Annotated in this window: 101 protein-coding genes, 2 rRNA genes, 5 pseudogenes and 1 riboswitch (1 of these 109 only partly in view); of the genes and pseudogenes, 42 read left to right on the top strand and 66 right to left on the bottom strand. The window is 71.6% G+C overall.

Translation table 11 applies throughout. The annotated features are described in order from the left end of the window. Positions 1–112: 112 nt before the first annotated feature. The 3 genes from CRP49_RS28630 (at position 113) to CRP49_RS28620 (ending at position 3,660) form a co-directional block, all read left to right on the top strand. Positions 113–520, top strand: coding sequence for a CoA-binding protein (locus CRP49_RS28630; RefSeq protein ID WP_097255947.1), 408 nt, complete (start codon positions 113–115; stop codon positions 518–520). Between the two features lie 203 nt (positions 521–723). Continuing rightward, positions 724–2,361 carry an APC family permease gene (locus tag CRP49_RS28625; RefSeq protein ID WP_097255946.1) on the top strand — a complete coding sequence of 546 codons (1,638 nt, stop codon included), beginning with the start codon at positions 724–726 and terminating at the stop codon, positions 2,359–2,361. Between the two features lie 75 nt (positions 2,362–2,436). Then, a complete protein-coding gene (locus tag CRP49_RS28620; protein WP_097255945.1) occupies positions 2,437–3,660 on the top strand; it encodes a 4-hydroxybenzoate 3-monooxygenase in 1,224 nt (407 codons plus the stop codon). 61 nt (positions 3,661–3,721) lie between these two features. On the opposite strand, the gene CRP49_RS28615 is transcribed toward CRP49_RS28620, so the two are convergent. After that, a complete protein-coding gene (locus tag CRP49_RS28615; RefSeq protein ID WP_097257579.1) occupies positions 3,722–4,075 on the bottom strand; it encodes a metalloregulator ArsR/SmtB family transcription factor in 354 nt (117 codons plus the stop codon). A gap of 73 nt (positions 4,076–4,148) precedes the next feature. On the opposite strand from CRP49_RS28615, the gene CRP49_RS28610 reads away from it, so the two are divergent. Then, on the top strand, positions 4,149–5,237 hold the full coding sequence (locus CRP49_RS28610; RefSeq protein ID WP_097255944.1) for a cation diffusion facilitator family transporter: 1,089 nt from the start codon (positions 4,149–4,151) through the stop codon (positions 5,235–5,237). A 36-nt stretch (positions 5,238–5,273) separates the two neighbouring features. Here CRP49_RS28610 and CRP49_RS28605 read toward each other — a convergent pair whose 3' ends face one another. Continuing rightward, entirely contained in the window at positions 5,274–5,834 is a 561-nt protein-coding gene (locus CRP49_RS28605) for a YbaK/EbsC family protein (protein WP_097255943.1), read from the bottom strand. A 43-nt stretch (positions 5,835–5,877) separates the two neighbouring features. Further along, the gene (locus CRP49_RS28600; protein WP_067005762.1) at positions 5,878–6,450 is read right to left on the bottom strand and encodes a helix-turn-helix domain-containing protein; all 573 of its coding nucleotides are present in this window, start codon (positions 6,448–6,450) and stop codon (positions 5,878–5,880) included. Positions 6,451–6,562: 112 nt separating this feature from the next. Between CRP49_RS28600 and CRP49_RS28595 the strand changes: the two genes are divergently transcribed. Then, positions 6,563–7,420 carry an EamA family transporter gene (locus CRP49_RS28595; protein ID WP_097255942.1) on the top strand — a complete coding sequence of 286 codons (858 nt, stop codon included), beginning with the start codon at positions 6,563–6,565 and terminating at the stop codon, positions 7,418–7,420. Position 7,421: 1 nt separating this feature from the next. Here CRP49_RS28595 and CRP49_RS28590 read toward each other — a convergent pair whose 3' ends face one another. Continuing rightward, the gene (locus CRP49_RS28590) at positions 7,422–8,186 is read right to left on the bottom strand and encodes an acyltransferase (protein WP_097255941.1); all 765 of its coding nucleotides are present in this window, start codon (positions 8,184–8,186) and stop codon (positions 7,422–7,424) included. Positions 8,187–8,294: 108 nt separating this feature from the next. Here CRP49_RS28590 and CRP49_RS28585 point away from each other — a divergent pair, with 108 nt between their 5' ends. Beyond that, complete coding sequence (locus tag CRP49_RS28585) at positions 8,295–8,822, top strand: gamma carbonic anhydrase family protein (RefSeq protein WP_097255940.1); 528 nt, start codon at positions 8,295–8,297, stop codon at positions 8,820–8,822. A gap of 7 nt (positions 8,823–8,829) precedes the next feature. Here the strand turns inward: CRP49_RS28585 and CRP49_RS28580 are convergent, their stop codons facing one another. Further along, the gene (locus CRP49_RS28580) at positions 8,830–9,474 is read right to left on the bottom strand and encodes a DedA family protein (protein ID WP_097255939.1); all 645 of its coding nucleotides are present in this window, start codon (positions 9,472–9,474) and stop codon (positions 8,830–8,832) included. Between the two features lie 415 nt (positions 9,475–9,889). Between CRP49_RS28580 and CRP49_RS28575 the strand changes: the two genes are divergently transcribed. Next, positions 9,890–10,822, top strand: a complete 933-nt coding sequence (locus tag CRP49_RS28575; RefSeq protein ID WP_101372834.1) for a lysylphosphatidylglycerol synthase transmembrane domain-containing protein — start codon at positions 9,890–9,892, stop codon at positions 10,820–10,822. 278 nt (positions 10,823–11,100) lie between these two features. Here the strand turns inward: CRP49_RS28575 and CRP49_RS28570 are convergent, their stop codons facing one another. From CRP49_RS28570 to CRP49_RS28540, 7 genes are all read right to left on the bottom strand, one after another. Beyond that, positions 11,101–12,168, bottom strand: coding sequence for a class I SAM-dependent methyltransferase (locus tag CRP49_RS28570; RefSeq protein ID WP_179851776.1), 1,068 nt, complete (start codon positions 12,166–12,168; stop codon positions 11,101–11,103). After that, the gene (locus CRP49_RS28565) at positions 12,165–13,367 is read right to left on the bottom strand and encodes a glycosyltransferase (protein WP_097255938.1); all 1,203 of its coding nucleotides are present in this window, start codon (positions 13,365–13,367) and stop codon (positions 12,165–12,167) included. The genes CRP49_RS28570 and CRP49_RS28565 overlap by 4 nt, the downstream gene beginning before the upstream one ends. Beyond that, on the bottom strand, positions 13,364–14,176 hold the full coding sequence (locus CRP49_RS28560; protein WP_097255937.1) for an alpha/beta fold hydrolase: 813 nt from the start codon (positions 14,174–14,176) through the stop codon (positions 13,364–13,366). Before CRP49_RS28560 ends, CRP49_RS28565 begins: the two co-directional genes overlap by 4 nt. A gap of 3 nt (positions 14,177–14,179) precedes the next feature. Next, a complete protein-coding gene (locus tag CRP49_RS28555; protein ID WP_094219583.1) occupies positions 14,180–14,500 on the bottom strand; it encodes an acyl carrier protein in 321 nt (106 codons plus the stop codon). Further along, the gene (locus CRP49_RS28550) at positions 14,497–19,383 is read right to left on the bottom strand and encodes a type I polyketide synthase (protein ID WP_097255936.1); all 4,887 of its coding nucleotides are present in this window, start codon (positions 19,381–19,383) and stop codon (positions 14,497–14,499) included. The genes CRP49_RS28555 and CRP49_RS28550 overlap by 4 nt, the downstream gene beginning before the upstream one ends. Before the next feature lies 1 nt (position 19,384). Continuing rightward, positions 19,385–26,344 (bottom strand): type I polyketide synthase, encoded by a 6,960-nt coding sequence (locus CRP49_RS28545; RefSeq protein ID WP_097255935.1) that lies wholly within the window; start codon positions 26,342–26,344, stop codon positions 19,385–19,387. Positions 26,345–26,878: 534 nt separating this feature from the next. Continuing rightward, positions 26,879–28,735 carry an RICIN domain-containing protein gene (locus CRP49_RS28540; RefSeq protein ID WP_257033507.1) on the bottom strand — a complete coding sequence of 619 codons (1,857 nt, stop codon included), beginning with the start codon at positions 28,733–28,735 and terminating at the stop codon, positions 26,879–26,881. A 398-nt stretch (positions 28,736–29,133) separates the two neighbouring features. Here CRP49_RS28540 and galU point away from each other — a divergent pair, with 398 nt between their 5' ends. After that, complete coding sequence (galU, locus tag CRP49_RS28535) at positions 29,134–30,087, top strand: UTP--glucose-1-phosphate uridylyltransferase GalU (protein ID WP_097255933.1); 954 nt, start codon at positions 29,134–29,136, stop codon at positions 30,085–30,087. 117 nt (positions 30,088–30,204) lie between these two features. Here the strand turns inward: galU and CRP49_RS28530 are convergent, their stop codons facing one another. Then, positions 30,205–30,663, bottom strand: a complete 459-nt coding sequence (locus CRP49_RS28530; RefSeq protein ID WP_257033506.1) for a DUF4442 domain-containing protein — start codon at positions 30,661–30,663, stop codon at positions 30,205–30,207. Positions 30,664–30,734: 71 nt separating this feature from the next. On the opposite strand from CRP49_RS28530, the gene CRP49_RS28525 reads away from it, so the two are divergent. The 3 genes from CRP49_RS28525 to CRP49_RS28515 all read left to right on the top strand — a co-directional run bounded on the left by CRP49_RS28525 (position 30,735) and on the right by CRP49_RS28515 (position 34,251). Beyond that, complete coding sequence (locus CRP49_RS28525; protein ID WP_097255931.1) at positions 30,735–31,760, top strand: hypothetical protein; 1,026 nt, start codon at positions 30,735–30,737, stop codon at positions 31,758–31,760. Positions 31,761–31,844: 84 nt separating this feature from the next. Beyond that, positions 31,845–32,885 carry a hypothetical protein gene (locus CRP49_RS28520; RefSeq protein ID WP_097255930.1) on the top strand — a complete coding sequence of 347 codons (1,041 nt, stop codon included), beginning with the start codon at positions 31,845–31,847 and terminating at the stop codon, positions 32,883–32,885. A 64-nt stretch (positions 32,886–32,949) separates the two neighbouring features. Continuing rightward, the gene (locus CRP49_RS28515; RefSeq protein WP_097255929.1) at positions 32,950–34,251 is read left to right on the top strand and encodes an MFS transporter; all 1,302 of its coding nucleotides are present in this window, start codon (positions 32,950–32,952) and stop codon (positions 34,249–34,251) included. A gap of 26 nt (positions 34,252–34,277) precedes the next feature. Here CRP49_RS28515 and CRP49_RS28510 read toward each other — a convergent pair whose 3' ends face one another. From CRP49_RS28510 to CRP49_RS28500, 3 genes are all read right to left on the bottom strand, one after another. Next, entirely contained in the window at positions 34,278–35,123 is an 846-nt protein-coding gene (locus tag CRP49_RS28510; RefSeq protein ID WP_097255928.1) for a spermidine synthase, read from the bottom strand. A gap of 113 nt (positions 35,124–35,236) precedes the next feature. Then, positions 35,237–36,409, bottom strand: coding sequence for an elongation factor Tu (tuf, locus tag CRP49_RS28505; protein WP_097255927.1), 1,173 nt, complete (start codon positions 36,407–36,409; stop codon positions 35,237–35,239). 281 nt (positions 36,410–36,690) lie between these two features. Then, complete coding sequence (locus CRP49_RS28500; protein ID WP_097255926.1) at positions 36,691–37,413, bottom strand: DNA alkylation repair protein; 723 nt, start codon at positions 37,411–37,413, stop codon at positions 36,691–36,693. Positions 37,414–37,489: 76 nt separating this feature from the next. Between CRP49_RS28500 and CRP49_RS28495 the strand changes: the two genes are divergently transcribed. Both CRP49_RS28495 and CRP49_RS28490 read left to right on the top strand, forming a co-directional pair. Further along, on the top strand, positions 37,490–37,954 hold the full coding sequence (locus CRP49_RS28495) for an NUDIX hydrolase (protein WP_097257576.1): 465 nt from the start codon (positions 37,490–37,492) through the stop codon (positions 37,952–37,954). A 120-nt stretch (positions 37,955–38,074) separates the two neighbouring features. Beyond that, positions 38,075–38,854, top strand: coding sequence for a TVP38/TMEM64 family protein (locus tag CRP49_RS28490; protein ID WP_097255925.1), 780 nt, complete (start codon positions 38,075–38,077; stop codon positions 38,852–38,854). A gap of 26 nt (positions 38,855–38,880) precedes the next feature. Here CRP49_RS28490 and CRP49_RS28485 read toward each other — a convergent pair whose 3' ends face one another. Beyond that, entirely contained in the window at positions 38,881–40,050 is a 1,170-nt protein-coding gene (locus CRP49_RS28485) for a thiolase family protein (RefSeq protein WP_097255924.1), read from the bottom strand. Positions 40,051–40,157: 107 nt separating this feature from the next. On the opposite strand from CRP49_RS28485, the gene CRP49_RS28480 reads away from it, so the two are divergent. Further along, the gene (locus CRP49_RS28480) at positions 40,158–40,628 is read left to right on the top strand and encodes a helix-turn-helix domain-containing protein (protein WP_097255923.1); all 471 of its coding nucleotides are present in this window, start codon (positions 40,158–40,160) and stop codon (positions 40,626–40,628) included. Here CRP49_RS28480 and CRP49_RS28475 read toward each other — a convergent pair. Genes CRP49_RS28475 through CRP49_RS28460 form a run of 4 tightly spaced genes read right to left on the bottom strand, consistent with a single transcriptional unit; the run spans position 40,625 to position 44,147 of the window. Continuing rightward, positions 40,625–41,335, bottom strand: coding sequence for a hypothetical protein (locus CRP49_RS28475; RefSeq protein WP_097255922.1), 711 nt, complete (start codon positions 41,333–41,335; stop codon positions 40,625–40,627). The genes CRP49_RS28480 and CRP49_RS28475 overlap by 4 nt on opposite strands. 21 nt (positions 41,336–41,356) lie before the next feature. Next, a complete protein-coding gene (locus CRP49_RS28470; RefSeq protein ID WP_097255921.1) occupies positions 41,357–42,079 on the bottom strand; it encodes a cupin domain-containing protein in 723 nt (240 codons plus the stop codon). Further along, complete coding sequence (locus CRP49_RS28465) at positions 42,073–43,002, bottom strand: PmoA family protein (RefSeq protein ID WP_097255920.1); 930 nt, start codon at positions 43,000–43,002, stop codon at positions 42,073–42,075. Before CRP49_RS28465 ends, CRP49_RS28470 begins: the two co-directional genes overlap by 7 nt. After that, entirely contained in the window at positions 42,999–44,147 is a 1,149-nt protein-coding gene (locus tag CRP49_RS28460; RefSeq protein WP_097257575.1) for a Gfo/Idh/MocA family protein, read from the bottom strand. The genes CRP49_RS28465 and CRP49_RS28460 overlap by 4 nt, the downstream gene beginning before the upstream one ends. 272 nt (positions 44,148–44,419) lie before the next feature. On the opposite strand from CRP49_RS28460, the gene CRP49_RS28455 reads away from it, so the two are divergent. The 3 genes from CRP49_RS28455 to CRP49_RS28445 all read left to right on the top strand — a co-directional run bounded on the left by CRP49_RS28455 (position 44,420) and on the right by CRP49_RS28445 (position 46,857). Next, complete coding sequence (locus CRP49_RS28455; RefSeq protein ID WP_097255919.1) at positions 44,420–45,295, top strand: undecaprenyl-diphosphate phosphatase; 876 nt, start codon at positions 44,420–44,422, stop codon at positions 45,293–45,295. A gap of 330 nt (positions 45,296–45,625) precedes the next feature. Next, entirely contained in the window at positions 45,626–45,805 is a 180-nt protein-coding gene (locus tag CRP49_RS28450) for a hypothetical protein (RefSeq protein WP_094219654.1), read from the top strand. A gap of 179 nt (positions 45,806–45,984) precedes the next feature. Next, entirely contained in the window at positions 45,985–46,857 is an 873-nt protein-coding gene (locus CRP49_RS28445; protein ID WP_257033505.1) for a YihY/virulence factor BrkB family protein, read from the top strand. Positions 46,858–46,896: 39 nt separating this feature from the next. Here the strand turns inward: CRP49_RS28445 and CRP49_RS28440 are convergent, their stop codons facing one another. Beyond that, complete coding sequence (locus CRP49_RS28440) at positions 46,897–47,508, bottom strand: DUF4291 domain-containing protein (protein WP_097255918.1); 612 nt, start codon at positions 47,506–47,508, stop codon at positions 46,897–46,899. 746 nt (positions 47,509–48,254) lie between these two features. Between CRP49_RS28440 and CRP49_RS48070 the strand changes: the two genes are divergently transcribed. The 3 genes from CRP49_RS48070 (at position 48,255) to lnt (ending at position 50,844) form a co-directional block, all read left to right on the top strand. Next, positions 48,255–48,632 carry a HEAT repeat domain-containing protein gene (locus tag CRP49_RS48070; RefSeq protein WP_257033504.1) on the top strand — a complete coding sequence of 126 codons (378 nt, stop codon included), beginning with the start codon at positions 48,255–48,257 and terminating at the stop codon, positions 48,630–48,632. A gap of 81 nt (positions 48,633–48,713) precedes the next feature. Next, complete coding sequence (locus CRP49_RS28430) at positions 48,714–49,196, top strand: nuclear transport factor 2 family protein (RefSeq protein ID WP_094219564.1); 483 nt, start codon at positions 48,714–48,716, stop codon at positions 49,194–49,196. An 82-nt stretch (positions 49,197–49,278) separates the two neighbouring features. Next, positions 49,279–50,844, top strand: coding sequence for an apolipoprotein N-acyltransferase (gene lnt, locus CRP49_RS28425; protein WP_097255917.1), 1,566 nt, complete (start codon positions 49,279–49,281; stop codon positions 50,842–50,844). Here the strand turns inward: lnt and CRP49_RS28420 are convergent. Together CRP49_RS28420 and CRP49_RS28415 are read right to left on the bottom strand one after the other, a co-directional pair. Further along, the gene (locus tag CRP49_RS28420) at positions 50,762–51,673 is read right to left on the bottom strand and encodes a Gfo/Idh/MocA family protein (protein WP_097255916.1); all 912 of its coding nucleotides are present in this window, start codon (positions 51,671–51,673) and stop codon (positions 50,762–50,764) included. The genes lnt and CRP49_RS28420 overlap by 83 nt on opposite strands. A gap of 10 nt (positions 51,674–51,683) precedes the next feature. Continuing rightward, positions 51,684–52,895: an FAD-dependent monooxygenase gene (locus tag CRP49_RS28415; protein ID WP_097255915.1), complete on the bottom strand. Its 1,212-nt coding sequence runs from the start codon at positions 52,893–52,895 to the stop codon at positions 51,684–51,686. A gap of 74 nt (positions 52,896–52,969) precedes the next feature. On the opposite strand from CRP49_RS28415, the gene CRP49_RS28410 reads away from it, so the two are divergent. The 3 genes from CRP49_RS28410 to CRP49_RS28400 all read left to right on the top strand — a co-directional run bounded on the left by CRP49_RS28410 (position 52,970) and on the right by CRP49_RS28400 (position 54,704). Further along, entirely contained in the window at positions 52,970–53,644 is a 675-nt protein-coding gene (locus CRP49_RS28410; protein WP_179851774.1) for a TetR/AcrR family transcriptional regulator, read from the top strand. Beyond that, complete coding sequence (locus CRP49_RS28405; RefSeq protein WP_097255914.1) at positions 53,604–54,116, top strand: DinB family protein; 513 nt, start codon at positions 53,604–53,606, stop codon at positions 54,114–54,116. The genes CRP49_RS28410 and CRP49_RS28405 overlap by 41 nt, the downstream gene beginning before the upstream one ends. A gap of 114 nt (positions 54,117–54,230) precedes the next feature. After that, positions 54,231–54,704, top strand: coding sequence for a hypothetical protein (locus CRP49_RS28400; RefSeq protein ID WP_097255913.1), 474 nt, complete (start codon positions 54,231–54,233; stop codon positions 54,702–54,704). 24 nt (positions 54,705–54,728) lie between these two features. Here CRP49_RS28400 and CRP49_RS28395 read toward each other — a convergent pair whose 3' ends face one another. The 7 genes from CRP49_RS28395 to CRP49_RS28365 all read right to left on the bottom strand — a co-directional run bounded on the left by CRP49_RS28395 (position 54,729) and on the right by CRP49_RS28365 (position 60,942). Continuing rightward, positions 54,729–55,250, bottom strand: coding sequence for a tetratricopeptide repeat protein (locus CRP49_RS28395; protein WP_097255912.1), 522 nt, complete (start codon positions 55,248–55,250; stop codon positions 54,729–54,731). Between the two features lie 233 nt (positions 55,251–55,483). Then, complete coding sequence (gene ung / locus CRP49_RS28390) at positions 55,484–56,167, bottom strand: uracil-DNA glycosylase (protein ID WP_097255911.1); 684 nt, start codon at positions 56,165–56,167, stop codon at positions 55,484–55,486. A gap of 82 nt (positions 56,168–56,249) precedes the next feature. Further along, positions 56,250–57,827, bottom strand: a complete 1,578-nt coding sequence (locus CRP49_RS28385) for an ABC transporter substrate-binding protein (protein WP_097255910.1) — start codon at positions 57,825–57,827, stop codon at positions 56,250–56,252. Positions 57,828–58,028: 201 nt separating this feature from the next. Then, complete coding sequence (locus CRP49_RS28380; protein WP_094219554.1) at positions 58,029–58,793, bottom strand: SDR family oxidoreductase; 765 nt, start codon at positions 58,791–58,793, stop codon at positions 58,029–58,031. Positions 58,794–58,822: 29 nt separating this feature from the next. Beyond that, positions 58,823–59,584, bottom strand: coding sequence for a 3-oxoacyl-ACP reductase FabG (gene fabG / locus CRP49_RS28375; protein ID WP_097255909.1), 762 nt, complete (start codon positions 59,582–59,584; stop codon positions 58,823–58,825). A 147-nt stretch (positions 59,585–59,731) separates the two neighbouring features. Continuing rightward, on the bottom strand, positions 59,732–60,181 hold the full coding sequence (locus CRP49_RS28370) for a DUF3037 domain-containing protein (RefSeq protein WP_097255908.1): 450 nt from the start codon (positions 60,179–60,181) through the stop codon (positions 59,732–59,734). Beyond that, complete coding sequence (locus tag CRP49_RS28365) at positions 60,178–60,942, bottom strand: HipA family kinase (RefSeq protein WP_097255907.1); 765 nt, start codon at positions 60,940–60,942, stop codon at positions 60,178–60,180. Before CRP49_RS28365 ends, CRP49_RS28370 begins: the two co-directional genes overlap by 4 nt. A 175-nt stretch (positions 60,943–61,117) precedes the next feature. Between CRP49_RS28365 and CRP49_RS28360 the strand changes: the two genes are divergently transcribed. Further along, complete coding sequence (locus CRP49_RS28360) at positions 61,118–61,639, top strand: Rieske (2Fe-2S) protein (RefSeq protein ID WP_097255906.1); 522 nt, start codon at positions 61,118–61,120, stop codon at positions 61,637–61,639. Between the two features lie 6 nt (positions 61,640–61,645). Here the strand turns inward: CRP49_RS28360 and CRP49_RS28355 are convergent, their stop codons facing one another. Continuing rightward, entirely contained in the window at positions 61,646–62,290 is a 645-nt protein-coding gene (locus CRP49_RS28355; RefSeq protein WP_097255905.1) for a cysteine hydrolase, read from the bottom strand. 149 nt (positions 62,291–62,439) lie between these two features. On the opposite strand from CRP49_RS28355, the gene CRP49_RS28350 reads away from it, so the two are divergent. Beyond that, positions 62,440–62,907, top strand: a complete 468-nt coding sequence (locus CRP49_RS28350; protein WP_097255904.1) for a pyridoxamine 5'-phosphate oxidase family protein — start codon at positions 62,440–62,442, stop codon at positions 62,905–62,907. Positions 62,908–62,910: 3 nt separating this feature from the next. On the opposite strand, the gene CRP49_RS28345 is transcribed toward CRP49_RS28350, so the two are convergent. Next, a complete protein-coding gene (locus tag CRP49_RS28345; RefSeq protein ID WP_097255903.1) occupies positions 62,911–63,813 on the bottom strand; it encodes a LysR family transcriptional regulator in 903 nt (300 codons plus the stop codon). Between the two features lie 74 nt (positions 63,814–63,887). Between CRP49_RS28345 and CRP49_RS28340 the strand changes: the two genes are divergently transcribed. Next, on the top strand, positions 63,888–64,817 hold the full coding sequence (locus tag CRP49_RS28340) for a DMT family transporter (RefSeq protein WP_179851773.1): 930 nt from the start codon (positions 63,888–63,890) through the stop codon (positions 64,815–64,817). A gap of 12 nt (positions 64,818–64,829) precedes the next feature. Here CRP49_RS28340 and CRP49_RS28335 read toward each other — a convergent pair whose 3' ends face one another. Next, positions 64,830–66,161, bottom strand: a complete 1,332-nt coding sequence (locus CRP49_RS28335) for an aminotransferase class I/II-fold pyridoxal phosphate-dependent enzyme (RefSeq protein ID WP_097255901.1) — start codon at positions 66,159–66,161, stop codon at positions 64,830–64,832. Between the two features lie 35 nt (positions 66,162–66,196). On the opposite strand from CRP49_RS28335, the gene CRP49_RS28330 reads away from it, so the two are divergent. Continuing rightward, on the top strand, positions 66,197–66,880 hold the full coding sequence (locus CRP49_RS28330; RefSeq protein ID WP_097255900.1) for a pyridoxamine 5'-phosphate oxidase family protein: 684 nt from the start codon (positions 66,197–66,199) through the stop codon (positions 66,878–66,880). A 15-nt stretch (positions 66,881–66,895) separates the two neighbouring features. Here the strand turns inward: CRP49_RS28330 and CRP49_RS28325 are convergent. The 3 genes and pseudogenes from CRP49_RS28325 to CRP49_RS28315 all read right to left on the bottom strand — a co-directional run. Then, positions 66,896–67,540 (bottom strand): annotated as a pseudogene (locus tag CRP49_RS28325) (DMT family transporter); the annotation flags it as partial. 211 nt (positions 67,541–67,751) lie between these two features. Continuing rightward, positions 67,752–68,765 carry a DMT family transporter gene (locus tag CRP49_RS28320; RefSeq protein WP_097255899.1) on the bottom strand — a complete coding sequence of 338 codons (1,014 nt, stop codon included), beginning with the start codon at positions 68,763–68,765 and terminating at the stop codon, positions 67,752–67,754. Between the two features lie 106 nt (positions 68,766–68,871). Next, on the bottom strand, positions 68,872–69,453 hold the full coding sequence (locus CRP49_RS28315) for a Clp protease N-terminal domain-containing protein (RefSeq protein ID WP_373560373.1): 582 nt from the start codon (positions 69,451–69,453) through the stop codon (positions 68,872–68,874). 237 nt (positions 69,454–69,690) lie between these two features. Here CRP49_RS28315 and CRP49_RS28310 point away from each other — a divergent pair, with 237 nt between their 5' ends. After that, positions 69,691–70,119, top strand: coding sequence for an SRPBCC family protein (locus CRP49_RS28310; protein ID WP_097255898.1), 429 nt, complete (start codon positions 69,691–69,693; stop codon positions 70,117–70,119). Between the two features lie 97 nt (positions 70,120–70,216). Here CRP49_RS28310 and CRP49_RS28305 read toward each other — a convergent pair whose 3' ends face one another. Both CRP49_RS28305 and CRP49_RS28300 read right to left on the bottom strand, forming a co-directional pair. Beyond that, the gene (locus CRP49_RS28305; RefSeq protein ID WP_097257572.1) at positions 70,217–70,852 is read right to left on the bottom strand and encodes a PadR family transcriptional regulator; all 636 of its coding nucleotides are present in this window, start codon (positions 70,850–70,852) and stop codon (positions 70,217–70,219) included. A 222-nt stretch (positions 70,853–71,074) separates the two neighbouring features. Next, entirely contained in the window at positions 71,075–71,440 is a 366-nt protein-coding gene (locus CRP49_RS28300) for a MerR family transcriptional regulator (RefSeq protein ID WP_097255897.1), read from the bottom strand. A gap of 94 nt (positions 71,441–71,534) precedes the next feature. Between CRP49_RS28300 and CRP49_RS28295 the strand changes: the two genes are divergently transcribed. Both CRP49_RS28295 and CRP49_RS28290 read left to right on the top strand, forming a co-directional pair. Next, positions 71,535–71,981: a hypothetical protein gene (locus CRP49_RS28295; RefSeq protein ID WP_097255896.1), complete on the top strand. Its 447-nt coding sequence runs from the start codon at positions 71,535–71,537 to the stop codon at positions 71,979–71,981. 44 nt (positions 71,982–72,025) lie between these two features. After that, positions 72,026–72,838 (top strand): PhzF family phenazine biosynthesis protein, encoded by an 813-nt coding sequence (locus CRP49_RS28290; protein WP_097255895.1) that lies wholly within the window; start codon positions 72,026–72,028, stop codon positions 72,836–72,838. Here CRP49_RS28290 and CRP49_RS28285 read toward each other — a convergent pair. Beyond that, on the bottom strand, positions 72,835–73,635 hold the full coding sequence (locus tag CRP49_RS28285) for a CPBP family intramembrane glutamic endopeptidase (RefSeq protein ID WP_097255894.1): 801 nt from the start codon (positions 73,633–73,635) through the stop codon (positions 72,835–72,837). The two genes, CRP49_RS28290 and CRP49_RS28285, sit on opposite strands and share 4 nt — an antisense overlap. A 95-nt stretch (positions 73,636–73,730) precedes the next feature. After that, on the bottom strand, positions 73,731–75,248 hold the full coding sequence (locus tag CRP49_RS28280; RefSeq protein WP_094214369.1) for a glutamate--cysteine ligase: 1,518 nt from the start codon (positions 75,246–75,248) through the stop codon (positions 73,731–73,733). Positions 75,249–75,819: 571 nt separating this feature from the next. Between CRP49_RS28280 and CRP49_RS28275 the strand changes: the two genes are divergently transcribed. Beyond that, positions 75,820–76,404: a hypothetical protein gene (locus tag CRP49_RS28275; protein ID WP_097255893.1), complete on the top strand. Its 585-nt coding sequence runs from the start codon at positions 75,820–75,822 to the stop codon at positions 76,402–76,404. A 365-nt stretch (positions 76,405–76,769) separates the two neighbouring features. Then, on the top strand, positions 76,770–76,976 hold the full coding sequence (locus CRP49_RS28270; RefSeq protein ID WP_094214367.1) for a DUF5999 family protein: 207 nt from the start codon (positions 76,770–76,772) through the stop codon (positions 76,974–76,976). Positions 76,977–77,094: 118 nt separating this feature from the next. Here the strand turns inward: CRP49_RS28270 and CRP49_RS28265 are convergent, their stop codons facing one another. The 9 genes and pseudogenes from CRP49_RS28265 to CRP49_RS28235 form a co-directional block, all read right to left on the bottom strand. Then, the gene (locus tag CRP49_RS28265) at positions 77,095–78,144 is read right to left on the bottom strand and encodes an endo-1,4-beta-xylanase (RefSeq protein WP_097255892.1); all 1,050 of its coding nucleotides are present in this window, start codon (positions 78,142–78,144) and stop codon (positions 77,095–77,097) included. A gap of 41 nt (positions 78,145–78,185) precedes the next feature. After that, positions 78,186–78,950 (bottom strand): carbohydrate ABC transporter permease, encoded by a 765-nt coding sequence (locus CRP49_RS28260; protein ID WP_257033699.1) that lies wholly within the window; start codon positions 78,948–78,950, stop codon positions 78,186–78,188. Positions 78,951–79,009: 59 nt separating this feature from the next. Beyond that, positions 79,010–80,008 (bottom strand): carbohydrate ABC transporter permease, encoded by a 999-nt coding sequence (locus CRP49_RS28255; protein ID WP_097255890.1) that lies wholly within the window; start codon positions 80,006–80,008, stop codon positions 79,010–79,012. Positions 80,009–80,014: 6 nt separating this feature from the next. Further along, positions 80,015–81,309: pseudogene (locus CRP49_RS28250) on the bottom strand (extracellular solute-binding protein). Between the two features lie 206 nt (positions 81,310–81,515). Further along, positions 81,516–81,980, bottom strand: a complete 465-nt coding sequence (locus tag CRP49_RS49205) for a hypothetical protein (RefSeq protein WP_373560372.1) — start codon at positions 81,978–81,980, stop codon at positions 81,516–81,518. Then, positions 81,916–82,470, bottom strand: a pseudogene (locus tag CRP49_RS49200) (family 43 glycosylhydrolase); the annotation flags it as partial. The gene CRP49_RS49205 and the pseudogene CRP49_RS49200, both read right to left, overlap by 65 nt. Further along, positions 82,443–82,652, bottom strand: coding sequence for a family 43 glycosylhydrolase (locus CRP49_RS49195; RefSeq protein ID WP_373560371.1), 210 nt, complete (start codon positions 82,650–82,652; stop codon positions 82,443–82,445). The gene CRP49_RS49195 and the pseudogene CRP49_RS49200, both read right to left, overlap by 28 nt. Positions 82,653–82,830: 178 nt before the next feature. Further along, a pseudogene (lysA, locus tag CRP49_RS28240) lies at positions 82,831–84,188 on the bottom strand (diaminopimelate decarboxylase). After that, a complete protein-coding gene (locus CRP49_RS28235; protein WP_097255889.1) occupies positions 84,185–84,535 on the bottom strand; it encodes an SAV_915 family protein in 351 nt (116 codons plus the stop codon). The pseudogene lysA and the gene CRP49_RS28235 overlap by 4 nt, the downstream one beginning before the upstream one ends. Before the next feature lie 317 nt (positions 84,536–84,852). Here CRP49_RS28235 and CRP49_RS28230 point away from each other — a divergent pair, with 317 nt between their 5' ends. The 3 genes from CRP49_RS28230 to CRP49_RS28220 all read left to right on the top strand — a co-directional run bounded on the left by CRP49_RS28230 (position 84,853) and on the right by CRP49_RS28220 (position 88,304). Next, a complete protein-coding gene (locus CRP49_RS28230; protein WP_097255888.1) occupies positions 84,853–85,383 on the top strand; it encodes a universal stress protein in 531 nt (176 codons plus the stop codon). A 103-nt stretch (positions 85,384–85,486) separates the two neighbouring features. Beyond that, positions 85,487–86,044, top strand: a complete 558-nt coding sequence (locus tag CRP49_RS28225; protein WP_097255887.1) for a hypothetical protein — start codon at positions 85,487–85,489, stop codon at positions 86,042–86,044. 307 nt (positions 86,045–86,351) lie between these two features. After that, positions 86,352–88,304, top strand: a complete 1,953-nt coding sequence (locus CRP49_RS28220; protein WP_097255886.1) for an APC family permease — start codon at positions 86,352–86,354, stop codon at positions 88,302–88,304. Positions 88,305–88,403: 99 nt separating this feature from the next. Here CRP49_RS28220 and CRP49_RS28215 read toward each other — a convergent pair whose 3' ends face one another. Then, positions 88,404–89,003: a DUF1707 domain-containing protein gene (locus CRP49_RS28215; RefSeq protein ID WP_097255885.1), complete on the bottom strand. Its 600-nt coding sequence runs from the start codon at positions 89,001–89,003 to the stop codon at positions 88,404–88,406. Between the two features lie 124 nt (positions 89,004–89,127). Here CRP49_RS28215 and CRP49_RS28210 point away from each other — a divergent pair, with 124 nt between their 5' ends. Beyond that, positions 89,128–89,523, top strand: coding sequence for a molybdopterin-binding protein (locus CRP49_RS28210; RefSeq protein WP_094214403.1), 396 nt, complete (start codon positions 89,128–89,130; stop codon positions 89,521–89,523). 34 nt (positions 89,524–89,557) lie between these two features. Here the strand turns inward: CRP49_RS28210 and CRP49_RS28205 are convergent, their stop codons facing one another. Beyond that, positions 89,558–91,318 (bottom strand): PucR family transcriptional regulator, encoded by a 1,761-nt coding sequence (locus CRP49_RS28205; RefSeq protein WP_097255884.1) that lies wholly within the window; start codon positions 91,316–91,318, stop codon positions 89,558–89,560. Between the two features lie 46 nt (positions 91,319–91,364). Here CRP49_RS28205 and CRP49_RS28200 point away from each other — a divergent pair. Continuing rightward, a pseudogene (locus CRP49_RS28200) lies at positions 91,365–92,783 on the top strand (xanthine dehydrogenase family protein molybdopterin-binding subunit); the annotation flags it as partial. Here CRP49_RS28200 and CRP49_RS28195 read toward each other — a convergent pair. Continuing rightward, entirely contained in the window at positions 92,698–93,183 is a 486-nt protein-coding gene (locus tag CRP49_RS28195) for a molybdopterin-dependent oxidoreductase (protein WP_097257571.1), read from the bottom strand. The pseudogene CRP49_RS28200 and the gene CRP49_RS28195 sit on opposite strands and share 86 nt — an antisense overlap. Positions 93,184–93,389: 206 nt before the next feature. Between CRP49_RS28195 and modA the strand changes: the two genes are divergently transcribed. From modA to CRP49_RS28175, 4 genes are read left to right on the top strand one after another with little or no spacing between them, the layout of a single operon-like run. After that, entirely contained in the window at positions 93,390–94,208 is an 819-nt protein-coding gene (gene modA, locus CRP49_RS28190; protein ID WP_097255883.1) for a molybdate ABC transporter substrate-binding protein, read from the top strand. Then, positions 94,205–95,071, top strand: coding sequence for a molybdate ABC transporter permease subunit (modB, locus tag CRP49_RS28185; RefSeq protein ID WP_097255882.1), 867 nt, complete (start codon positions 94,205–94,207; stop codon positions 95,069–95,071). Before modA ends, modB begins: the two co-directional genes overlap by 4 nt. Positions 95,072–95,123: 52 nt before the next feature. Then, positions 95,124–96,209 carry an ABC transporter ATP-binding protein gene (locus CRP49_RS28180; protein WP_097257570.1) on the top strand — a complete coding sequence of 362 codons (1,086 nt, stop codon included), beginning with the start codon at positions 95,124–95,126 and terminating at the stop codon, positions 96,207–96,209. A 28-nt stretch (positions 96,210–96,237) separates the two neighbouring features. Next, the gene (locus CRP49_RS28175; protein WP_097255881.1) at positions 96,238–96,657 is read left to right on the top strand and encodes a molybdopterin-binding protein; all 420 of its coding nucleotides are present in this window, start codon (positions 96,238–96,240) and stop codon (positions 96,655–96,657) included. Between the two features lie 52 nt (positions 96,658–96,709). On the opposite strand, the gene gcvP is transcribed toward CRP49_RS28175, so the two are convergent. Further along, entirely contained in the window at positions 96,710–99,595 is a 2,886-nt protein-coding gene (gene gcvP / locus CRP49_RS28170) for an aminomethyl-transferring glycine dehydrogenase (RefSeq protein ID WP_097255880.1), read from the bottom strand. Positions 99,596–99,769: 174 nt separating this feature from the next. Then, a riboswitch (glycine riboswitch) is annotated at positions 99,770–99,864 on the bottom strand. A gap of 119 nt (positions 99,865–99,983) precedes the next feature. Here gcvP and CRP49_RS28165 point away from each other — a divergent pair. Further along, positions 99,984–100,358, top strand: coding sequence for a PRC-barrel domain-containing protein (locus CRP49_RS28165; RefSeq protein WP_179851771.1), 375 nt, complete (start codon positions 99,984–99,986; stop codon positions 100,356–100,358). On the opposite strand, the gene CRP49_RS28160 is transcribed toward CRP49_RS28165, so the two are convergent. The 12 genes from CRP49_RS28160 to CRP49_RS28105 form a co-directional block, all read right to left on the bottom strand. After that, complete coding sequence (locus tag CRP49_RS28160; RefSeq protein WP_097255878.1) at positions 100,277–101,689, bottom strand: DNA polymerase IV; 1,413 nt, start codon at positions 101,687–101,689, stop codon at positions 100,277–100,279. The genes CRP49_RS28165 and CRP49_RS28160 overlap by 82 nt on opposite strands. 52 nt (positions 101,690–101,741) lie before the next feature. Continuing rightward, entirely contained in the window at positions 101,742–102,383 is a 642-nt protein-coding gene (locus CRP49_RS28155; protein WP_097255877.1) for a MerR family transcriptional regulator, read from the bottom strand. Positions 102,384–102,643: 260 nt separating this feature from the next. Beyond that, positions 102,644–103,117 carry a bifunctional nuclease family protein gene (locus tag CRP49_RS28150; protein WP_026253112.1) on the bottom strand — a complete coding sequence of 158 codons (474 nt, stop codon included), beginning with the start codon at positions 103,115–103,117 and terminating at the stop codon, positions 102,644–102,646. 82 nt (positions 103,118–103,199) lie between these two features. Continuing rightward, a complete protein-coding gene (locus CRP49_RS28145) occupies positions 103,200–103,937 on the bottom strand; it encodes a MerR family transcriptional regulator (RefSeq protein ID WP_097255876.1) in 738 nt (245 codons plus the stop codon). Between the two features lie 39 nt (positions 103,938–103,976). Beyond that, positions 103,977–104,807: an FHA domain-containing protein gene (locus CRP49_RS28140; RefSeq protein WP_179851770.1), complete on the bottom strand. Its 831-nt coding sequence runs from the start codon at positions 104,805–104,807 to the stop codon at positions 103,977–103,979. A 190-nt stretch (positions 104,808–104,997) separates the two neighbouring features. Further along, positions 104,998–105,834 carry a DUF881 domain-containing protein gene (locus CRP49_RS28135; RefSeq protein WP_097255874.1) on the bottom strand — a complete coding sequence of 279 codons (837 nt, stop codon included), beginning with the start codon at positions 105,832–105,834 and terminating at the stop codon, positions 104,998–105,000. Positions 105,835–105,839: 5 nt separating this feature from the next. Beyond that, positions 105,840–106,172, bottom strand: a complete 333-nt coding sequence (locus tag CRP49_RS28130; RefSeq protein ID WP_003988855.1) for a small basic family protein — start codon at positions 106,170–106,172, stop codon at positions 105,840–105,842. Next, on the bottom strand, positions 106,169–107,089 hold the full coding sequence (locus CRP49_RS28125; RefSeq protein WP_097255873.1) for a DUF881 domain-containing protein: 921 nt from the start codon (positions 107,087–107,089) through the stop codon (positions 106,169–106,171). Before CRP49_RS28125 ends, CRP49_RS28130 begins: the two co-directional genes overlap by 4 nt. 120 nt (positions 107,090–107,209) lie before the next feature. Continuing rightward, the gene (locus CRP49_RS28120) at positions 107,210–109,705 is read right to left on the bottom strand and encodes a mannose-1-phosphate guanyltransferase (RefSeq protein ID WP_097255872.1); all 2,496 of its coding nucleotides are present in this window, start codon (positions 109,703–109,705) and stop codon (positions 107,210–107,212) included. Positions 109,706–109,818: 113 nt separating this feature from the next. Beyond that, the gene (locus CRP49_RS28115; protein ID WP_094214345.1) at positions 109,819–110,427 is read right to left on the bottom strand and encodes a CDP-alcohol phosphatidyltransferase family protein; all 609 of its coding nucleotides are present in this window, start codon (positions 110,425–110,427) and stop codon (positions 109,819–109,821) included. 108 nt (positions 110,428–110,535) lie between these two features. Continuing rightward, positions 110,536–110,652 (bottom strand): 5S ribosomal RNA (gene rrf / locus CRP49_RS28110). Between the two features lie 85 nt (positions 110,653–110,737). Further along, positions 110,738–112,649 (bottom strand): 23S ribosomal RNA (locus CRP49_RS28105) (it continues 1,208 nt past the right edge of the window).

The following is a 112,649-nucleotide window of genomic DNA, read 5'->3' as shown; positions in this document are numbered from 1 at the left end:
GCGCAGGCACCTTGCGCCGATTCCGGTCACCGTGGCGGGGTTTCCGGGGGAATCACCACCTGATGGGCACTGTTGCCCCGACGACAGTTCCCCGCAGCCCGAGGAGGCCGCCGTGTACGGCGACGAAGCGACGATCCGCAGGATTCTTACCGAGCTGGGTGACACCTGGGCCGTGGTCGGCCTGTCCGCCAACCAACGGCGGGCCGCGTACGGCGTGGCGCAGGTGCTGCAGCGCTACGGCAAGCGGATCGTGCCGGTGCACCCCAAGGCGGAGACGGTGCACGGCGAGCCGGGCTACGCCTCCCTCGCGGACATCCCCTTCGAGGTCGACGTCGTCGACGTCTTCGTCAACAGCGAGCTGGCCGGGGCGGTCGCCGACGAAGCCGTGGCCAAGGGCGCGAAGGCGGTCTGGTTCCAGCTCGGAGTCGTCGACGAGGCCGCCCACGAACGGGCCCAAGCCGCCGGTCTTGACATGGTCATGGACCGCTGCCCGGCGATCGAAATTCCCCTTCTGAGCTGACCTGTCTCACCTTCTTCTCACAATTCACAGCTGAATATTGACATTCGAGTCACCCTCTGACCTGTGTGAATGCCGAGCCCAAGAGGGGCAAGATCCAAGGTCAAGACTTCACCAAGGCTCTTTTGTCGGCACGGAAAGCGGCCCTACGGTGTGGCGCTGTTGTTCGTTAAGCCTGTGTTAAACGATCTGAGAGGCCACTTGACATGGTGAAAGTCGACCATGCAGCGCCCATAACCACGAAGGACCACGGCGGTCTGCGCCGTGACGTCGGCCTGATCGGTCTGATGTGGGCCTCCGTGGGCTCCATCATCGGCTCCGGCTGGCTGTTCGGCGCCGAGAAGGCGGTCGTGGTGGCGGGCCCCGCGGCGATCATCTCGTGGGTGATCGGCGCGGTGGCCATCGTGCTGCTGGCGCTGGTGCACGCGGAGCTGGGCGGCATGTTCCCGGTCGCCGGCGGCACCGCCCGCTACCCGCACTACGCCTTCGGCGGCCTGGCCGGCATGTCGTTCGGCTGGTTCTCCTGGCTCCAGGCGGCCACCGTGGCGCCGATCGAGGTCGAGGCCATGATCGGCTACGCCAAGCACTGGAGCTGGGCCGACGGGCTGCAGCGCACCGACGGAACGCTCACCGCCAGCGGCATCATCACCGCGGTGGTCCTCATGGCGGTCTTCGTCGCGGTCAACTTCCTGGGCGTCCGTGTCCTCGCCCACACCAACAGCGCCGCCACCTGGTGGAAGATCGCCGTCCCGCTCGCCGCGATCTTCGTCATCGCCATCGGCAACTTCCACCCGGGCAACTTCACCTCCGAGGGCTTCGCGCCGTTCGGCGCCAAGGGCATCCTCGGCGCGATCAGCTCCAGCGGCATCATCTTCGCGCTGCTCGGCTTCGAGCAGGCGATCCAGCTGGCCGGCGAGAGCCGCAACCCGAAGCGTGACCTGCCCCGCGCGACCCTCGGTTCGGTCGCGATCGGCTCGGTGATCTACATCCTGCTCCAGGTCGTGTTCATCGTCGCGCTGCCGCACAGCTCCTTCGCGCACGGCTGGGGCAAGCTCGACTTCCCCGGCATCAGCGGCCCCTGGGCGGGTCTGGCCACGCTGGTGGGCCTCGGCTGGCTGAGCCTCGTCCTGTACGCCGACGCGATCATCTCCCCCGGCGGCACCGGCCTGATCTACACCACCGCCACCTCCCGCATCTCCTACGGCCTGGCCAAGAACGGCTACGCGCCGAAGCTGTTCGCCAAGACGGACTCGCGCGGTGTGCCGTGGTTCGGCCTCATCGTCTCCTTCGTCACCGGCGTGATCTGCTTCCTGCCGTTCCCCAGCTGGCAGGAGCTGGTCAGCTTCATCACCTCGGCGAGCGTGCTGATGTACGCGGGCGCGCCGCTGGCGTACGGCGTCTTCGCCGACCGTCTGCCGCACCACGAGCGCCCGTACCGGCTGCCCTTCGGCAAGTTCGTCGCGCCGCTGTCCTTCGTGGTCGCCAACCTGATCATCTTCTGGTCCGGCTGGGACACCCTGTGGCGGCTCGGCTTCGCGATCCTGATCGGCTACGTGCTGCTCGGCTCCTACGCCGCGTACGCGATCCGCAAGAACCTGCCCGACGCGCCCCGGCTGGACTTCAAGGCCGCGCAGTGGCTGCCCGCCTACCTGATCGGCCTGGGCGCGATCTCCTGGTTCGGCAGCTTCGGCGGCAACGGCACCATCCCGCTGTGGTGGGACATCCTCGTCATCGCGGTCTTCTCCCTCGCCATCTACTACTGGGCCAAGGCCACCGCGTCGAAGCCCGAGGCGATCGAGCGCAGCATCGAGGAGGTCGTGGTCACCGACGCTCCGGCGCACTGACCCCGCACCTCACCGGGTGTCCCGTCGGCCGCGGCAACTCCGCCGTGGCTGACGGGACACCGTCATAATGCGGGGGTGACACACCCTTCCCCCCACCCCAACTCCGCGCCCGAGGAACGCCGTACGGTCGTCGTCGTGGGCGCCGGGCCCGCCGGGCTCACCGTGGGCACGATCCTGCGGGACGCCTCCGTCGACTGTGTGGTCCTGGAGACCGAGAGCCGGCAGTTCATCGAGACCCGGCCGAGAGCCGGCGTGATCGAGGAATGGGCGGTCCGCGAACTCGCCCGGCGCGGCCTGGGCAAGAACCTGCTGGAGCGGGCCCAGGTGCACGACACCTGCGAGTTCCGCTTCGTCGGCGAGCGGTACCGGTTCCCGTACGGCGACCTGACGGGTCACCACCACTACGTCTACCCGCAGCCGTTGCTGGTGACCGACCTGGTGCGGGAGTACGCCGACGTGCGCGGCGGCGACATCCGCTTCGGCGTGCGCGACGTACGGCTGCACGACCTGGACTCGGACCGGCCCGCGGTGTCGTACCTGTGCCCCCAGACCGGTGAACGGCGGCTGCTGCGCTGCGACTTCGTCGCGGGCTGCGACGGGGCACGCGGGGTGACCCGGGACGCGATCCCGCCGGAGCGGGCGCGGATCGCGCGGCAGGACGACGGCATCGGCTGGCTGGCCCTGCTCGCCGAGGCCCCGCCCTCCTCCGACTGCGTCCTGTTCGGCGTCCACCCGAACGGCTTCGCCGGACACATGGCCCGCAGCCCCGAGGTCACCCGCTACTACCTGCAGTGCCCGCCCGGCGACGATCCGGAGAACTGGCCGCACGACCGGGTCTGGGCCGAGCTGCGCACCCGCCTCGGCGCGGCCGGCGCACCACCGCTGACGGAGGGCCGGCTGATCGAGAAGCGGGTGCTGGACATGCACCACTACGTCGTCGAACCCCTCGTCCACGGGCGGCTGTTGCTGGCCGGGGACGCCGGTCATCTCACGGCGCCGATCGCGGCCAAGGGCATGAACCTCGCCCTGCACGACGCGTTCCTGCTCGGCGACGCGCTCGCCGGGTACGTCACCCGGGGCGACGGGAGCGGCCTGGACGGCTACTCGGAGGCGTCGTTGCGGCGGGTGTGGGACTACCAGGAGTTCTCGCAGTGGCTGTCGGACATCTACCACGGGGTCGCCTCGGGTGACCCCTTCCGGGCCGGCACCACACTCGCCCGGCTGCGCCGCCTGTTCACCTCACCCGCCGCCGCGGCGGCCTTCGCCGAGCAGTACCTGGGCTCGGCCGCGGTGTTCTGAGCAGGCGCCGACATGGTGCGGAGCACGCGCCGGCGCGGCTCCGAGCAGGTCCTGGGGCGGCTCAGCGCTCCGATGTGGTGGCCTTCTCGGCGAGGCGGTGGTCGGCCACCTTCAGCGCCTCGTCGACCAGGCGGCGCAGATGGCCGTCGCGCAGCGCGTAGACCACACGGCGGCCCTCCTTGCGGGTGCTCACCAGGCCCGCGAGGCGCAGCCGGGCCAGGTGCTGGCTGACGGCGGGGCGGGCGGCGCCGCATGCCTCGGTGAGCGTGGTGACGTCGGCCTCGCCAGACGTCAGGGCGTGCAGCAGGGTGAGGCGGGTGCGGTCGCCGAGCAGGGCGAGGAGTTCGGCGGCCACCACGAACTGCTCGTCGCCCGGGGAACGCGGCTGCGCATGATGCGCAGGTGATAGGTGCATGCGTGCGCTCATACGCACATAATGGCTCCATGGGCGCCGCGCGTCCATTCCCGCCCACCGGAAGGGGATCCCCGTGAGCGACCGGCACCCGCACGGGCCTGGCCAGGATTCTCATGGCCACCACCACGACCATGCCCACCCCCACGCCCACCCGCATGGCCATGCACACCCCTCCCCCGGCCTGCGCCACCGCCTTACCCATCTCCTCACCCCGCACTCGCACGAGACCGCCGACAAGCTCGACCCCGCCCTGGAGTCCTCGGCGCGCGGCATGCGCGCGCTGTGGGTGTCGCTGGGCGTGCTCGGGGCGACCGCGCTGGCGCAGGCCGTGGTGGTGGCCCTCTCCGGGTCCGTGGCGCTGCTCGGGGACACCGTGCACAACGCGGCCGACGCGCTGACCGCCGTCCCGCTGGGCATCGCCTTCGTGCTGGGGCGGCGTGCGGCGACCCGGCGGTTCACCTACGGGTACGGGCGGGCCGAGGATCTCGCGGGGCTGGCGATCGTGCTGACCATCGCCGCCTCCGCCGCGTTCGCGGCCTGGGCGGCCGTCGGGCGGCTGCTCGACCCGCGCCCGGTGGAGCATCTGCCGGCGGTCGCGGTGGCCGCGCTGGTCGGGTTCGTGGGCAACGAGTGGGTGGCCCGGTACCGGATCCGGGTGGGCCGGGAGATCGGCTCGGCCGCGCTGGTCGCCGACGGGCTGCACGCCCGGACCGACGGGTTCACCTCCCTGGCCGTGCTGCTGGGGGCCGGCGGCGCGGCCGTCGGCTGGCAACTGGCCGACCCGCTCGTCGGGTTGGCGATCACCGCCGCGATCACCCTGGTACTGCGGGACGCGGCGCGGGAGGTGTTCCGGCGGGTGATGGACGCCGTCGACCCGGCGCTGGTGGACCGGGCCGAGCGGGCGGTGCGCGCGGTGCCGGGCGTGCGCGAGGTGGGCGAGCTGCGGCTGCGGTGGATCGGGCACCGGCTGCGGGCCGAGCTGGCGGTCGTGGTGGACGGCGAGGTGTCGGTCCGCGAGGCACACGCGATCGCCGTCGAGGCCGAACACGCCCTGCTGCACGCCGTACCGAGGCTCACTGCCGCCCTGGTGCACGCCGACCCGGCACCGGTACCGGGCGAGACGGACCCGCATCTGGCGCTCGCCCATCATCTGACCGCCTGAGTTCGGGCGGCCCCGAGGTTCAGGCGACCCTGAAGTTCAGGCGACCCCGAGCCCTTCGAGCACCACCGCGCCGGGCAGCTCCGCGAACGCCTTGCCCGGGACCAGCAGCTTGCCGCGGCGGCGCCCGCTGCCGACCAGGACGTAGGGCAGGTCGACCACGGCCGCGTCCACCAACACGGGCCAGTCGGCGGGCAGTCCGACCGGGGTGATGCCGCCGTACTCCATGCCGGTCTCGCCGGTCGCGGTGTCCATCGCGGCGAACGACGCCTTGCGGGCGCCGAGTTGGCGGCGCACCACGCCGTTCACGTCGACCCGGGTGGTGGAGAGCACCACGCACGCCGCGAGGGTGGTATCGCCGCCCCGCTTGCCGGCGACCACCACGCAGTTCGCCGACCGCTCCAGCAGGTCGCGGCCGTAGTGCTCGACGAAGACGGCCGTGTCGGCCCAGCGCGGGTCGGTGTCGACGTAGAGGATCCGGTCGGCGGGGACGCCGCCGCCCTGCCAGTGGCGTACGGCGTCGGCGACCGGGGCGGTCAGTTCGTCCAGGCAGTCGGGGGCGGGGGTGGCGGTGTCGAAGTCTCCGATGGGTGCGCGCATGTCCGCACGCTAGCAAGGCCCGCCCGCCTGCCTCACCCGCGTCTCAGTGCACGGGCGGCACCGAGACCGCCATGACCATCTCCATCGGTACGTCGCCGGTGTTGCCGTACACATGCGGGGTGTTGGCCTCGAACGAGGCGCTCGCGCCGGCCGGGACGCGGTACTCCTCGCCGTCCACGGTGAGCGTCAGCTCGCCCGCGGTGACATGGACCAGCTCGACCGTGCCGCCGGGGTGCGGCTCGGAGGGGCTGCGCTCGCCCGGCATCAGCCGCCAGTCCCACATCTCCAGCGGTCCGGGCGCCTCGGTGCCGGCCAGGAGCCGGTTGTAGCTGCCGGCTTCGGTGTGCCACAGCCGTACGGCCCGTTCGGCGGGGACGATGCGGACCTTAGGACCCTGCTCGTAGTCGAGGAGGGTCGTGACGCTGACGCCGAGCGCGTCGCCGATCTTGACGACGGTGCCGATGCTCGGGTTGGTGCGGGCCTGCTCGATCTGGATGAGCATGCCGCGGCTGACACCGGCCCGGGCGGCGAGCACGTCCAGGGTGAAGCCGCGCACCGCGCGCCAGTGCTTGACGTTGCGCGCCAGGGACTGGGTCAGGAGTTCGAGGTCCGACACGTTCCGTCCAAGGGTTCACTATTGGGTTCAATATTTTGTATGGCAGAGTTCAATAAACCGAACTACGGTGGGGTGCACCAGGTCGTTCACCAAACTGTACTGCGAGGCACCAGTGACAGCGTTCTTCGCCCTGACCACCAGCCTCCTGTGGGGCCTGGCCGACTTCGGCGGCGGGCTGCTGACCCGACGGACGCCCGCACTGACGGTGGTGGTCGTCTCCCAGGCGATCGCGGCGGTGGTGCTGGGCGTGATCGTGGTGGCGACCGGCGGCTGGAGCGAGGCGGGCCCACGGCTGTGGTTCGCGGTCGCGGCCGGTCTGGCCGGCCCGTTGGCCGTGTTCTCCTTCTACAAGGCCCTCGCGCTGGGCCCGATGGGCGTGGTCTCCCCGCTGGCCACGCTCAGTGTGGCCGTCCCGGTCGGTGTGGGCCTGGTCCTGGGCGAGCGCCCCGGGGCCCTGCAGGTCGCGGGCATCGCGGTCGCCGTCACCGGTGTCGTCCTCGCGGGCGGCCCCCAGCTGCGGGGCGCGCCCGTGCAGCGGCTGACGATCCTGCTCACGCTGGTCGCGGCGCTGGGCTTCGGCACGGTGTTCGCCCTGATCACGGAGGCCTCGACCAACGTCACCGGCCTGTTCCTGTCGCTGTTCGCGCAGCGCGTGACGAGCGTCGCCGCGGGCGGCGCGGCCCTGTACGCATCGGTCCGGCGGGGCACCCCAGCCCTGCCCGAGGGCGGCCTGCCGCGGGCCTCGCTGCCGGCGCTGGCCTTCGTCGGCCTCGCGGACGTGGCGGCCAACGGCACCTACGCGGTCGCCGCCCAGCACGGCCCGGTCACCGTGGCGGCGGTGCTCGCCTCCCTCTACCCGGTGGTCACCGCGCTGGCCGCCCGCGGCTTCCTCAGCGAGCGGCTGCGCGCGATCCAGGCCGCGGGAGCGGGGCTCGCCCTGCTCGGGACGCTGCTGCTGGCGACCGGCTGAGTCAGCCGTCGGCCTCCAGGCGGGCCAGCCGTTCCACACCCTCCTCGTCGAGGTCGGCGAGCGCACGCAACTGCTCCGGCGTGACCCCTTCCGGGAGCGGTACCGGCGCGGGGGTGCGCAGGGGCGGCTGCCAGCCGTCGTCGGGGGTCCAGCGCCGTACCACCCGGGCGGGCGCCCCCGCCACCACGGCGTGGTCGGGCACCGTCCCCCGCACCACGGCGCCGGCCGCCACGACCACGTTCCGGCCGATCCGCGCCCCCGGCAGGATCACGGCACCGGTGCCGATCCAGCAGCCCGGGCCGATCTCCACCGGCTCCATGCGCGGCCACTGCCTGCCGATGGGCTCGTGCGGGTCGTCGTAGGAGTGATTGGTGGAGGTGACGTAGACGTACGGCCCGAAGTAGCAGTCGCTGCCGATCGTGACCGTGGTGTCGGCGATGACATGGCTGCCACGGCCGAGGACGACTCCGTCGCCGATGCGCAGGATCGGGTCCGGGCCGAGGTCCAGGTCCGGCATCAGGCCGGCGGTGAGGGTGACCTGCTCGGCGATGATGCAGTGGGATCCGAGGTGGATCCAGGGCTCGCCGAAGACGGTGCCGAGCGGGAAGGCCAGGCGGGTGGCTTCGCCGATCGAGCCGAAGTTCAGCCGGCCGGGGTTCTCGGCCGTCACCGATCCTGTGCGCTGGACCCATGACCAGGCCGCGTGGACGGCGCGTTGCGCTGCGCGGGCTCGCCAGGATGAGAACGTGTTCTTGCGCTTCGGCACGGGGTCACGTTACTCAGCGGTTGCCTTCAGCGAGAGGGCGGGCTGCTGTGATCTTTGCCCTACTCCATGTCGTACCGTGCGTCGTACTACGGACATGAGGAGACGGTGATGACGCAGCAGGCGCTGATCGTGGGTATCGGGGGCAAGGAGCCTCAGGTCGATCCGGGGGTGTTCGTGGCCCCTACGGCCTCTGTGATCGGGGACGTGACGCTGCGTGCGGGGGCCAGTGTCTGGTACGGCGCGGTTCTGCGGGGCGACGTCGAGAAGATCGAGGTCGGTGCGAGCAGCAATGTGCAGGACAACGTCACGCTGCACGCGGATCCCGGGTTTCCGGTGAGCGTCGGTGAGCGGGTTTCCATCGGGCACAACGCTGTGGTGCATGGGGCCACCGTGGAAGACGACTGCCTTGTCGGGATGGGGGCGACCGTTCTCAATGGCGCTGTGATCGGGGCGGGGTCGCTTGTTGCTGCTCAGGCCTTGGTGCCGCAGGGGATGGTTGTGCCGCCTGGGTCGCTGGTGGCGGGGGTGCCGGCGAAGGTTCGGCGGGAGCTGTCGGAGGAGGAGCGGCAGGGAGTGACCCTCAACGGCACCATGTATGCGGAGTTGGCCAAGGCGCATCGCGGGGTGCATGAGTAGGTCGGATCTACTCCCCGGCGCTTACGGGTTCTGCCTCTCGCTGTTCCGTCTGGACCTTCTTCGCCCTGCGCTTGATGAGCAGCAAGGACGTCAGGCCGATCAGGACCGCTGCTGCCAGGCCCAGGTACGAGAAGCGCTTGAGCCAGTCCTCGGCCACGACGCCGACGTAGTAGATGACGGCCGTGGTGCCGCCCGCCCAGCAGATGCCGCCCAGGACGTTGGCGGTCAGGAACTTCCAGTACGGCATGTGGAGGACGCCCGCGAGAGGGCCGGCGAAGATGCGCAGGAGGGCGACGAAGCGGCCGAAGAAGACGGCCCACATGCCCCACTTCTCGAAGGAGCGCTCCGCGGTGGCGACGTGGCCCTCGCTGAAGTGTCTCGGGAACTTCCTGCCCAGCCAGGCCAGCAGGGGGCGTCCGCCCTTGCGGCCGATCGCGTAGCCGATGGAGTCCCCGATGACGGCACCGGCGGTCGCGCACGCGCCGAGGACGATCGGGTTGATGCCGGAGTGCTGGGAGGACATGAGCGCGGCCGAGACCAGGACGATCTCGCCCGGCAGCGGGATGCCCAGGCTCTCCAGACCGATCACCAGGGCCACCACGGCGTAGACGGCGGCCGGGGGCACCGTGTCGAGCCATTCCTGGACGTGCACCGCCGGGTCCTCCCCTGTCGCCTTCCTGGTCTTCCGGGGCGCGGCTTGCGCGGCACGCCCCATGGGAAGGCTACCTGGTCGGCGGTGAACGGCGGCTCCCGCGGACACCCGGCGGCACCGTCCCGCCCTCACTCCTTCGGTTTTCGGACATCCAGGTGTCACACGGGAGGGGAAGGCTCTCCGCGGTCTCGCCGCCCCGCTTCCCCCAGGTCCCCCGCGAGGGGGCCCGATGCGGAAGGACGACGTCCCCGTGTCCTCAATGTCCCCGCTGTCCCCCCTGATATCCCCGATGTCTTCGCTCTCCCCGCCCGCCTCCGCTGTCGCGGCCGTCTCGCCCGTATCACCTGTCTCGTCTGTCTCGTCTGTCTCTCCCTCGTGTCCTGGGCCCGACGGGCCGGTGCGCCGGGGCTCCCTCATGGCTGCCCGGCCGGTGCGGCTCGCCCTGTGTCTGGCTCCCCTGCTGCTCGCCGCCGGCTGGGCGCTGGCCAACCGGCCCGTGGCGTACGAGGGGGCCGCGCGGCTGCTCGCGGCCGACCCGTGGTGGCTGCTGGCCGGGGTGGGGCTCACCTGTCTGAACTGGGTGGCGGCCTCCTGCGCCCGGCAGGGTGCGCTGCCCGACCGGCTGCCGGCCCGGCTCCTGCTGGCCTCGCAGTTCGCCGCCGGTGCCGCGAACCACGCGCTGCCGGCCGGCCTCGGCGCACACGCCGTCACGCTGCGGTTCCTGCGTACCCGAGGGGTGCCGCTGCAACGGGCGACCGCCTCGATCGGCCTGTACTCGCTGGCCAAGTCCGGTGCGAAGACCCTGGTGCTGCTGGCCTTCCTGGCCGCGTCGCCCGCCTGGCGGCGGCTCGGGGACCTGGTACCGGACGGGCGACTGCTGGTGCCCCTGGCCGCCGTCGCGGGCGGTGTGCTCGCCGTGGCGGGGGTGCTGCTGACGGTCGCAGGGCCGTTGCGGCGCCCGGTGACGGGGCTGGTGCGCTCCGCCCTCGCCGATGCGCGGGAGGTGCACGGCCGGCCCTGCCGGGTGCTGGCCCTGTGGGGCGGGGCTGCCGCGATGCCCCTGCTGCAGGGGGGTGTGCTGGTCTGTGTGGGGGCGTCGCTCGGCCTCGGGCTGCCCTGGGAGCAGGTGGTCCTCGCCTATCTGGCGGCCGGTACCGCCGTCGGGGCCGTACCGTCGCCCGGTGGTCTGGCGGTGGACGCGGCGCTGGTGTGGACGCTGGTCGCGTTCGGCGCCGAGCCGGCGGCGGCCACCGCGACCGTGATCGGCTACCGGGTGCTGACCGACTGGCTGCCGCTGGTGCCGGGCGCCCTGGTGCTGTCGGCGCTGATCCGCGCCAAGGTGTTGTGAGCGCCGGTGCGTTGTGAGCACCGAGGCGCGATGGGCCCGGCGTCGTGAGCCCCGTGCGGTGAGCCCAGCGTCGTAAGCGCCGTGCGGTGAGCCCAGCGTCGTAAGCGCCGTGCGGTGAGCACGGTGCGGCGAGCACGGTGCGGCGAGCCCGGTGTCGTGAGCCCCGTGCGGCGAGCCCGATGTCGTAAGCCCCGTGCGGCGAGCCCGGCATCGTAAGCCCGATGTCGCGAGCCCGGCGTCGTAAGCCCGATGTCGTAAGCCCGATGTCGTAAGCCCGGTCACTCGCGGCGGGCGACCAGGCGGTAGGCGTTGGACAGGCCGAGGGGGTGGGACAGCGGCCGTAGCGCGAAGCGGTCGAGGAGGGTGGCCGTGAGCAGGGCCGGGACGCCCGCGAGGAGGAGGGCGGTGCGCAGGGCGCGGCGGAGGGCGCCGGTGGGTTCGGGCAGCCAGGGTGCGTCGTCGCGTGGGGCGAGGTGGTCCAGGGCCAGCCAGACGGCGGCGAGCAGGTCGACCGGGTCGTGCGGCTCGGCGTGCTGCTCGGCGACCACCGTGAAGCCGAGTTCGGTCAGCCGTCGGCGCAGGTTGGCGACGGGCATGAAGTGCAGGTGCTGCGGCTGGAGCCAGGGCAGCCACCAGCGGCCGAGGAGGCGGGCGTACCGGCTCTGCGGGTCCGGTACCTCGATCAGCAGGTGGCCGCCGGGGCGTACGACTTCGTGGGCGGCGCGGAGTTCACGGTCGGGGTCGGTACTGTGCTCCAGGTAGTGGAACATGCTCACCACGTCGTAGCGGGCCGCGAGTTCGGGTGCGAGGTCGGGGAAGGCGCCGCGGTAGGCGTGCTCCACGCGGCCCTCACGGGCGGCGAGTTCGACGCCGTCGGTGAAGTCGAGACCGTCGAAGGAGGTGCCGGGCAGGACGGTACGGGCGGCCTCGCAGAAGTGGCCGTGGCCGGTGCCGACGTCTAGCCAGTTCTTCGCGGTGGGGTCGTGCGGCGCCATCGCCTGCGCGCGGTCCCGGTACATCGCGGTGCGGCCGCCGAAGGTGCCGCTCATACGCTGTTCACCGAGGCCGTCGTAGAAGTCGCGGTAGTAGAACTCCAGCCCTGCGTCGGTCAGTTGCGGGTTCTGGAAGAGATGTCCGCAGTCCGTGCAGGCGTCGAGGGTGAAGTGGCCGGGCTTGTGCTGGAGCAGGTCGGTGGTGTGCAGGCGGGGCGTCAGGCGGCTCGACTCGCACCAGGGGCAGGTGGTGCGGCGGGGCGCGAAGAAGCGTTCCGTGCCGTCGGCGAGGTCGGCCTGGTAGGCGGGGCGCAGGGCGGCGATGCGCTCGCTCTTGTCACTGTGGTCGCTCATCGGCTCTCCGTTGTCCCTCCGCTGCTTCCTACGGCCAGTCGTTCGAGGTGGGTGGCGGCCGCGCGGGCTCCGCCCGCCGCACGGAACGCCGTGCGGACGCGCATGGCGGCGGCCCGGTACGCGCGGTCGTGCAGGACGGTGTCGAGGGCCGCGCCAAGGCGGGGTGCGGTGACCCGGCCGAACCGGACGCGGACACCGGCGCCCGCGTCCACGACCTGGGCGGCCACCACGGGCTGGTCGTCGCGGATGGGCGCCACGACGAGCGGCACGCCGTGCCAGAGCGCCTCGCACACCGTGTTGTGTCCGGCATGGCAGACGACCGCGTCCATCCGTTCCAGCAGCGGGAGTTGGGGCACGGACCGCAGAACCAGCACGTCCTTGTCGGCGAGGTCGGCGGGCAGGGTGGCGCCCGGATCCACCAGCACCGACTGCACCCGGTCGGCGCGTTCGCGCAGCGCGCTGCGGCACTCCGCGAGGAAGCGGCCCCCGGCGTCGGCATTGGCGGTGCCCAGGGTCACCAGGACCTTCGCCCGGCCGGGGTCCAGCCGGTCCCAGGGGAAGCCGGGCCCGCCGGGGCGGTCGTCGAGGGACGGGCCGACGTAGTGGATCCGCCGCCCCAACGGCGCCTGGGGGCCGATGAGTTCGGGCGTGCTGAAGACGAGCAGCAGGTGGGGCGAGTAGCGCGGGTCGGCGGTGCCGGCCGGGTCGCCGATCCTGGCGCGCAGCTCGGCCAGGCGCTGCCGCAGCCACTCGGCGACCTTGGGCATACCGTCGTAGGCGCCGGTGAACTCGGCCGAGGTGGTGGCGGAGGTCGCCCAGGGCAGGCCGAGCCGTTCGGCCACCAGGGCACCGGCGAAGGCCTGCTGGTCGGCGACGACCACGTCGGGGCGGAACCGCTCGACGGCCGAGCGGACGCCCGCCGCCATCGCGTCGGCGAGCGGCACCAGATACCACTCCCACAGGAACTTCAGCGCCTCCGCACCCCGCAGGTCGGGCGGTCGTACGGCACCGTCGGCACCCGGCACCGGGCCCGCGCAGGCGAACACCTCCGCGTCCTCGCCCGCGAGCCGGCGCACCAGCGCCGGGTCGGCGCACGCCCAGGCGACGCGGTGTCCGCGCGCGGCGAGCCGGGCGGCGACGCCGACGGCCGGGTTGACGTGCCCGACCAGGGGCGGGACGACGAACAGGAACCCGCTCACCGGACCCCCGCCCGCGCGCCGCCGACGGAGTGGATCAGGTCCAGGATGTGTCCGCCGACGGCCGGGGCCGCCTCGACCAGCACCGAGTGCTCGTGCCCGGGCAGCACGACCGGCCGGAAGTCCGTGAGCAGCTCCTCCTGCAGCGGCACCAGGTCCACCAGGTCCGAGTCGCCGCCGTAGACGCCGAGGACCGGGCAGCGTACGGCCCTGATCTGCTCCTCGGTCAGCACCCGGCTGGCGGGGATGTCCCGGCCGAGGGTGGTCTCGCGGGCGAGCCGGGCCGCGCCCTTGGCCAGGCGGGCGGTGTTGTGGCCGCGGTTCGCGGCGATCCAGGCGAGGGCGTCGGGCTCGTTGTGCGCGAGTTCGGTCAGCACCTGGCGCAGGATGCCGCCCAGTTTCACCGCCCAGGCGGCGGTCGCGGGTTCGGACTCGATCAGGGTGAGGCTGGCCGTGCGGCCGGGGTGGCGGGCCGCGTGGCCGAAGGCGATGGTGCCGCCGTAGGAGTTGCCGACGAGGTGCACGGGCCCGGTGATCCCCAGCCGGTCGAGGAGTGCCTCCAGGTCGTCGATGTTGTGGTCGAGGGTGTACCCGTCCGGCGGGCGTTCGCTGCGGCCGTGTCCGCGCAGGTCGTACATGACGACGTCGAGGCCGGCCGCCGCGAAGGCGGGGGCGACGGTGAAGTAGTAGCTGGCCAGGCTGTCGGTGAGCAGCCCGTGCACGAGGACGACCGTGGCGTGCGGGGTACGGCCGTCGGCGGGCCCCATCCGCTGGACGTGCAGGCGGATTCCGCCGGCGTCGATCATCGCCATGGCTCAGCCCGCCTCCGTGGTCTTCAGGCTCCACACCACGTACTCGACGAGCCGGCCCACGGTCAGCTCGATGATCTCGTCGAACTCCATGCCGGCCAGGAACTCGGCGAGGTTGACCCGCCGTCCGTACCGCTCCTCCAGCAGGCCCGCCAGGGTGACGAGGTCGATGCTCTCCAGTTCCAGGTCGCGGTTGAAGGTGGTGGACATGCCGATCACCACGTCGTCCTCGCCGTACTCCGCGAGGAGGGTGCGGAGCATGCCGGTGATGTCGGCGAGCACGGTGTCGGTGGTGGGCTGCGCCGGCACCGGCTGGGTGGGGTTCATCGGGGGTACTCCTCGGCTGCTTCGTCTTGTCGTCCGTCGCCTGGTCCGTCGCCGGACCCGGGTCCCGTCGTCCAGGCCACCACGTAGGCGCGTGGGGGCAGCGCCGGCGGATTGCTCACCTGCGCGCAGTGCACGGTGTAGGCGCGCTCCAGCCGCCCGGAGACCTCGACGCGGCTTCCGTCCGGGGCGGCCTCCCGCACGGCGAAGTCCCGGGGGCGGCCGCCGAATCCGACGCCCTCGGCCTTCGCCACGGCCTCCTTGGCGGCCCAGAAGCGGGTGAACCACAGGTCCTCGCCGTCGGGGCCGTCCGCACAGAGCGTGCGCAGGAGCCGGATTTCGTCCGTGCCGAGGGCGGTGGCGAGGGTCGCGGGGTCGCGCGCGGTGACCTCCTCGATGTCGATGCCGGGGCCCGGATGGGGGGTGTGCGGCCGTACGATCGCCACGCCCGCCTCGGCCCGGTGGGCGAGCGAGACGTCCAGCGGGGGCAGGGTGCGGCCGTGCACGCCGGTGACGTACGGACGGCCGAGTTCGTCGTTGTGCACGCGCAGCTCCGCCGGGAAGACGGGCCCTTCGCCGTGCTGCCACAGCCACTGCCGTACGGCGTCCTTGACCGCGATCCGGCCCAGCAGCCACTGTCTGCGGCCGCGCGGCGGGCGTTCGGCGTACTCCGCGCGCTCCGCACCGCCGAGCGAGTTGCGCATGATCAGCTCGCGCGAGGCGAGGTCGGGCCACCGCTCGTGCACCAGCGCCCAGCCGCCGGACCGGGCCTCGGAGAGGGTGTGGCGCTCGGGGAAGCGTTCCACGGGCCGGGTCTTCGGGTCGTTGTCGAAACGGCGGTCCTGCCAGCCGCTGAGCACGGCCCACACCTGCCCGCCGACGGTCAGCTCCGCGTCCGCCTCCAGGACGGTGTCGGTGAGCGAGGTGATCCGCAGCAGGCAGTCGACCCGCGTCCCGGGGGCCGGGTGGGGCCCGTGGAAGCGCATCTCCCGCATCTGCACCGGGAACACGACGGTCCGCTCGGTGCGTGTCGCCATGATCCAGTAGCCGAGCAGCTGGCCGACGTTGTCGAGCAGGGCGCCGGGCGCCGCGGGGGTGGTGATCACTCCGCGGATGTGGCGGTCGCCGATCGCGGTCAACTCGGTGAGGCCCTGGAAGGCCGGGCCGTGGAACATCCAGCGGTCACGGTAGAGCTGCGCGGCGGAGTGCTCGGGGGTGTGTTCGGGGACGTCCGGGCGAGGGCTCGGCGCGGGCGGTGCGGGGTGGTGCGGGGCGAGTTCGACCACCGCGCGGGCCGTGGGGCCGAAGGCGACGGCGACACGGTCCGGGCGGCCGGGCTCAGGGGTGACGGTGACGGGCACGTCGACGGCGGGCGTGGCGGTGAGCCACCGGTCGAACCGGGCACCGTGCACGGCGACGGCGCGCAGACCGGATGCCGCGTCCTGAGCCGCGTCCATCATGTGCCGGACGATCGTGGTGGCGGGGACCACCGGCCAACGGTCCTCCATGTCGGGCCAGTTGGGGCGTTGGGGGAAGAAGCAGTGGTCCAGGAGGTGGGGCATGGTGTGGGGGGAGACGTGGAGGGTTGTGGTGGTGGACGGGGGGTGGGGGGTGGTGAACGGGGGCGGGGGCGAGGTGGAGGCTGGGGTGCGGGGTGCGGCGGCCGGGGCGGCAGCCTGGGGTGCCGAGGCAGCGGCCTGGGCGATGGATGGGGCGGCAGCCGGGGGTGCCGAGGCAGCGGCCTGGGCGATGGCGCGGGATGCGGAAGTCGGGGATGGTGCGCCGGCGGTGGCTGCGGGGACGGTGGTTCTGCGTGGGCCCGGCGCGCTGTCGCTTCGGCGGCCGCTCGCCGCGATCAGCTCCGCCGCCGTGTCCGCGGTGTCCCGCAGCAGGGCGGTCAGCTCGGCGGCGGCCGGGAAGCGGGTGGCCAGTTCGTCGAGGCGGGGTGTGTCGGGGCGGGGCGGCTGCGAGGCGTGCGGTGTCTGCCGGCTCGGCCGCAGCTCCGACCGCAGTGCGTCCAGGTCCGGCCCGGCCAGGGACACCAGGGCACCGTCCAGGTCGAGGCGGACGGCGGGGCGCGCGGGTGCCGGCGCGAGCGCATGCAGGCCGGGTGCGACCACGCAAGCCCGGGCTGCCGACTCGGGTGCTTCCACGCGGCCCGCCGCCCCGCGCGCGGAAGCAGACGACAACGCCGGTGCCACGCGCGCCCCCGCCGTCCACAACGCCGTCACCACGCGCCGAAGTTGGGCCATTCCGGAGCGATGAGGCGAGTTGGCGGCGACGGCCAGGTGGTCGCGGTCGGCGAGGGTGTCGTCGATGAGGGAGGCCAGTTGGCCGGGGCCGGTCTGGACGAAGGTGTGGTGGCCCGCCGCGTACAGGGACTCGATCAGTTCGCGGAAGCGGACGGGCTCCAGCAGGTGGCGTACGAACAGCTCGCGCACCGCCGCCTCGTCGGACGGGAAGGGCGCCGCGGTCGTCCCGGACCACACCGGCACGGTCGGCGGGTGGAGCCGGAAGCGGTCGGCGGCCTGCTGGATGGGGGCGAGATACGGCTGGAGCATCGGCGTGTGGAAGCCGGAGCGGAACGGCAGCACCTGGCACAGGACGCCTTGGGCGCGGAAGGACCGTACGAACTCCTGGACCGCCGCGTCCGGACCGCAGACCATCGACTGGCGGGGCGCGTTGTCGTGGGAGAGCACGATCCCGGAGCCGGACCAGGCCTGGGCAAGCGCCGTCCGGACACGGTCCGCGGAGGCGCCCAGCGCGGCGAAGGCCAGGCCCGGCACGGTCACCGTGTCCGGGTCGAACTCGGCCATGAAGGCGTCCACTTGGGCGCCCGAGTAGAGTCCAGCGGCCGCCATGGCCGTCCACTCGCCGACGCTGTGCCCGGCGACCGCGTCCGGTACGACCCCCATGCGGCGCAGCGCGGTGTCCAGGAGCCGGCCCACGCCCACGACCCCGAAGCCGTGCCGACCGACGTCGTCGACGCGTACGTCCGTGCCGATCGCGGTGAGCGGGGGCAGGCCGAAGTGGGCGGCGATGTCGTCGGCGCGGGGCGCGAAGTCGCCTTCCAGACCGGGGAAGACGAAGGCCAGCCTGCCGGGCCCGAGCAGCGGGGTGGGCCGGAACCAGACGTCGCTGCGGCCCTGCCAGGCACGCCCCTTGCCGACCGCGCGGCGGGCCAGGGCGAGCCGCTTGGCGGTGGGGTCGACGATGCCGAGGCGGGCCGGGCCGGCGTTCGGGTGCGGATGCGCGGGGTCGAGTCCCGAGGCGAGGACTGCCGAGTCGTCGGTGTCGAGGAGGGCGGCGAGCGCGTCGGCGTCGTCGGCGGCCAGGAGGAGGACGCGTTCGGGCTCGGTGACGGTGCCTTCGTGCCGGGAGCGGGCGGGGGACGGAGCCCCATCGGCCGCGAGAACGCGTGCGGCGTCCGGGTGCCGGGTGCGGGCGGGTGACCGTACGGGCGCGCCCGGCGCCTCCTCCAGCACCACGTGGGCGTTGATCCCGCCGAACCCGAAGGCGTTCACGGCGGCCCGCCGGACCGGTTGTTCCGGGCCGGTCTCCCACGGGCGCGCCCGGTCCAGGGTGCGGAAGCGGGTGGCCGCGAGGGCGGGGTGGGGGTCGTCGCAGTGGAGGGTGGGCAGCAGGATGCCGTGGTGCAGGGCGAGGGCGGCCTTGACCAGGCCCGCCACTCCGGCGGCCGGCATGGTGTGGCCGATCATCGACTTCACCGAGCCGAGGACGGGCCGCTCGTCGCCATGAGCGGTACCCGGCCCGAACACCTCGGCCAGCGTGGTGAGTTCGGCGGCGTCCCCGGCCGGGGTGGCGGTGCCGTGCGCCTCCAGCAGGCCGATCGAGTGGGGTGCGGCGGGGTCGAGTCCGGCCGCCCGCCAGGCCTGCCGCACGGCACGGGTCTGGCCGCCGGGATCGGGCGTGACGAGCCCGGCGGTACGGCCGTCGCTGGCCACGCCCGTCCCGCGGATCACCGCGTACACGCGGTCGCCGTCGCGTTCGGCGTCCGCGAGCCGTTTGAGTACGACGACGCCGGTGCCCTCGCCGATGAGGATGCCGTCGGCGTCACGGTGGAAGGGGCGGATGCGCTGGGTCGGGGACAGGGCGCGGAGCTGGGAAAAGACGCTCCAGAGGGTGATGTCGTGGCAGTGGTGCACTCCCCCGGCCAGCATCAAGTCGCAACGGCCGGTGGTGAGTTCGGTGACGGCCTGGTCGACGGCGACCAGCGAGGAGGCGCAGGCTGCGTCCACGGTGTAGGCGGGGCCGCGCAGGTCGAGCCGGTTGGCGATGCGGGAGGCGGCGAGGTTGGGGACCAGGCCGATCGCGGACTCGGGGCTGTCCGGGCCGAGCCGTTCGGTGAACGCCTCCCGCACCCGGTCCAGTTGGGCGGACGACAGCTCGGGCAGTAACTCCCCCAGGGTGCGGACGAGTTGTCCGGCGGTGCGCACCCGCTGGTCGAGCCGGACCAGGCCGGGGGTGAGATAGCCCCCGCGCCCCAGGGCCACGCCGATCCGGTCCCGCTCGGGCAGCCGGTCCGTGCCGCCCGCGTCGGCGAGCGCGGCGGCGGCCACGTCGAGGGCGATCAGCTGGTCGGGCTCGGTGCCCGGCACCGAGGCGGGCATGATGCCGTACCGGGTGACCTCGACCTCGGCCAGTCCGTCCACGAATCCGCCGCGCCGGCAGTAGATCCGGTCGGCGACGGCGGGCTCCGTGGCGGAGCCGGGGCGGTAGTAGCCGGCGTCCCACCGGCCCTCGGGGACGTCGCCGATCGCGTCCACGCCGTCGCGCAGGTTGCGCCAGTAGGCGTCGAGCCCTGCGGCACCGGGCAGCAGAACCGCCATCCCGACCACGGCGACGGGAGTCTGAGGCTCCGTCATCTCACCAGCCCGACGCGGTGTAGACGACGGCGCGGGCCGAGCGGTCGCCCCAGGCGAGTTCCCGGAGCAGGGCCGCGGTGCCCTCGTCCGGGTCGATCAGCTTCACCCCGCGGCGGGCGTACTCCCGGCCCAGTTCCTCGCCGACCATGCCGCTGTGGATGCCCGAGGGCGCCCAGGGGCCCCAGTGGACGGTGAGCGCACGGTGGCCGGTTCGCTCGGACCAGTCGGCGCCGAGGCGTTCCAGGGCGTCGTTGGCGGCGGCGTAGTCGGCCTGGCCTCGATTGCCGAGGACGGCGGCGATGCTGCCGAACAGCACCGTGAATCCCGGTCCGTCGGGCAGGTCCTCCAGCGCGCCGAGCAGGGCGGCGGCCCCGGCCGTCTTCGTGCCGTACACACGCCTGAAGGAGTCGGGGTCCTTCTCGGCGATCAGCCGGTCCTCGATGACCCCGGCGGCGAAGACGACTCCGTCGAGCCGGCCGTGTTCGGCGTGGATCTCCTTGACGGCCTGGAGCGCGGCGTCCTGCTCGCGGAAGTCGACCGAGCGGTAGCGGGCCTCGCTGCCGAGGGCCGCCAGTTCGGCGAGGGTGGCGGTGATCTCCCGCTGGGCCAGGACGAGTTCGGCGGCCCGGTTGACCTCCGCCGGCTTGAGCGAGCCGGTCCCCGCGAGAGCGGCACGCAGTGCGACGGCGGTGCGGGCGGCGGCGATCTCCGGGGTCTCGGGCGCGGTGGGCGCGGGAGTGCGGCCTACCAGCTCGATACGGCAGCGGCTCGCGGCGGCCAGCGCGGCGGCGAATCGCGCCGTGATGCCCCGGGCCCCGCCGACCAGCAGCACCACGGAGTCCCGGTCCAGGCCGAGCGCGGCGGCCTCGGCGGCGCCGTCACCGGCGGGTCCCGCGCCGGTGCTGCCGAGCGGGCCCAGGGGCGCGGGCACCAGCTCGAACCCGTGCCGCTGCCCGGTGGCCGTACGCAGGACGACGGGAGCCGGGTCCGGCGCGAGCAGCTCTGCGAGCAGGGCGTCGGCGACGGCCGCGGGTGCGGTGTCGGGGACGGTGACGATCCGGGCGAGGGTGTCGGGGTACTCCCGGGCGACGGTACGGAAGAGGCCGTGGAGACCGGCCGACCGGGTCGCCGCCTCGCCGTCGGCCGGCTGGACGGCCAGCAGGCTGCGCGGTGCGCGCGCCAGGGCCGCCTGCAGCACGGGGAAGGCGTCGGGCAGCACCGGGAGTTCCGGGCTCGGGAGCGCGCCCAGGTACAGGACGCCGTCGACTCTGCCGTCGACGCTGCCATCGACTCTGTCGCCGGTCTCGCCGAGGAGGTGGGCCTGGTCGGCGGTCACCGCGTCGGCGCCGTGCGCACGGAGCCGTACCGCTGCCTCGGCCGCCGCTCCCCCGCCGTCGCCGAGGAGGAGGTACCGCCGGCCGGAGAGGGTGGCGGCGGGGTTGGCCGAGGGGTCCGGGAGCGGCACCGGGCGCAGCTCGCAGCGCTTCGGGGCTTCGCCGAGGGGCGTGTGCTCGTGCGGGGCCGCGGCTCCCTGGTCGGCTCCTGCTGCGGGTTCCCGGACGGCCTCGGTTCTTGCTACGCGTTCCTGCTCGGCCTCGGTTCTTGCTGCGGATTCCCGGTCGGCCTCGGCCCCTGCGCCGACCCGCGCCATCAACCAGGCCGTCACCGAAGCCGCCGTACGCGCCTTGGCCAGCTCCTCCAGTTCCGCGTCGTCCAGGGTCTCCGCCCCGCCCGCGATCCCCAGGCGTCTGGCGAGTTCGCCCGCTATCTCGGCCCGTTTGATCGAGTCGATGCTCAGATCCGCTTCCAGGTCGAGGTCGGGCTCGATCATGTCGACGGGGTAACCGGTGCGCTCGCTGATGATCTCCAGGACGACACGCTCGACGTCATGCTCGGGCTCGACGGTCTGGGGCAACGATGGCTCAGCCGCTGGGAGTTGGACCGGTTCCGGAAGCACGGCCTGTGGGAGCGGTGCGGGGGCGGCGGGTGCCGGCGGGGTCGCTCCGGGTGTCGCACCGAAGTAGGTGAGCAGCACATCGCGCTGCGCGGCGATCATCTCCCGGCTGGTGCGCAGGAATTCGGAGATCAGCGCGTCCTGGCCGGCCGGGGCGCCGTACTGCGGGTTCGTCGTCACAGTCGTCTCCACGACTCGTCGGGCCGGTGCCAGGGCACCGGGGAGGAGTGCTCCGTCGGCGGTGCGGACGAGGTGTCCGTCGACCGTCCAGCCGGGCCGCCGCGGCGCCGGCGTCCGCAGCGCGTCGACGGCGTCACGGCCCCGCAGGAGCCAGGCGGTGCGCACCGGCAGCCCCGCCAGGGCCAGTTGGGCGAGGGCGTCGAGCCAGCCGGGCAGGCCGCTGTCGGCACGGGGCTCGCAGGCGACGGCGCGATGCGGGCGGTCCCCGAGGATCTGGCCGACGAGCCGGGTGAGGACCGAGCCGGGGCCCGCCTCCACGAAGATCCGTGCTCCCGCCTCGTACATCGCCTCGATCTGGGCGGCGAAGGCGACCGGCGCGCCGATCTGTGCGGCGAGTTCGCCGCGTACGGCGTCACCGTCGTGCGGGTACGGGGCTGCTGTGCGGTTGGCCCAGACGGGGAACTCGGGGGCCCGTACCGTCTTGTCCGCGAGGACCTTGGCGAACCGCTCCCCGGCGGCGGCCACCACCGGACTGTGGAACGCACAGGCGACCGGGATGCGGCGCGCCCCGAGCCCCGCCTCCCGCAACAGGCGTACGGCGGCTTCGACTTCGGCCGTGGGACCCGAGATCACCGACTGCTCGGGCGAGTTGTGATTGGCGACGACGACCGACTCGGGCGCCCCCGCGGCGCGCAGCGCGCGTGCGACGTCCTCGGCACCGGCCCCCACGGCGGCCATGGTGCCGGGTTCGTCGCCGGCGGCCGCCAGGATCGCGCTCGCGCGCTCGGTGCTCAGCTCCAGCAGGGTCTCCGGGTCGAGGGCTCCGGCCGCGCTCAGGGCGACCAGTTCGCCGTAGCTGTGCCCGGCCGTGAGGTCCGGTTGGATGCCCGCGGCGGTGAGGAAGGCGTGGGCGGCGAGGCCGGTGATGCCGAGGGCGGGCTGCGCGGCCCGGGTGTCGGTGAGGTCGGCCCGGCGGCGTTCGCGGGCGGCCTCGTCGAAGGCGGCGGGCGGGTACAGGGTGTCGGCGTGGCCGCGGCCGAGGTGCAGATAGTGGCGCAGCTCGGGCAGGGCGACCAGCAGGTCGGCGAGCATACCGGGCCGCTGACTGCCCTGGCCGGGGAAGAGGAAGGCGACCTTGGCCGCACCGTCGGCGGGGCTGCCGTCCGCCGGCTCGTGCTCCCCGGCGAGGATCCGTCTGAGCTGCCCGATCAGGTCGTCGACATCACGCGCCACGACCGCTGCCCGCACCGGTTCGTGCGAGGTGTCCGCACGCCGGGCGGCGGCGAGCGCGAGGTCGCGCAGGCGCCAGGGGCGGCCGTCGGACTCGGCGGCCCGCAGGATCTCCTCGACGTCCCGGTGGGCCGCCGCCGTGTCCTTCCCGCGGAAGAGGAACAGCTCGGCGGGCCATGCGTCCAGGGTCTGCTGAGGCGGTACGGCACCGTCGTGAGCCCCCACCACCGCATGGAAGTTGGTGCCGCCGAACCCGAACGCGCTGACTCCGGCGAGCCGTTCCGCGGCGGGGGCCGCCCAGGGCTGGGCGCGGGTGTGGAAGACGAAGGGACTGTCCTCCTCCGACCAGGCCGGGTTGGGCCGGTCCAGATGGAGCGTGGGCGGCTTGACGCCGGTGTAGAGGGCGAGGGTGGTCTTGATCAGGCCGGCGAGTCCGGCGGCGCACTTGGTGTGCCCGATCTGCGACTTGACCGAGCCGAGCGCGCAGGTGCCGGTTGCGGCCCCCGCTTCGGCGAACACCTCACCGAGTACGGCGAGTTCGGTACGGTCCCCGACGACCGTGCCGGTGCCGTGCGCCTCGACCAGGCCGACCTCGGCGGGTGACACGCCGGCGTTGCGGTAGGCGCGCAGCAGGGCGGCCCGCTGTCCTTCGGGGCGGGGTGCGGTCAGGCCGAGGGAGCGGCCGTCGCTGGCGGAGCCGAGGCCCTTGATCACGCCGTAGACGCGGTCGCCGTCGCGCTCGGCGTCCGCGAGCCGCTTGAGGACCACGCAGGCCACGCCCTCGCCGAGGGCGATGCCGTCGGCGGAGCCGTCGAAGGCGCGGGAGCGGCCGGTCGGCGAGAGGGCGTGCACCGAGGAGAACAGGACGAAGTCGTTGATGCCGTTGTGCAGGTCGGCCCCGCCGCACAGCACGACGTCGCTGCTGCCGGAGACGAGTTCCTTGCAGGCCACGTCGAGTGCGGCCAGGGAGGAGGCGCAGGCCGCGTCGACGGTGTAGTTGGCGCCGCCGAGGTCCAGCCGGTTGGCGATGCGGCCGGAGATGACGTTGGCGAGCATGCCGGGGAAGGAGTCCTCGGTCAGCCGGGGCAGCTGCTCCTCCAGACCGTCGGGGACCTTGCCGTAGTACGACGGGAGGACGGCGCGCAGGGTGGCCGCGCTGGACAGGTCGCTGCCCGCCTCGGCACCGAAGACGACGGAGGTGCGCGAGCGGTCGAACTCCCGTCCCCGGTCGCCGTATCCGGCGTCCTCCAGGGCGCGCCGGGCCGCCTCCAGGGACAGCAGCTGGACCGGCTCGATGCTGCCGAGGGAGGCGGGCGGGATGCCGTAGCGCAGCGGGTCGAAGGGGATGCGGGGCAGGAACCCGCCCCACTTGGACGCCGTGCTGCCGGCCTCGTGGTGCACGGCCGGGTCCCACCGGTCGGCCGGGACCTCGGTGACGGCGTCGTGTCCGGCGACCACGTTGGCCCAGAAGGTGGCGAGGTCGGGGGCCTGCGGGAACATGCAGGCCATGCCGACCACGGCGACGTCGAGCGGGGCGGGGGGCTCCGGCTCGGGGGCCTGCGAGGCGATCGGCCGCGCGGCCCGGGCGGTGAGGAGGTCGGCGGCGCCGTCGGTCACCGCGCGATGCAGCTCCGCGACGGTGGTGGTCGCCGAGCGCAGCACGGCCACGTCGCCGGCCATGAACATTCCGTCACTGAGCTGCCGTTCCTCGCCCACTCCGGTCAACTCGCCCTGGGCCGACCGCTCGACGCCCTTGCTCGCGATGCGCAGCCGTCCGACGTTGAGCCGCTCCAGCGCCTCCCACACCTCCCGGTCGGGCAGGCCGGACGCGCGTAGCCCGGCTTCGCGGGCGCGGTAGTCGGAGGTGAACGGGCTGGGCACGCAGCGGGTGGCGTGGCCGGGTGCGGTCTCCAGCAGGGCGGTCGTGGTGGCGGTCAGGACCTGCCGCTGGAAGAGCGGCTGGATCGCGCCGTGCGCCACGGCCTCCTCGGTGAACAGGTAGGCGGTGCCCATGAGGACACCGACGGCGGCGCCCCGGGCGGTGAGGGGTGCGGCCAGGGCGGCGACCATCGCGGCGGACCGCTCGTCATGGATCCCGCCCGCGAAGAACACCTCCAGCCGCCGCGCGGCTTCGGCATCGGCTTCCTCGTCCAGGAAGTCTTCCAGTACGGCGAGTTGGGCCTCCCAGAGCGGAAAGGAGGCGCGCGGTCCCACGTGCCCGCCGCACTCGGACCCCTCGAACACGAACCGGCGCGCCCCGGCCCGCAGGAACTGTCGCAGCAACCCCGGCGAGGGCACATGCAGGAAGGTCCGGATCCCGGCCCGCTCCAGCGCCTCGGCCTGGGCGGGCCGTCCACCCGCGATGATCGCGTGCGTGGGGCGCAGTTCCCGTACGGCCTCCAACTGGGCGTTCCTGACGTCCTCGGGCGCGAAGCCGAGCACACCCACGCCCCAGGGCCGCCCGCCGAGCACGGCACGCGCCTCGGTCAGCATCGCCCGCGTCCGCTCACCGTCGGCGAGCGCCAGCGCCAGAAAGGGCAACGCACCGTCCGCGGCGACGGCGGCAGCGAAGGCCGCCTGATCACTGACCCGCGTCATGGGCCCCTGCGCAACCGGAAGCCGGGTCCCGAGCGCATGGCTCATGGGGGAGCCGGGGCGGAGAGCACGGGCGGGGCCGTGGTCGAGCGGATCGATCGAGCCGGAGCCGAGCGAGGCGGCCGGGCCAGTGCCGAGCGGGGCGGCCCCGGCCACAACCTCCCGTATCGCCGCCCTCACCTCACGCACCGTCCGCCGCACATCCCCCCACCGCTCGGCGAACCGCGCCGCGAGGAAGCCGTCCTGGCCGACAGGCAGGAGTTGGCGGTGCAGGTCCTGTGCGCCGAGCAGGGAAGCGACCACGTCCGCGTCGTCCGGTGGTGGTGGCGGGGCGTCCGGGCCGCGCCGGCGCAGTACCCGGTGCCCGGCGACGACCACGGTCTCGGAACCGTCCAGGGAGCGCACCGCGGCCCGGACCGCCTCCGGCAGCCGCGACTCGGCCAGCAGGGCCAGTTGGCCGTCGAGGACGACACCGGCCGCGCCGCCGGCCACCGCGGCAGCCGCCGTACGGGGGCCAATGCCTCCACAGGCCCAGACGGGAACCTCCAACCCACTTTCGGACAGGAGCAGTTGGAGCAAGACGAACGTGCTCAGCCCGCCTACCCGGCCACCGCTCTCGGCACCCCGCGCGATCAGCCCGTGAACCCCGGCGCGCACCGCTGCCCGCGCCTGCGCCAGATCCGTGACCTCCGTCAACACCCGGTACTGTGCAGCCACTTCACCCACGTCCCAGGGTGCGTCCGGGGCGAGGACCACGGTGTCGGGGGCGCCGGCCAGTTCGCCGGGGTCCAGTGCGCAGCGCCCGGTCACCCGTACGCCGAAGGGCCCCGGCGCCGCTCTGCTCAGCCGGTTCAGCTCCTCGCGGGATCGTCGGTCGCCGTCGCCGAGGTCGAGGATGCCGAGCGCACCGGCGCCGCAGGCGGCCGCGGCCGGCCCGGCGTCGGGTTCTGCGAAGGGGGTGAGACACAGGATCAGGTCTTGGGCGCGCACGGGGGAGGTCATGATGCTCCGAAGAATCGGCAAGACAGCACGGTGGGGGGTGTGCGGCAGGACACTCTGGTGCGAGGCCACCGGAACCTAGCGAGGTGCTTACTGGCGGGTCAATAACGCCGCGTCCTTTTCGCGGGCGGTGGCATCGATTCGGCCAGCCCGCCGAATTCCCCCGCAAGCGCCGGAAATCCGAGCAATCCCCTTCCGCCCCACGACCGCACGGCCGTACCGGCCCTCTCGGCACACCCCCACAAGCCCGTCAAAGCGCCGGGCATATTCACCGCGGACTCACCGGGGACTCACCTCGGAGCAACATCGCGGGACACGGGTTCGGTTTCTGTAAATTCCGCATGACGTCCACCCGGTGGCTCGATCCCGGCACGCACCCGAGCCGGACGCCGAGATGACCGTTCGCCCGCGCCGTACGGCGAGATGGCCGTTCGCACCCGGTCGGACGGCGAGATGGCCGTTCGCACCCGGTCGGACGGCGAGATGGCCGGTGGACGGCGGGCGGGGGCCACCGCGTCTCCGCGGTGGCCCCCGGCATCAGCCGAGCAGCGAACCGACAGCCGCCGGTACGGAGGCGACGGTGCCCGCGATCGGGGAGACGACCTCGCTCACCGGGCCCTCGGAAGGCGCGGACTCCGCCGCACCGGGATCCTCGTGGGCGCCGGCCTGGGCGATCCGGGTCTCGTACTCCGACCCGGTCGGCCGACTCCCCTGCCCCTGCCCGGACCCCTGCCCCTGCTTCTTCCGCGGGGTGCCCTTGTCCGACCGCCCGGGCGGCGACTGCTCGGCGGCCCCCTTCGAGGCTTCGGACCGCCCGGAGGACGGCGCGTCCAGCCCATCCGGCCCGTCCGACGAGGTGCCCCGCCCTGGTCGCGTGCCCACCCCCGCCTCCAGAACCCACCGCTGCCCCCTGGAGCCGTCGCGCGCCGCGACCACCACCCGCGTCGAGGAGTCCCCCGATCCCGGCGCGAGGGCGAGGCCCTTGGGGCCGCGCAGCAGGAGTTCGCCCCGGACCGTGAGGTCGTACGACACCTCCCCGGCGTGCACGACACAGCCGGACACCACGACACCCCGCGTCCCCGGGTCGGCGGCCAGGCACAGCGTGGGATCGGCGGCGCTCCGCAGCAGTCCGTCGTCCTGGTACGACCACTGCTGCGATCCGGCGGACGAACACCCCGCCAGCACAGCACCCACGCCCGCCTCGACCCTCCCCCCGCCGACGTCCAGACAGAGCCCGGAGACGAGGCTGCGCAGCCTGCCGTGGGCGACCTCGACGGGATCGCCGACCGAGGCCGCGGACGGGGAGGCCGCGGGGGGCCGCTCGCTGTCGGCGCCGGGGCGGGCGGAACTGCCCACCGGGGCACCCCAGGTGGCCTCGGGCCCCGGGACACCGTTGTCATCGGACCAGCCCTTGGCCACGAGCACCGTGGCGAGCAGCGCGAGCGAGGTGAGGCCGACACCCACCGCCAGGGCCGTACGACGCCTGCCCTCGGGCATCGTGCGGTGCCGGCCACCCGGCGCGGGGCCCGCGACGTGGGGCGCGGGCGACTCCTCCAGGGCGCCGCGGCCGGGCCGGGAGTCGAGATAGCGGCGTGCTCCCCAGCCGAGCACGGTCTCGGCGAGCAGGACTTCCAGGCCGCCCTCGAAATGGCTGAGCTGGTCGGCGGCGTGCCGGCAGTGGCGGCAGGCCGCCAGATGCTCCTGCACATCCGGGAGCAGGGAGCCGCCGCGGCGAATGGGGACGTCCAGGAGGCGGTTGTAGAAGCGGCATTCCCTGGAGGGTGCGAGTTCCCGGTGGGCGCGTACGCAGCCCGCCCGGAATTGCTCGCGTGCCTGCTCAAGGGCGGTCGCGGCGGTGGGCGCGTCCACGCCCGACAGACCAGCGGGTATGTTTATGGGCTCCGCCTCGACCTCGGTATGCCACAGAAGACATTGGGAGGCGCCGGGCAGGGCCTGGAATGCGCGTTCGGCGAGTTGCCGCCTTTCGGGCGTGCCGGGCATCGTCGCGCGTAGACCACGGCCACCGGTGGGTTTGCGCAATTCCGGCATGACCACGCAGGCGCTCTCGTCGGCGGCCCAGGCGCGGACGGTCTCCCGGACGGCCACCAGCAGCTGCGGGCGCAGGGCGCCGCCGACCGCCCCGCCCGTCAGCCGGCCGAGTACCTGCTGGAAGGCGGCGGTGGCCACCAGCTGCGCCGTGGGCCCGGCGGCGGCCAGGCAGACGATCGCGTAGTCACGGGTGGCCCGCCAGTGCCGGGCCAGCAGCAGGGCGACGGCGTGATGGCGGCCGTCACCGGGGTCGCCCAGCCGGGCGACGAGATCACGGTCGGACTCTCCCGGCAGCGAACCGGGGCGGGGCGGGAACGGCGGGCGTGGGGGGTAGGGGGACTGCACGGAACACCATTTCCTTTCCAGCCGCAGGGCGGCATCCGAAATGGCGCCCCGTCGGAAAGCAGTGCCTGATTGGTGCATACCTGAGGGGCCCGGCCTTGCCGTTCGGTTCCGGCCTTTGCCCCCTCACAGGAAGGCACACCTTCGCACACGCGCGTCACAGGAAACAAGAAGTTCGAATACCCAGGAGTCGAAGTCAGGGAAATACACAACAGTTACCGGCGGTATCCACACGCCTCCGGCAAGGCAAGCGGTTGCCTGACGCCAACTTGTGTACAGGGAAAGCCGGATGGCACACGAAATCTCCAACTTCCCGCCCGCCGGCCCCCTCGGCGGACACCCACAGCCGGTTCCCACGTTCCTCTCGGCGCACTCTCATCCGCGTGCCCCAGCATGGCCGCATGATCGCCCCCCACTCCACAGCGACCCCCGCCTCCCCACGCCAGGTGCGCAAGGCGGTCGTCCCGGCCGCCGGGCTCGGCACCCGGTTCCTGCCCGCGACCAAGGCGACGCCGAAGGAGATGCTCCCCGTCGTCGACAAGCCGGCCATCCAGTACGTCGTCGAGGAGGCCGCGGCGGCCGGTCTCGACGACATCCTGATGGTCACCGGCCGGCACAAGCGCGCCATCGAGGACCACTTCGACAGCGCCTTCGAACTGGAGCAGGCCCTGGCGGCCAAGGGCGACACCGTGCGCCTGGACGCCGTACGCGATCCCGCGCGGCTCGCCGACATCCACCACATCCGCCAGGGCGACCCGCTCGGCCTCGGCCACGCCGTGCTCTGCGCCCGCCACCACGTCGGCAACCAGCCCTTCGCGGTCCTGCTCGGCGACGACCTGATCGACCCACGCGAGACCCTGCTCAGCCGCATGCTGGACGTGCGCGACCGGTACGCGGGCACCGTGGTCGCGCTGATGGAGGTCGACCCGGCGCAGATCCATCTCTACGGCTGCGCGGCGGTGGAACCCTCCGGCGAGGAGGATGTCGTACGCGTCACCGGCCTGGTCGAGAAGCCGTCACCCGAGAAGGCGCCGAGCCGCTACGCGGTCATCGGCCGCTACGTCCTCGACCCCGCCGTCTTCGACGTCCTGGAACGCACCCCGCCGGGCCGCGGCGGCGAGATCCAGCTGACGGACGCCCTCCAGGACCTGGCCGCGAACGGCACCGTGCACGGGGTCGTCTTCGACGGCCTGCGCTACGACACCGGCGACAAGGCGGACTATCTGCGCACGGTGGTCCGCCTGGCCTGCGCCCGCGCGGACCTGGGCCCCGAATTCAGGGGCTGGCTCAGGGAGTTCGTGGCGGGACTGGAGGACGGCGAGGCCGGCATCGGGGAGCGGCGCCGGGCGGCCTGAGACGACGCGGCTGGGAAACGCGACGGGGAGGGACCCACCCGGACCCCTCCCCCCATACCTGCCGGCCCTGCAAGTCCCGCAGGCCCAATAAGTCCGGCAGCTCCTACAAGTCCCTTATCAGTCCTTGCTGTTGGGACGCAGCGTCCACACGACCTGCATCTCACCCGTGACGGCTCCGTCCGCACGGCGGATCTCGATCGTCACCGGGAACTCGGGACGCTGCCCCGCGTCCAGCTCGGCCACGACCTCGGCGGCCGGGCGGCCCAGCTTCGCGGTCGCGGTGACGGCGCCCATCGCCAGCTTCTTGTAGGCGATCTCGGCCCGCACGGCGAGCGGCACGGCGCGCGAGAGCTGGTCGCCGAACGCGGCCAGCACGATGGCGCCGCTGGCCGACTCCCCGAGCGTGAACATCGCGCCGGCATGCGGCCCGCCCACGTGGTTGTGGTACTCGCCCTGGTCCGGCAGGGACACCACGGCCTGCTCCGGGGAGGTCTCCAGGAACTCCAGGTTCAGCGTCCGGGCCATCGGCACGGTGGCGGCGAGCATGTCGCCGATCGACATCTGGTCTGCGCTCATGCCGTCATGTTACTCATGAGTAGCACGGCTGGCCAGTGCCGCCGGTGATCACCGCTGTATCGTTGCGGCCCATGTGGCCAGGGGAACAGCCGCCGGGAAGCGGCCAGCAGCACAACCCGTACCAGCAGCCCGGCTCCCAGCAGCCCAACCCGTACCAACAGCCAGGGCATCAGCAGCCGAATCCGTACCAGCAACAGCCGAATCCGTACGCCGGGCAGCAGCCCAACCCGTACGCCGGACAGCAGCCGCCCGCCCCCTGGGCACAGCCCCCGGCACCGCAGCCGCAGCCGCAGCCGGGCGGCGGTCGCACCAAGCTCGTGGCGATCCTCGCCGCGGCGGCCGTGGTCGTCACGGCCTGTGTGACCGGGGTCCTGCTGCTGGGCGGCAAGAGTGACGACGAGGCCCGTCCCGGCCCCACCGCGTCCTCCCCCACCGCCGCCACCCCCTCGGTCACGGACGCCCCGCGCTCGGCCGACGACGTCCCGAAGCCGACGGTGGCCGGCTGGAAGGTCGTGGTGAACCCGGTCACCGGCATAGCCTTCGACGTGCCCGCCGACTGGCAGGTGCGCTCCAAGGACTGGATCACCTACGTCACCGAGGGCACCGACCCCCAGGACCCCGACGGCAAGTTCCTGGTCGGCATGAAGGCCCCCGCCGTGCTGAAGGCGAAGTGGTGCGGCACGGACGAGGACAGGGACGGCAAGACCGACTACACCTCGCTCGCGAACGTGGGCACGCGCGGGAACAAGGGCGCCAAGAGCACCGCCGAGGTCGCCCGCCAGGACTCGGCGAACTGGGTCTACGGCTGGTACACGCAGCCGGACCACAAGAAGGTCACGACCGGCCCTGTCACGTCGTACACCACCGCGTCCGGCATCACGGGCAGTGTCGCCACGTCCCGGTCGTCCGGGGTCGTCAAGCGGCACAAGTGCGACACCGACGGCAAGGCGACGACGTTCGCCTTCAAGGACTCGGACGGCGCCATGCTGTCGTGGTCCTTCTTCGGCGCCGAGGGCGTCTCGGAGGAGGTCCCGGACGCGACGATCCGTAAGATCATGCGGACCGTGCGGCTGTACGACGAGAAGTCGCACTCCTGAGAGCAGTCTCACTCCTGATTCGGTACGGCCCTGACAAGGGCCGGTGACCGAATCGTGTCCCCGGGCCCACTAGGGTTACTCGCCATGTGGCCAGGAGAGCAGCCGCCAGGGGGCGCGCAGAACCCGCAGAACAACCCGTACCAGCAGCCGGGTTACCAGCAGCCGAATCCGTACCAGCAGCCCGGCTACCAGCAGTACCCGCAGCAGGGTCAGCAGCCGAATCCGTACGGGCAGCAGCCACAGTGGGGAGCGCCCGCTCCCGTCGGCGCTCCGCAGCCGCAGCCGCCGCAGAGCGGTGGCGGCGGTGGCGGTGGTGGCCGGACCAAGCTGGTCGCGATCGTCGCGGCCACGGCGGTCGTCGTCGCGGCGGGTGTCACCGCGTTCGTGGTGCTCGGCGGCTCCAAGAAGGACGAGGCCGACAGCGGCAAGGACAAGCAGAAGTCGAGCCAGTCGCCGACGACGGATCCGACGGCGAGCTCGTCCCCGACGGACGACGACCCGCGCGGCAACGAGACCGAGAAGCCCACCGTCGCGGGCTGGAAGGTCGTCGTCAACCCCAAGTTCGGCACGGCGTTCGAGGTCCCGGCGGACTGGGAGGTGGAGTCCCCGGGCACCTCCGTCTTCATGGAGGACCACGCCGACAACGACAAGCTGATCACCTCCGTGTCCGGCCCGGCCGAGTACCAGTCGAAGTGGTGCACGACCGACAGCGACAAGGACGGCAAGAGCGAGGACACCCCGCTGGCCGTCGCCGGCACCCGGGGCGAGAACGGCGCGAAGAGCCCCGCCGACGCCGCGGTCACGCGGGTGCCCTGGTACGTCTACGGCGGCTACACCCAGCCGAACAAGAAGAGCATCACCTTCGACAAGAAGGCCACGCCCTACAAGACCGCGTCGGGCCTCCAGGGCGCCTACGCGTGGGCGCGCTCCTCGGGCAGCCCGCAGAAGGGCAAGTGCGCGAGCGACGGCAAGGCCCTGACCTTCGCCTTCAAGAACTCGGCCGACGACATCGTGTCGTTCGACTTCTACGGCGCCAAGGGCGTGCACAACGAGGTCGACACCGCGACGATCATGAAGATCCTCAGCACGGTACGGCTGCACGGTGACCCGACGGAGAGCGGCTGACGGACGGGCGCGGGACGCGGGGAAACCGTTTGCAGGCAGGACAGCAGGCGGCGATAGTCGCCCGGTGACCTCCACCACCGGCTCCTCCGCGGCCCGTTCCCGCAGACCCGCCTGGGCGGGCCGCAACTACTCCTTACTGACCGCGGCGGCCATCGTGGCCGGCCTCGGCGCCAACGGCTCGCTGATCGCCGCCGCGTTCGCGGTGCTGGACGCGGGCGGCGACGGCGGCGACGTGGGACTGGTGGCCGCCTCCCGCACGCTGCCGCTGGTGGTGTTCCTGCTCATCGGCGGGGCGATCGCGGACCGGCTGCCCCGGCACCGGGTGATGGTCGCCGCCAATGCCCTCAACTGCCTCTCCCAGGGGGCCTTCGCGCTGCTCGTGCTCACCGGCGAGCCCCGGCTGTGGCAGATGATGCTGCTCACCGCGCTGGGCGGCACCGGGCAGGCGTTCTTCGGCCCGGCGGCCGAGGGCATGCTGATGTCGTCCGTCGAGGGCGAGCAGGCGGGCCGCGCCTTCGCGGTGTTCCGCATGGCCACCCAGGGAGCGGCCCTCGGCGGCGCAGCACTCGGCGGCGCGCTGGTCGCGGCGGTCGGTCCCGGCTGGGTCCTCGCGATCGACGCGGTGGCCTTCGCCCTCGCCGGAGCCCTGCGCTCCTTCCTCGACGTCAGCCACATCCCGCCGCGCGAGCCGGGCGACGGCATGCTGGCCGATCTCCGGGAGGGCTGGCGGGAGTTCATCGGCCGCCCCTGGCTGTGGGGCATCGTCGTCCAGTTCTCGATCGCCAACGCGGTGGTCGGCGCGGCCGACGCGGTGTACGGCCCGCTCGTCGCCCGCGACAGCCTGGGCGGGGCGGGCCCCTGGGGCCTGGCGCTGGGCGCGTTCGGCGCGGGTACCGTGGCCGGCGCCCTGCTGATGACCCGCTGGAAACCCCGCCGTCTGCTCCTCGCCGGCACCCTGTGCGTCTTCCCGCTGGCCCTGCCCTCGGCCGCACTCGCCGTGCCGGTGCCGGTGGGCTTCCTCTACGTGGTCATGTTCGTCGCGGGTACGACGGTGGAGGTGTTCGGCGTCTCCTGGATGACCGCGCTGCACCAGGAGATCCCCGAGGACAAGCTCTCCCGGGTCTCGGCCTACGACTGGTTCGGCTCGGTCTCCCTCATGCCCCTCGCCACAGCCCTGGCGGGCCCCGCCGAGTCCGCCGTAGGCCGCACGACCGCCCTGTGGGGCTGCGCGGGCCTGGTCGTCCTGGTCACCGCCCTGGTCCTCCTGGTCCCGGACGTCCGCACCCTGACCCGCCGCGCCGAGCGACCGACGCCCGCTCCGACCGTGTCATCCGATACCGAACACGCCGTCGGGGGGCTTGGCTGACGGTACGGCGCCACGCTCCTGGGACTTCAGCCGATGCCGAACGCCCCGTCAGGGGGCTCAGGTGACGGAACGGCGTCGGCATCGTGGACCGGCTGGGCGCCGCCGATGAAGTCCCGCAGCGCCGGGCCGTGTTCGACGCGGGCCGGAAAGACGTCGGCGGCGGTGAGACGAGCCACGGCAGCCGTGTCGACGGGCCGGTGCGAGGCGACGAGAACCGCGTTGCCGAACCGCCGGCCGCGCAGCACGCCCGGCTCGGCGATCAGCGCCAGCTCCTCGAACACGGCCGCCAGATTGGCCAGTTGAGAGCGCAGGAACCCGAACGGCGCCGCGTCGGCGAGGTTGGCCAGATAGACCCCGCCGGGGCGCAGCACGCGCTCGGCCTCGCGGGCGTAGGCGAGCGAGGTGAGGTGGGCCGGGACCCGTGAGCCGCCGAACACGTCGGCGATCAGCACGTCGGCCGAGTCGTCCGGGGCGGTCTCGAGCCAGGCCCGGGCGTCGGCGGCGTGCAGCGCGACACCCGAGCCCTGCGGAAGCGGCAGCTGCGCGACGACCAGCTCCAGCAGCCCCCGGTCGGCCTCGACGACGTCCTGCCGGGAGCCGGGCCGGGTGGCGACGAGGTACCGGGGCAGCGTGAGCGCTCCCCCGCCCAGGTGCACCACGTCCAGCGCCCGCCCCTCCTCGGCCACGGTGTCCAGCACGTACCCGAGCCGCCGCGCGTACTCGAACTCCAGATACGTCGGCTCGTCCAGATCGACGTACGACTGCGGCGCCCCGTCGACGGTGAGCAGCCAGGCCCGCTCCCGATCGACATCGGGCATCAACTTGGCGGTGCCGTGATCGACGGTCCTGGTGACGGGTATGGCTTCACTCACGAATCCATTGTCACCGGTACGGGACAACACCGGGCGCGAGGTCCCGCCAAAGGGGCGCGGGGAACTGCGCGACCAGCCACAACGGCCCCGCAGTCCCCCACACTCCTCAACCCTTACGAACCGACGGAGACAACCGTCCCGGCCCCCACGGTCCTGCCACCCTCACGAATGGCAAACCCGAGCCCAGGCTCCAACGGCACCTCCCGCCCCAGTTCCACACTCATCTCCACCGTCTCCCCGGGCCGCGCGACCACCACGTCCCCCAGGTCGATGTCCCCCACGACATCCGCCGTACGGATGTAGAACTGCGGCCGATACCCCGTGGACACCGGGGTCGTACGACCACCCTCGCGCCCGGACAGCACATACACCCGCGCGGTGAACCGACGACTCGGCGCCACACTGCCCGGCGCAGCCACCACGTGCCCCCGGCGCACCGCGTCCCGCTGGACTCCCCGCAGCAGCAGCGCCACGTTGTCCCCGGCCTGCGCCTCCTCCATCGGCTTGCCGAAGGTCTCGACGCCGGTCACGACGGTCTCGACCTCCGCCCCGAGCACCTCGACCCGATCACCGACCCGGACCGTGCCCCGCTCGACGGCGCCGGTGACCACCGTCCCGCGCCCGGTGATGGTGAGCACGTTCTCCACCGACAACAGGAACGGCGCGTCCAGATACCGCTCGGGCATCGGCACGTACGTGTCGACCGCGTCGAGCAGCGCCTCGATCGACGCCGTCCAGCGTGGGTCGCCCTCCAGCGCCTTCAGCCCGGAGACCCGTACGACGGGTACGGCGTCCCCCGGGTATCCCTGCGCGGTGAGCAGGTCGCGGACCTCCAGCTCGACGAGGTCGGTCAGCTCCTCGTCGCCCGCGTCGGCCTTGTTGAGGGCGACGACGATGTGGTCGACGCCCACCTGCCGGGCGAGCAGCACATGCTCGGCGGTCTGCGGCATGATCCCGTCGAGCGCGGAGACGACGAGGATCGCCCCGTCGAGCTGCGCGGCGCCGGTGACCATGTTCTTGACGTAGTCGGCGTGGCCCGGCATGTCGACATGGGCGTAGTGCCGGGTGTCGGTCTCGTACTCGACGTGCGCGATGTTGATGGTGATGCCGCGGGCGGCCTCCTCCGGGGCCCGGTCGATGCGGTCGAACGGGACGAAGGTGCCGGTGCCGCGCTCGGCCAGGACCTTGGTGATGGCGGCGGTCAGGGTGGTCTTGCCGTGGTCGACGTGGCCCATCGTGCCGATGTTCAGGTGCGGCTTGGTGCGCACGTATGCCGTTTTGGACATGGCTGTACCTCGAAGCCTCTCAGCCGTACGGAAATGCGGGACCCCGAGGACTGGCCGACCCTCCCCCTGCGGGGTCCGCCGGACAATCCGGAGAGGGTCAGCTTCGGGCGCCGTCGACAGCGGCCACGAGGATCGGGACGGCAGCCTTCGGGGCATCCGCGACGGCGGATGCTGCGAGGAGGAAGGCGTACCGGAACATGACGACGATCATCGCCGACGGTTTGTCCGGCGTCGAATGGTTTTTCGCGGTACGCGAGTTGGGGTACCCGGGGCGAGGACCCTCAGGACCCGGTGTTCTTCAGTGCCTCGCGCACCGTCAGCGGCGCGAACCGGCTCCGCTCGCGGGCCAGGAAGCCGCGTACGGCCTCGGGATCGGTCTTGGCGTACTCGCGCAGGCACCAGCCGATGGCTTTGCGGACGAAGAAGTCGGGGTGGCCGGACTGGAGCAGGCAGTAGGCGAACAGCCGGTCGGTGTCGGTGCGTTCCTTGTAGCGGAGCTGGTGCAGCAGGGCCGTACGGTCGAGCCAGAGGTTGTCGTCCGTGATCCAGGCGTCCATGTCGGCCGTGAGCCCGGGGTCGGCCGCGACCAGGGCGCCGACGACGTGCGCGGCGAGCAGGTCGACGGTGTCCCACCAGGAGACGGTGGTGATGAGGTGCCGGGCGACGGGCAGGAACGCGGAGGAACAGCGGGCCGCGTACCGGCGGAGGTAGTCCACGGCGAAGTAGTGGTACTCGCGCTCGGGCAGCCGCCAGCAGCGCAGGGCGATCGCGGTGCAGTCGGCCTCGGTCGGCCGGGGCGTGCCGGCCAGGACGGTGCGGGACAGGGCGCGCCGGTCCGGGGTGGGGATCCCGAGGAAGGGCGCCACGTCCTTCATGTACGCCCGCATCGGCGCGGCCCTGCCCGGATCGGCCGCGGCCGCGTACGTGGCGGTCAGCCGCTCCAGCACGGTGTCGGAGAGGGCGCTGGGCGGCACGTCCGGCGGGGCCGCACCTGTGACGGTCATGAGTCGAACGATACGGCGATCACCTGGCCACATGACGGGGCTGGATCAACAATTCGCGCGCGGCTAGGTTGTGACGGTGGGGACAACACTCCGACCCGCCGCGCGGGTCATCTGCCTGGACGCCGCCCACCGCGTACTCCTGCTGCGCTGGCGCGACTCCTTCGACGGGTCGTGGTTGTGGGAACCGCCCGGCGGTGGCATCGAACCCGGTGAGACACCGCTGGAGGCGGCACGGCGCGAACTGGCCGAGGAGACCGGCCTGGACCCGGCGGCGGTCATCGACCGGTCCGTGCCCGTCGAACGGGACGTGTGGTGGAACGGCAAGCGCTACACAGGCTCGGAGCAGTTCTTCCTGGCCCGTTTCGCCGAGGAACAGCCGACGCCGGTACGGACCGGCCTGCTCCCCGACGAACAGATCAACCTCGACACGCACGCCTGGATCCCCTGGCCGGACCTGACCTCACTCCCGGACCGCCTGGAGCCGCCCCAACTGCTCACCGTACTCGAGGCCCTGGTACCGGAGGGTCCCTGGCGGGCCTGAGGGCGGGACACACACTGGACCTCGACGGAGTGCGGTGGTCCGAAACGGTCCCTGCGCTCCGGGACGGTCATGAGACGGACCATACGGCGATCACATGTATGCGTCGGTTAGTGTCACCGGATGCTCGATGCCAACCGCTCTGGCACCGCCACGGCCCCTCCCCGGGCCGCCGCCACGGAGCCGGCCGTCCCCGCGGCCGTGTCCGTACCGCCCCTGCCCCGCACGGGGTTCGTCGCCCGCTGCACACGCGTGGTGCTGTCGCCGTACGCGCGGCTGTCCCTGCTGCTCGCCCTGCTCGCGGGCGCCGCGTCCTGCGTGCTGGCGTTCGAGCCGCAGCGGCTGCTGACGCACGGCTGGCCGCCGCAGCTCGGCGGGGCCGCGGCGGCCGTGGTGTTCGCGGTGGCGTACGGGCTGTGCACGGTGGCGTTCGTGCCGCGCCCCCTGCTGAACCTGGGGGCGGGCGCGCTGTTCGGCTCCCAGCTCGGGCTGACGACGGCGCTGGCGGGCACGGTGCTCGGCGCCGGGGTGGCCTTCGGGCTCGGCCGGGTGCTGGGGCAGGACGCGCTGCGCCCGCTGCTGCGGGGCCGCTGGCTGAAGGCGGCCGACGGGCAGCTGAGCCGGCACGGGTTCCGTTCGATGCTGGCGGCGCGGCTCTTCCCGGGCGTGCCGTTCTGGGCGGCGAACTACTGTGCCGCCGTCTCCCGGATGGGCTGGCTGTCGTTCCTGCTGGCCACGGCGCTCGGCTCGATCCCGAACACGGCCGCCTACGCGGTCGCCGGCGCCCGTGCCTCCGCGCCGACCTCGCCCGCGTTCCTGATCGCGATGGCCGGCATCGCCGTACCGGCGCTCGCGGGCACGGTGGTGGCCTGGCGCAAGCGCCACCACCTGCGCGGACACTGATCAGCCGGTGATCGGCCGGTGATCCGTCAGACGCCTTCCAGGATCATCGCGTTGGCGAGCCCGCCCGCCTCGCACATGGTCTGCAGGGCGTAGCGGGCGCCGCGCTCGCGCATCGCGTGGACCAGGGTGGTGGTCAGGCGGGTGCCGCTGGCGCCCAGCGGGTGGCCGAGGGCGATGGCGCCGCCGTTTACGTTGACCTTGGCCAGGTCGGCGCCGGTCTCCTGCTGCCAGGCGAGGACCACGCTGGAGAATGCCTCGTTGATCTCGACGAGGTCGATGTCGTCGAGGGTCAGCCCCGCTCGGCGCAGCACCTTCTCCGTCGCCGGGATGACGCCGGTGAGCATCAGCAGCGGATCGGAGCCGGTGACGGCGAAGCTGTGCAGGCGGGCGAGCGGGCGCAGGCCGAGGCGGGCCGCGGTCTCGCTGGAGGTGATCAGCACGGCCGAGGCGCCGTCGTTGATGGGGCTGGCGTTGCCCGCGGTGACGTTCCACTCGATCTGCGGGAAGCGCTCGGCGAAGGCGGGGTCGTAATAGGCGGGCTTGAGGCCGCCCAGGATCTCCGTGGTGCTGCCGGGCCGTACGCACTCGTCGCGGGCGACGCCGTCCAGCGGCGCGACCTCGGCGTCGAACAGGCCGGCCTGCCACGCGGCGGCGGCCTTGTGGTGCGAGGAGACCGCGAACTCGTCCATCCGCGCGCGCGTGAGGGACCACTTGGCGGCGATGAGTTCGGCGCTGATGCCCTGCGGGACCAGGCCCTCCGGGTAGCGCTCGGCCACGCCCGGTCCGAAGGGGTCCTTGCCGGCCGGCACGTTGGACCACATCGGCACCCGGCTCATCGACTCCACTCCGCAGGCGACGACGAAGTCGTAGGCGCCCGAGATGACGCCCTGCGCGGCGAAGTGCACGGCCTGCTGGGAGGAGCCGCACTGGCGGTCCACGGTGGTCGCCGGGACCGTCTCGGGGAGGCCGGCGGCGAGGACGGCGTACCGGGTGGTGTTCATGGCCTGCTCGCCGACCTGGTCGACGGTGCCGCCGATGACGTCGTCGATCAGCGCCGGGTCGACGCCCGAGCGCTCGACCAGGGTGCGCAGGGTGTGAGCGAGCAGTTGCACGGGGTGGACGTGGGCGAGGGAGCCGTTGGGCTTGCCCTTGCCGATGGGGGTGCGTACGGCTTCGACGATGACTGCGTCTCGCATGGTGTGGGCCTCCTGCGACGACCGGAGCGGCTACTGATGAGTAGGAAATCCAAACTCACCATAACTCCGTGAGTTGGAAAATCAAACCCTCCTCTACACTGAACCGCATGGCCGCCACGAAAGACCCGCGCCCCTGCTCCATCGCCGACGCCCTCGCCCTGGTCGGCGAGAAGTACTCGCTGCTCGTCCTGCGGGAGGTGTGCCTCGGCAACGGCCGCTTCGACCAGCTGGTGCGCAACATCGGCGCCCCGCGCGACATCCTGGCCACCCGGCTGCGCCGGCTCGTGGACGCGGGGATCCTCACCAAGCGCGCCTACAGCGAGCGCCCGCAGCGCTTCGAGTACCGGCCCACACCGGCCGGGCTGGAGCTGGAGCCGGTCCTGATGACCCTCAAGGAGTGGGGCGACCGCCACCTGCGCAAGGGAGCCGACCTCCCCATGGTCATCGAGCACAGCTGCGGCAACGAACTGGTCCCCCAGGTCACCTGCCAGGCCTGCGGCGAGCCCGTCCACCACGACGACCTGACGGCCCACCCACAGGCCCCGGGCTGGACGCTCACCGGCCCGACGGCCGCCTAGCCCCTGCCGGCTCCGGCGCCCACGACGCTCTCCGCGAGGCCGAACACCGTCTCGCACTCCGGGCACGTCACCCGGCCGAAGAGCCGGGCCACCCAGTCCGCCACCGCTACCTGCCCGGCATCGACGGCCAGCGCGTGCAGACGGGCGCCGGCGCCCGTCAGGTCCGCGGGGTGCGCGGGGTGCAGTTCGGCCTCGCAGTGGTCGACGTACTCGCCCACCTGAACGACGGTGAGGGCCTCGCAGTGCGGGCACTCAGCCTCGAACTCCTCCAGCAGCATCTCCAGTTCCCGCGACCAGAACGGCACGCCCTCGAACGCGAGCAGGAACTGCGTGTGGTACACGAACTTCGCCGGATCGCCCGTCGGGATCTCCGCCAGACGGGCGCGGGCCACCGGAAGCAACTCGGCGATCTGGTCTTCGTACCGGGGTCGCTCCGACGGCTCCGCCTCGGCCACGACGAAGCCGGCCAACGCGACCGCCTCGTCCCGGTCGCCGGCTGCGCGGCCCGTGGCGATGTCCGTGAGCAGCGGCAACGCGGCGAAACTCGCGCTGTACACGCTGCCCTGGTGACACAGGGCCGACCACAGTGCGTGCCAGACCTGCTCGTCCCCCGGTCCGCCGTCGAGCCGGGCGAACAGTCCGGGTATGTCGTCGGCCGGCCCGTAGGCGTGCGTGAGCTGCGACCAGTCGATCGTGAGGCGCGTCATGCGACGCATTGTGACCTGCCCCTACGACAACGCCTCCGACCGGTACACGTCCAACCGCCCGCACATCCCGAACTTCCCTTGCTCCGAAGGCTGTTCGGCGCGTACGACGGCGTCGGTGAGGTGGGAGACGTCGCCGCGTTCGAGGCGGTCCAGGTGGTCGCCGGTGGTCTCGGCGGCCGTCCGTGCCCCGCGCTGCCACCGCTCGCGCCACTCCGCCAGCCGAGGCCGTACGAGGGCCGCGGCGGCCCGGTGGAAGGCGGCCAGTGGCTCGGGGCCGGAGGCCTCGCACAGGGCGTGGTAGCCCTCCAGGGCGAGGTCGCGGCGGGCGCGGGCGATCCGCTCCCGTTCCTGCTCCGGTGCGTCGGCGGGGATCGTGGTCGCGGCGGCGTAGGTGTCCGGGTCGGTCAGGTACTCCGGTGGCAGGGTGAGCACCGCGTCGCCGGCCTCCGGCAGGCCGCTGTTCTGCATCAGGACGGTGATGCGCAGGTCGCCCTCGTTGACCAGCCGGTGGATGGTGCCCGGTGTGAACCAGGCGACCGTGCCCGCCGCCAGGGGTGTCACCTCGTACCCGGACGCCGTCAGCGTCTGGACGGCACCGGTCCCGCCCGTGACCACGTACCCCTCCGAACAGGCCAGGTGCAGATGGGGGGTTCCGCCGTGCAGACCGTCGGCGGCGGGCCAGTCGTAGACGCACAGGCGCGAGACGGCGACCCCGCCGGGCAGCCCGCCGTACCCGCTCACCACGGGTGCGCCTCCAGGTACTTGGCGATCTCCTCCCGCTCCCAGGCGCCGTCGGCCACGACGACGCGGTAGCGGCGGGTGAGGGTGTCGCCGGGGGCCAGCTCCAGCTCTTGGTGGAAGGCCCAGGACGGGGCGATGCCCGCGAAGGGGTCGTTGCGGACGAACCAGTGGGCGGGGTGGGTGCCCTGGGCGCCGGAATGATCGTTCTCCGGGGCGTGCGCGAAGACGACGGTGGCGTGGCCGTCGGTGCCGTCGTGCTCGCCGGACAGTGCCAGCCAGGGGCTCTGTGACCCCATCAGCTCCGGCCCCTCCCCCTCGGGGCCGATGATCCGGCCGTCCCGGAAGGCGCGCGGGCCGCGCCAGAACAGGCCCGTGTAGCCGGCCATCTCGCGACCGGCGGTGGTCGGACTGCCGAAGCGCAGCGGCTCCTCACGGCGGTTGGTCACCGCGGACGTCCAGGTCAGCGCCCAGGAGCCGCAGGCCGGGTCGACGTCGTGCACCTCGATGCGGCGGGCCTCCTCGGCCCACAGCTCGCCGCTGTGCGGGTGCCAGGTCAGCCGCTCGGCGATGACGGCCCGGTCCTCGTCGGCGGCGACCTCGTCGAAGCCGGCGTGCGCCATCGAGCCGACCCGCTCGGGGAGTTCGAGATAGCCCTTTCCGTGGACGTATGTGTTGCCGCCCCACAGGTTCGCCCCGGACAGGTGCGAGGCCGTCAGGGACAGCCCCTTGTGCCAGCGGTGGTCGTTGGGCCGGTAGTCGGTGACGACGTCGCCCGCCAGGGTCCGGACCGGGTGGAGGTACGGCTTCGGCGCCTCCCAGGCCGCCTCCGGGCGGTAGACGTAGGCGAACAGCTCGACGCCGGTGAGCCGTTCGGTCACCGTGATCCGGTCGCCGCGCGCGTGGACGAGGCGCAGCCCGCCGCTCATGCCGGGACCTCCTCGGCCGCCGCGGGAGCCCAGCCGGGGGCGTCGCCGTGCAGGGCCGTGTAGTACGGGTCGCCGGGCCCGATCTCGCCCGCCCGTACGGTCGTGTCGGTGAACGCCGACTTGTACAGCGCGGTGATCAGCTCCAGGCTGGTGCGCCCGTCCGCCCCGCTGCTGCGCGGCCGCTCGCCCGCGCGCATGCTGGCGATCAGCTCCCGCAGCTGGGCGAGGTGCGAGCTGGGCACGTCGGGCCCGAAGTCCCGCCAGGCGGCGACCTGTTCGGACGGCACGTCCGGGGCCGGGGTGATGCGCCAGTTGTCGTTGGCGTGCCCGTAGAGGTGGGTGAGTTCGACGGTGGCGCGTTCGCAGTCGATACGGATGCGGCTGACCTCGTCGGGGCTCAGCACGCTGTTGACGACGGTCGCCAGCGCCCCGTTCTCGAAGCGGACGAGTGCGGTGGAGACGTCCTCGGTCTCCACGTCGTGCACGAGCCGGCCGGCCATGGCCCGCACCTCGCTCCACGGCCCGAGCAGGTCCAGCAGCAGATCCATCTGATGGATGCCGTGCCCCATGGCCGGGCCGCCGCCCTCGGTGTGCCAGCGGCCCCGCCAGGGCACGGCGTAGTAGGCGGTGTCCCGGTACCAGGTGGTCTGACAGTGGGCCACCAGCGGGCGCCCCATCGCCCGCTCGGCGAGGAGGTGCCGCACATGCTCGGATCCGGAGCCGAAGCGGTGCTGGAAGACGATCGACGCGTACGGCCCGCCGTCGGTGCCCTCCTCCGCCTCGATCGCGTCGAAGTCGGCGAGCGAGGGCACCGGGGGCTTCTCGCACCACACCCAGGCCCCGGCGCGCAGTGCGGCGACCGTCTGTGCGCGGTGCAGCGTGGGCGGGGTGCCGATGGTGACCAGGTCGGGCCGCTGTTCGGCGAGCATCCGGTCCAGGTCGGTGTAGGCGTGCGGGATGCCCGCCTCGGCGCAGAACGCCTCCACGGCGTCCTTGTCGATGTCGACGGCGGCCACGACCTCCGTCTCGCCCTCCTCGGCGAGTCGGGCGAGCGCGGGCAGATGGGATCCGCGCCCGATGGCGCCGGCGCCGATGACGGCCGCCCGGATGCGCCGGCCGGCGAAGGGGGATGTCGAGCGGGACATGGGCGGGTTCAGCACTCCTCCGGGGACGGCGGCGGCGCGGTGCGGCGGGTGCAGCAAGCGCTTTCTCCTGCGCTGCAACGTAAGCGGAGGCGCCGGGGCCGGTCAACACCCGGCGCGACCTGGGGGCCTCCGTGTCCGGCCGCGCACCAGGGGGCAGGCGGCGAACCCCTGTTCCCGGGCGGTCTCCAGAGCCAGATACGCTGCTCTCGTCACATGATCACCACGCATCCCCATCGCCACGTACCCCATCAGCGCTTGGACGTCGTACCTTCATGTCTTGGTTTGAATCCCTCGTCCTCGGACTCGTCCAGGGGCTGACCGAGTTCCTGCCCGTCTCCTCCAGCGCGCATCTGCGGCTGACCGCGGCCTTCTCGGGCTGGAAGGACCCCGGGGCGGCCTTCACCGCGATCACCCAGATCGGTACGGAGGCGGCGGTCCTGATCTACTTCCGCAAGGACATCGGACGGATCATCTCGGCCTGGTTCCGGTCACTGTTCGACAAGACGATGCGGCGGGACCACGACGCACAGATGGGCTGGCTGGTGATCGTCGGCTCGATCCCGATCGGCGTGCTCGGCGTGACGCTCAAGGACCAGATCGAGGGGCCGTTCCGTGATCTGCGGATCACCGCGACGATGCTCATCGTCGTCGGCGTGGTGATCGGCATCGCCGACCGCCTGGCGGCCCGTGACGAGACCGGTGGGCGGCACCGCGCGCCCAAGCAGCGCAAGACGCTGGAGAACCTCGGCGTCAAGGACGGTCTGATCTTCGGCCTGTGCCAGGCCTGCGCCCTCATCCCCGGTGTCTCCCGCTCCGGAGCGACCATCAGCGGTGGCCTGTTCATGGGCTACAAGCGCGAGGCGGCGGCCCGTTACTCCTTCCTGCTGGCCATCCCGGCGGTGCTGGCGTCCGGTCTGTTCGAGGTGAAGGACTCGGTGGGCAGCGGCGATGTCGACTGGGGCCCGACCCTGTTCGCGACGGTGATCGCGTTCGCGTCGGGATACGCGGTGATCGCCTGGTTCATGAAGTGGATCTCCAACAAGAGCTTCATGCCGTTCGTCTGGTACCGCGTCGCCCTCGGCATCGTCATCATCGCGCTGGTGACGGCGGGCGCCCTGAGCCCCCACGCGGCGGAATCGGCGAGCTGACGGCGCCGGCGCCCCGCCCCCGCTGTCGTTTCGGACATCTCCCGCGCGCCGGCCGGGGCGGACCTGGACGTGCCCTCTCCCACCTGCCCGCGGACTCCGCCGAAGCGGCCGTGGCCTGCGGATTCGGTGGAGGCCCGGGGGCGAACGGGCGTATGCGGACCGGCACTTCACCGTCAGCCGTGACTTCTTCCGCCCGGCCTCCGGGTGGGGCATATGCCTTCTGGGCTGGCGCGACCGAGAACGCGGACGCGGTGGGCGGTGACCAACCCCATACGTTCTGCGTAGCCGCGCGGTAGCGCAGTGTCAGTGCTTGCCCCTAGGCTTGCCCGCATGTCCCCCGATTCCCTGCCCCCTGGTTCCGTGCGGTCTGCTGCCGAGGTCAACGAGCAGATCCGGGCGCTGTGGCTGCGTGCGGGCGGCACCCTGTCGGCCCAGGAGCGCGCGGAGTACGAGCTGTTGGTGGTCGAGTGGGCGGAGGCCATCCGCGGAGAGATCATCGAGGCGGCCTGAGCGCCACTCGCTCCCGCAGCTTCGGGCACGCGGCCGTGTCGTTCCTCATCACCCCGGTGACCGTCCTCTAGGCTCGCGCCGCCACACCAGTTGCGATCTTCACGGAGGGCAGGACGGCGAGGATCAATCGCGAGCGTCTCGTCAGAACGCTGACGTTCTGGCTGCGTCCCGCCTTCGCGTTGCGGGTCATCAACCGGTTTCAGAAGATCGTCGGCTTCGACCGCTCGATGGCCCTGGCCTCCAGCGCTCTCACCGCGCTGGTTCCGCTCGCCATCCTCAGCAGCGCCGTCCTCAGCAACGTCGTCCACTACGACTCCGCGCAGCGGATCATCCAGCGCTACCACCTCACCGGGGCAGGCGCCGAGGCGGTCGACTCCCTCTTCTCCCCGGCCGCGGGCACCAGCACGAGCGGGGGCGTCTTCGGGCTGGTGTTCCTGACGATCTCGGCGCTGAGCTTCGCGCGAGCCTCGCAGCGACTCTTCGAGCAGACCTGGGAACTGAAGCCCCTCAGCGTGCGCAACACACGCTACGGCCTGTGGTGGATCCTGACCCTCGGCGGCTACGCGGTGATCACCGGGTGGCTCTCCGCCGTCGTCGACGGGCACGGGCTGGGTCTGACGACCGCGCTGTGCGAGGCACCGGTGACGGCGGTGTTCCTCGTCTGGAGCGGCTGGATCCTGTCGGCGAAGCGGATCACGTGGTCCGACCTGATCCCCTTCGGCGTCACCGCAGCCGTTCTGACGGTGGCCTACTCCGTGGGCGCAGCCCTCTACCTGCCGCACCTCTTCAACTCCTACGCCGCACGCTACGGGGTGGTCGGTGCCGTCTTCGCGATGCTCTCGGCCCTCTTCGCCGCCATGCTCATGCTCGTCGCATCGGCCGCACTGGGGCGAGAGGTAAGCGACGAGCTGAGCCGGATCCGCCGGGGCCACCGTCCCTCCGACCACGAGGTCCGCCGGCAGTGGGACAGCGTGGTCGAGCAGACACGGTCACGGTGGCGCACGGCACGGGAACAGGTCGCTCATCGCCGGGCCAAGGGCGCGGACCACTGACGGCCAGGGCCGGCCGACACCGGCCGGCGAACTCGACGGCTACGCCCGCAGATGCGCGAGCAGTTCGTCGGCCACGGGGTACGCCCGCTCCTCCGGCAGCAGCTCCGCCGCCCGGTCGAGGTCGCCGGCCCGTACCAGCGCGTGGATCTCCGCAGCCAGCGGCGTCACGTCCTCGATGCCGGCGATCCACTCGTCGGCATAACGCGCGGCCGCCTCACCCGCGAGGCCGAGCTGCAGCGAGCGGTGCGGCAGCGGGTTGAGGTGCAGGTCCCGCTCCGGGTCCCACTGGACGCGGGCCGGGGACTGCCTCAACTCCCTTTTCCAGGCGGCCTGGTTCTCGTGCAGGCCCGACACGTAGTGCGACAGACAGGAGTGCCGCAGGGCCCACTCGAAGCCGTCGCGGGCGATCTCGACGGCGAGCACCGTCTCCTGCCCCTCCTTGGTGCCCCAACCGCAGCGGTACATCATCCACAGGAAGGACGGCTTGATCCAGGTCATCCGGTCCCGCTTCCAGGAGGCCGGAAAGCGGCCGGTGCGTGCCGCCGGGGCGCCTATCTCCGGGCGGTAGGCCTGGTAGACGGTGACCGTGGAGTCCGTGTGCCGGGCCCGGATGCGGAACTTGGGCTCGGATTCGACTGATTGATCGTTCACAGGGACAGGTTCGGCTGCCGGCGGCGCCCCGCACCACCGAATATCGCCGACGTCGGCCTTGGACACGCGTCGTGCACAGAATCTGCGGGCCGCGACGCCGGCCCGGCGAGCAGGGAGGGGCACCATGAGTGGACATCGCGGTCACCGCGAGACCCTTGAAGCGATCGCGCGCAATCCTGCGGCGCCGGCCGAGGTACTGACCCGGCTGCTGTCCGAGGAGGCCATCGCGGCCTGGGACACGATCGCCATGCGTGCTCTGCCGGACGAGGTGGTCGACGCCATCGTCAGGCATCCCGACCGCAGGCTGCGGATCGCGTTCGCTGACAACGCCGCGGTGACGGCGGAACAACGCGCCCGGCTCGTGGACGATCCCGAACCACGCGTCCGCCATGCTCTGGCCGTCGGACCCGAAGGGTTCCGCGTCCCCGCGCAGCCACTGCCCCTGACCACTCAGGAGCGCCTGCTCACCGATCCGGGACTGCCGGTCCGCCGAAGCGCAGCCTTCGGCCGCCACGCGGCTCCGAGCCTGGTCGCCGGGCTCGCCGACCACCGGGACGCGGACCTTCGGCAGGCCGCCTGCCGCCAGTGGACCTTGCTTTCCGAGGACACCCGAGACCGTCTGCTCCGCGACGCCGACGACAACGTACGTCAGGCGGCCATGCTGGAGGCTTGCCGACGTCACCATCAGGCCGTCCGACCGGCACTGTCCCGTCGAATGGGTCCGCCTCTGCGCCGATCCCGACGTCTTGCGCCGATGCGCCCGGTCGGCCCACACCCTGCTGCGGCGCAGCGCCGCCTACAGCCCGCATCTGCCCGCCGACGCCGTCGACCTGCTCTCGAAGGACGACGACTACGCCGTACGCCTCCTGCTGTGCGACCCGGATCCACAGAAACGATGGCTGGTGGGGCTCGACCCCGAGGCGCCCGTCGACGCGGTGGTCCGGCTGCTCGCCGACCCCGACGATCGTGTACGTGCCATGGCAGCCGAGCACCCCGCGCTGCCAGTCGATCTCATCCTCCGAAGCAGCGGGAATCCGGAGCTCTCCACCCACGCCCTCGGCAACCCGAGCCTTCCCACGCAAGTCATGCACCAGTACCTGGATGACGCGGGCATCCCTCGCTGAGACAGGCGTACACAGGTTCGGGCGGCCTAATAGTCCGGCACGCCTCTTGGCACCTGCCGCCCCATGTCCAACACTGTCCCGATGACGCAGCGCGTAGAGCTCGCTACCGTGATGGACCGGCTGGCCGTGGACGAGCTGGTCACCGAGTACGCCGCGGCGGTGGACGACGGTGACTGGACGGCGTACCGAGGGCTGTTCACGCCGGACGGGCGGGCCGACTACCGTTCCGCCGGCGGTATCGAGGGCGAGGCCGGCCGGGTGGCCGGGTGGCTCGCCGAGAGTCTGGACCTGTTCGCGATGCGGCAGCATCTGATCGTCAACCGGCGGCTGCGGTTCGGGATCCTGGAGCACGACACCGGGGACACCGCGCGGGTGCGCGCCGACTACCTCAACCCGATGCGCTTCGCGGGCGACGGCGGCTCCGGCGCGCCGGACCTGGTGTGCGGCGGCCGGTACGACTTCGGGTTGCTGCGCACGCGGGACGGCTGGCGGCTGCGCGAGGTCGTCGTGCACGAGAAGTGGCGCCGCATGCCCGAGCGCAGCCCGGCGGCCGTGCCCGAGTGAGCCGCTGAGCCGCCCCTGTGCCCTCTGTCGGAGATCGCTTCCCGCGCGCACACTGGAGGCAGCCCAGGTAGGGAGACTCCGTATGAGGACGATCGACCGCTGGCCGACCTCCCCCTGGCGGCGCTCCGTCGTCGCCGCTCTCGCCGGTGCTCTGCCCGTGTTCGCGTTTCCGGTGCCCTCGCTGTGGTGGTTCGCGTACATCGCCCTGGTCCCCTGGATCCTGCTGGTGCGCTCGGCGCCGACCGGGCGGCGGGCGGCGTACGACGGCTGGTGGGGCGGCTTCGGTTTCATGCTGGCCGTGCACCACTGGCTGTTGCCGAGCCTGCATGTGTTCCTCTTCCTGATAGCCGGGCTGCTGAGTCTGCTGTGGGCACCCTGGGGCTGGCTGGTCCGCAGGTTCCTGGGCGGGGTCCCGTCGCCGGGGCGGGGCGCGGCCGCGCTGCTGGTGCTGCCGTCGGCCTGGCTGGCGGTGGAACTGGTCCGCTCCTGGCAGGGCCTCGGCGGGCCCTGGGGCATGCTCGGCTCCAGCCAGTGGCAGGTGGCCCCGGCGCTGCGGCTGGCCTCGGTGGGCGGGGTGTGGCTGCTCAGCTTCCTGGTGGTGGCCGTCAATGTCGCGGTCGCCATGCTGGTGGCCGTGCGCGAGTTCCGGATACCCGCCCTCGCCTCGCTCGTCGCCACGGCCGCCGCCACCTCGGCGGCCTGGGTGTGGTCACCCCGCCCGGACATCGACGGGCGCGTCCGGATCGCCGTCGTACAGCCCGGCGTCATGGACGGCGGCGACCGGCGCTTCGACCACGAGGAGCAGTTGACCCGGCGGCTGGTCGGACAGCACGTCGACCTGATCGTCTGGGGCGAGAGCAGCGTCGGCTTCGACCTGGGCCGCCGGCCCGACCTGGCGCGGCGGATCGCGGCGCTGTCCCGGCAGACCGGTGCGGACATCCTGGTCAACGTGGACGCACGCCGCTCGGACCGGCCCGGCATCTACAAGAGCTCGGTCCTCATCGGCCCCGACGGCCCGACCGGCGCCCGGTACGACAAGATGCGTCTCGTTCCCTTCGGGGAGTACATCCCGGCCCGCTCACTGCTCGGCTGGGCCACCTCCGTCGGCAAGGCGGCGGGCGAGGACCGGCGGCGCGGCACCGAGCAGGTCGTGATGGACGTCGGGCACGGGCTGCGCATCGGCCCGATGATCTGCTTCGAGACCGCGTTCCCGGACATGAGCCGGCATCTCGCCGAGGACGGTGCCGACGTCCTCCTCGGCCAGTCCGCGACCTCGACCTTCCAGCACAGCTGGGCTCCGGAGCAGCACGCCTCGCTGGCCGCGCTGCGCGCCGCCGAGACCGGCCGCCCGATGGTGCACGCCACGCTGACCGGCGTCTCCGCCGTCTACGGCCCGAGCGGGCAGCGCCTCGGACCGTGGCTCGGCACCGGCGCGAGCACCGCGCGTGTGTACGACGTACCGCTCGCGCACGGCGTCACGCCGTACGTCCGCTACGGCGACTGGCCGGTGCACGGCGCGCTGCTGGTGCTGGCCGCGCTGTGCGGCACCGAGGGCGTACGGGCTTTCAGGCAGCGCCGGACGGGTCGAGAACCGCTCGTACGACCCGCTCGCACAGCTCATGGGTCGCCAGTGCGTCACGGGCGCTGAGCAGCTTGCCCGCGCGCACTGCCTCCAGGAAGGCGAGCACCGCCTGCTCGATGCCGCGCTGCCGGGCCACCGGCACCCAGTCGCCGCGCCGGCGCACTGTCGGCTGTCCCTTGTGGTCGACGACCTCGGCGAGGTTGAGCACCTGGCGCTTGGTGTCCTGCCCGGAGACCTCCAGGATCTCCTCGGCCGAGCCGCTGAGCCGGTTCATCACGCCCAGCGCGGTGAAGCCGTCCCCGGCGAGCTGGAGCACGACGTGGTGGAGCAGTCCGGCCTCGGTGCGGGCGCGGACGGTGACGTCGTCGACCGGGCCCGGCACCAGGAACCGCAGGGTGTCGACGACGTGGATGAAGTCGTCCAGGATCATCGAGCGCGGTTCCTCGGGCAGCCCGATCCGGTTCTTCTGCATGAGGATCAGCTCGCGCGGGTGGTCCTGGCACTGCGCGTACGCGGGGGCGTAGCGCCGGTTGAAGCCGACGAAGAGCGAGACCCCGCGCTGCTCGGCGAGGGCCACCAGCCGTTCGGAGCCGGCGAGTTCGTAGGCGAGCGGCTTGTCCACGTACGTGGGTACGCCCGCTTCGAGCAGCCGGGTGACGATCTCCGGGTGGGCGACGGTGGGCGCGTGCACGAAGGCCGCGTCGAGCCCCGCCTCCAGCAGGGAGTCGAGGGTCGTGTGCCGCCGGTCCTCGGGCAGGTGGAGCGAGTCCGCGACCCGGGTGAGGGTGGCGGGTGTGCGGGTCTGCAGGTGGAGGTCGACCCCGGGCTGGGTGCTCAGCACCGGCAGGTACGCCTTCTGCGCGATGTCCCCGAGACCGATGCAGCCGACCTTCACGTGCGCTCCCCTACCGCCTGTCCGCGTGTGCCTGCTCGGAAGCATACGGGGGCCGCCAGTCGGCGATGCCGTCGAAGCTCCGCAGGAACAGCGCGGGACCGGCCTTCGACAGGGCGGCGATCGCGGTGTCGCGTACGGCGACGACGGCCCGGCTGCGGGCCATGTTGAGGCGGGCGACCTGGACGGCCCGGCGGGCGATCTCGCTCGTACGCGGGAGGCGGGCGGCTGTGTAGGCGGCCAGGTCGGCGCTGATGGGGGTCCCCTCGCTCGAGCGAAGCCGAGAGTGGGGGAGGGCGAGGACGATCGCGTCCTCGATCGCCTGGTTGCCGCCCTGGCCGAGCGTCGGCGGCATGGCGTGGGCGGCGTCGCCGAGGAGGCAGGTCCGGCCCCGGTGGTAGGCGGGCAGGGGCCGGGCGATGTGGTGGACGTCGTGGCGCAGGACGTCCTCGGGCCGGGCGGCGGCGATGACGGCGGGGATCGGGTCGTGCCAGTCCCCGAACCGGCGCACCAGTTCGGCCTTCTCGTCGTCGGGAGCCCGCTCCCCGGCGGGGGTCATGGCGGCCGCGTAGGCGTAGACCCGGCCGTCCTTGAGCGGGTGGGTGCCCCAGATGCGGCCCCGGCCCCAGGTCTCGTGCGAGGCGAACTCGGCGCCGGGCACCGGGATCAGCACCCGCCAGGTGGTGAACCCGGCGTACACCGGTCCCGGGTGGGCGGGGAACAGCGCGCTGCGGACGCGGGAGTTGATGCCGTCCGCGCCGACCACCAGGTCGGCCTCCAACTCCTCGCCGCCGGCGCTCACCCGGGCCGGGCGGGTCGCGTCCCCCGGGTCGGCGAGGGTCGCGGTCGTCGCCGTGCGGACGGTGCCGGGCGGGAGCAGGGCGGCGAGGCGGGCGACGAGGGTGGTGCGGGGCAGCAGGACCAGCGGGCCGCCGAAGCGGGCGGCGGCGGCCTCGGCGCTGGAGCGGGACAGCCACCGGCCGCCCGGGGTGCGCAGGCCTCCGTCGCCCTGCCAGTTGGCCAGGTCGCGGATCTCGTCGCCGATACCGATGGCGTCCAGGGCACGCAGGGCGTTCGGGGCGAGTGAGATGGCCGCCCCCACCGGCTCCAGCGAGCGGGCCCGCTCCAGCACGGTGACCTCCCAGCCCCGCCGGTGCAGGGCCGCGGCCGCGGTCAGGCCTCCGATTCCGCCGCCGATGACGATCGCGCGGACCGGCTGTGCCATGGCTCCTCCTGACGACTACAGCTGTAGTGAGTGCGACTGTACTACAGCCGTAGTGAGACGGGTAGGGTCGGATCATGTCCGTACGCACCCCGAGCGCGTCCCGCGCCGATCTCGTGGCCGACACCGCCCTCGCCCTGCTCGCCGAGCGCGGGATGCGCGGGCTGACGCACCGGGCGGTGGACGAGGCGGCCGGGCTGCCGCAGGGCTCGACCTCGAACGTGGCACGCACCCGGCAGGCGCTGCTGGAACTCGCGGTACGGCGGCACGCCGAGCGGGAGGCGCGGGTGCTCGCGCTGGAGGAGATGCCGGACCCGCGGGGCGGGCTCGACGCGCTGGCCGAGGGACTGGCGCTGGCGGTGCACCGCTCCCTGACCGGGGGCCGCGAGCTGCTGATCGCCCGCTACGAGCTGGCCCTGGAGGCCACCCGCCGCCCCGAGTTGCGCGCCTTCTACGACGCGACCGGCGCCGTCTTCAAGGAGCAGCTGGCGGCGATGCTCACCGCCGTGGGCTCGACCGACCCGGCCCGGCACGTACTGTCGCTGGTCGCCTGGGCGGACGGGCTGATGTTCTCGTGCGCGGCCGGTTCCTTCAGTGCCGAGGTGCCGAGCCTGGAGGAGGTGCGCAAGGGACTGCGGGAGCTGCTGGCCGGGATGCTGGGCACTGAAAACCCGCTGGTGGTATCCCGCCCGGTGTTGCGAGGATGCGGGCATGACGACGGAACGCCAGGAGCCCGCCCAGAACGCCGGTGAACGCGCCATGCTGGAGGGCTGGTTGGACTACCACCGCCAGACCCTGGCCTGGAAGTGCGAGGGCCTGACCGACGCACAGCTGCGGACCGCGTCCGTACCGCCCTCGGAGCTGTCCCTCATGGGCCTGGTGCGGCACATGGCCGAGGTGGAGCGGGGCTGGTTCCGCAAGGTCCTGGTGGGCGACGACCCCGGCCCGATCTACTACACCGAGGAGGACCGGGACGGCGAGTTCCACCTCACCGAGGCGGACACCTGGGAGGAGGCGCACGGCACCTGGCAGGCGGAGATCGACACGGCCCGGCGCAACGCGGCCGGCTTCGCGCTCGACGACCTCTCCCGGGGAAAGAGCCGGTTCACCGAGGAGCCGTTCAGCCTCCGGTGGATCTACACGCACATGATCGAGGAGTACGCCCGGCACAACGGCCACGCCGACCTCGTCCGCGAGCGGATCGACGGCGCCACCGGCGACTGACGTCACCCTGGGCACTCGGAAACCCTTCGTAAGGGGCACGAGATCACCCGTGCGGGGGCATCAACGTCCGGTAAGCGGTGCCAAGCCGGGGGCCGACCCACCAGAGTTGCCCGGGTGCATCGAACGACGACCACCGCAGCGCTCCTGGTCACCGTGGCCGTCTCGGCCCTCTCCGGCTGTGTGACCGTACCGAGCCCGGCGCCACCCGGGCCCCCGCCGGACACCTCGCCCTCGCAGCCGACGGCGCCCCGGCCGGACGGCAGTGCCGAGCCGCGGGTGGTGCAGGCACCGGCGCGGGAGGCACTGGCGATGGTCGGCCCGTCCAAGCACCCCCACCACGCCCATCCGTCCGCCGCCCCACACCGGGCGCCGGCGGCACCGCCGGTCACCAACCGCCCACCGGCCCCGCCCGCACACCCCCAGCCGCACCCCCACCCGGACCACCCCCGCAAGCCGCGCGTCGACCTCCCGGACGTGGCACAGCCGGTCCCGAAGGCCCCGGACGTGTGTGCCCTGGGAAAGGAGTACGGCGGCTGGCGCGGGGACAGCCCCGAGGCGGTGATCTGCGAGCAGACGTACGGCCATTGAGCAGGCCGTAGGGAGGTGCAGCCGCTAAGGGGTGGGCCGCTGTCGCGGTGGTCTCCAGGAGTCGCCGTCCGGGGAGTCGTCGTCCCCCAGGCGCAGCTCCAGGCGGCTGATCTCCGCGCGTACGCCGTCGCCGTAGCCGTCGTCGGTCAGGGAGCCGGCGGCACGGCGGGCCCGGCGCAGATGGCTGCGGGCGGCCTCGGCGCGGCCCAGCTTGACGTAGTCGGCGGCCAGGTTGAGGTGGAGCGAGGGGAAGAAGGCGCGGACGCTCAGCGGGTCACCGGCGCCCCGGCCGTCCGCCAGCTCCTCGGCCGCCGACAACGCCCTGAGGTCCCAGGCCAGTTCGTCGGACGGGTCGTCCTGGGTGTCGGCCAGGTAGTGGGCCAGGGTGCAGCGGTGCAGCGGGGCGCCGTGCTCGCCGACCTCCGCCCACAGCTGGAGGAAGCGGTGCCGGGCCTCCTCGCGGTCGCCGCCGTGATGCAGCATCACGACCTGCCCGATCCGCGTCAGCACGGCATCCGGCGCCGCCTGCTCCTGTCGCTCCGCCACGGTGCCCTCCGGGCCGTCGTCGGTGTGTCCGCTCCCGACGCTAACCGGCGCCGCGAGGATTGCTGGTCAGGCGGCGCCGGTGCACTGTGGACCGGTGGTCGGCCGCGGGGGCGTGGCTGGTCGCGCCCCCGCGGCGGAGCCGCGCAGGGATGCGGCCCCGCGTCCGTCGGGGAACCGCGCGGCCGCAGGCTGAGTCGTACCGCGGCCGCGGGCAGTCGTGCCCCACGCACCCGTCAGCCCAGATTCGGGACCCGCCAATCGATCGCCTCGTGGCCCTGCGCGGCGATCGCCTCGTTGATCTGCGTGAACGGGCGGGAGCCGAAGAACTTCTTCGCGGACAGCGGCGAGGGGTGCGCGCCCTTGACCACCACGTGCCGGCTCTCGTCGATCAGCGGGAGCTTCTTCTGCGCGTAGTTGCCCCACAGCACGAAGACCGCCGGGTCGGGCCGGGAGGCGACCGCGCGGATGACGGCGTCGGTGAACTTCTCCCAGCCCTTGCCCTTGTGCGAGTTGGCCTCGCCGGCCCGGACGGTGAGCACCGCGTTGAGCAGCAGCACGCCCTGCTCGGCCCACGGCATCAGATAGCCGTTGTCGGGGACGGGCAGGCCCAGCTCCTCGTGCATCTCCTTGTAGATGTTCCGGAGGGAGGGCGGGGTCTTCACTCCAGGGCGGACGGAGAAGCACAGGCCATGGCCCTGGCCCTCGCCGTGGTACGGGTCCTGGCCGAGGACGAGGACCTTGACCTTCTCGTACGGCGTCGCCGCCAGCGCGGCGAAGACCTCCTCACGCGGCGGGTAGACGGGGCCGTTCGCCCGCTCCTCCTCGACGAACTCGGTCAGCTCCTTGAAGTAGGGCTGCTGCAGCTCGTCGCCCAGAACCCCGCGCCAGGACTCGGGCAGCATGGCGGTGTCGGTCACGTCAACGTCCTCACGATGTGCGGTCACTTGCAGATCTCAGAACCTACAGGCGACCACTGACAGCCGGTGCCGCACGGCGGAATCACCAGCTGGTCTTGCGGTGCAGCTCCCACATCATCATGATCGTCGACGGGTCGAGAGCCTGCTCGCCGCCCGAGATGTCGTCGTTGGCCGCCACGAACTGCCTCCCCTGCCACAGCGGGAGCAGCCGGGCGTCGTTCTCCATGATCTGCTGGGCTGCCTCCAGGTCCTTCACCACCTTGGCGCGGTCGCTCTGGGCGCGCGAGCGGGGCAGCAGCACCGAGGTGATCTGCTTGGAGTCGTAGGGCGTACCGAGGGCGTTCTTCTCGCCGACGAACGGCGCGATGAAGTTGTCCGCGTCGGGGAAGTCCGGGAACCAGCCACGGCCGAACACCGGGTACTCGCCCTTCTGGTAGCCGACCACATAGGTCTTCCAGGGGCGGCTCTTGAGGGTGATCGTGAACAGGCCGGAGTCCTCCAGCTGCCGCTTGAGCTCCTGGAACATCAGGGCCGTCTCGGAGCCGTAGCGGTCGGTGGTGTACCAGAGGGTGAGCGGGACGCGCTGGGTGATGCCCGCGTCCAGGAGGATCTTGCGGGCCTTGGAGACGCTGGGCTCGCCGAAGTCGTCGAAGAAGTCCGTGGAGTGGCCGGTGAGGCCCTTGGGGACCATGGAGTACAGCGGGTCCACGGTGTCCTTGTAGACCTTGTGCGCGATGGCGCCCCGGTCGACGGCCTGGGCGATGGCCCTGCGGACGGCGGGCTGCTTGGCCCACGGGTCCTTGGGGTTGAACACCAGGTAGCTGATGTCGGTGCCGGTGCCGTCCACCAGCTGCAGGTCGGTGTCGCCGTGCCGCTGCAGGGCGATGATGTCGTCGGCGGCCAGACCGCGGTAGGTGACGTCGATCTGCTTGTCGCGCAGCGCCTTGACCATGCTGGCCGAGTCCTGGAAGTAGCGGATGGTCACCGCGTCGTTCTGCCGCTTGGCGAAGCCGTCGTAGTGGTCGTTGCGGACCAGGACGGCCTTCTCGCCCTCCTCGTAGGACTGCAGCTGGTACGGCCCGGAGCCGTAGACCTGGGTGTCCTTGCGCAGGGAGTTCGCGGGGTAGTCGTCGGGGTCGACGATGGACATGGCCGGGGTGGCCAGCACGAACGGGAAGGTGGCGTCGGGCTGGTTGAGGTGGAAGACCACCTCGCGGTCGCCGACCGCGTCCACCGAGTCCAGGCTGCCGAGCAGGCCGGCGGGTCCGCCGGGGGCGTTGATGGTGCGGATGCGGTCGATGGAGTGCTGGACGGCCTTGGCGTCCAGCGGGTCGCCGTCGGCGAACTTCATGCCCGCGCGCAGCTTGCAGCGGTAGGTGCGGCTGCCGGAGTCGGTGAAGGAACAGCTCTCGGCGGCGTCGGGCTGGGGGGTCGTGGCACCGTTCGGGTAGGCGAGAAGCGTCTGGAAGATGTTCCGGTACAGCTCCCAGGAACCGTCCCAGGCACCGGCCGGGTCCAGCGTGCTGGGGGCGCTGGTGGTACCCACGACGATGGGTCCCTTGCTGCCGGGATCGCCGTCGGACAGCAGGCTGCAGCCTGCCACCAGGGATATGGACGCGATCGCCGCGACTCTCCGCAGGAATCGGTTCCGGTTGAACACGCGCACGCTCCTCGATCTGCCATACCAAGGGTCGGCAGACCATACCGCAGCGTCCGGGCCTCTGAACCACCCCCGGGGCGGGCGTTCTTGATCGATTGTGCTATGACGACGTTGTCATCGCGCTGTGCGGACCGTGTGAAGCGTTTCGGGCGCCGTTCCGCTGGGAAACGGCGCCCGAACGAGACGAGTCGGCGGAGCCGGTCAGGCGCCCACGCCGGCGTTGAGGAAGATGCCGCCGTCCACGACGAGCGTCTGGCCGGTGACCCAGTCGGACTGCGCGGAGGTGAGGAACGCGGCCGCCCCGCCGATGTCGGAGGGCACGCCGAGCCGGCCGAGCGGGTAGGCGGCGGCCGCCTCCGCCTCCCGGCCCTCGTACAGGGCCTGGGCGAACTTGGTCTTCACGACGGCCGGGGCGATCGCGTTGACCCGTACCCTGGGCGCGAACTCGTGCGCGAGCTGCTGGGTCAGGTTGATCATCGCGGCCTTGCTGACGCCGTAGGCGCCGATGAACGGCGAGGGTGCGAGGCCCGCGATCGAGGCGATGTTGACGATCGCGCCGCCGTTGTCCTTCTGCCAGGCGTGCCAGGTCTTCTGGGCGAAGCCGAGCGCCGAGATCACGTTGGTCTCGAACACCTTGCGGGCGACGTCCAGGTCGAGGTCGGCGATCGGGCCGAAGACCGGGTTGGTGCCCGCGTTGTTGACCAGGAAGTCGACGCGGCCGAAGGCCTCCATGGTGCGCTCGACGGCCTCGGCCTGGTGGGCGAGGTCGTGGGCCTTGCCGGCGACGGCGATGACCCGCTCGGCGCCGAGCTGCTCGACGGCCTCCTTCAGGGCGTCCTCGTTGCGGCCGGTGATGCACACGCGGTCACCGCGGGCGATCAGCGCCTCGGCGACGCCGTAGCCGATGCCGCGGCTCGCGCCGGTGACGAGCGCGACCTTGCCGGAAAGCTCCGGGAGTTCAGTCATGTCCGTGTTCCCCAATATCCCTGAATGCCCTAGTTCAGCGGTCCGCCGGCGACGTACAGCACCTGGCCGGAGACGAAGCCGGCCGCCTCGCCGGTGAAGAAGGCGATGGCGTTGGCGATGTCCTCGGGCTCGCCGACTCGCTGCACCGGGATCTGGGTGGCGGCGGCCTTCTTGAAGTCGTCGAAGCCCATGCCGACGCGGTCGGCGGTGGCCTTGGTCATCTCGGTGGCGATGAAGCCGGGGGCGACGGCGTTGGCGGTGATGCCGAACTTGCCCAGCTCGATGGCGAGGGTCTTGGTGAAGCCCTGCAGGCCGGCCTTGGCGGCCGAGTAGTTCACCTGACCGCGGTTGCCGAGCGCCGAGGACGAGGAGAGGTTGACGACCCGGCCGAAGCCCGCGTCGACCATGTGCTTCTGGACGGCCTTGGTCATCAGGAACGAGCCGCGCAGGTGGACGTTCACGACGGTGTCCCAGTCCGAGACGCTCATCTTGAACAGCAGGTTGTCGCGGAGCACGCCCGCGTTGTTGACCAGGATCGTCGGGGCGCCCAGCTCCGCCGCGACCCGGGCGACGGCCGCCTCGACCTGCGCCTCGTCGGAGACGTCCGCGCCGACCGCGATGGCCTTGCCGCCGGCCGCGGTGATCTTCTCGACCGTGTCCTTGCAGGCGGCCTCGTCCAGGTCGATCACGGCGACCGCGCGACCCTCGGCGGCCAGTCGTACGGCGGTGGCGGCGCCGATACCGCGCGCCGCGCCGGTGACGATCGCGACCCGCTGTTCAGTGGTGGACATTGGTGCTTCTCCTCGCCCTTGAGAGAACCTGTCTGGCTCTTGAGAGAGCCTGCCTGGTGCGGTGAGCGACCGCTTAGTACCTTCAGCACCCGTGACGCTAGAAGCCCTGGCACCCGGTGTCAACGGGACACCGGGTGGTGTGATCCATTACCTCACCAGGAGGTCCAGCAGACGCTCCGTTTCGGCCGCCGGATCGGCGGTCAGTCCGGTGTGCACGGGTCCGGGCTGAACGATGGTGGAGCGGGGCGCGACCAGCCAGCGGTAGCGGCGCCCCGCGTCGTCGCCGGCCGCCTGCCCGGCCTCCTCGCCGCCCGCGCAGTGGCGCTCGATCGCACCGAGCGCGGCCCGCACCCCGGCCACGTCGGCCGCCGGGTCGAGCGCGAGCAGCCGGGCCTCGTCGAGGTGGGTGCGCGCGCCGACGTAGGCCTGGGCCCGGCAGTAGACGACCACGCCCGCGTTGATGCACTCGCCGCGCTCCACGCGGGGTACGACCCGCAGCAGGGCGTACTCGAACACGTCCCGGTCGCCGCCCTGGCCCGCCCGAGTGATGTGGCGCTCGGCCACATGACCGGCCATGTGGATGTGGGTCTCGCTCACTTGCCCTCCTCGATACCGGTGATGCGCTCGGCGACGACGGCCGCCCGGGCGAGCAGGGGCCGCGCGTAGGCCCGCCGCAGGTCGTCCGGGGTGTCGAAGCCGGGCTCGCCGGCCAGCCAGGCGTCGGGGATCTCGGCGGTGACCTCGGCGAGGAGGTCCTCGGTGACCTTGGGCGCCAGCTCGGCCGCGGCGGCGGTCACGGCCGGGGCGAACCGGGCGAGGGCATGGTCGGAGGCGTCGTAGGGGCGGGCCGCGGAGGCCTCGGCGGAGGGCCAGTTGTGGTGCCAGATCATCGTGGCGCCGTGGTCGATGAGCCACAGCTCACCGCGGTGCACGAGGAGGTTGGGGTTGCGCCAGGAGCGGTCCACGTTGTTGATCAGCGCGTCGAACCAGACGATCCGCCCGGCCTCCTCGGGGCTCACCGGGAAGGCGAGCGGGTCGTAACCGAGGGCGCCGGAGAGGAAGTCCATGCCGAGGTTGGCGCCTCCGCTGGACCGCAGCAGCTCCTGCACCTGCTGCTCGGGCTCGCCGAGCCCGAGGACGGAGTCCAGCTCGATGGTGACCAGGCGGGGCATCCGGAACCCGAGCCGGCGGGCGAGTTCGCCGCAGACGACCTCGGCGACCAGTGTCTTGCGGCCCTGTCCCGCGCCGGTGAACTTCATGACGTACGTCCCGAAGTCGTCGGCCTCGACGAGCCCCGGCAGCGAGCCGCCCTCACGCAGCGGCGTGATGTAGCGGGTGGCGGTGACTTCCTTGAGCATCGCCCCAGGTTACTGTCGGCGGGAGCGGCGCCCCGCCGACAGCTTGTCGACAGCCGTGGTTTACGGCCGTCTCATCCCCGCCAGGCAAGGATCTGGGTGCCCGTCTGAACAGGTGGTGCCCCAGGACCGTACCCCTGGACGGATCACGAGAAGCTCCGCGGAAGGGAACGCCCACATGACCAGCGCCTCGCTCAAGCCCGAAGCAGGACCGGCCCGCCGTACCGTCATGGCGGCGGCCGGAGCGGCCGGGCTCGCCGCCGCGCTGACCGCCTGCGGTTCGGGCGACGACTCGTCGGACACCGTCAACACCGGGTCCGGTTCGTCCGGCACGACCGGGTCCACCGGCTCCACGGGATCGACCGGGGCCTCGCAGGACAGCGGTTCCTCGGCCTCGGGCGGTTCGGGCGGCGGCACGGCCCTCGCCAAGACCGCCGACATCCCGGAGGGCGGCGGCAAGATCTTCAAGGACGAGGGCGTGGTGGTCACGCAGCCGACGGCGGGCACCTACAAGGCGTTCTCCTCGAAGTGCACCCACCAGGGCTGTGCGGTGGGCAGCGTGGCCAACGGCGTGATCGTCTGCCCGTGCCACAACAGCCACTTCTCCGTCGAGGACGGCAGTGTCAAGCAGGGTCCCGCGACCCAGGCGCTGGCCGCCGCGAAGATCACCGTCTCCGGCGACGAGATCAAGCTGAGCTGAGCGGCGTCACGCGCGCCGGCGCGGCCGTTTGAAGCAGCCGAGCACCTCGTCCGCGGACGTGATCGTGGCGACCAGGGCGAGGGTGTTGCGGATCATCGCGGGAGTGTAGTCGGCGGGCACGCCCGCGATGGCGTCGGCCGGGACGACGGCGGTGTAGCCGCGGTTGACCGCGTCGAACACCGCGTTGGGAACGGCCACGTTGGCCGAGACGCCGGTGACGATCAGGGTGCGGCAGCCGAGGTTGCGCAGCAGCGCGTCGACCTCGGTGCCCTGGATCGGGGACAGGCCGTGCAGCCGTCGTACGACGAGGTCCTCCTCGGTGACCTCGATCGGCGGCGCCACCCGCACCGCGGTGGTGCCGGTCAGCTGCTGCACGGGGAGCCGTTCGGCGGCGCGGAAGAGGCGGGCGTTACGGCTCGCGCCGCGGCCGTCCGGGCGGCGCTCGGCCAGGGCATGGATCACCTGCACCCCGGTCTCGTGCGCGGCGGCGACCAGCCGGGCCACGTTGCGCAGCGCGCCGGAGGAGCGGGCCTCGCGGGCCAGTTCGGGCAGCGCGCTGTCCGGGCCGACCACCCCCTGCTGGCACTCCACGGTCAGCAGGACCGTGCTCGCGGGATCGAGCAGCTCACCGAGGTCTTCGTACGACGGCATGGCGCCTCCGTTCGCCGAGGTGCGGGGCGGTGAGAGTAACCACAACGAGGCCGGAGCGGAAGTCGACCCATTCCATTTTCTGACGTGATGTCAGAGGATCAATACGCACGGAAGTTCCTCTGGCACGACGTGGGAGAAGAGGGAGCCGTATGACCGTCACTCAGCAGCGCCGCGGCCGGAAGATCATGATGACGCCCGGCGAGCTGGACGAGTTCCTCACCAGCCAGCGCACCTGCCGGGTCGCCACCGTCTCGGCGGACGGCGCGCCGCACGTCAGCGCACTGTGGTTCGCCTGGGACGGCACCTCGCTGTGGCTGTACTCAGTGGTGCGCAGCCGGCGCTGGACCCAGCTGCGCCGCGATCCGCGGGTGGCTGTCGTGGTCGACTCGGGCGAGGAGTACGACCAGTTGCTCGGGGTCGAGCTGTCCGGGCGGGTGGAGTTCGTCGGCGAGGTGCCGCGCACCGGGGAGCTGTGCGCCGAACTCGACACGGCGGAGACGCTGTTCGCCCGTAAGAACTTCGGCCTGGACGAGATGCCGCACGACGGCCGGCACGCCTGGGCGCGGCTGACCCCGGAGAAGATCGTGTCCTGGGACTTCCGGAAGCTCGGGGCGTAGCGCTCAGGCGAGCCGCTGAGCCGACGTCCGCAGTGCGTCGACCGCCGCCCGGATCGAGGGGCGGCGGTCGGCGTCCGCCCGCCAGATGACGTACACATGCCTGCGGACGCGCTGCTTGAGCGGGACCAGGACGATGCCCGGCGGCACCGGGTGGCGGCCCAGCAGCGGTGCGATGCACACACCCAACCCGGCGGCGACCAGGCCGAGTTGGGTGTGGGTCTCGCCGGCCCGGTGGCCGACGATCGGCTCGATGCCCTTCGAACGCAGCGTGAACATCAGCCACTCGTGGCAGAACTCGCCCTCGCCCCAGGTGATCCACTCGTCCTCCGCGAACTCGGCGAGGTCCACCTCGTCCCGGTCCGCGAGCCGGTGCCCGACGGGCAGGGCGACATCGGCCGCGTCGTCCAGCAGAGGAGCCTTGACCAGCCCGTCCGGTACGGGCATCGGCTTGTTGTACCAGTCGAGGACGACCGCGAGATCGAGGTCGCCGCGCACCACACCGGCGATGCCCTGTTCCGGTTCCAGTTCGCTGGAGCGCACCCGCAGCCCCGGGTGCTGGGCGCGCAGGGCGGCTAGCGCGGTCGGGAACAGGCCGCGGGCGGCGGTGGGGAACGCCGAGAGACGCAGTTCACCGACGACCTGGCCCCGGTGCGCCTCCAGGTCGGACTGGGCCAGCTCGACCTGGGAGAGGATGCGGGCCGCATGCTCGGACAGCAGCCGTCCGGCGTCCGTGAGCCGTACGCCCCGCCCGTTCTTGGCCAGCAGCTGCTGGCCGATCTCCCGCTCCAGCTTGCCCAGCTGCTGCGACACCGCGGACGTGGTGACGTGCAGCGCGTCGGCGGCGGCGCTGACCGAGCCGTGCCGGGCGAGGGCGTCGAGGGTACGCAGGCGCTCCAGATTCAACATGTAAGCAATCCTAAGAGGTACCGGGTGGGAAATCTCGATTGTGCTACGAGGTTGCCTCCAGCATGGTTGATGCCATGAGCACGGTCACCGCACCCCGAACCCAGTCCCCCGCCCCTGCCCGCCCCCGCACCCGCCTCGACTGGCGGCTGCGTTTCGCCGTCCTCTCGCTGATCTGGGGCTTCAGCTTCCTGTTGATCAAGGTGGGCACGGAGGGCTACGTGCCCTTCCAGGTCACCCTGGGCCGGCTGATCTTCGGTACGGCGGTACTGGCGGCGGCGATGGCCGTGAAGCGGGAGCGGCTGCCGCGCGGGGCGCGTGTCTGGGGTCACATGGCGGTCGCCGCGTTCTTCCTGAACGCCCTGCCGTTCTCCCTCTTCGCCTACTCGGAGCTGACCATCCCGTCCACGCTGGCGGGCATCTGCAACGCGACGTCACCGCTGTGGGGCATGGCGCTGTCTCTGGTCGCGCTCTCGGAGGACCGGCCCACGCGGGTTCGCTTCGCTGGACTTGGCCTGGGGTTCCTGGGGGTGCTGACTGTGCTGGGAGCTTGGCAGGGGTTCCATGGGCTGGACGCGACGGGTACTGCCATGGCTCTGTTGGCCTCGCTGAGCTATCCCATCGGGTGGATCTATGTTCGGCGGAATCTGGCGGGTACGGGGAACTCTCACTTGTCGATGACCGGTGCGCAGTTGCTCTTGGCCACGGTTCAACTGGCCGTTGTGACGCCGCTGTTCACTTCGCTTCCGGATCACTTCTCGCTGGTCCCGCTGTTGGCGATCGCCGCGCTGGGGGCCCTGGGGACGGGGCTGGCGGTGCTCATTCAGTACGGGTTGGTTGCTGAAGTGGGGCCTACTACGGCGCAGATGGTCACGTACTTCATTCCGGTGATCGCTACGGCTGCGGGGGTGGCGATTCTCGGGGAGTCGCTGCGGTGGACCACGCCGGTGGGGGCGGTGGTCGTTCTTGCGGGGGCTGCGCTTACTCAGCTTCGGCGGGGCGCCTAGAGTTGGCCCGCCCTATACGTAAGTTCGCACCGGTGTTGGGCCCATTGCCGCCGCTACCGCATCCGCCAGCTCACCGGTCTCCTCCCTCGTCAGCGTCGAGATCGTGATGCGGATGCCCGGTGGGGCGTTCAGGCGGAACCTGGCCCCCGGAGACACCGCCCAGCCCGCGTGCAGCAGGCGGGCCACCGCGCCCGTCTCGTCGGGGACCGGTACCCAGACGTTCATGCCGCTGCGGCCGTGCGCCGTCACGCCGCGTGCGGCCAGCGCCTCGATCAGGGCGTCCCGGCGGGCGCCGTACGAGGCCGCCACCTCGCGCGGGTCCACCGCGCCGTCGCTCCACAGCCTCACGACGGCCCGCTGAACGAGCCGGCTCACCCACCCGGGGCCCAGCCGCTGCCGCCCACGCACCCGGTCGAGGGTGACCGCGTCCCCGGTGAACGCGGCCAGTCGCAGATCCGGGCCCCAGGCCTTGGCGACGGAGCGGACGAAGACCCAGTGGTGGGTGACCCCGGCGAGCGGGTGCAGAGGCACGTCGACGATGCCGTGGCCGTGGTCGTCCTCGATCAACAGCGTCTCGGGGTACTCCCGGAGCAGTGACCGCAGTGCTCGCGCGCGTGTGGCGGTGAGCGCGGCGCCGGTGGGGTTCTGCGCCCGGTCCGTGACGATCAGAGCCCGCACCCCGGACTCCAGCGCACGCCGGACGTCGTCGGGGCGTGGTCCTTCGTCGTCGACGCCGACGGGCACTGTGCGCAGACCGAGCGCCGGGACCAGATCGAGCACGCTGCCCCAGCCCGGGTCCTCCACCCCCACCTGGTCGCCCGGCTTGAGGTGCGCCGTGAGGACCCGCTCGACGGCGTCCAGGGAGCCGGAGGCCACGGCGATGGGGCCGTCGGGCACTCCGTCGGCGTCCAGGGCGGCGCGGGCGAGGCGTGCCAGCTCCGGCTCCACCGGGTCGTGCCCGTACAGCACGGGTTCCCGGTCGCTCTGCCCGGCGGCCGCCGCGAACGCTTCCGCCAGGCGTGGCAGCAGCGCGGTGTCCGGGTTGCCGTCGGCCATGTCCCGCACACCCTCGGGCACGGACACCCGGATCTTCTCGCGCCCCGTCGTCGCCGGCTTCGGCCTGACCCGGCTGCCCCGGCGGCCGGCGGTCTCGATCACCCCGCGCTCGCGCAGGGTGCGATAGGCGGCCGCGACCGTGTTCGGGTTCACCCCGAGCCGGGTCGCCAACTCCCGCATGGGAGGCAGCGGTTGGCCCGGCTCCAGCTCACCGGCGCCGACCGCGCGCTCGACACTGGCCGCAATCTCAGCTGCGCCGTGCCCCTGAATCGGATACTCTCCTAGCACAAAGCCAATTATGCACTAGTGCAATGGAGAACGCCATGCAGGGGACCCAGGAGACTCCGCCGAAGCCCGTCGCGTACACCCCGACCGACCGCACCGTGCCGACGCGATCCGCGCAGAAGGCGTCGTACGACAAGGACGTGGTGCACGCGATACTCGACGAGGGCTACGTCTGCCACCTCGGCTTCGTCCGCGACGGCGCCCCGGTGGTGCTGCCCACGCTGTACGGCCGGGTCGGCGAGCGGCTCTATGTGCACGGGTCCACGGGTTCGCGCCCGCTGCGGATGACCGGCGAGGCGGACCCCGGCCTTGCGGTCTGCCTCACGGTCACCCATGTCGACGGGCTGGTGCTGGCCCGCTCCGCCTTCCACCACTCGATCAACTACCGCTCCGTGGTGGTGCACGGCGTCGCGCACGAGGTCACCGACCCCGAGGAGCGGCGGCTGGCCCTGGACGCGCTGGTGGACCAGGTCGTGCCGGGCCGGTCCGCCGACTCCCGGCCCGCGAACAAGAAGGAGCTGGCCGCCACCGCGGTCATCCGCCTCGACCTCGACGAGGTCTCCGCCAAGATCCGCACCGGCGGCGCGAACGACGACCCCGAGGACCTCGCCCTGGCGCACTGGGCCGGGGTCGTCCCGCTCCGCAAGGGCTACGACACCCCGCTCGACAACGCCGACCTGGCGCCCGGCATCGAGGTCCCGGAGTACGTGGCGGCGCTGTGACGCGAGGGGTTGCACGGGGACCGGCTCCCGGCGGTCGCGGGCCTCGGTGAGCGCCAGGCCCGCGACCGCGCCGAGCAGCAGCAGGGTGCCGGTCACCGTGACCGGCTCGCCGAGCAGGACCACGGCGAGCACAGCCGCGGTCACCGGCTCCAGCAGCATGATCACGGAGACGGTGGCGGACCGTACGACGGCGGCTCCCGCGAAGTACAGGGCGTAGGCGAGGGCGGTCGGGACGGACGCGATGTACGCGAGGAGCACCAGCAGTCGTACGGGGTGGTCGGTGTGCGGGAACAGCCCCTCGCCCAGGGCGAACGGCAGCAGGCACAGGGCGGTGGCCCCGAAGGCCCTGATGGTGGTGCCGGACGCGTCGGCTCCCGTGTCGCGCCCCCACCACCGGGTCAGCAGCGTCATCCCGCAGTAGCCGGCCGCCGACGCGAGGGCCCAGAGCACACCCAGCGACCGGACGGTCGCGGCCGAGCCGCCGACGGTCAGCACGGCCAGCCCGGCCACGGCCCCGGTGACCGCGAGGACACCTCCCGCGCCCAGCCGCTCCCCCAGGGTGAGCCCGATACCGGTGGCGAGGGCCTTGCCGGCCCTGCGGCGCAGGGGCTCGGGCGTGGCCGGGCGGACCCGGGAGCGCAGCCGGCGGCCGACGGGCAGGCCGGAGACAGCGTTCGACACGAGATTTCTCCGCAGAAGCGCACAGAACGCGGAAGTTCGGAAAGCGGCCCGCCTCGGCGGGGCGCACGGACCTCGTCTGCGGGCAGCACCGTCCCGCCCGGCGCTACGCGCGGGGCGTGTTCTTCCCGGAGGCCCGCCTCAGGCGGCCGGGGGCGGAAGGACGAGCGTGCTCAAGTGCATGATCGGCACCTCAGGCAGTCGTACCCGGGGCGGACAACTCCCTTTCCGCGCCGCCCGCGGCCACCGGCTCGGCGGAGCCCTTGGCCGGCGTCGAGGACTGGGCGATGAACGCACCGAGGAGGACGACGGCGCCGCCCAGGATCTGCGGCGCCGAGAGGTGCTCGCCCAGCAGCACCCAGGCCAGGACGGTCGCGACGACCGCCTCCAGACAGGCGACAACGCCCGCGACCTGCGGGGACAGCCGCCGCACGGACAGCACGCCGGTGATGTACGCGACCACCGTGGCGACCAGGACGATCCAGCCGAGCAGGGCGAAGGCCGGGACGGCGGTGCCGTTCATGTCGGCGGAACCGGCCAGCACCGACCAGTCCATGCTCCAGGGACGGGCCACGACGGTCAGTACGGCGGCGCCCACGAGCAGGCCGTACGCGATGACGCCGAGCGGGTTCGGCGCCTGCTCGCCCGCCTCGCTGCCCTGGTCGGCCAGGACGAAGTAGCCGACCTGGCAGCAGGCGGCGCCGAGCGCGAACAGCAGGCCGAGCGCGTCGAGGCTCAGCCCCGACCACACCTCCACCACGCAGGCGAGTCCGCCCGCCGCGAGCACCACACCGAGCGCGGCGGCGCGCGACACCGGCCGCCGCTGCACGAACCGCACCCAGCCGAGCACCAGCGCGGGGGCCAGGTACTCGATGAGCAGCGCCACTCCGACGGGTATCCGGGAGAGCGCGGCGAAGTAGCAGGCCTGTGCACCGGCCACGGCGAGCAGTCCGAACCCGGCGAGCAGCGCGGGACGACGGAGCACCAGGGCGCGGTGCCGCACGGCGAACGGCAGCATCACCAGGGCCGCGCCCGCCACCCGCAGCCACACCACGTGGAGCGGGTCGAGTCCCGCCTCGATCAGCGGCTTGGCAGCGGGCCCGGCCCCGCCGAAGGTCAGCGCCGATGCGAGCGCGAGACCGAGTCCGACGCCCTTGCCGCGGCTGATCTGCCCGCCCTGACTGCTCTCAGACGTATGCACCGGCACATGATGACAGGCGATGACATGAGCGTCATCCCTGTTGACACCTGTCTCAGGGGATGGACTCAGGGGATGGACTTTCGGGGGCCGGCCGGGGCGCAGGCACCCCGCTTCAGCGGGCCGCGCCGCCCTCCTCGGCGTACTGCCCCGCGCGGGCCTCGACACGGGCGCGCAGATCACATGCGGGGATGCCGGCACGTTCCAGGACCTCGACGGCCCGGGACTGCGGGTCCACCACCAGCGCGGCCAGCAGATCGGTGCCGCCCGCGCGGGCCTCGCCACGCCGCCGGGCGCGCCGGCGGGCCTCCTCCATGGCGGCGGCCGCGACGGGCGACCAGCCTCCGGTCTCCTTGGGTTCACCGCCGTACGGGGCGGGGTCCGGTACGACCGCGATGGCGCCGGAGTCCTCCACACCGCTCTGCCAGCGCAGCCCGTAACCGATGCTGCGCTGCACGAGATAGCCGAGCAGCCGGGCGAGCTGCGTGGCTTCGCCGACGGTGGCTCGGACCTCGGGGTCGGACTCGAGAAGGGAGTGGAGCAGATGGGCGGTGTCGATCTGCCGGTCCCCGTCCCGCAGGGCCCTGCGGCGGGCACCGGCGACCACCGCCGCCAGCTCGGCACTGAGCCCGGCGTCGTCGTCCATGGGCAGGCCGCCCTGGTCGTGGGCGGGCTGACGGGCTGTACGGTGTTGCACGACCCCTACCCCATCAGCCCCAACGGGCCGAGTCATCCTCGAGGGGTTCCATCTTCGTGTCCCGCGGAGAGTGGACATCACCGGCCGGAATCTCATCCTTACGGAGGAGATCAGGCCGTTCTCGGGCCGAGGCACGCACCCGGAGAACACAATTCCTGACGGTTCATCAGTATTGAATGTTCGAGCCCCTGAGGCTACGTTCCGCGACACCGTAGCCCGATACGAAGGGGTGGTCGCATGGCCGAAGTCAGCGCCGAGGCACGCATCCAGGCACCGGCCGAGAAGGTGTGGACCCAGCTCACCGACTGGCCGGCGTACGGCGAGTGGAACGCGACGCACACCAGCTTCCCCAAGGGCGGGCCCGAGACCCTGGCGGTGGGCGGGACGTTCCAGGAGAACATGAAGCTGATGGGCTTCCCGGCGGAGGTCGACTGGACCATCGAGGAGCTGGAACCGGCGCGGGTGTTCGCCATCCGCGGCAAGGGCCCGATGGCCGTGACCGTGGCCACCCGCTACACGCTCACCCCCGACGGCGACGCGACGACGGTCCGCATCGACGGCGAGTTCACCGGTGCCGCGGTGTCGCTGATGGCGGGCAAGCTCAAGGACTCGGCGACGGCCGCCCTGAACGAGTCGCTGCGCAAACTGGGCGGCCTGGTGGCCTGACCACCTCGAACTCGCCCCCCCCACACACGGACACGGACACGGACACGGGAAGGCGCCCCGCGGAGTCCCCACGGGGCGCCTTCCGTCGCCGTGGACCTCAGTCTTCGTCGGCGAGGATGAGGTACAGCTTCTTGCGGGCGTCGTTGACGACGGCCAGCGCCTTCTCGCGCTGTTCCTTGGTGCCGGTGTTCCAGACCTGCCCGAAGGCCTGCATCAGACCGACGCCGGCCTGCCGGATCTCCGTGAGGGCCTCCCAGTCGACCCCGCGGGAGGCTTCCTCCCAGGGAGCGTCCGGACCTTCCTCGGCGGCGCTGCGACCGCTCTCGGTCAGGGAGAACAGCTTCTTGCCGCCCTCACTCTCGCTGGCGATCAGGCCCTCGTCCTCCAGCAGCTGGAGGGTGGGGTAGACCGAGCCGGGGCTGGGCTTCCACGCGCCGCCGCTGCGCTCGGCGATCTCCTGGATCATCTCGTAGCCGTGCATGGGCCGGTCCTTGAGCAGAGCCAGGATCGAGGCGCGCACGTCACCGCGCCGCGCCCTTCCCCTCGGGCCGCCACGTCCTCGCGGCCCCCAGGGCCCCGGTCCGAAGCCGGGCCCGCCGGGCCCGAATCCGGGACCACCCGGCCCGAACGGCCCGAAGGCACCCCGGCGCCCTTCGAATCCACCGACCCCGCCCCAGCCGTGCCGACCCGGGCCGTCCTGACGATGTCCACGCTCGAATCCGTGGGTACGCATCGCGATCACTCCATTCCATCACTGATCAGTCACGTATCACTCGCGTCCCTTACGCGATGCCTCAACGATATATCGGGACTGTTCGCATGGCAAGGCCCTCGATATGAGCGCGCTGGATGGCTGTACCGGCTGGGGTGGCCCCTGGACGGCCGTGCCAGTTCAGAGGAAGAGCAGCGGGCGATCTGGGTGATCGGTCACGGACGAACCATCCACCGGTGCCGCTCAGGCATCCGCTCCGGCCGCCCGCAGCGGGCAACCGGTGCCGACGCGGGCGGTGAGGTCGGCGCGGAGGGCCGTGAGTTCGGCCATGCGGGCGTCGATGATGCGGATCTTGTCGGCGAGGAGTGCGGACAGTGCCTCGGCGCTGTCCGGGGCGTGGCGCAGGTCAGCGCCGTGCCGGGCGATCTCCGCAAGCGTGAAGCCGAGGGTCTGTGCGGTGCGGACGTAGTGCAGCCAGGTCAGCGTCTCGGGCGGGAAGTCGCGGTAGCCGTTGGACAGTCGGCGGCCCTCGATCAGCCCGATCCGCTCGTAGAAGCGAACGGTGTCCTTGGACAGGCCCGCTTGTGCGGCCAGTTCTCCGATGCGCATGACTCCCCCGCCGCTCCCCGGACTTGACCTTGGAGCGTACTCCGCTGTTTAGCGTGAGCCGCGTCGGAGCCGAACCCCGCCCGAGGAGCCCTTCGTGAGTCTTTCCCCCATCCCCTCCCGTCCTGCCTATCTGCGCCTGGTACGGACGAGCGGCTGGTACGACCTGCTCGTCACCGCCGGCTTCGCCACACCGTGGACGTACGCGCTGGTGCACGACCTGCTGACGGCGGCGGGTGACGCGGCCGGGCTGGGTGCCTTCCCGGCGCTCGACCCGATGCAGACCCTCTACGCCAACCTGATGGGCTCGGTCGTGGTCGTCTGGTCCGTCCTGCGGGTCGTACGACCGCTGCCGCTGCACGGCCTGCTGGACGGAGCGGCGCGCACGCTCTTCGCCCTGTGGCAGGCGTACGCACTGGCGCACGGCGGTCCGCAGGTACTGTGGCCGTTCCTCGTCGTGGAGGTGGCGTTCGGTGTCGCCCAGCTCGCCCCGTGGGTCACGGCCGGCCGCGCCACCTGGGCGAAATCGGTCCAGGGTTCGTGAATTGGCCTTGGTCCGCGGCTTCCCGCAGCCCTAGCGTCGGGGCCATGCGCATCCGAATCGTCGACGCCTTCACCGACCGCCCCTTCGCCGGCAACCCGGCCGGAGTCCTGATCCTGGACGACGTCTTCCCGGACGACTACTGGCTCCAGAACGTGGCCCTGGAGGTCAACCACGCCGAGACGGCGTTCGCGCACCGGCTGCCCGAGGGCGGCCCGGCGGACTGGGCGCTGCGCTGGTTCACGCCCGTCACCGAGGTCGCGATGTGCGGGCACGCCACGCTCGCCACCGCCCATGTCCTGTTCACCACCAATGCCCACGAGGGACCGGCGCGGTTCGCCACCCGCAGCGGGGTGCTCATCGCCACGCCGGGTGCGGACGGCTCGATCACCCTGGACTTCCCGACCGCCCCGCTCACCCCGGTCGAGATCCCGGCCGGGCTCGCCAAGGCGCTGGGTGCCGAACCGCTCGATGCCCTCGACACCGGCCCCGACGTCGGCGACCTGCTGGTGGAGCTGGCCGACGAGGCCACGGTCCGCGCGCTCGCCCCCGACCACCAGGCCCTCGCTGCCCACTCCCCGCGCGGCGTCATCGCCACCGCCCGCGCCGAGGACCCGTCCCTCGGCTACGACTACGTCTCCCGCTGCTTCTTCCCGAACCTCGGCATCGACGAGGACCCGGTCACCGGCAGCGCCCACACCTCGCTCGCCCCGTACTGGTCCGCCCGCCTGGGCCGGGACGACCTCACCGGCCTGCAGGCCTCCCGCCGCACCGGCCTGGTCCGCACCGGCCTGCGCGGCGACCGCACCCTGCTCACCGGCCACGCGGTCACGGTGATCGACGGCGAGCTGCTCGGCTAGGCCGTGGGCAGCCAGCCCACCTTGCCCGCGAGCAGGGCGTAGCCGACGAAGGCGCCGATGTCGAGCAGGGAGTGCGCGACGACCAGCGGGCCGACCCGGCCCCAGCGGCGGTAGAGCCAGACGAAGACGACGCCCATGACCATGTTGCCGAGGAAGCCGCCGATGCCCTGGTAGAGGTGGTACGAGCCTCGCAGGACCGTGCTGGCCACCAGGGCGGTCCCCGGGGTCCAGCCCAACTGCCCCAGTCTGCGCAGCAGATAGCCGACGACGATGACCTCTTCGAGGATCGCGTTCTGCAGGGCGGACAGGACCAGCACCGGGTACTTCCACCACACGTCGGGCAGCGCCTCGGGCACCACGGTGAGGTTGAAGCCGAGGCCGCGGGCGGCCAGGTAGAAGGCGATGCCGGTGCTTCCGATCACGGCCGCGACGCCCGCGCCCCGGCCGAGGTCGGGCCAGGGGCGGGTGCGGTCGAAGCCGAGCGTGCGCAGGCTCTCGCCCTCGCGCAGCAGCAGATGGGCGACCAGGGCCACGGGGACCAGCGCGCTGGCGATGCCGAAGAGCTGCCAGGCGAGGTCGAGCCAGGGGCGGCCGGGCGCGGCCGAGGCGTTGAGGGTGGCCGCCTGCTCCTTGAGCCCGCCCGGTTTGGTGACCGACCCGACGAAGCTGATCAGTGCGGACACCCCGCTCGCCCCGAGCGAGAGCCCGAGGACGAGCAGCGTCTCGTCCCGGAAGATCCGCCGCGAGAACCGCTCCCGCGGGTACGACTCGGCCACCGGGTCAGCCTCCACGTGCACTCCTGCCTTCGGTCCGGTCATGCGAGGTCACAGCATGCCGGATCGACATTCGGAGCGCTTGCCCGGGCGGGGCTTCCCGCGGGGACCGGCGGCCCTCAGCCGAGGGGCGCGGGTTCGCGAAGCCCCACCGGCCAGGTGTGCACCGGCTCCCCGGCGTGCATCAGCTCGGCATAGCGCCGGGTCGTCGCGGCGAGGGCCGCCTCGCGGCCGAGTCCCTGCTCCAGGGCCCGGTGGAAGGTGGCCGCCTGCCAGGACGCCCCGTTGACCCGGCGCCGGCACCGCTCCTCGATGACGCCCAGGTAGAGGTCCCGGTCGGCGGCCTCCACGCCCCACGCGTCCAGTCCCGCCGAGGCCAGCGGCAGCAACTCGTCGCGGACCAGGGTGACCGCGTCGACCTCGCCGGTGCCGCCGTAGCGTCCCCGGCGCGGCCAGACGAAGCGCGCGTCGATGCCGTACCGGCACGCCGCGTCGAAGTTGGCCTCGGCCGCCGCGAAGGGCAGCCGGGTCCACAGCGGCCGGGACTCCTCGGCGAGGGCACGCACCAGGCCGTAGTAGAAGGCCGCGTTGGCGATCACGTCGATGACGGTCGGTCCGGCCGGCAGCACCCGGTTCTCCACGCGCAGGTGCGGGACGCCGTTCGCGATGTCGTAGACGGGCCGGTTCCAGCGGTAGACCGTGCCGTTGTGCAGGACGAGTTCGGCGAGCCGGGGCACGCCGCCGGCGTCCAGGACCTCCAGCGGCTCCTCGGCGTCGCAGATCGGCAGCAGGGGCGGGAAGAAGCGCAGGTTCTCCTCCCACAGGTCGTACGCGGAGGAGATCCAGCGTTCGCCGAACCAGATGCGCGGCCGCACCCCCTGGGCCTGGAGTTCCGGCGGGCGGGTGTCGGTGGCCTGCAGGAACAGCGGCACCCGGGACTCGCGCCACAGCTCGTGCCCGAACAGGAAGGGCGAGTTGGCGCCGACGGCGATCTGCGCGGCCGACGCCACCTGCGCCGCGTTCCACACGTCGGCGAAGCGGCCCGGAGTGACCTGGAGGTGCAGCTGGACGGAGGTGCACGCGGCCTCGGGGGCGATGGACTTTGAGGTGCGGGTCAGATGCTCCACACCCTCGATGTCGAGGACGAAGTCCTCGCCGCGGGCGGCCACGATCTGTTCGTTGAGCAGGGTGTAACGGTCCGCCTCGGAGAGGTTGGCGGAGACCACGTCGTCGGGTTCGAGCGTGGGCAGAATGCCGATCATCACGATTCCGGCGTCCACCTCGCCGGCCTTCCGGTCGGCATATGCGAGGGAGGTGCGCAGTTCCTCGGCGAGCCGGTCGAATACCCGGCCACCCAGTCGGTGTGGGGCTATGTTGACTTCCAGATTGAACCTGGCGAGTTCTGTTTGGAAATCACGGCTGGCGATGCGCTCCAGCACCTGTCCGTTCAGCATTCTCGGCATGCCGTCGGGACTGGTGAGATTCAGTTCGATCTCCACACCCATGAGGTTCTTCGGGCGGTCGAACCGCTTCTCGACCAGCAGCCGCTCCAGTCCCGCCAGACACTTTTGGAGCTTTTCGCGGTAGCGCTGGCGATCGGACAGGTCGAACTGCCCCGCCACGACCTTCTCCCCCATCGAAGTGTCCCTCCTCGGATGGGCGGGCCGCAGATCCGGCCGCCGGGGTCCCGGGTCAGGTGGGATGATGCCCAGCCGAAGCGATCGATAACGTCTCCTGCGGGCTCGGCACCCGCTACTCTTTCGGAATGTTCCCCGCGGCACATTCACGGGGCATGCCGCAGTACGCACCTTCGGGTACCCGGACGGCCTCGTGAAAAACGCCGACGACATTCAGCCGACCGCTGTGACGAGGTATTCCGAGGTCAGCAGCGCGGTCCCGGACCGGAAATCCGGATGATTTACGCGTATCTCCGGCTGAATGACCCCTTGCCGAGTCAAGCGGAATCCGGTAGACGAAACATCGTCTGAACACGTGTCGTATAAACTTCGCGAACAAGGCCTAAGGTTGGTGCCCGCGGTCCCGGTTCCTGTCGTGATCCTGCCGTCGAAGTGACGCGCGGCAGGCCTCAGCCGCACCCTCGTCCACCGATCCGGGCCCCCACCTCTCCAGGCCCACCCGTGAGCAGACAGCGTCGTCCGCCCCACCCTTCTCGCGCCGCCGCGCCTGTCGAACGAGAGGCGACCCACCATGCCGCTGCATGTGCCCCTTGCACCCGCGCCCGCCCTGCGCTCCGTCCTCACGGCCCTCGGTTCCCCCACCGCGGTCCGTGAGGCCCGAACTCCCTCCCTGCGCGCCGCGCAGGGCCCCGCGACGCCCGAACTGCCGCTTCCCGTACACGTGTTGGACCGGATCACGGCGCAGGGCCTGTCCGCGACCCGGCTGGCCGGGTGGCGCTTCCTGATCCGCTGCGGCGACCGCGCGGTCGCCGCGGCCGACACCATGCTCACCCCGGACGGCTGGGCCTTCTCGCACTTCTTCGAAGGCCCCTACATAGCCTCCACGGAACGGGCCCTGCAGCAGGCCGAGGCGCTGCAGCAGCAGTACCAGCCGCGTCTGCTGTCCGTGCCCGGCCTGTACATGCTCACCCTGTGGCTGCACGGCGAGGTCGCCGCGGAGCCCGCCGAGGGCCATCCGGCCGCCACCGACCTGCTGATCCCACTGGCGCCGGCGCCGCCCGGCATATCCGCCCACCGGCCCTACCGGGTCTCCGAGTTGCTTCCCGTGCTGACCCATCGGGCGACCCCCGTCCCGCTGCTCGGCTCACCCGCCTGAACGACGCCCGCGTACCCCGCTACCCGGAAGGGAAGCGGGGTACGACTGTTTTTACCGGGATGCGAATACTTCTCCGGGGCTGCGGCGCCCCAAGGGAATAGAATGTGCTCGTACGAGCAATTATCCGCTCCGACGAGCCGGAAAAGGTTCTCTTCCGTCCGGACTAGCCCTATCCGGCCACCCAGAACCACCCAAAGGGACAGTGCAGTTGGACTGAACCGTCCGCGCGGGTGACGCGTCATGAACCTGTGAGAAGCGGTGCTGCGAAATCCCTGCGGAATGACGCCCAGAGGGCAACACTGGGTTCCGACCGACTATCACCACGGGGGACGAACATGACCACGAACGAGCGAGAGATCCCACCCATGTGCCAGCACCAGCCACCGTGTCCGCAAGCCGAGTCCGCCGACCGGGAGTCCGCCCGCCTCGTGGCGCACCACCCGGAGCAGGGATGGAGTCTGCTGTGCAACGGCGTCCTGCTCTTCGAGGACACCGGTGAGCTGCTGCCCGACGGCCGCGTCATCGCCCCGCACCGCCCGCTCGGTGCGGACCAGGTGATGACCGCCGCCTGAGCAGCGCCCCGGGCGGTCCGCCGCACCGCCCGGTGACCCAAGAGGGGCCGGCCGCACGCCCATGGTGCGCACCGGCCCCGACGTGTGTCCGGGGGCGGCTACGGTCCGTAGCCGAGCCCTATCGCAGCGCCTCCCGCAGCGCGGTGTAGGCCGGCTTGGGGTTCAGCTGCTCGTCCCAGGGCAGGGCCGCGCCCTCGCCCGGGAAGAAGGCCGGGATCCAGGAGTACTTGTCGGTGTAGTCCCAGATCGTCACGCCGACGCAGCGGCGCACGGCCAGGCAGGCCCCGGTCAGGTCCCGGTACCAGTCCGCCTGCTCGGCGAGCTTCTCCTCGGTCGCGGGCAGTTGCATCCGTACGTCGACCTCGGTGAGGGCGGTGTCGAGGCCGAGGCGGGAGAAGCGGCGCAGGTTGTCCTCCAGGGTGGTGGGATAGCCGTACTGGAGGGCCAGATGGGCCTGGAAGCCGATGCCGTCGAGCGGGACGCCCTGCGCCTTGAGGTCCTGGGCCAGCCGGTAGTAGGCGTCGCTCTTCGGGCCGACGGCCTCGATGTTGTAGTCGTTCAGATAGAGCCGGGCGTGCGGATCGGCCTGGTGGGCCCAGCGCAGCGCGTCGGCGATGTAGCCGGGGCCGAGGGTCTTGTACCAGAGGGTCTCGCGGTAGCTGCCGTCCTCGTTGAACGCCTCGTTGACGACGTCCCAGGAGTAGACCTTGCCCCGGTAGTGCCGTACCTCCGTGGTGATGTGCTTCTTCAGCACGGCCCGCAGTTCGGTGGCCGTCCACTGCTTCGAGGTGAGCCAGTCGGGCAGCTGGCTGTGCCAGACCAGGGTGTGGGCGCGGACCTTCTGGTGGTTCTTCCGGGCGAGGTTCACGATCTGGTCGCCGTTGGTCCAGTCGAAGACGCCCTGTTGCGGCTCGGTGGCGTACCACTTCATTCCGTTGCCGGGCGTGATCATGTCGAACTCGCTGCCGAGGATCTTCGTGTAGGCGCTGTCGGTGAGTTCGGGGTTGTCGGTGGCACTGCCGAAGTACCGGCCGTGGCGCTGGGCGAGGTCGGCGAGGGTGGGCTGCCGAACGCGCGCCTGGGCGGCGGGGCCGGTGGCGAGGCCGGCGGCCACCAGGACGGCTGCGAGGACGCCGGTGAGTCTGAGGCGCGTGCTGTTTTTGGGCATGGTGCGACTCCTGTCTCTCGAAAGGTGCTCGAAGCGAGTGCTCAGCCCTTCGTGGCACCCGCGGTGAGGCCGCCGACGAGCTGGCGCTCGGCGACCGAGTAGAAGGCGAGCGCGGGGACCATGGCGAGCACGAGGTAGGCGAAGACGCGGGCGTAGTCCGAGGAGTACTGGCCCTGGAACTGCTGGACGCCGATGGGCAGGGTCCACCACTTGGCGTCGGTGAACACCAGCAGCGGCAGGAAGAAGTTGTTCCAGCTGGTGACGACCGCGAGGACGGAGACGGTGCCGAGCGCGGGCCGCGCCATGGGCAGCAGCACCCGCCAGAAGAACCCGAAGGAGCTGCAGCCGTCGAGGGTGGCCGCCTCCTCCAGCTCGCCGGGGATGTCCCGGAAGAAGCCGCGCAGGATGATGATCGTCATCGGCAGTCCGAAGGCGGCCTGCGGGAGGATCACGCCCAGCGGGTTGTCCAGCAGGTCCAGGTAGCGCAGCAGCAGGAACAGCGGCAGGGCGGCCACCGCGAAGGGGAACATCAGCCCCATCGTGAAGACGGTGAACAGCACTTCCCGTCCGCGGAAGGCGAACCGGGCGAAGGAGAAGGCCGCGAGCGCGGACACGGCGACCACGAGCACGGTCGTGCCCACCGCGATCAGCGTGCTGTTGCCGACCAGCCGCCAGAAGTCGCCCGAGCCGAGGATGCCGGTGTAGTTGCCGGTCCGCCAGTGCTCGGGCAGCCCGAACGGGTTGCTGGACAGCTCGTCGGTGGACTTGAAGCCGGAGAGGACGGCGTACACCAGGGGTACGACCATCACCGCGCCGACGGCCACGAGGATCACGTGCAGCGGCAGGGTGCGCGCGCTCTTGCGGGTCACTTGCCGGCTCCCCTCATCGTCGTGGTGGCCCCTTCGAGGTCGCGGCGGAGCACGAACCGCTGGTAGGCGAGGGCGAAGACGAGGCAGATGCCGAACATGACCACGCTGATCGCGCTGGCGTAGCCGACCTGGTAGCGCTTGAAGCCGTACTGGAACATGGTCACGGCCATCGTCTCGGAGTGGTGGTCCGGGCCGCCCTGGGTGATCACCCAGACCAGGTCGAAGAGTTGGATCGCCCCGATGACGGACAGGAAGACGCTGATGCGCAGGGTGGGCGCGAGCAGCGGCAGGGTGACGTTGCGGAAGCGCTGCCAGGGATTGGCACCGTCGATCAGCGCCGCCTCGGTCAACTCGGCCGGGATGGACTGGAGTCCGGCCAGGTACAGCATCATGTGGAAGCCGAAGTACTTCCACGTCATGACCAGGAAGAGGGTCGCCATGACGTAGGACGGATCGGCGAACCACTCCCCGCCCAGCCCGTCCAGGCCGATGCCGCCGAGAACGTGGTCGGCGAGTCCGTCGTCCGGGGCGAAGACCATGCCGAACAGCACGCCGGTGATGGCCTCGGACAGGACGTACGGCGCGAAGAACAGCATCCGGTACACGGCCCGCCCGCGCAGCCGCTGGTTGAGGGCCACGGCCATGGCGAGCGCGAACGGCAGTTGCAGGGCGAGGGACAGGACGACCAGGACCAGGCAGCGCCACAGGTCGCCCAGGAAGACCGGGTCCTGGAAGAGCCGGGTGAAGTTGTCCGTGCCCGTGTAGTCGGAGGGCATGCCGAAGCCGCCCCAGCGGAAGAAGGCGGCGTACAGCGCGAACAGCATCGGCAGCAGCACCAGCACGATGAACAGCACCAGCGCGGGGACCTGGAAACCGACCGCGGTGAGCCAGTTCAGGGTGCGCCGCCGGGCCCGTCCCCGGGCCGAGGCCACGGCCGGGGGCGGTGCGGCGACGTCGGGACCCGACCGCTTGTCCGGGAGGAAGGTGGAGGTCATCGCCGGCTACTGCTCTTCCTTCGCGGTCTTGGTGATCGACTGCGTGACCTGCTCGGGGGACTTGGAACCGGCGATGAGCGCGGCGACGCTGTCGTTGACCTCCTGGCCGACGGCGGGGGCGTACGCCTGGTCGACGTAGAGCTGGAAGCCGGTGGCGCCCTTCAACTGCGCCTGTACGGCCTTGATGTTGGGGTCGGAGATGGCGCTCTCGGCGGCCGGGACCACGGGCAGGACGCCGGTCTTCTTGACGAGTTCGACGTCGGTGGTCTCGGCGGCGAAGAACTTCAGGAAGTCGACGGCCGCCTGCGGGGCGCCCTTGCGCAGGGCGTGCCCGCCGCCACCGCCGAACACCTCGGTGATGGCGCCCTTCCCGCCCTCGACCGCGGGGAACGGGAAGAAGCCGAGGTCCGAGCCGAGGCCCTTGCCGGCGTCGGCCTCCACGACCGGGGCCCACTGGCCCATGAGTTCCATGGCCGCCTTGCCGTTGCCGACGGTGGCGGCCTGTCCGGTGGGCGTGGAGTAGGCCGCCCCGAGGAACCCCTTCTGGAACGGCTGGAGCCCCACCAGGTCCTTGAGGTGCTGCCCGGCCTCGACGAACCCGGCCCCGGTGAAGTCCTTGGCGTCGTTGGCCTTCCGCAGGGCGTCGACGCCGGCGGTGCGCATCGCGAGGTAGGCCCAGTAGTACATGCCGGGCCACTTCTCCTTGCCGGCGAGGGCGAGGGGGGTGATGCCCTTGGCCTTCAGTTTGCGTACGGCGTCGAGGAAGCCGCTCCAGGTGGTCGGGGCGCGGTGATGCCGGCCTGCTCGAAGAGCGCCTTGTTGTACCAGAAGCCGATCATGCCGATGTCGAACGGGATGCCGTACAGCTTGTTGTCGAGGAGGTACGGCTGCCTGGCCACCGGCAGGAGTCCGTCGGCCCAAGGCTTGGTGGAGTCGCTGAGGTCCTCGACCAGACCCGCGTCGACCTGCTGCTTCAGCACGCCGCCGCCCCAGGTGTGGAAGATGTCCGGGAGCTTCCCGGAGGCGATCAGTGCGGTCATCTTCGACTTGTAGGCGTCGTTCTCCAGCTGGACGATCTTCACCTTGACCTTGGGGTTCTGGGCCTCGAACTTCTTGGCGAGGCCGGCCCAGACGGTCTTGGTGGGCTCGGTGGTGGAGATGTTCCACCACTCGATGGTGGTCGTCCCTGAGGACGACCCTCCGTCCGAGTCGCCGCCGCAGCCGCTGAGTGCGGTCACACCGAGGCCGGCGGCGACGGAGGCCGCCAGGAAGCCGCGGCGGGACAGTGCAGGGTCGCCCATCATGCGCTCCTTCGAAACTTTCGGAGTTGCTTCGGAGAGGGTCCCGAGAAGGAAAAGCGGGCCCACCGCATGCCGCCGGATCGTTCACCGCATCCCGGTGGGCACTCCGGTTGACATCCCGGTGGGCCGAAACATTCGATTGAATCTCCGAACGTTCCGAACCGCGACTCTAGGAAGGCGCATGGGGAGCGTCAAGATGTCGTGCATCAGGTCGCGGACTCGTAGTCGAACCAGTCGAAGGCCACGCTCCCCTCGGTGACGTGCATCCCGAGGACACGGCCGGTGAAGCCACCGGCCACCTCGGTGGACACATAGCGGCCGTCCTGTTCGGCCAGTCGAACGGATCCTTCGGAAGTTTCGATCGAGAAGGCGATGCTGTCGGGCCCGCTGAGGTGCGCCGGCTCCCGGTCGGCGCGGATGTCCAGGGCCCGGGTGACCGGGCCCTGGGGCACCGGGTGTGCGGCGATCCGCTGCCGCACCGGCCCGATCCGTACGACCAGGGCCGCCTCGCCCGCGGCCACTTCGAGGTCGTAGTGGTCGGGCCTCGTCCAGGCGGACGGACAGCCCGGAGCGCGACGACGGTCCGGGGTCGAGCAGCACGGCGGCTCGGCAGTCGGGGTGCTGCCGGCGGCGGCCGACGAAGGTGTGCCCGGGCCGGTCGAGGCTGCCACCGGTGGCCGTCAGCGTCAGCCGGCCGGGCCGCTCGGCCACGGACCAGCAGCCGTCGGGCCGGCTGCGCGGGGAGATCCAGTGCGGTGCGAGGGTCGGGTCGGTGAAGTCGTCCCGGACGGGCGCCGGCCGGTGAGGCGCCCAGGCGGCCGGTGCCGGGTGCCGCTCCCGCACCGGACCCGTCCGCGGCCAGTCGTCCACCCACTCCACCGGCGCCAGGAAGGTCTCGCGGCCCAGGGACGTGGAACTCCGGGAAGTAGCCGCGCGGCCGGGTGCCGAGCAGCACCATCCACCAGCTGCCGTCGGCCGCCTGGACCAGGTCGGCGTGACCGGTGGACTGGACGGGCAGGCCGGTGCCGCGGTGGGACAGCAGCGGGTTGCCGGGCGCCGGTTCCAGGGGTCGCGCGGGGAGCGGGCGCGGGCGGCCGAGACGCCGTGGCCGAGCGCGGTGCCGCCTTCGGCGATCAGCAGGCGTCGTCGGGCAGCGCCCACTGCCCCGGCCGGTCGAGGACGTTGCCGATCTGGCGCCAGTGCACCAGGTCCCGGCCGTGGAACAACGGCAGGCCGGGGAAGTACTCGAAGCTGGAGCACACCAGGTAGTAGCTGTCCCCCACGCGACACACGCTCGGGTCGGGGTGGAAGCCGGGGATGACGGGGTTGTCGTACGTCCGCATGGACGCCTCACAGCGTGCCGAAAGTTTCGAATCTGGCGGCGAATCTTACTGACCCACTACCGTGGGACTCAGGCGGACGGAGCAACTGCAAGGCCCGGGCGGACCGGCCGGCGAGGGAGGGAAGACCGGTCCGCCCGGGAGTCCGGCATGCGACGGAGTGACCTGGGACAGGGGGGCGTCAGACGCCCACGTCGCGGCTGCGCAGGTCGGCCAGCGACTCGCGGCGGACCAGCAGGCGGGCACGGCCGGCGTGCACGGCGACCACCGGTGGGCGGCCGACCAGGTTGTAGGCGGAGGCCATGGACAGTTGGTAGGCACCGGCCGCGGGTACGGCGAGCAGGTCGCCGGGGCGTATGTCGGCGGGGAGTTGAGCCTCGGCGAGGACGTCACCGGCCTCGCAGTGCCGGCCCACGACGGTCACCGGGGTCAGGGGCGCGGTGGCGGGCCGCCCGATCAGGCGGGGTGCGTAGCGGACGCCGTACAGGGCGGGCCGCGGGTTGTCGCTCATGCCGCCGTCGACCGCCACGAAGGTGTGGTCGCCGGCGCGTTTGACGGCGAGGACGTGGTAGACGGCGATGCCCGCAGGGCCGGCGATCGCGCGGCCGGGTTCGATGATCAGGCGGGGCACCGGCAGGTCGGCCGCCGCGCAGGACGCGGCGAGTTCGGCGCGGACCCTGCTGCCAGGACGGCCGGGTCGAGGGCCGGTTCGCCGGGGCGGTAGGCGATGCCGTGGCCGCCGCCGAGGTCGAGTTCGGGCAGCACGAGGCCGTGCTGGTCGCGCAGCCGGGCCAGCAGGCCGACCATGCGGCGCACGGCGGTGACGTACGGCTTCACGCTGGTGATCTGCGAGCCCAAGTGGCAGTGCAGGCCGACGAGTCGGAGCTGCGGCTGGTCGAGGATGCGGGCGATGGCGTGCTGGGCGTGGCCGTCGGAGAGGGAGAGGCCGAACTGCTGGTCCTCGGTGCCGGTGCGGATCTTCTCGTGCCCGCCGGCGGCGACCCCGGGCACCACGCGGACCAGCACCCGCTGCCTGCCGTCGGGTCCGAGGGCCGCGGCCAGCCGGGCGATCTCCACGGGGCTGTCGATCACGATCCGGCCCACCCCGAGACGCAGCGCCAGCTCCAGGTCGTGCGGCGACTTTGCGTTGCCGTGCAGCACGATCCGCTCGGGCGGGAACCCGGCGGTGACCGCCAGTTCCAGCTCACCGGCCGAGCAGACGTCCAGGCCCAGGCCCTCCTCGTCCGTCCAGCGGACCATGGCCCGGCAGAGGAACGCCTTGGCCGCGTAGAGGACTTCGGCCTCGGGGAAGGCCTGCCGGTAGGTACGGCAGCGCTCGCGCACCTCGTCCTCGTCGAGCACGTAGACGGGGGTGCCGAACCGGTCCGCCACCTCGGCGAGCGGGACTCCGCCGACGGCCAGGTCTCCGGGGTGGGGTTCGATGGCCGAGGCGGGCCAGACGGACAGGTCGGCGGGGGCGGTCGGGGTGGTGGGGACGGCTGCCGCGTGCGGGGTGGTCGCTTCGTGCAGGGTGGTCATCGGGTGCTCCCCTCCGTGACCCGGAAGACCAGGTGCGGGATCGACGGGGCGGCGGGTACGGGCGCCGGGGCCGAGAACGTGGGGTCCACGGTGACGGTGGTGACGCCGAGCGGCGCGGTCAGCGCGCGCAGCGCGGGCTCGGCGAGCCGGATCCACGGCTGGTCGGGGCCGAGCGTGCCGGCCAGACGGCGGGCGGAGGTGAAGGCGACCGCGGTGCGATCGCCGAGGGGGGTGCGGAACAAACGGGCCGCGCACCCGGCGGGTCCCGGCCGGACGGGGACGAACAGGGGTCCGGCCGGGGTGCGTTCGGAAGGCTCCGGGTCGTCACCGCAGACGAGTTCGGGCATGGGTTGCCTCCTGGGAGGAGCGTGGTGGCCTTGAGCGCCCCGGACGCGGGGAGGCGGACCGGGGCCGCCTCGACGCTATGCCCGGCCGGGCCGGTGTTCCGATCCCTCATGACGCGATGCTGACGGCGAACGGGGCGACACTGACGGGTTGCTGACGCACGCGGGCGCCGGACGGGCCGGGGCCGTCAGCGACCCGCCAGGAATTACTCCCGTCGGCTGGTCGAATCGCCGGTACGGGAGTGGGATGGGAGAGAAGCCCTGTACACGGGCCCACCCACGGGGGCAGCCCGCGGGCGTCCATGAGGAGCGGTGGAGTCATGTCCGGTTACGACGCCTCGGCAGCCGCCCGTGTGGTGGTCGGGGTGAGCGGTTCCCTGGGCAGCGTCACGGCCCTGCGCCGGGCCGCGGCGCTGGCCCGGCGGCTGGGAGCGGAACTGTGGCCGGTGCTGGCCTGGGAGCCGCCCGGCGGCGATCCCGCCGCGCGCCGCTCCCCCGCCGCAGGTCTGCTGATCGAGGAGTGGCAGCGGCTGGCCAAGCAGCGGCTGGCCTCCGTGCTGGAAGAGATCTTCGGGGAGGACGGGCCAGGGGTGCCGATGCACGCCCTCGTCGTCCGGGGCACTCCGGGCAGGGCACTGGTGGCGACCGCCGACCGCGAGGACGACCTGCTGGTCGTGGGCGCCGGCCGGCGCGGCCTGCAGCGCGCCTTCTCGGGCCGGGTCTCCCGGCACTGCCTCACACATGCCGACTGCCCGGTCCTCGCGGTACCGCCGTCGCCGCTGGAGTCGGACCTGGTGTCCGTCCACCGGCGCAACGCCTGGCATCGGCGCATGGACACCCGGGGCCTGTGAGGCGTTGCGAGCACGTCAAGACCCGGCGCGACGCCGTCAGGGTCCCGTCAACATCGCGCACGGCCCTGTCCCGGCAGGCTCTCCGCTCCCTACCGTCGAACCCATGGAGCACCGCGACGACACCCGCTCCGAGGTGACGGTCCCGCACCCGCACGGCACCTCGTCCGTGGTGTACGACCGCCAGTGGGCCCCGGACCTGTACAGCTCGGCCCGCTGCGCGGCCGTGCTGCTGGGCATGCTCCTGCTCGTCGACGCGGTGGCCGGCACCCTCACCTGGTGGCGCTCGGCCCTGTGGATCTCCCTGGCCCTGTTCCTGTTCCTCGTCCTGCTCCCCGCCCGGGTCTCGGCCGGCGAGGGCTGGCTGGCCTCCCGCCGCCTGCTGCGCACCCGCCGGGTCCGCACCGACCGGCTGGTCGCGATACGCCCACGGGACGGCGTCGCACAGAGCCTGGTCCTCCGTGACACCCTCGGCGCCCGCGTCGAGATCGACCCCGAGGTCCTTCTCCGCAACCCCGACCTCTGGCACCGCCTGACCGAGGCGGCCCGCACCTCGGAGACCTCCGGCACCCTCCGCTCCGGCACCACGGCCCTGCACCAACTGACGGAACGCATCGACCGGGAGACGGCCCTGACGGTGTTCCGGGCGTCGGGTCTGGAGTAGCGAACACAGGGGCCGTGCGGCTGCGGTTCCGCTGTCCGCGGGGCAGCATGGAGGTGTCGTACGAGATGACGCTGGGTGTCCGGGCCGGAGTCCGCGGCTTTCCCTCCTGCTTACGGCCCAACGCGTGCCGTCGGCCGCCGGGCCTCCGCTTCTTGAGTGTCACCTCCTTCCGTCGGGTCTTTCTTAACGCAAGATTGACGCCCCCGAGCCCAGGATCCGTGGGCCCAGGCGTCACTCTCTGCTTACGCTGGTGCCGCCGTCCGCGTGATGGCCGGAAACAGCTGAGCCGCACACCAGGAGCACGCCGATGGCCACGACCGAGCACCCTCCTCCCAGTCGCCTGCGCACCTGGATGCTGGAGGGGCTGTCCGACATGGGCAAGGGCGGCCATGCCCGCCCCGAGGCCGAGCCGGAGCCCGCGCACAAGGGCCAGCGCTGGTGGCGCGTGATGTGTCTGACCGGTGTCGACTACTTCTCCACCCTCGGCTACCAGCCGGGCATCGCGGCCCTCGCGGCCGGTCTGCTCTCGCCCATCGCGACCATCGTGCTCGTCATAGTCACCCTGGCCGGCGCCCTGCCGGTCTACCGCCGGGTGTCCGAGGAGAGCCCGCACGGCGAGGGTTCCATCGCGATGCTGGAGCGACTGCTCTCGTTCTGGCAGGGCAAGCTGTTCGTCCTGACCCTGCTGGGCTTCGCGGCCACCGACTTCCTCATCACCATCACCCTGTCGGCCGCCGACGCCTCCACCCACCTGGTGGAGAACCCGCACCTCACCAGCGTGCTCCACAGCCACCAGATGCTGATCACCCTGTTCCTGGTGGCCCTGCTCGGCGCGGTGTTCCTGAAGGGCTTCCTGGAAGCCATCGGCGTCGCCGTCGCCCTGGTCGGTATCTACCTCGCGCTCAACGTCGTCGTCGTGATCGTCGGCCTGTACCACGTCGTCACCGCCGGGCACGTGATCACCGACTGGACCAGCGCCCTGACCGCGGAGCACGGCAACATCTTCGTCATGATCGGCGTGTCCCTGATCGTCTTCCCGAAACTCGCCCTCGGCCTCTCCGGCTTCGAGACCGGCGTCGCCGTCATGCCGCATGTGGAGGGCGACGAGGGTGACACCGAGGAGCGTCCGGTCGGCCGGATCCGGGACACCAAGAAGCTGCTGACCACCGCCGCCCTGATCATGAGCGCCTTCCTGATCGCGACCAGCTTCATCACCACGCTGCTGATCCCGGCGGACGATTTCAAGCCCGGCGGCCCGGCCAACGGCCGCGCGCTCGCCTACCTCGCGCACGAGTACCTGGGCGGAGCCTTCGGCACGGTCTACGACGTCTCGACCATCGCCATCCTGTGGTTCGCCGGCGCCTCCGCCATGGCCGGTCTGCTCAACCTGATGCCGCGCTACCTGCCCCGGTACGGCATGGCCCCGCACTGGGCGCGCGCCGTCCGCCCGATGGTCATCGTGTTCACCCTGGTCGCCTTCCTGGTGACCTGGATCTTCGACGCCAACGTCGACGCACAGGGCGGCGCATACGCCACCGGTGTGCTGGTGCTGATCAGCTCCGCGGCGATCGCGGTGACCATCGCTGCTCACAAGGCCGGCCAGCGCGGCTTGACCATCACGTTCGCGATCATCTCCGTGGTGTTCCTGTACACGACCGTCGTGAACGTCATCGAACGCCCCGACGGTGTGAAGATCGGCGCCTGCTTCATCGTCGGCATCATCCTGGTCTCGCTGCTGTCCCGGCTGGCCCGCGCCTTCGAGCTGCGGGTGACCAGCGTGACGATGGATCCGATGGCGGAACGATTCGTCCGGGACATGGCCAGCCGCAAGATCCGGTTCATCGCCAACGAGCCCGACCGGCGCGACAAGGCCGAGTACCGCGACAAGGTCGAGCAGATCCGGGCCGACAACGAGATGCCCGAACAGGAGGACTTCGTCTTCGTCGAGGTCACGGTCACCGACCCCTCCGAGTTCGAGGCGGTCCTGACCGTGCGCGGCGAGGTCCTGCACAACCGCTACCGCATCCTGACCCTGGAGTCCTCCTCCATCCCCAACGCCCTGGCCGCGCTGCTCCTCCACGTCCGGGACATGACGGGCTGCACCCCGCACATCTACTTCGAGTGGACCGAGGGCAACCCGTTCGCCAACTTCCTGCGCTTCTTCCTCTTCGGGCAGGGCGAGGTCGCCCCGGTCACCCGCGAGGTCCTGCGCGAGGCGGAGCCGGACCGCGCCCGACGCCCGCGCGTCCACACGGGCTGAGGCACACACTGGCCGGGACCGGTATCGCCGCCCCGGAAGCCGGCAGTCACATCAACCACATCAGCCGCATCGCATCAGTCCAGGAAGACGGCACGCGCCTCAGGTCGCCGTCGCCGTCTTCCTGCCGAACAGCCGCCGCGGCGGGCGCACCTCCAGCCGGCCCATGTTCAGCCGCCCGTGTATCTCCACGCGCAGCACGACCGGCGCCCCGGGTTTCCCGGCCGGCCGCACCTTGGTCGTGCCGTAGCCGATCACCAGGGAGTCGGTGTCCACGACCACGCCGGGCCGGGTGATCAGCCGCAGGGTGCCGCCGCGCAGGTCCAGGTCGATGCGGAGGGTGTCGTGAGTGATCGCCGCCCGGGTGAAGTCGAGGGTCACATCGCCCCACTCCGAGTCGATCTCCATCCGGCGCGGCACCGACCATCCTTCGCCCCGCGTGGTCGACGAGGCCTGCTGCTCGATGCGGACGACGTCCTTGACGGGCGCCGCCCCGGCCGCGTCCGGCAGGTCGGCCGTCAGCTCCGCCAACTCCCCGAGCGTGCGCGCGGACAGGGCGGCGCCCACCCGCTCCTCGTGTTCCTCGGCGGTGAGCCTGCCGTCCCCCGCGGCGGCCGTCAGCGCGTCCACCACGCGATCCCGGTCCGCGTGCGAGGCCCGCAGCCCGGACGGCACATCCATAGGCACCAGCTCGGCCGACATACCCTCACCCCGATTCAGACGCCCCCGCAGGGGCCCACCGACACGCACTAACGCTATATCGCGTTATACCCAACGGCCAACCCCACGTCCACGGTTCCCGCGCCATGGCCCTATCGTGACCGGCATGCAGTCCTACACGATCGGCCAGGCCGCACGGCTGCTCGGCGTGAGCCCCGACACCGCCCGCCGCTGGGCCGACGCCGGCCGGGTGGCCACTCATCGCGACGAGGCCGGGCGACGACTCATCGACGGCAAGGACCTCGCCGCGTTCTCGGTCGAACTGGCCAAGGCGGGCGGCGGCGAGGAGGACGCCTCCTACACCTCGGTCCGCAACGCCTTCCCGGGCATCGTCACCGCCATCAAGCTCGGCGACGTCGCCGCCCAGGTGGAGATCCAGGCGGGCCCGCACCGCCTGGTCTCCCTGCTGACCCGGGAGGCCGTGGAGGAACTGGGCCTGGAGGTCGGCATGGAGGCCACCGCGCGCGTGAAGTCCACGAACGTGCACATCGACCGCGTCTGAGACCGGGTCCGAGAGCGCGTCCGAAAGGGCCCTCTCACCGGCACAGCAGCGCCGCCCACAGGTCGAGCCGGTCGCGGAGCCGGGACAGGTCCCGCCCGGTGAAGTGCTCGATGCGCTGGATCCGGTAGTGCACGGTGTTGACGTGCAGATGCAGCGCCTGAGCCGTACGCGCCCAGGACCCGTCGCAGGCGAGGAAGGTCTCCAGCGTGCTCAGCAGTACGGCGGTGGCGGTGCGGTCGGTGTCCAGCAGCGGACCGAGGACCGTTCGGCTGTAGGCGGAGCGCACGTCGGCCGGCACACCGGTGAGCAGGGCGTCGAGGCTGGTGAGGGCGGTCGCGTCGATGAGGACGGAGGCGTCCGGCGCGGTGGTCCGGGCCGAGGTGAGGGCGTACTGCGCCTGCGCCAGCGCCCCGCCCAGCCCCTCGGGCCCGTCCGCGGGCGCGCCGGTGCCGCCATGCAGGGCCACCTCGGGCGCACAGCCGGCGACCAGCGACCAGACTTCGCCCAGGACGCCGTCGGACACACCGGAGAGCACCGCGAACGCACACCCGTCCGGCAGCCACCCCACAACCGCGGCTCCCGTCACGGCATCCGCCGACCCGAGCGTGGCATTACCGACGGCGTTCAGCGCGCCGCGCCCGGCATCACCCCTGGCCTTCACCGCATCGCGCACCACATCGGCCCCGGCCTTCGCGCGCACAGCATCACCCCCGGCCCTCACCACCCCCTGCACGTCATGACCGTCGGCACCCATCCCCCGCCGCCTGCCATCACCCCCGGCACCCCCTGCCCTCTTCGCACCTCGCCCCGCCGTCCCCGCACCTTCCGCCACAGCAAGCCCCGCCAACTCCACCAGCGCCCCCTCGACAGCCCCTGGCTGCCGTGGCCCCGCGTCGGCGACGACCACCCGGTACGGCCCGGTCTCCGGCACCCCACACCGTCGCAGCGCCGCCTCCACCGCCCCGACTTCCGGACCCGGCGACGCGAGCAGCGCGCCCAGCCGGTCCGCGGCCCGGCGCTCGGCCGACCGACGCCGGGCCGCGGCCTCCTGACAGTGGGTCAGGGCTGCGGCGACCTCCTGCAGCACGCGCGGTGGCGCGCTGTCGGGGTCGGGCAGGTACAGCAGCCAGTGCTCGTAGGGAGAGGCGCCGTCGGCCTCGACGGACAGCGTCACCCCGGTACCGTCGGCCACGAGCGCGACCGCCTCCCGGGCCGCCACGCCCGGCGCCCCTGCCGTGGCCGCGACCGTCCGCCCCGAGGGTGTGAACACGTAGGCGGTGATGGGGTCGAGGTGGGCGAAGGCGGCGCCGAGGACGTCGTCCGGACCGGCCTCCTGGGCGAGGAGCCGGCTCAGCCGCACTCGCGCGCTCTCCGGCAGCGCGGGATGACGCAGCGCGTGCCGGCGGCTCAACTCCCCCCACTGCCGCAGGTACACGGTGTCGGTGATCGACCGGAACATGATGTGCGCCGGCACCCCCGCCACCGGCACCCCGTACCGCACGCAGGCCTCGACCAGGTCGTCCGGCACGCTCCCGTGCGTCTCCTCCCCCGCGAGCAGCGCCGCGGCCCCCGCACCCTTCAGCGCCGAGACGAACCGGTCCGCCTTGCCCGGACCGCCGTCCGGTGACCACCACACCAGCCCGCTGAGCACGACCTCCCCGGGCCGCACGAACCGGGCCGGGTCCTCCAGGTCCGTGACGGTCACACCTCTGATTTCGCGCCTCAGCAGGATGTCCTCCGCCCACAGCAGGCGCAGTCCGAGGGAGGCGTCCCCCAGGAGGTGTTCGACGTGCATGTGCTGGCTCCTCGTACGGCCGCCGGGCGCTGGACAGAACGCCCGGCGCCATCCCTTCACGATCCGGGTGAAGGCGGGCGCCCGCCGGGACGGCACCCTCACCGCCCTCCAGCTGCGCGTGGTCGCGAACACGGGCGCGTACGGCAACCACGGCCCGGCCGTGATGTTCCACAGCGTCGGCGAGTCCATGGCGGTCTACCGGGCCGCGCACAAGAAGGTCGACGCCTTCTCGGTGTACACCCACACCGCCCCGGCGGGCGCTTTCCGGGGCTACGGCCTCGGGCAGGTGCTGTTCGCGGTGGAGTCCGCCCTGGACGAGCTGGCCCGCCGACTGGACCTGGACCCGCTGGAGTTCAAGGCGCGCAACATCATCGGCCCCGACGAGCCCATGCTCACGCCCGGCGGCCACGAGGAGGACCTGCACATCGCGAGCTACGGCCTCGACCAGTGTCTGTCGATCGTGCGCCGGGCCCGGGCCGAGCCGGCCGCTCCGGCCCCTGAGGGCTGGGCGGTGGGCGAGGGCGCGGCTCTCGCGATGATCGCGACCGGGCCGCCCGGGGGCCACATCGCCGACGCCAGGGCCACCCTCCTGCCCGACGGAACCTTCGACCTGGCCGTCGGCACCGCCGAGTTCGGCAACGGCACCACGACCGTGCACCGGCAGATCGCGGCCGGCGAACTCGCCACCACCGTCGACCGGATCACCGTCCGCCAGTCCGACACGGACGTCGTACGGCACGACACGGGCGCCTTCGCCTCCACCGGCACCGTCGTCGCCGGCAAGGCCACCCTGCGCGCCGCCCGCGCCCTCGCCGACCAGCTGCTGGACTTCGCCGCCGCCCACCTGGGCGTCCCGCGCGCGGAATGCCGGCTCGGCGAGGAGGCCGTACTGCACCCACAGGGTCGCCTCCTGCTCAAGGAGGTGTACGCGGCTTCCCGCGCGGTGGGTCTGGAGCTGGCCGCCGACGGGCACTTCGGCGGCACCCCGCGCTCGGTCGCCTTCAACGGGCACTTTTTCCGGGTCGCGGTCGACCCCGGCACCGGGGAGATCCGCATCCTGCGCAGTGTGCACGCGGCCGACGCGGGCAAGGTGATGAACCCGATGCAGTGCAGGGGGCAGGTCGAGGGCGGGGTCGCCCAGGCGCTCGGCGCCACGCTCTTCGAGCAGGTACGGCTGGACGAGCGGGGCGCGGTGGACACGGCCGCCTTCCGCCGCTACCGGCTCCCGCAGTACGCCGACGTGCCGCGCACCGAGGTGCACTTCATGGAGACGGCCGACGCCATCGGGCCGCTGGGCGCCAAGTCGATGAGCGAGAGCCCGTTCAACCCGGTCGCCCCGGCCCTGGCCAACGCCCTGCGGGCCGCGACCGGCGTGCGGTTCACGGAGCTGCCGCTGACGCGCGACCGGGTGTGGCTGGCACTGGAGCGCCGAAGCCGTAGCCACCGTCCACCCGGATCGCCGTGATCCCGCTGATGTGCCGGCCCCCGCAGCGGTCCTGCGGCAGCACCAGCTGGGGGCCGGCCTCGTCCAGCGGGGTGCCGTCGATCGTGACGGCGAGCAGCACGGGGGCGTCCGCGAAGTCGGGGTCGATCTCGGCCCAGGACAGCAGGGCGTGGTGGCCGTCGGTGCCGGTGACGGCGATCAGGAAGCGCAGCCGGTCCTTGCGCCGGGCCGGGTCGAAGCCGGGCCCGGCGTCGGCCAGCACGTCGTACAGGCGCGGACCTGCGAACCGGTGGTGCTGCATGCCGCTGGTGGCGCACTCGAAGCTGACGTCCGCCACATGCTGCGGCCAGCCGAGCAGGTCCGGCACGGTCAGCCGGGCCGGTCGTACGAGATCGCCGGTCAGGGCGAGTTCCGCGAGCATCACCGCGACCACCTCCCGCAGGACCGTACCCCCGCCTGAGCACCGTACAAACGCACATGCCACCTTCAAGTCACAACTTCGCAGCTCATGCGATGCGACAAGAGACTTACACCTGGCAGATGCGGCAGTATCATCGCCGCACGGCCGATGGCTCGGCCGTGCCAGGGCGCGACCGTTGTTCCACAGAACCTAGGAGTAGATCCGTGATGACCCGTTCCGTGCGCCGGACCCGGATGCTGCAGCTGGCCGGCGCGGGAGCCGCTGCCCTGATGGCACTGAGCGCCTGCTCCTCCTCCGACAGCTCGTCGACCACCAAGTCGGACAAGTCCGGCTCCGCCTCCCCGAAGCTGACCGGCAAGGTCACCGTGTTCGCGGCCGCCTCCCTCAAGGAGAGCTTCACGGCCCTGGGCAAGGAGTTCGAGAAGGCACACCCCGGCACCACGGTCAGCTTCAACTTCGGCGGCAGCGACACCCTCGCCGCGAGCATCACCAGCGGCGCCCCGGCGGACGTCTTCGCCGCCGCCAGCCCCAAGACCATGGCGATCGTGACGGACAAGCAGGACGCGGTCGGGACCCCGGCCACCTTCGTCCGCAACCAGCTGGAGATCGCCACCCTGCCGGGCAACCCCGACAAGGTGGCCTCCCTGAAGGACCTCACCAAGTCCGGTCTGAAGGTCGTCCTGTGCGACAAGACCGTGCCGTGCGGCGCCGCCGCGCAGAAGGCCCTGGACGCGAGCAAGCTGAAGCTCACCCCGGTCTCCTACGAGCAGGACGTCAAGGCCGCCCTGACGAAGGTCGAGCTGAAGGAGGCCGACGCGGCCGTCGTCTACAAGACCGATGTGAAGGCGGCGGGTGACAAGGTGGAGGGCGTGGAGTTCCCCGAGTCCGCCAAGGCCATCAACGACTACCCGATCGCCCTGCTGAAGAACGCCGGCAACGCCACGTCGGCCAAGGCGTTCATCGCGCTGGTGCAGTCCGCCGAGGGCCAGAAGGTGCTGACCGAGGCCGGGTTCCTCAAGCCGTGACCTCGCTCGACAAGCCCGGCGCCGCGACCGGCCCCCGCACGGGTGGGCCGCGGCGCCGTCGCGTCGGCACGGGGGGCCGACGCGGGGTGCCGTTGCCGCTGCTGGTGCCGGGCCTGGTGGCGCTGGCGTTCCTGCTGCTTCCGCTGGTCGCGCTGCTCGTCCGCGCTCCCTGGCGCAGCCTGCCGCAGCTGCTGACCAGCGCCGAGGTGTGGCAGGCGCTCCAGCTGTCGCTGGTCACCGCCACGGCGGCAACGGCCGTGAGCCTGGTGCTGGGGGTGCCGCTGGCCTGGCTGCTGGCCCGTACGGAGTTCCCGGGCCGCGGTCTCGTCCGCGCCCTGGTGACCCTGCCGCTGGTGCTTCCGCCGGTGGTCGGCGGTGTGGCCCTGCTGCTCGCCCTGGGCCGCAACGGAGTCGTCGGCAAGTGGCTCGACTCCTGGTTCGGGATCACCCTCCCCTTCACCACCACCGGCGTAGTGATCGCGGAGGCGTTCGTCGCGATGCCGTTCCTGGTCATCAGCGTCGAGGGCACCCTGCGGGCCGCCGACCCGCGCTACGAGGAGGCGGCCACCACGCTCGGCGCCTCCCGCTTCACCGCGTTCCGCCGGGTCACCCTGCCGCTGATCGCCCCCGGCATCGGCGCGGGCGCGGTCCTGGCCTGGGCCCGCGCACTCGGCGAGTTCGGCGCGACGATCACCTTCGCGGGCAACTTCCCCGGCCGCACCCAGACCATGCCACTCGCCGTCTACCTCGCCCTGCAGAACGATCCCGAGGCCGCCATCGCCCTCAGCCTGGTCCTGCTGGCCGTGTCCATCGCGGTGCTGGCGGGGCTGCGGGACCGGTGGCTGACGGGCACCGGGCGATGACGCGAGGATGGAAAGCGACGCTGTGTGTGTGCCGACGAAGGACGCCCTCCTCATGACCGACATCGACGCCCCCACGGCCGACCTCGAGGTGGTGGGCGAGCAGGGGCTGGACGCCCGGCTCGTCATCGACCGGGGCTCCTTCCGGCTCGACGTCGGGCTGACCGCCGCCCCCGGGGACGTCGTCGCGCTGCTCGGCCCCAACGGCGCCGGCAAGACCACCGCCCTGCGCGCCCTCGCCGGTCTAGTCCCGCTCACCGACGGCCATCTGCGGCTGGACGGCGTCGTGCTGGACCGCACTCCGCCCGAGTCCCGCCCGGTCGGCGTCGTCTTCCAGGACTACCTGCTCTTCCCGCATCTGTCCGCCCTGGACAACGTGGCCTTCGGACCGCGCTGCCAGGGCGCCACCAAGGCCGAGGCGCGCGCCCAGGCCGCCGCCTGGCTGGACCGCATGGGCCTCGCCGAGCACGCCGGCGCCAAGCCCCGCAGGCTCTCCGGCGGCCAGGCCCAGCGCGTCGCGCTCGCCCGCGCCCTGGCCACCCGGCCCCGGCTGCTGCTCCTGGACGAGCCGCTGGCGGCCCTGGACGCCCGTACCCGCCTGGAGGTCCGCGCCCAGCTCCGCCGCCACCTGGCCGAGTTCGAGGCGGTCGCCGTCCTCGTCACCCACGATCCGCTGGACGCCATGGTGCTCGCCGACCGGCTCGTGGTGATCGAGCACGGCCAGGTCGTCCAGGAGGGCACCCCGGCCGACATCGCCCGCCATCCGCGCACCGACTACATCGCCCAGCTGGTCGGCCTCAACCTCTACCGCGGACAGGCCGAGGGGCACACCGTACGGCTCGACGCGGGACCCTCGATCACGACCACGGAAGTCCTGTCCGGGCCCGTCTTCGTGGCGTTCCCGCCGGTCGCCGTCACCCTCTTCCGGGACCGGCCCACCGGCGCCAGCGCCCGCAACCTGTGGCGCTGCGAGGTCGCCGGACTGGAGACCCACGGCGACCAGATCCGTGCTGACCTCACCGGCGAACTCCCCCTCGCCGCCGACCTCACGACGGTCGCCGCGGCCGAGCTGGACCTGCATCCGGGCGCCGCTGTCTGGGCGACGGTGAAAGCGACCCAGACCCACTCATACCCGGCCTGAACGGACACGCGCTCTACCGTGGGTGCCCATGACACTGAGCATCCGCAATCAGCTCCCCGGCACCGTCACCGAGGTCCAGCCCGGCGAGGTCATGGCCACGGTCAAGATCCGTCTGGACGGCGGACAGGACCTCATGGCGGCCATCACCCTGGAGGCCGTCGAGCAGCTCGGCCTCGCCCCGGACTCCCGCGTCCACGCCCTGGTGAAGTCGACGGAGATCTCGCTCGCCACGAACCGGATGGAGAGCCTGTCGATCCGCAACCAGCTCCCGGGCGCGATCGTCCAGATCGCCCTCGGCGGAGCCATGGCCTCCGTGAAGGTCTCGGTGGCCGGCGGCGAACTCACCGCCGTGATCACCAAGGACGCCACCGAAGACCTCGGTCTCTTCGTCGGTTCCGACGTGGTCGCCCTGATCAAGGCGACCGAGGTGGCGCTGGCCTCGGCCTGAAGTCGGGAGAGCCCCGCCCGGAACACGGGCGGGGCTCTCACCAGGGGCTCGCTCAGTCCTCGTAGGCGTCCAGCGGCGGGCAGGAGCAGACCAGGTTGCGGTCACCGAAGGCCTGGTCGATCCGGCGCACCGGCGGCCAGTACTTGTCGGCGGCCGAGACACCGGCCGGGAAGACGGCCTCCTCGCGGCTGTAGGCGTGCGTCCACTCGCCGCCGAGCGCGGCGGCGGTGTGCGGCGCGTTCGCCAGCGGGTTGTCCTCCGCGGGCCACTCGGCGGAGCCGACCTTCTCGATCTCCGCGCGGATGGCGATCATCGCGTCGCAGAACCGGTCCAGCTCGGCCAGGTCCTCGGACTCGGTCGGCTCGATCATCAGCGTGCCGGCCACCGGGAAGGACATGGTCGGCGCGTGGAAGCCGTAGTCGATGAGCCGCTTGGCCACGTCGTCCACGCTCACGCCGGTCGCCTTGGTCAGCGGGCGCAGGTCGATGATGCACTCGTGCGCGACCAGGTTGCCGGGGCCGGTGTAGAGCACCGGGTAGTGCGGCTCCAGGCGCTTGGCGACGTAGTTCGCGGAGAGCACGGCCACCTGGGTGGCGCGCTTGAGGCCCTCGCCGCCCATCAGGCGGACGTACGCCCACGAGATCGGCAGGATGCCCGCGCTGCCCCACGGCGCCGCCGAGATCGGGCCGACACCCGTCTCCGGGCCGGCCGCCGGCTGCAGCGGGTGGTTGGGCAGGTACGGCGCCAGGTGCGCGCGGACCGCGACCGGGCCGACGCCGGGGCCGCCGCCGCCGTGCGGGATGCAGAAGGTCTTGTGCAGGTTCAGGTGGGAGACGTCACCGCCGAAGTGGCCCGGCTTGGCGAGGCCGACCAGGGCGTTGAGGTTGGCGCCGTCGACGTACACCTGGCCGCCCGCCTCGTGCACCTGGGCGCAGATGTCGGCGACGTGCTCCTCGAACACACCGTGCGTGGACGGGTAGGTGATCATCAGGACCGCCAGCTGGTCGCGGTGCTGCTCGATCTTGGCCCGCAGGTCCTCGACGTCGATCTCGCCGTCGTCGGCGGTCTTCACGACGACGACCTTCATGCCGGCCATCACGGCGCTGGCGGCGTTGGTGCCGTGCGCGGAGGACGGGATCAGGCACACGGTGCGCTGCTCGTCGCCGTTGGCCCGGTGGTAGCCGCGTACGGCCAGCAGGCCGGCCAGCTCGCCCTGCGAACCGGCGTTCGGCTGGAGCGAGACGTTGTCGTAGCCGGTGACCTCGGCGAGACGTTCCTCCAGCTCGCGGATGAGCGTGAGGTAGCCCTCGGCCTGCTCGGCGGGCGCGAAGGGGTGCAGCTGGCCGAACTCGGGCCAGGTGACCGGCTCCATCTCCGTGGTCGCGTTGAGCTTCATGGTGCAGGAGCCCAGCGGGATCATGCCGCGGTCGAGCGCGTAGTCGCGGTCGGCCAGCTTGCGCAGGTAGCGCAGCATGGCGGTCTCGGAGCGGTGCGCGTGGAAGACCGGGTGGGTCAGGAAGTCGTCGGTGCGCAGCAGCGCCTGGGGCAGGGTGTCCGCGGCCGTCACGTCCAGCGCCTCGATGTCGCCCTCGACACCGAAGGCGGACCAGACGGCGGCCAGCTGGGCGCGGTTGGTGGTCTCGTCGCAGGCGAGGGCGACGTGGTCGGCGTCGACCAGACGCAGGTTGACCCCGTTCTCCCGGGCGGCGGCGACCACCTCGGCAGCCTTGCCGGGCACCCGCGCGGTGAGGGTGTCGAAGTAGGCGCCGTGGACGATCTCGACCCCGCCGGCCTTCAGGCCCTCGGCGAGGAGCGTGGCGTAGCGGTGGGTGCGGTGGGCGATGGCCCGCAGGCCCTCGGGGCCGTGGTAGACGGCGTACATACCGGCCATCACGGCGAGCAGCACCTGCGCGGTACAGATGTTACTGGTGGCCTTCTCGCGGCGGATGTGCTGCTCGCGGGTCTGCAGCGCGAGACGGTAGGCCTTGTTCCCGTCGGCGTCGACGGAGACGCCGACCAGACGGCCGGGCAGGCTGCGCGCGAACTTCTCGTGCACCGCCATGTAGCCCGCGTGCGGCCCGCCGAAGCCCATCGGCACACCGAAGCGCTGGGTCGTGCCGACGGCGATGTCCGCGCCCAGCTCACCCGGCGAGGTCAGCAGGGTGAGGGCCAGCAGGTCGGCGGAGACGGTGACGAGGGCGCCCAGCTCGTGCGCCTGGTCGATGACCGGCTTGATGTCGCGTACGGCACCGGAGGCGCCCGGGTACTGGATCAGCACGCCGTTGATCTCGCGCGCGGCGATGTCGGCCGGGATGCCCTCGCTGAGGTCGGCGACGACGACCTCGACACCGGTCGGCTCGGCGCGCGTCTCGATGACCGCGATGGTCTGCGGCAGCGCGTCCGCGTCGATCAGGAACAGGCCCTTCTTGTTCTTGCCCATACGCCGGGACAGCGCCATCGCCTCGGCGGCCGCGGTGCCCTCGTCGAGCAGCGAGGCGCCGGAGGTGGGCAGCCCGGTCAGCTCGGCGACCATGGTCTGGAAGTTCAGCAGGGCCTCGAGCCGCCCCTGGGAGATCTCCGGCTGGTACGGCGTGTAGGCCGTGTACCAGGCCGGGTTCTCCATGACGTTGCGCAGGATGACCGGCGGGGTGAAGGTGCCGTAGTAGCCGAGCCCGATCATGGATCCGAGGACCTGGTTGCGGTCGGCGAGCGAGCGCAGCTCGGCGAGCACCTCGGCCTCGGTGCGGGCGCCCGGCAGGTCCAGGGCGTCGGCGTTCTTGATCACATCCGGGACCGCGGCGGCGGTCAGCTCGTCGAGGGAGCCGTAGCCGATGTGCGCGAGCATCTTGGCCCGCGCCTCCTGGTCGGGCCCGATGTGGCGCTGCTCGAAGGGGATGCCCGCTTCGAGCTCGGAGAGCGGAATGCGATGGGCGGTCATTGCGGAGGCCTCCTGGTCTGACGCGACCTTCGAGGGGCACCACGGCATGGTTGCCCCGACGGCCTCCCCCTCTGTCATCTCAACCTGAGAGCTTCACCGGGCACCTGAGGGTCCCGGCTTTCACCGTCGGTGAGGGCGGGAGCCGTCGACACCCGCCCTGCTTTCCAGAGTGACCTCGTCCGTGCGGTACGTGAGCCTGAGAGATTCCGGGGAGGATTTGCTCCTTCGGCGCCTCCGAGGTGGTCGGAGGACTCTCCCGCACGGGGTCAGCAGCCGCTGTCAGCCTACCAGCGAGGTCAACGCCTGAGCTTTCGAGTGGCCGCCTCCCTGAATGTGCTCTTTTGTAGTGCTTACGGATGAGTTGCGACCAAGTGGAGGGAGAGGGACCGTGCAGACCGACATCGATCCGCGCAACCTGATCGGCCGCAAGGCGTTCGACCGCAATGGCACCAAGATCGGCACCATCGACGAGGTGTACCTCGACGACGCCACGGGCGTGCCGGAGTGGGCGGCCATACGCACCGGCCTGTTCTCCCGGGACGCCTTCGTCCCGCTGGAGCCCAGCGAACTGGTGGAAGGCGCCCTCCGGGTCCCCTTCGACCGCGCCCTCATCAAGGACGCCCCCGACTTCGGCGTGGGCCGCCACCTCTCCCCCGAACAGGAACTCCAGCTCTACCACCACTACGGCCTCGACACGGCCGCCCCGCCTCCCTCGGTCCCGGACCACGACTTCGGCAAGCTGGCGGGTTCGGAGGAGGCCTGATCGGTTCCCTCAACCAACGGCAACGGCTCAGCCGGCTCCAGCGCAGGATCGTCGACGAAAAACGTCCGCACCCGCCCCGGCTCGGACTGCGGCGTCTCGAAACGCACGGTGACCCGCCCCAGCCCGCTGCCCTGCACCCACCCGTGCCCGTACTCGGCATGCCGGACGTCATGCCCGGCATGCCAGTGCCGCTCGGCGGGCTCCGGCTCCTCCTCGACCATCGGCGCCGCCTCCTCCGGCTCAGCGGGCCGCAGGCCCCCCGCCGCCTGAGCGAACAGGTCCTCCTGGGTGTAGTCGGCGAGCCCCGAGACGCCCACGCCCAGCAGCCGTACCCCGCCCGTGGTGTCCACGGACTCCAGCAGCCGCGCGGCCGCCTCCCGTATCACCGCCGGATCGTCGGTGGGGCCTCGGAGCGTCTCGGAGCGGGTCAGCGTCGAGAAGTCGTACCGCCGCACCTTCAGCACGATCGTCCGCCCGGACAGCCCGGCCCCGCGCAGCCGCCGCACACACCGGTCCGCGAGCCGCTGCACCTCCAGACCGACCCGCAGCCGGTCATGGATGTCCACGTCGTAGGTGTCCTCGACCGACACCGACTTGGCCTCCCGCTCGGCCACCACGGGCCGGTCGTCGTGCGCCAGCGCCATGGCGTGCAGCGCGTGCCCGTGCGCCTTGCCGAGCAGCCGTACGAGTTCGTCCTCACCCGCCTCGGCCAGTTCCTCGACGGTGGTGATCCCGGCCCGCCGCAGATGGTCCCCGGTCGCCGGCCCGACCCCGGGCAGGGTCCGCACCGACATGGGGCCCAGCAGCGCCCGCTCGGTCCCGGGCTCGATGAGCACGAGTCCGTCGGGCTTGGCCTGCTCCGAGGCGATCTTCGCGAGCATCTTGGAGGCGGCAAGACCCACCGACCCGGTCAGCCCCGTGACCGCCCGGATGTCCGCGCGCAGCTTCGCCCCGGCCAGCCGCGCCGACGCCTCGTCCCAGGCGGCTCCCGCTGCCTCCAGGTCCACGAACGCCTCGTCCAGGCTCAGGGGCTCCACCAGCGGCGACAGCGCCCGCAGCAACGCCATCACCTGCTCGCTGACCGACCGGTAGAGGGCGAAGCGCGGCACCAGGTACGCGGCGTTCGGCGCCAGCCGGCGCGCCTGGGCCATCGGCATCGCGGAGTGGACCCCGAAGACCCGTGCCTCGTACGACGCGGTGGCCACCACCCCGCGCGGTCCGAGTCCGCCCACGATGACGGCCTTCCCGCGCAGGCTCGGCTTGGATGCCTGCTCCACCGAGGCGAAGAAGGCATCCATGTCGAGATGCAGGATCGTGGGCGCGTTTCTCACATCTCCGATGCTGCACCACGCCACTGACAACGCAGGCCCCCGAGGGGCGCTGTCAGACCGCCCGGTTGCGGCGCCTGGCCAGCTCGTCCGCCGGGTTGTGCCCGACCAGGGTCTCCCCCGTGTCGATGCGCTCGCCGTGCAGCTGGGAGAGCGCGCTTTCCACGTCCCGCCAGACCACGCCGACGGCGATGCCGAAGATCCCCTGACCGCCCTGGAGCAGGGCGTGGACCTCGTCGGGCGAGGTGCACTCGTAGACCGTGGCGCCGTCGCTCATGAGGGTCATGCGCTCCAGGTCACGGAAACCGCGTTCACGGAGGTGCTGGACGGCCGTACGGATGTTCTGCAGCGAGACCCCGGTGTCCAGGAACCGCTTGACGATCTTCAGGACGACGACGTCCCGGAAGCTGTACAGGCGCTGCGTGCCCGAGCCGTAGGCGGGCCGCACGCTCGGCTCGACGAGGCCGGTGCGGGCCCAGTAGTCGAGTTGCCGGTAGGTGATGCCGGCGGCCGCGCAGGCCGTGGGCCCGCGGTAGCCGATCTCTTCGGACGCCATGGACGCCGCCCCTCCGCCGTTGGGCACCGCCGTCGGTCGCTGTGAGGCGTGGTCGACCGCGCTGCTGTGAAGCGGGTACGGACTGCTCTCCCCGAATCGTCCGGGGGCACCCCCAGCCGTACCGTCGCCGCTCGTTCTCACGCCGACCTCCGTCCTTGACCTGCCTTCTCGACGGTAGGCAGTCACCAGGGGTGCGTCAACGATCGCCACACTCGGCACGCCGAGTGATAATCACCCTAGGAGTGGTTTCCCGTGCCCCACCGCGGGGAAAGGCTAGCCGAATGCTCTGGCGGGGAGCCGTAGGACGCTCTCAATGGCCGGTGGCAATTGCCATGGCGCCGGGCGCGGAGCGCGGCTGACCAGCCGGTCACGGACCCGCGGGTCGCCCGGCCGGTCTCGCCTCACTGGCTGCTGGTGCCGAAGTCCTCGGGCGAGATCTGGTCGAGGAACTCGCGGAACTTCTCCACCTCGTCCTCCTGCTCGTCCGGGATCGCGATGCCCGCGTCGTCCAGCACCGTGTCACTGCCGTAGATCGGCGTTCCGGTGCGCAGCGCGAGCGCTATGGCGTCCGAGGGACGGGCGCTCACCTCGACCCCGCTGGCGAAGACCAGCTCCGCGTAGAAGACGCCCTCACGCAGATCCGTGATGCGTACTTCGGTCAGCTCCTGGCCGACGGCCTCCAGCACGTCCTTGAACAGGTCGTGGGTCAGCGGTCGCGCGGGGGCCATGCCCTGCTGGGCGAAAGCGATCGCCGTCGCCTCCCCCGGCCCGATCCAGATGGGGAGGTAACGGTCGCCCCCCACTTCGCGCAGGAGCACGATCGGTTGGTTGGAGGGCATTTCCACCCGGACACCTACGACATCGAGCTCGTTCACACAGCAACCCTAGGCCGTGCCCGGGATGTTTGGGTAGTCGGGCCGGGAACAGGTGCCCGATCCGGCCCCCGGACCCTGCCCATCAGGGCAGCCGCACACCGAGAGCGATCTGCACCAGCGCCGCGTGCAGCTTCACCGTGAGCGCCGCCAGCTCCTTCGCCCGAGCCTCGGCGTGCGCCCTGGTCTGCGGGTTGCGGTGGCGCTTCAGGGGAGCCACCACCTGGTCCACGAGCCCCGCCTCGCGGTCCGCGGCGGCCTTCATCACCCGAAGGTGGCGCGGCTCGATCCCGAACCGGCCCAGCTCGGCCACGAGCGAGGCCACGGTGACGGCCTCGGCGTCGTACACCCCGTCCTCCAGGGGGGCGATGAGCCCGTACGACTGCCACTCCTCGAGGTCAGCCTCTGTGATGTCGGCGGCCGCCAGCAGCGCGGCCCGCCCGATCCGGGCGACCGTCGGCCGCTCAAGCGACTCCGGCACGTCCTCGCCGGTGCGCTGGCGCCCCACCAGGGGCAGCTGGACGGCCTCGCCCCGCTCCATGGCCTCCAGGTGCTCACGGATCACCTTGAGCGGCAGATAGTGGTCCCGCTGCATCCTCAGGACATGGGCGAGGCGCTCGACGTCACCGGCGCTGAACTTCCGGTACCCCGAAGGGGTCCGCTGCGGTTCGACGAGGCCCTCGGACTCCAGGAAGCGGATCTTGGAGATGGTGACCTCGGGGAACTCGTCGCGCAGCGCGTTCAGCACCGTGCCGATGCTCATCAGCCCACTGTCCGCGGCGGCGGTACCGCTTCGGGCACCGCCGCTCGGTGTTTGAAGCATGGACCTTCCCTGGGGTCCCCCCGGACGGAGTCCGGGGGGTCAGATGCCCTGCCGGCTCGCGTAGAAGACCAGCCGGTACTTGCCGATCTGCACCTCGTCACCGTTCGACAGAGCGACCTGGTCGATCCGCTCGCGGTTGACGTACGTGCCGTTCAGACTGCCCACGTCGGCCACCGTGAACGAGCCGTCCGGGGAGCGCCGGAACTCCACGTGCCGACGCGAGACCGTCACGTCGTCCAGGAAGATGTCGCTCTGCGGATGACGGCCGGCCGTGGTCAGGTCGCTGTCCAGCAGGAAGCGGCTGCCCGAGTTCGGCCCCCGACGCACCACCAGCAGCGCCGAGCCCAGCGGCAGCGCGTCGACCGCGGCCTGCGCCTCGGGCGAGAGCATCGGCACGGCCGTCTGACCGGTCACCTCGGAGTCGTAGGCCTCGAGGCCGGAGATGGAGATCGTGGACGTGGTCTCGGACGCGCGCTCCGGTGCCACACCGGGCCGCAGCGGCGCACCGCAGTTGGAACAGAAGCGGGCGTTCTCCGCGTTGCGGTTACCGCACCTCGTACACACCAGGACCGACATGGACGGATCCTCCTGCCGCGGCAGCCCCGCGGGGGCGTTGGACGCATACGGGTCGGAGGCAAACCCTCCACCCGCACTTGAGGTTGACGGTTGCCCGAAACCTATGCCGCCGGACTGGGCAGGGTCAACAGACGCCGCGCCCTGACCTCCGGAAATGTCACCGCCCGGACCAGCGACCTGGTCGCGGAACAGCGGGCGCTGGCCCTCTGCGTCAGGCTGTGCGCGATGACGAGCGGTCGCGTTGTCGCTACCCTCTCGCGCGCTCTTGCCGAACAACTTCGCAAACAACTTCACGGGCGATTCCCCTTGACCGAAACAGACCCGCCCGTGGGGCAGGACGAACCCTGATTGCCTACACCGGCCGACCCGGACACCCTCACAACGTCCGTATCCACCAGACAGTTTCCACCACGCACCACCCCTTCGGTGCGCCGACCCCCCGCAACCTCATGCCCCTGCCGGACGTCCCGCATGCACCGCCGGTTCACTGGGAGGACGACCGAGCGTAGTCAGGCTGCTTCGCCTGCCGCAAGGCGTCCACAACGATCTTGCTCGACCGCTCGACGGCCACCGTGGCCTGCTCCTTCTCCAGCGTCTGCACCACGCCTCCAGGAATGTTCAGTGCCGGCTCGAGATCCTGCGGCTTGCCGATGACCTTGAAACGATAGGGAGCGTTGATCTTGTTCCCGTCGACGCTCACGCTCTTGCCGGAGTCGGTGAAGTAGCTGCTCGCGACCACCCGTACCCCGTTGACCTGGATCGCCTCCGCGCCGGCCGCGCGCAACTCCTGGATCGCGTCGAGCAGCATGTCCGCCTTGACCGTCCCCTTCGTGTCCTCGATCGTCATGGTGATGCCGGGACCCTGCGCCGCCACGGTGCCCGCCAGAATGCCGAGTTGTCTCTCCTTCTCGGCGGTCTGCCTGCGCGCCTCCGCGGCCTGGTCGGAACTGCTCTGCAGCTCCTGGCGCTGCTTCTCGAGTCCCTGCTTCTCGTCCTCAAGACGCTGAGTACGGTCATCCAGTTCATCGAGGATGCGAACAAGATCTTCCTGACGGGCGCCACGCAGCGCGCTGTCGCTGTCACTGTTCGACGCCACCTGCACGGCGAGCCCGAAGCCCAGGCCGAACAGCAGCACCGCGACGATGAGTTGGGCCCGGGTGACCCGCGGCGGCCACAGCCCCTTGACCAGCCGCTGGCGCCCGGTGAGCTGCCGCTCGGCGCTCTCGTCGGGTGCCTGCTCGGGCTCGGCGGCCACCGCGGGCACCTCGTCGGGCAGTTCCTTGCGCAGCCTGTTCTCCGGCTGCTCTTTCTGGTTGCTCATCGGTCTCACGCCCGGAAGACGTGCCGGCGGATCGCCGCGGCGTTCGAGAAGATCCGGATACCGAGAACGACCACGACACCCGTGGACAGCTGCGCGCCCACGCCCAACTTGTCGCCCAGGAAGACGATCAGCGCGGCCACGACCACGTTCGACAGGAACGACACCACGAAGACCTTGTCGTCGAAGATGCCGTCCAGCATGGCCCGCAGACCACCGAACACGGCGTCCAGCGCCGCCACGACGGCGATCGGCAGATAAGGCTCGACGACCGCCGGAACCTCAGGCCGGACCAACAGGCCGGCCACGACTCCCACGACGAGGCCCAGTACGGCGATCACGATGTGCCCTTCTCAGTCTTCTCGGCGTTCGGCTGTGCTGTGCGTACGATCACACTCGGTGCGGCGGGCAACCGGACGTCACCCTCCGTGGAGATGGTGGCGCGGATACCGAAGTTCTCCTCCAGGGCATGCAGATACAGCCCGTCGGCGCTGTTCTGGAACCCGGTGCTCAGCCGTTCCCCATCCCCCACCGCGAGCACCGTGTACGGCGGCACCAGCGGCCTGTTGTCGACCAGTATCGCGTCACCCGCGGCCCTGATCGCGGACAGGGCCGTCAGCCGCTGCCCGTTGATCGAGACGGCTTCGGCCCCGGAGGCCCACAGCCCGTTGACCACCCGCTGCATGTCCCGGTCGCGCAGCCGTCCGGTGTCGGAGAAACCGGAGGTCTCGCGCGGATTGGTGCCGTCGCCGCCGGTGCTGGCTTCCTTGGCGTCGTTGACCACGAGCTTCACCCCGGGGCCGTGCACCGCGGTGGCGCCCGACAGGACGCCCACCAGGTCCGCCTCGGCGCTGCCGCCGCTCTGCTTCAGCGCCGCCCGCTGGCGCGCGCTGACGTCGTCGCGCAGCTTGTCGACATCGCCTTCCAGGCTGTCCGCGGCCGCGGTCTCGCGGTCGATGCGGTCGATCAGCTCCTGGCGCTCCTTGGCCACCACGGGCGCCGCCACGCGCGCCTGCGCCGCTCCGACGGTCACGACCAGCGCCGCGAGCACCAGCCCGGCCGCCAGGCCCAGCTTCGCCCTGAGGGTCTTCGGCAGCCCGCCTTCGATGCCCTGGGACTTCTTCCGGGCGGCGGCCTCGGCGTACCCGTCGTCGAGGCTGTGATCCATGACGTTGGTGATCAACGACATGGAGGCGTCCGGACGCCGCGGCCGTGGGGGGCTGCTCCGAACGGGGGGTTGCTGCGGCATGCCGCACATCGTCGCATGTCGCGCGCAGTACCTCCGAATGGCCCCACCGGCGTGCCGGACAGGCCCCCTTGGGGACACTTGTCCGGCACGCGCGCGTGCTGTGGCTTTTGCCGTCCGGGACTGCTCTTTCTACCGCCCGGCGCTGTCCACCACGGCAGCCCACTCGTCCAGCAGGGCCTGTGCCGAGGCGTCGTCCGGGCCCTCGGCCCACAGATGGGTGACGGCCTCGGCGGGGTCGGGCAGCACCATCACCCAGCGCCCGTCGGTCTCCACGACCCGTACACCGTCCGTGGTGTCGACAAAGCGATCACCGGCCGCCTCGACGACACGCCGCATCACCAGACCCTTGACGGCCCACGGGGTCGCCAGATCCCGCTTGAGGACGTGCGCCCGCGGAATCCGCGCGTCGATCTGGCTCAGCGTGAGCTGGGTGCGCGCCACCAGTCCGATCAGCCGTACGAAGGCCGCCGTGCCGTCGTAGACGCTGCTGAACTCGGGGACGATGAACCCGCCCTTGCCGTCACCGCCGAAGATGGTGCCCTCTTCGCGTCCCACGCGCGTGAGGTCGTCGGGAGAGGTGGTGGTCCACTCGACCTGAGTGCCGTGATAGGCGGCCACCTGCTCGGCGATCCGGGTCGTGGTCACCGGCAGCGCCACACGACCGCTGCGCCGCTCGGCCGCCACCAGGTCCAGCATGACGAGCAGGGCCCGGTCGTCCTCGATGATCCGGCCCTTCTCGTCCACGAGCGACAGCCGCTCGCCGACGGGGTCGAACCGGACACCGAACGCGGCCCCGGAGGACGCCACGATCTCGCCGAGGCGCACCAGCCCGTTCCGGCGCACCTCGGCGGTCTCCGTGGGCCGGGACTCGTCGAGACCGGGGTTGACGGTCAGCGAGTCCACACCGAGCTTGCCGAGCAGACTGGGCAGGACGAGGCCGGCACTGCCGTTGGAGGCGTCCACGACCACCTTCAGACCCGATTCCGCGATCCCGGTGGTGTCGACGTTGCGCAGCAGCGAACCGGTGTACGAGTCGAAGACGCTCGCCGGGAAATAGAGGTCGCCGATCTCACCGGGGAACGCCCGGCGGTACTCCTGGCGTGCGAACACCCGATCGAGCTTGCGCTGACCGCCCTGCGACAGGTCCGCGCCCTGCCCGTCGAAGAACATGATGTCGACGGAGTCCGGCACACCCGGCGAGGTCCGGATCATGATGCCGCCGGCGCTGCCCCGCGCGGTCTGCTGCCGGGCCACGGGAAGCGGCACGTTCTCCAGGTCGCGTACGTCGATGGCGCTGGCCTGGAGCGCGGAGATCACCGCCCGCTTGAGCGCACGCGCACCTCGGGAGTGGTCACGGGCCGTGGTGACCGTGGAACCCTTCTTCAACGTGGTCGCATAGGCACCCGCCAGCCGTACGGCCAGCTCGGGCGTGATCTCCACGTTCAGGATTCCGGAGACACCGCGGGCACCGAAGAGCTGCGCCTGGCCCCTCGACTCCCAGATGACCGAGGTGTTGACGAAGGCGCCCGCCTCGATGGTCTTGAACGGGTAGACCCGCACATTGCCCTGAACGATCGATTCTTCACCGATCAGGCACTCGTCACCGATGACCGCGCCGTCCTCGATCCTGGCCGCCCGCATGATGTCGGTGTTCTTGCCGACCACACAGCCACGCAGATTGCTGTGCTGACCGACATACACGTTGTCGTGCACCACGGCCCGGTGCAGGAAGGCACCGCTCTTGACGACGACATTGGAACCGATGACAGTGTGCTCGCGGATTTCGGCGCCGGCCTCCACCTTGGCGTAGTCGCCGATGTACAGCGGCCCGCGGAGCACGGCATCGGGGTGCACCTCGGCACCCTCCGCCACCCAGACACCCGGCGATATCTCGAACCCGTCGATATCGACGTTGACCTTGCCCTCGAGGACGTCGGCCTGGGCCTTGACGTAGCTCTCGTGGGTACCGACGTCCTCCCAGTAACCCTCGGCGACATAGCCGTAGATCGGCTTGCCTTCCTTCATCAGCTGCGGGAAGACATCACCGGACCAGTCGACCGGCACATCGGCTTCGACGTAGTCGAACACCTCGGGCTCCATGACATAGATGCCCGTGTTGACCGTGTCGGAGAAGACCTGCCCCCAGGTCGGCTTCTCGAGGAAACGCTCGACCTTGCCTTCCTCGTCGACGATGGTGATGCCGAACTCCAGCGGATTGGGCACCCGGGTCAGGCAAACCGTGACCAGCGCGCCCTTCTCCTTGTGGAAATTGATCAGGTCGGTGAGGTCGAAGTCGGTCAGGGCATCGCCGGAGATGACGAGGAAAGCATCGTCCTTCAACGCCTCTTCGGCGTTCTTGACGCTTCCGGCGGTACCGAGTGGCTTCTCCTCGTTGGCATATGTGAGCTCCATTCCGAGCTCTTCGCCGTCTCCGAAGTAGTTCTTGACCAGCGATGCCAGGAACTGCACGGTGACAACGGTCTCGTTGAGCCCATGCCGTTTGAGCAGCCGTAGCACATGCTCCATGATCGGGCGGTTCACCACCGGCAGGAGCGGCTTGGGCATGCTGGAGGTCATAGGGCGAAGGCGAGTGCCTTCGCCACCGGCCATCACGACGGCCTTCATGTCGGAAGCGTCCTCCTAGAGAGACGACGGTCTAGCCGACTTCACCCGTCCAGATTGTCCCGCAGTTTTCCGCAGCGGGCCATCGGGCCACTATGTCCGGACAATCAACGAGCTCAATCGGCCGTGGCGTCCGCGCGGACCAGACGGCGGACTTGTACCACGTAGAGCACTCCTGCCCACCAATAGAGCGTTGTACCCCATCCTGCGAACGCCCATCCGAAAACAGCAGCCAGTGACGCGATCCATCCGTTTCCGTCACTGAGGAGCAGGAGCGGGAAGGCGTACATCAGGTTGAAGGTGGCGGCCTTCCCCAGGAAGTTCACCTGCGGCGGCGGATAGCCGTGACGCCTGAGGATGCCCACCATCACCAGCAGAACCAGCTCTCTCGCGAGCAGCAGGCCGGTCAACCAGATCGGCAGAATCTCACGCCAGGTGAGGCCCAGCAGAGTGGAAAGCACGTAGAGCCGGTCGGCGGCCGGATCGAGGAGCCGGCCGAGGCTGCTGATCTGATTCCAGCGCCGGGCGAGCTTGCCATCGAGATAGTCGCTGATCCCGCTGAAGGCCAGCACGAGGAGGGCCCAGCCATCACTGTTGGGACCCCCGAACTCCGGCCTGAGGATCAGCCAGAGGAAGAGGGGTACGCCGACGAGCCGCGCCATGCTGAGGATGTTGGGGATGGTGAGGACCCGGTCCGTCTGGACACGGGTCTCCTGGACCTCCACCCGGGGGCCTCCTGTGCGAAAACGAGCCAACGATGCCCCCTGACCTTACCTCAACGCAAAAAAGCTCCGGCCCCTGGGCAGTGCCCAAGAGCCGGAGCTGTAAAAGGAGTTCGGCGGCGTCCTACTCTCCCACAGGGTCCCCCCTGCAGTACCATCGGCGCTGTGAGGCTTAGCTTCCGGGTTCGGAATGTAACCGGGCGTTTCCCTCACGCTATGACCACCGAAACACTATGAAACTGACAACCAGACCATGCGTGGCCACATGGGGCTGTTCGTGGTTTCAGAACCAACACAGTGGACGCGAGCAACTGAGGACAAGCCCTCGGCCTATTAGTACCAGTCAACTCCACCCGTTACCGGGCTTCCATATCTGGCCTATCAACCCAGTCGTCTACTGGGAGCCTTACCCCATCAAGTGGGTGGGAGTCCTCATCTCGAAGCAGGCTTCCCGCTTAGATGCTTTCAGCGGTTATCCCTCCCGAACGTAGCCAACCAGCCATGCCCTTGGCAGAACAACTGGCACACCAGAGGTTCGTCCGTCCCGGTCCTCTCGTACTAGGGACAGCCCTTCTCAAGACTCCTACGCGCACAGCGGATAGGGACCGAACTGTCTCACGACGTTCTAAACCCAGCTCGCGTACCGCTTTAATGGGCGAACAGCCCAACCCTTGGGACCGACTCCAGCCCCAGGATGCGACGAGCCGACATCGAGGTGCCAAACCATCCCGTCGATATGGACTCTTGGGGAAGATCAGCCTGTTATCCCCGGGGTACCTTTTATCCGTTGAGCGACGGCGCTTCCACAAGCCACCGCCGGATCACTAGTCCCGACTTTCGTCCCTGCTCGACCCGTCGGTCTCACAGTCAAGCTCCCTTGTGCACTTACACTCAACACCTGATTGCCAACCAGGCTGAGGGAACCTTTGGGCGCCTCCGTTACTCTTTAGGAGGCAACCGCCCCAGTTAAACTACCCATCAGACACTGTCCCTGATCCGGATCACGGACCCAGGTTAGACATCCAGCACGACCAGACTGGTATTTCAACGACGACTCCCACCATACTGGCGTATGGCTTTCACAGTCTCCCAGCTATCCTACACAAGCCGAACCGAACACCAATATCAAACTGTAGTAAAGGTCCCGGGGTCTTTCCGTCCTGCTGCGCGAAACGAGCATCTTTACTCGTAGTGCAATTTCACCGGGCCTATGGTTGAGACAGTCGAGAAGTCGTTACGCCATTCGTGCAGGTCGGAACTTACCCGACAAGGAATTTCGCTACCTTAGGATGGTTATAGTTACCACCGCCGTTTACTGGCGCTTAAGTTCTCAGCTTCGCCCCACCGAAATGGAGCTAACCGGTCCCCTTAACGTTCCAGCACCGGGCAGGCGTCAGTCCGTATACATCGCCTTACGGCTTCGCACGGACCTGTGTTTTTAGTAAACAGTCGCTTCTCGCTGGTCTCTGCGGCCACCCCCAGCTCGAACAGCAAGTGTTCTCACCAGGAATGGCCCCCCTTCTCCCGAAGTTACGGGGGCATTTTGCCGAGTTCCTTAACCATAGTTCACCCGAACGCCTCGGTATTCTCTACCTGACCACCTGAGTCGGTTTAGGGTACGGGCCGCCATGAAACTCGCTAGAGGCTTTTCTCGACAGCATAGGATCATCCACTTCGCCACAATCGGCTCGGCATCAGGTCTCAGACTCATGCAAGGCGGATTTGCCTACCTCACGTCCTACACCCTTACCCCGGGACAACCACCGCCCGGGATGGACTACCTTCCTGCGTCACCCCATCACTCACCTACTACCATCTTGGGTCAGCGGCTCCACCACTTTCCTTTCCCCGAAGGGTCCGGAACGGCTTCACGGCCTTAGCATCAATAGGTTCGATGTTTGACGCTTCACAGCGGGTACCGGAATATCAACCGGTTATCCATCGACTACGCCTGTCGGCCTCGCCTTAGGTCCCGACTTACCCTGGGCAGATCAGCTTGACCCAGGAACCCTTAGTCAATCGGCGCAAACGTTTCTCACGTTTGTATCGCTACTCATGCCTGCATTCTCACTCGTCAACCGTCCACAACTACCTTCCGGTGCTGCTTCACCCGGCAGACGACGCTCCCCTACCCATCACAGCACCCGTTGGGGCTATATGCTGCAATGACACGACTTCGGCGGTACGCTTGAGCCCCGCTACATTGTCGGCGCGGAATCACTAGA

The organism is Streptomyces sp. Ag109_G2-15, from assembly GCF_900215565.1.
GTDB classification, from domain to species: domain Bacteria; phylum Actinomycetota; class Actinomycetes; order Streptomycetales; family Streptomycetaceae; genus Streptomyces; species Streptomyces diastatochromogenes.
Note: the sequence above shows the minus strand (reverse complement) of the source record. Positions and strands in the feature narration are given on the sequence as shown.

Excerpts from the sequence above, each read along its gene's own strand:
- CRP49_RS28490 (WP_097255925.1), top strand. The coding sequence starts at position 38,075 with ATGCTCGATGCCAACCGCTCTGGCACCGCCACGGCCCCTCCCCGGGCC.
- CRP49_RS28355 (WP_097255905.1), bottom strand. The coding sequence starts at position 62,290 with ATGCCGTCGTACGAAGACCTCGGTGAGCTGCTCGATCCCGCGAGCACG.
- CRP49_RS28575 (WP_101372834.1), top strand. The coding sequence starts at position 9,890 with ATGGCTGCCCGGCCGGTGCGGCTCGCCCTGTGTCTGGCTCCCCTGCTG.
- CRP49_RS28530 (WP_257033506.1), bottom strand. The coding sequence starts at position 30,663 with ATGAGCGCAGACCAGATGTCGATCGGCGACATGCTCGCCGCCACCGTG.
- CRP49_RS28255 (WP_097255890.1), bottom strand. The coding sequence starts at position 80,008 with ATGACCTCCACCTTCCTCCCGGACAAGCGGTCGGGTCCCGACGTCGCC.
- lnt (WP_097255917.1), top strand. The coding sequence starts at position 49,279 with ATGAGGACGATCGACCGCTGGCCGACCTCCCCCTGGCGGCGCTCCGTC.
- CRP49_RS28625 (WP_097255946.1), top strand. The coding sequence starts at position 724 with ATGGTGAAAGTCGACCATGCAGCGCCCATAACCACGAAGGACCACGGC.
- CRP49_RS28260 (WP_257033699.1), bottom strand. The coding sequence starts at position 78,950 with ATGGTCGTACCCCTGGTGTACGCCGTCCTCTCCGGCTTCAAGTCCACC.
- CRP49_RS28340 (WP_179851773.1), top strand. The coding sequence starts at position 63,888 with ATGAGCACGGTCACCGCACCCCGAACCCAGTCCCCCGCCCCTGCCCGC.
- CRP49_RS28585 (WP_097255940.1), top strand. The coding sequence starts at position 8,295 with ATGACGCAGCAGGCGCTGATCGTGGGTATCGGGGGCAAGGAGCCTCAG.
- gcvP (WP_097255880.1), bottom strand. The coding sequence starts at position 99,595 with ATGACCGCCCATCGCATTCCGCTCTCCGAGCTCGAAGCGGGCATCCCC.
- CRP49_RS28205 (WP_097255884.1), bottom strand. The coding sequence starts at position 91,318 with ATGCACGTCGAACACCTCCTGGGGGACGCCTCCCTCGGACTGCGCCTG.
- CRP49_RS28270 (WP_094214367.1), top strand. The coding sequence starts at position 76,770 with ATGTGCCAGCACCAGCCACCGTGTCCGCAAGCCGAGTCCGCCGACCGG.
- CRP49_RS28560 (WP_097255937.1), bottom strand. The coding sequence starts at position 14,176 with ATGGCGATGATCGACGCCGGCGGAATCCGCCTGCACGTCCAGCGGATG.
- CRP49_RS28120 (WP_097255872.1), bottom strand. The coding sequence starts at position 109,705 with ATGAAGGCCGTCGTGATGGCCGGTGGCGAAGGCACTCGCCTTCGCCCT.
- CRP49_RS28210 (WP_094214403.1), top strand. The coding sequence starts at position 89,128 with ATGCAGTCCTACACGATCGGCCAGGCCGCACGGCTGCTCGGCGTGAGC.
- CRP49_RS28145 (WP_097255876.1), bottom strand. The coding sequence starts at position 103,937 with ATGCTTCAAACACCGAGCGGCGGTGCCCGAAGCGGTACCGCCGCCGCG.
- CRP49_RS28290 (WP_097255895.1), top strand. The coding sequence starts at position 72,026 with ATGCGCATCCGAATCGTCGACGCCTTCACCGACCGCCCCTTCGCCGGC.
- tuf (WP_097255927.1), bottom strand. The coding sequence starts at position 36,409 with ATGTCCAAAACGGCATACGTGCGCACCAAGCCGCACCTGAACATCGGC.
- CRP49_RS28430 (WP_094219564.1), top strand. The coding sequence starts at position 48,714 with ATGACGCAGCGCGTAGAGCTCGCTACCGTGATGGACCGGCTGGCCGTG.
- CRP49_RS28180 (WP_097257570.1), top strand. The coding sequence starts at position 95,124 with ATGACCGACATCGACGCCCCCACGGCCGACCTCGAGGTGGTGGGCGAG.
- CRP49_RS28135 (WP_097255874.1), bottom strand. The coding sequence starts at position 105,834 with ATGAGCAACCAGAAAGAGCAGCCGGAGAACAGGCTGCGCAAGGAACTG.
- CRP49_RS28405 (WP_097255914.1), top strand. The coding sequence starts at position 53,604 with ATGACGACGGAACGCCAGGAGCCCGCCCAGAACGCCGGTGAACGCGCC.
- CRP49_RS28265 (WP_097255892.1), bottom strand. The coding sequence starts at position 78,144 with ATGCCCAAAAACAGCACGCGCCTCAGACTCACCGGCGTCCTCGCAGCC.
- CRP49_RS28345 (WP_097255903.1), bottom strand. The coding sequence starts at position 63,813 with ATGTTGAATCTGGAGCGCCTGCGTACCCTCGACGCCCTCGCCCGGCAC.
- CRP49_RS28235 (WP_097255889.1), bottom strand. The coding sequence starts at position 84,535 with ATGCCCGAACTCGTCTGCGGTGACGACCCGGAGCCTTCCGAACGCACC.
- CRP49_RS28555 (WP_094219583.1), bottom strand. The coding sequence starts at position 14,500 with ATGAACCCCACCCAGCCGGTGCCGGCGCAGCCCACCACCGACACCGTG.
- CRP49_RS28365 (WP_097255907.1), bottom strand. The coding sequence starts at position 60,942 with ATGCTCAAGGAAGTCACCGCCACCCGCTACATCACGCCGCTGCGTGAG.
- CRP49_RS28230 (WP_097255888.1), top strand. The coding sequence starts at position 84,853 with ATGTCCGGTTACGACGCCTCGGCAGCCGCCCGTGTGGTGGTCGGGGTG.
- CRP49_RS28350 (WP_097255904.1), top strand. The coding sequence starts at position 62,440 with ATGACCGTCACTCAGCAGCGCCGCGGCCGGAAGATCATGATGACGCCC.
- CRP49_RS28480 (WP_097255923.1), top strand. The coding sequence starts at position 40,158 with ATGGCCGCCACGAAAGACCCGCGCCCCTGCTCCATCGCCGACGCCCTC.
- CRP49_RS28220 (WP_097255886.1), top strand. The coding sequence starts at position 86,352 with ATGGCCACGACCGAGCACCCTCCTCCCAGTCGCCTGCGCACCTGGATG.
- CRP49_RS28410 (WP_179851774.1), top strand. The coding sequence starts at position 52,970 with ATGTCCGTACGCACCCCGAGCGCGTCCCGCGCCGATCTCGTGGCCGAC.
- CRP49_RS28550 (WP_097255936.1), bottom strand. The coding sequence starts at position 19,383 with ATGACGGAGCCTCAGACTCCCGTCGCCGTGGTCGGGATGGCGGTTCTG.
- CRP49_RS28280 (WP_094214369.1), bottom strand. The coding sequence starts at position 75,248 with ATGGGGGAGAAGGTCGTGGCGGGGCAGTTCGACCTGTCCGATCGCCAG.
- CRP49_RS28360 (WP_097255906.1), top strand. The coding sequence starts at position 61,118 with ATGACCAGCGCCTCGCTCAAGCCCGAAGCAGGACCGGCCCGCCGTACC.
- galU (WP_097255933.1), top strand. The coding sequence starts at position 29,134 with ATGATCGCCCCCCACTCCACAGCGACCCCCGCCTCCCCACGCCAGGTG.
- modA (WP_097255883.1), top strand. The coding sequence starts at position 93,390 with ATGACCCGTTCCGTGCGCCGGACCCGGATGCTGCAGCTGGCCGGCGCG.
- CRP49_RS28225 (WP_097255887.1), top strand. The coding sequence starts at position 85,487 with ATGGAGCACCGCGACGACACCCGCTCCGAGGTGACGGTCCCGCACCCG.
- CRP49_RS28570 (WP_179851776.1), bottom strand. The coding sequence starts at position 12,168 with ATGAGCGACCACAGTGACAAGAGCGAGCGCATCGCCGCCCTGCGCCCC.
- CRP49_RS28305 (WP_097257572.1), bottom strand. The coding sequence starts at position 70,852 with ATGCGTACCCACGGATTCGAGCGTGGACATCGTCAGGACGGCCCGGGT.
- CRP49_RS28380 (WP_094219554.1), bottom strand. The coding sequence starts at position 58,793 with ATGACTGAACTCCCGGAGCTTTCCGGCAAGGTCGCGCTCGTCACCGGC.
- CRP49_RS28465 (WP_097255920.1), bottom strand. The coding sequence starts at position 43,002 with ATGAGCGGCGGGCTGCGCCTCGTCCACGCGCGCGGCGACCGGATCACG.
- CRP49_RS28415 (WP_097255915.1), bottom strand. The coding sequence starts at position 52,895 with ATGGCACAGCCGGTCCGCGCGATCGTCATCGGCGGCGGAATCGGAGGC.
- CRP49_RS28300 (WP_097255897.1), bottom strand. The coding sequence starts at position 71,440 with ATGCGCATCGGAGAACTGGCCGCACAAGCGGGCCTGTCCAAGGACACC.
- CRP49_RS28525 (WP_097255931.1), top strand. The coding sequence starts at position 30,735 with ATGTGGCCAGGGGAACAGCCGCCGGGAAGCGGCCAGCAGCACAACCCG.
- CRP49_RS28125 (WP_097255873.1), bottom strand. The coding sequence starts at position 107,089 with ATGTGCGGCATGCCGCAGCAACCCCCCGTTCGGAGCAGCCCCCCACGG.
- CRP49_RS28615 (WP_097257579.1), bottom strand. The coding sequence starts at position 4,075 with ATGCACCTATCACCTGCGCATCATGCGCAGCCGCGTTCCCCGGGCGAC.
- CRP49_RS28455 (WP_097255919.1), top strand. The coding sequence starts at position 44,420 with ATGTCTTGGTTTGAATCCCTCGTCCTCGGACTCGTCCAGGGGCTGACC.
- CRP49_RS28500 (WP_097255926.1), bottom strand. The coding sequence starts at position 37,413 with ATGACCGTCACAGGTGCGGCCCCGCCGGACGTGCCGCCCAGCGCCCTC.
- CRP49_RS28545 (WP_097255935.1), bottom strand. The coding sequence starts at position 26,344 with ATGACCTCCCCCGTGCGCGCCCAAGACCTGATCCTGTGTCTCACCCCC.
- CRP49_RS28450 (WP_094219654.1), top strand. The coding sequence starts at position 45,626 with ATGTCCCCCGATTCCCTGCCCCCTGGTTCCGTGCGGTCTGCTGCCGAG.
- CRP49_RS28330 (WP_097255900.1), top strand. The coding sequence starts at position 66,197 with ATGCAGGGGACCCAGGAGACTCCGCCGAAGCCCGTCGCGTACACCCCG.
- CRP49_RS49195 (WP_373560371.1), bottom strand. The coding sequence starts at position 82,652 with ATGCGGACGTACGACAACCCCGTCATCCCCGGCTTCCACCCCGACCCG.
- CRP49_RS28520 (WP_097255930.1), top strand. The coding sequence starts at position 31,845 with ATGTGGCCAGGAGAGCAGCCGCCAGGGGGCGCGCAGAACCCGCAGAAC.
- CRP49_RS28475 (WP_097255922.1), bottom strand. The coding sequence starts at position 41,335 with ATGACGCGCCTCACGATCGACTGGTCGCAGCTCACGCACGCCTACGGG.
- CRP49_RS28460 (WP_097257575.1), bottom strand. The coding sequence starts at position 44,147 with ATGTCCCGCTCGACATCCCCCTTCGCCGGCCGGCGCATCCGGGCGGCC.
- CRP49_RS28275 (WP_097255893.1), top strand. The coding sequence starts at position 75,820 with ATGCCGCTGCATGTGCCCCTTGCACCCGCGCCCGCCCTGCGCTCCGTC.
- CRP49_RS28215 (WP_097255885.1), bottom strand. The coding sequence starts at position 89,003 with ATGTCGGCCGAGCTGGTGCCTATGGATGTGCCGTCCGGGCTGCGGGCC.
- CRP49_RS28310 (WP_097255898.1), top strand. The coding sequence starts at position 69,691 with ATGGCCGAAGTCAGCGCCGAGGCACGCATCCAGGCACCGGCCGAGAAG.
- CRP49_RS28605 (WP_097255943.1), bottom strand. The coding sequence starts at position 5,834 with ATGCGCGCACCCATCGGAGACTTCGACACCGCCACCCCCGCCCCCGAC.
- CRP49_RS28195 (WP_097257571.1), bottom strand. The coding sequence starts at position 93,183 with ATGCTCGCGGAACTCGCCCTGACCGGCGATCTCGTACGACCGGCCCGG.
- fabG (WP_097255909.1), bottom strand. The coding sequence starts at position 59,584 with ATGTCCACCACTGAACAGCGGGTCGCGATCGTCACCGGCGCGGCGCGC.
- CRP49_RS28175 (WP_097255881.1), top strand. The coding sequence starts at position 96,238 with ATGACACTGAGCATCCGCAATCAGCTCCCCGGCACCGTCACCGAGGTC.
- CRP49_RS28485 (WP_097255924.1), bottom strand. The coding sequence starts at position 40,050 with ATGCGAGACGCAGTCATCGTCGAAGCCGTACGCACCCCCATCGGCAAG.